The sequence below is a fragment of the Streptomyces sporangiiformans genome (assembly GCF_005768555.2).
GTDB classification, from domain to species: Bacteria; Actinomycetota; Actinomycetes; order Streptomycetales; family Streptomycetaceae; genus Streptomyces; species Streptomyces sporangiiformans.
In genome coordinates this window covers 1-114,070 of sequence record NZ_VCHX02000352.1, presented here as the reverse complement: position 1 = coordinate 114,070, position 114,070 = coordinate 1, and the positions used below count along the sequence as shown (strand labels likewise).

The 114,070-nt window shown below is 70.2% G+C and carries 100 protein-coding genes and 2 pseudogenes (1 of these 102 cut by a window edge); 46 read left to right on the top strand and 56 right to left on the bottom strand.

The genetic code is table 11. The features are described from left to right. Positions 1–331 carry the final stretch of an aminotransferase gene (locus tag FGD71_RS47015; RefSeq protein WP_119106774.1) on the top strand. Its footprint begins 2,639 nt before the window's first position, so only the last 331 of its 2,970 coding nucleotides appear in the window; the start codon falls outside the window, past its left edge; its stop codon occupies positions 329–331. 266 nt (positions 332–597) lie between these two features. Here the strand turns inward: FGD71_RS47015 and FGD71_RS47010 are convergent, their stop codons facing one another. Both FGD71_RS47010 and FGD71_RS47005 read right to left on the bottom strand, forming a co-directional pair. Beyond that, positions 598–915 carry a hypothetical protein gene (locus tag FGD71_RS47010; protein WP_119106773.1) on the bottom strand — a complete coding sequence of 106 codons (318 nt, stop codon included), beginning with the start codon at positions 913–915 and terminating at the stop codon, positions 598–600. Further along, a complete protein-coding gene (locus FGD71_RS47005; protein ID WP_119106772.1) occupies positions 915–1,538 on the bottom strand; it encodes a TetR/AcrR family transcriptional regulator in 624 nt (207 codons plus the stop codon). The genes FGD71_RS47010 and FGD71_RS47005 overlap by 1 nt, the downstream gene beginning before the upstream one ends. Before the next feature lie 187 nt (positions 1,539–1,725). Between FGD71_RS47005 and FGD71_RS47000 the strand changes: the two genes are divergently transcribed. Genes FGD71_RS47000 through FGD71_RS46990 form a run of 3 tightly spaced genes read left to right on the top strand, consistent with a single transcriptional unit; the run spans position 1,726 to position 5,356 of the window. Further along, positions 1,726–3,072 carry a flavin-containing monooxygenase gene (locus tag FGD71_RS47000; RefSeq protein WP_181359413.1) on the top strand — a complete coding sequence of 449 codons (1,347 nt, stop codon included), beginning with the start codon at positions 1,726–1,728 and terminating at the stop codon, positions 3,070–3,072. After that, a complete protein-coding gene (locus tag FGD71_RS46995; protein ID WP_119106770.1) occupies positions 3,069–3,947 on the top strand; it encodes an SDR family NAD(P)-dependent oxidoreductase in 879 nt (292 codons plus the stop codon). Before FGD71_RS47000 ends, FGD71_RS46995 begins: the two co-directional genes overlap by 4 nt. After that, the gene (locus tag FGD71_RS46990; protein WP_119106769.1) at positions 3,944–5,356 is read left to right on the top strand and encodes an aldehyde dehydrogenase family protein; all 1,413 of its coding nucleotides are present in this window, start codon (positions 3,944–3,946) and stop codon (positions 5,354–5,356) included. Before FGD71_RS46995 ends, FGD71_RS46990 begins: the two co-directional genes overlap by 4 nt. A gap of 36 nt (positions 5,357–5,392) precedes the next feature. Here FGD71_RS46990 and FGD71_RS46985 read toward each other — a convergent pair whose 3' ends face one another. Then, a complete protein-coding gene (locus FGD71_RS46985; RefSeq protein ID WP_119106768.1) occupies positions 5,393–6,475 on the bottom strand; it encodes an AraC family transcriptional regulator in 1,083 nt (360 codons plus the stop codon). Between the two features lie 155 nt (positions 6,476–6,630). Between FGD71_RS46985 and FGD71_RS49555 the strand changes: the two genes are divergently transcribed. Continuing rightward, the gene (locus FGD71_RS49555) at positions 6,631–7,827 is read left to right on the top strand and encodes an HAD-IA family hydrolase (RefSeq protein WP_240437114.1); all 1,197 of its coding nucleotides are present in this window, start codon (positions 6,631–6,633) and stop codon (positions 7,825–7,827) included. Positions 7,828–7,934: 107 nt separating this feature from the next. On the opposite strand, the gene FGD71_RS46970 is transcribed toward FGD71_RS49555, so the two are convergent. Together FGD71_RS46970 and FGD71_RS46965 are read right to left on the bottom strand one after the other, a co-directional pair. Then, positions 7,935–9,335 carry a DUF2252 domain-containing protein gene (locus FGD71_RS46970; protein WP_119106766.1) on the bottom strand — a complete coding sequence of 467 codons (1,401 nt, stop codon included), beginning with the start codon at positions 9,333–9,335 and terminating at the stop codon, positions 7,935–7,937. 261 nt (positions 9,336–9,596) lie between these two features. Next, complete coding sequence (locus FGD71_RS46965) at positions 9,597–10,073, bottom strand: TetR/AcrR family transcriptional regulator (protein WP_119106765.1); 477 nt, start codon at positions 10,071–10,073, stop codon at positions 9,597–9,599. Between the two features lie 95 nt (positions 10,074–10,168). Between FGD71_RS46965 and FGD71_RS46960 the strand changes: the two genes are divergently transcribed. After that, positions 10,169–10,984 carry an oxidoreductase gene (locus FGD71_RS46960; protein WP_119106764.1) on the top strand — a complete coding sequence of 272 codons (816 nt, stop codon included), beginning with the start codon at positions 10,169–10,171 and terminating at the stop codon, positions 10,982–10,984. 236 nt (positions 10,985–11,220) lie between these two features. Here FGD71_RS46960 and FGD71_RS46955 read toward each other — a convergent pair whose 3' ends face one another. The 4 genes from FGD71_RS46955 to FGD71_RS46940 all read right to left on the bottom strand — a co-directional run bounded on the left by FGD71_RS46955 (position 11,221) and on the right by FGD71_RS46940 (position 15,818). Further along, a complete protein-coding gene (locus tag FGD71_RS46955) occupies positions 11,221–11,655 on the bottom strand; it encodes an SRPBCC family protein (RefSeq protein ID WP_119106763.1) in 435 nt (144 codons plus the stop codon). A gap of 165 nt (positions 11,656–11,820) precedes the next feature. Then, the gene (locus FGD71_RS46950; protein ID WP_119106762.1) at positions 11,821–12,219 is read right to left on the bottom strand and encodes a DUF3662 domain-containing protein; all 399 of its coding nucleotides are present in this window, start codon (positions 12,217–12,219) and stop codon (positions 11,821–11,823) included. A gap of 170 nt (positions 12,220–12,389) precedes the next feature. Next, positions 12,390–14,711, bottom strand: a complete 2,322-nt coding sequence (locus tag FGD71_RS46945; RefSeq protein WP_119106761.1) for a protein kinase domain-containing protein — start codon at positions 14,709–14,711, stop codon at positions 12,390–12,392. A gap of 267 nt (positions 14,712–14,978) precedes the next feature. Continuing rightward, positions 14,979–15,818 carry an SAM-dependent methyltransferase gene (locus tag FGD71_RS46940; protein WP_119106760.1) on the bottom strand — a complete coding sequence of 280 codons (840 nt, stop codon included), beginning with the start codon at positions 15,816–15,818 and terminating at the stop codon, positions 14,979–14,981. 139 nt (positions 15,819–15,957) lie between these two features. Here FGD71_RS46940 and FGD71_RS46935 point away from each other — a divergent pair, with 139 nt between their 5' ends. Together FGD71_RS46935 and FGD71_RS46930 are read left to right on the top strand one after the other, a co-directional pair. Further along, positions 15,958–16,899 carry an expansin EXLX1 family cellulose-binding protein gene (locus FGD71_RS46935; RefSeq protein WP_119106759.1) on the top strand — a complete coding sequence of 314 codons (942 nt, stop codon included), beginning with the start codon at positions 15,958–15,960 and terminating at the stop codon, positions 16,897–16,899. A 107-nt stretch (positions 16,900–17,006) separates the two neighbouring features. Beyond that, complete coding sequence (locus FGD71_RS46930; protein WP_119106758.1) at positions 17,007–17,654, top strand: TetR/AcrR family transcriptional regulator; 648 nt, start codon at positions 17,007–17,009, stop codon at positions 17,652–17,654. An 82-nt stretch (positions 17,655–17,736) separates the two neighbouring features. Here the strand turns inward: FGD71_RS46930 and FGD71_RS46925 are convergent, their stop codons facing one another. The 6 genes from FGD71_RS46925 to FGD71_RS46895 form a co-directional block, all read right to left on the bottom strand. Next, the gene (locus FGD71_RS46925; protein WP_119106757.1) at positions 17,737–19,365 is read right to left on the bottom strand and encodes an MFS transporter; all 1,629 of its coding nucleotides are present in this window, start codon (positions 19,363–19,365) and stop codon (positions 17,737–17,739) included. Positions 19,366–20,019: 654 nt separating this feature from the next. Further along, positions 20,020–21,093, bottom strand: coding sequence for a glycoside hydrolase family 5 protein (locus FGD71_RS46915; protein WP_119106756.1), 1,074 nt, complete (start codon positions 21,091–21,093; stop codon positions 20,020–20,022). 516 nt (positions 21,094–21,609) lie between these two features. Then, a complete protein-coding gene (locus FGD71_RS46910; RefSeq protein ID WP_119106755.1) occupies positions 21,610–22,005 on the bottom strand; it encodes a universal stress protein in 396 nt (131 codons plus the stop codon). A 47-nt stretch (positions 22,006–22,052) separates the two neighbouring features. Next, on the bottom strand, positions 22,053–23,552 hold the full coding sequence (locus FGD71_RS46905; RefSeq protein ID WP_119106754.1) for a tripartite tricarboxylate transporter permease: 1,500 nt from the start codon (positions 23,550–23,552) through the stop codon (positions 22,053–22,055). Continuing rightward, complete coding sequence (locus FGD71_RS46900; protein ID WP_119106753.1) at positions 23,552–24,088, bottom strand: tripartite tricarboxylate transporter TctB family protein; 537 nt, start codon at positions 24,086–24,088, stop codon at positions 23,552–23,554. Before FGD71_RS46900 ends, FGD71_RS46905 begins: the two co-directional genes overlap by 1 nt. Then, positions 24,085–25,095 (bottom strand): Bug family tripartite tricarboxylate transporter substrate binding protein, encoded by a 1,011-nt coding sequence (locus FGD71_RS46895; protein WP_119106752.1) that lies wholly within the window; start codon positions 25,093–25,095, stop codon positions 24,085–24,087. The genes FGD71_RS46900 and FGD71_RS46895 overlap by 4 nt, the downstream gene beginning before the upstream one ends. A 97-nt stretch (positions 25,096–25,192) precedes the next feature. Here FGD71_RS46895 and FGD71_RS46890 point away from each other — a divergent pair, with 97 nt between their 5' ends. After that, positions 25,193–27,061 carry a sensor histidine kinase gene (locus FGD71_RS46890; RefSeq protein ID WP_240437113.1) on the top strand — a complete coding sequence of 623 codons (1,869 nt, stop codon included), beginning with the start codon at positions 25,193–25,195 and terminating at the stop codon, positions 27,059–27,061. Continuing rightward, the gene (locus FGD71_RS46885; protein ID WP_119106751.1) at positions 27,058–27,732 is read left to right on the top strand and encodes a response regulator; all 675 of its coding nucleotides are present in this window, start codon (positions 27,058–27,060) and stop codon (positions 27,730–27,732) included. The genes FGD71_RS46890 and FGD71_RS46885 overlap by 4 nt, the downstream gene beginning before the upstream one ends. Positions 27,733–27,785: 53 nt before the next feature. Here FGD71_RS46885 and FGD71_RS46880 read toward each other — a convergent pair whose 3' ends face one another. Then, the gene (locus FGD71_RS46880) at positions 27,786–28,202 is read right to left on the bottom strand and encodes a VOC family protein (protein ID WP_119106750.1); all 417 of its coding nucleotides are present in this window, start codon (positions 28,200–28,202) and stop codon (positions 27,786–27,788) included. A 119-nt stretch (positions 28,203–28,321) separates the two neighbouring features. Here FGD71_RS46880 and FGD71_RS46875 point away from each other — a divergent pair, with 119 nt between their 5' ends. Both FGD71_RS46875 and FGD71_RS46870 read left to right on the top strand, forming a co-directional pair. Further along, positions 28,322–28,780: a TIGR03668 family PPOX class F420-dependent oxidoreductase gene (locus tag FGD71_RS46875; protein ID WP_119106809.1), complete on the top strand. Its 459-nt coding sequence runs from the start codon at positions 28,322–28,324 to the stop codon at positions 28,778–28,780. Between the two features lie 44 nt (positions 28,781–28,824). After that, a complete protein-coding gene (locus FGD71_RS46870) occupies positions 28,825–30,237 on the top strand; it encodes an RtcB family protein (RefSeq protein WP_119106749.1) in 1,413 nt (470 codons plus the stop codon). 59 nt (positions 30,238–30,296) lie between these two features. Here FGD71_RS46870 and FGD71_RS46865 read toward each other — a convergent pair whose 3' ends face one another. Both FGD71_RS46865 and FGD71_RS46860 read right to left on the bottom strand, forming a co-directional pair. Beyond that, the gene (locus tag FGD71_RS46865) at positions 30,297–30,767 is read right to left on the bottom strand and encodes an archease (protein ID WP_119106808.1); all 471 of its coding nucleotides are present in this window, start codon (positions 30,765–30,767) and stop codon (positions 30,297–30,299) included. Positions 30,768–30,871: 104 nt separating this feature from the next. Beyond that, positions 30,872–31,291, bottom strand: a complete 420-nt coding sequence (locus FGD71_RS46860) for a CBS domain-containing protein (RefSeq protein ID WP_119106748.1) — start codon at positions 31,289–31,291, stop codon at positions 30,872–30,874. A gap of 205 nt (positions 31,292–31,496) precedes the next feature. Here FGD71_RS46860 and FGD71_RS46855 point away from each other — a divergent pair, with 205 nt between their 5' ends. From FGD71_RS46855 to FGD71_RS46840, 4 genes are all read left to right on the top strand, one after another. Further along, a complete protein-coding gene (locus FGD71_RS46855; protein ID WP_119106807.1) occupies positions 31,497–32,852 on the top strand; it encodes an erythromycin esterase family protein in 1,356 nt (451 codons plus the stop codon). Next, complete coding sequence (locus FGD71_RS46850; protein ID WP_119106747.1) at positions 32,852–33,502, top strand: phosphoribosyltransferase; 651 nt, start codon at positions 32,852–32,854, stop codon at positions 33,500–33,502. Before FGD71_RS46855 ends, FGD71_RS46850 begins: the two co-directional genes overlap by 1 nt. A 133-nt stretch (positions 33,503–33,635) precedes the next feature. Continuing rightward, complete coding sequence (locus FGD71_RS46845; protein ID WP_119106746.1) at positions 33,636–33,980, top strand: STAS domain-containing protein; 345 nt, start codon at positions 33,636–33,638, stop codon at positions 33,978–33,980. A 215-nt stretch (positions 33,981–34,195) separates the two neighbouring features. Then, positions 34,196–34,777: an Rv1733c family protein gene (locus tag FGD71_RS46840; RefSeq protein ID WP_119106745.1), complete on the top strand. Its 582-nt coding sequence runs from the start codon at positions 34,196–34,198 to the stop codon at positions 34,775–34,777. Between the two features lie 11 nt (positions 34,778–34,788). Here the strand turns inward: FGD71_RS46840 and FGD71_RS46835 are convergent, their stop codons facing one another. The 4 genes from FGD71_RS46835 to FGD71_RS46820 form a co-directional block, all read right to left on the bottom strand. Continuing rightward, positions 34,789–35,823 (bottom strand): rod shape-determining protein, encoded by a 1,035-nt coding sequence (locus FGD71_RS46835; RefSeq protein ID WP_119106744.1) that lies wholly within the window; start codon positions 35,821–35,823, stop codon positions 34,789–34,791. A gap of 177 nt (positions 35,824–36,000) precedes the next feature. Continuing rightward, positions 36,001–37,374 carry a carboxyl transferase domain-containing protein gene (locus FGD71_RS46830; RefSeq protein ID WP_119106743.1) on the bottom strand — a complete coding sequence of 458 codons (1,374 nt, stop codon included), beginning with the start codon at positions 37,372–37,374 and terminating at the stop codon, positions 36,001–36,003. After that, on the bottom strand, positions 37,367–38,872 hold the full coding sequence (locus tag FGD71_RS46825) for an acyl-CoA synthetase (protein WP_119106742.1): 1,506 nt from the start codon (positions 38,870–38,872) through the stop codon (positions 37,367–37,369). Before FGD71_RS46825 ends, FGD71_RS46830 begins: the two co-directional genes overlap by 8 nt. 61 nt (positions 38,873–38,933) lie before the next feature. After that, positions 38,934–40,310, bottom strand: coding sequence for an SLC13 family permease (locus tag FGD71_RS46820; RefSeq protein ID WP_119106741.1), 1,377 nt, complete (start codon positions 40,308–40,310; stop codon positions 38,934–38,936). 356 nt (positions 40,311–40,666) lie between these two features. On the opposite strand from FGD71_RS46820, the gene FGD71_RS46815 reads away from it, so the two are divergent. The 4 genes from FGD71_RS46815 to FGD71_RS46800 all read left to right on the top strand — a co-directional run bounded on the left by FGD71_RS46815 (position 40,667) and on the right by FGD71_RS46800 (position 45,825). Beyond that, positions 40,667–41,389 carry a FadR/GntR family transcriptional regulator gene (locus FGD71_RS46815; protein ID WP_119106740.1) on the top strand — a complete coding sequence of 241 codons (723 nt, stop codon included), beginning with the start codon at positions 40,667–40,669 and terminating at the stop codon, positions 41,387–41,389. 615 nt (positions 41,390–42,004) lie between these two features. Beyond that, on the top strand, positions 42,005–44,092 hold the full coding sequence (locus tag FGD71_RS46810; RefSeq protein ID WP_420878418.1) for a glycosyltransferase: 2,088 nt from the start codon (positions 42,005–42,007) through the stop codon (positions 44,090–44,092). Beyond that, positions 44,089–45,276: an acyltransferase family protein gene (locus FGD71_RS46805; protein ID WP_240437112.1), complete on the top strand. Its 1,188-nt coding sequence runs from the start codon at positions 44,089–44,091 to the stop codon at positions 45,274–45,276. Before FGD71_RS46810 ends, FGD71_RS46805 begins: the two co-directional genes overlap by 4 nt. Positions 45,277–45,363: 87 nt before the next feature. Beyond that, a complete protein-coding gene (locus FGD71_RS46800) occupies positions 45,364–45,825 on the top strand; it encodes a response regulator transcription factor (RefSeq protein ID WP_119106737.1) in 462 nt (153 codons plus the stop codon). Here the strand turns inward: FGD71_RS46800 and FGD71_RS46795 are convergent. After that, positions 45,801–46,877: a MerR family transcriptional regulator gene (locus tag FGD71_RS46795; protein ID WP_119106806.1), complete on the bottom strand. Its 1,077-nt coding sequence runs from the start codon at positions 46,875–46,877 to the stop codon at positions 45,801–45,803. The two genes, FGD71_RS46800 and FGD71_RS46795, sit on opposite strands and share 25 nt — an antisense overlap. Positions 46,878–47,098: 221 nt before the next feature. Between FGD71_RS46795 and FGD71_RS46790 the strand changes: the two genes are divergently transcribed. Then, positions 47,099–47,977 carry an ATP-grasp domain-containing protein gene (locus FGD71_RS46790; RefSeq protein WP_119106736.1) on the top strand — a complete coding sequence of 293 codons (879 nt, stop codon included), beginning with the start codon at positions 47,099–47,101 and terminating at the stop codon, positions 47,975–47,977. Here the strand turns inward: FGD71_RS46790 and FGD71_RS46785 are convergent. The 10 genes from FGD71_RS46785 to pgfA all read right to left on the bottom strand — a co-directional run bounded on the left by FGD71_RS46785 (position 47,961) and on the right by pgfA (position 60,557). Next, positions 47,961–48,563 carry a hypothetical protein gene (locus tag FGD71_RS46785; protein ID WP_119106735.1) on the bottom strand — a complete coding sequence of 201 codons (603 nt, stop codon included), beginning with the start codon at positions 48,561–48,563 and terminating at the stop codon, positions 47,961–47,963. The two genes, FGD71_RS46790 and FGD71_RS46785, sit on opposite strands and share 17 nt — an antisense overlap. Then, on the bottom strand, positions 48,445–49,362 hold the full coding sequence (locus FGD71_RS46780; RefSeq protein ID WP_119106734.1) for an FkbM family methyltransferase: 918 nt from the start codon (positions 49,360–49,362) through the stop codon (positions 48,445–48,447). Before FGD71_RS46780 ends, FGD71_RS46785 begins: the two co-directional genes overlap by 119 nt. Further along, entirely contained in the window at positions 49,359–49,610 is a 252-nt protein-coding gene (locus FGD71_RS46775; protein ID WP_119106733.1) for a Trm112 family protein, read from the bottom strand. The genes FGD71_RS46780 and FGD71_RS46775 overlap by 4 nt, the downstream gene beginning before the upstream one ends. Then, positions 49,600–50,691 (bottom strand): hypothetical protein, encoded by a 1,092-nt coding sequence (locus FGD71_RS46770; protein WP_240437117.1) that lies wholly within the window; start codon positions 50,689–50,691, stop codon positions 49,600–49,602. The genes FGD71_RS46775 and FGD71_RS46770 overlap by 11 nt, the downstream gene beginning before the upstream one ends. Positions 50,692–50,706: 15 nt before the next feature. Continuing rightward, on the bottom strand, positions 50,707–51,447 hold the full coding sequence (locus tag FGD71_RS46765) for a class I SAM-dependent methyltransferase (RefSeq protein WP_119106732.1): 741 nt from the start codon (positions 51,445–51,447) through the stop codon (positions 50,707–50,709). Beyond that, the gene (locus FGD71_RS46760; protein ID WP_240437110.1) at positions 51,444–52,826 is read right to left on the bottom strand and encodes a condensation protein; all 1,383 of its coding nucleotides are present in this window, start codon (positions 52,824–52,826) and stop codon (positions 51,444–51,446) included. The genes FGD71_RS46765 and FGD71_RS46760 overlap by 4 nt, the downstream gene beginning before the upstream one ends. Further along, positions 52,823–57,370: an alpha-(1->3)-arabinofuranosyltransferase gene (locus FGD71_RS46755; RefSeq protein WP_119106731.1), complete on the bottom strand. Its 4,548-nt coding sequence runs from the start codon at positions 57,368–57,370 to the stop codon at positions 52,823–52,825. The genes FGD71_RS46760 and FGD71_RS46755 overlap by 4 nt, the downstream gene beginning before the upstream one ends. Next, the gene (locus FGD71_RS46750; protein WP_119106730.1) at positions 57,367–58,131 is read right to left on the bottom strand and encodes a class I SAM-dependent methyltransferase; all 765 of its coding nucleotides are present in this window, start codon (positions 58,129–58,131) and stop codon (positions 57,367–57,369) included. The genes FGD71_RS46755 and FGD71_RS46750 overlap by 4 nt, the downstream gene beginning before the upstream one ends. Then, positions 58,128–59,282, bottom strand: a complete 1,155-nt coding sequence (locus tag FGD71_RS46745; protein ID WP_119106729.1) for a glycosyltransferase family 4 protein — start codon at positions 59,280–59,282, stop codon at positions 58,128–58,130. Before FGD71_RS46745 ends, FGD71_RS46750 begins: the two co-directional genes overlap by 4 nt. Positions 59,283–59,579: 297 nt before the next feature. Next, entirely contained in the window at positions 59,580–60,557 is a 978-nt protein-coding gene (gene pgfA / locus FGD71_RS46740; protein ID WP_119106728.1) for a cell envelope lipid trafficking protein PgfA, read from the bottom strand. A 258-nt stretch (positions 60,558–60,815) separates the two neighbouring features. Here pgfA and FGD71_RS47840 point away from each other — a divergent pair, with 258 nt between their 5' ends. The 4 genes from FGD71_RS47840 to FGD71_RS46725 all read left to right on the top strand — a co-directional run bounded on the left by FGD71_RS47840 (position 60,816) and on the right by FGD71_RS46725 (position 64,041). Continuing rightward, positions 60,816–60,968 carry a hypothetical protein gene (locus FGD71_RS47840; RefSeq protein WP_162931421.1) on the top strand — a complete coding sequence of 51 codons (153 nt, stop codon included), beginning with the start codon at positions 60,816–60,818 and terminating at the stop codon, positions 60,966–60,968. Between the two features lie 2 nt (positions 60,969–60,970). After that, positions 60,971–62,212, top strand: coding sequence for a PucR-like N-terminal domain-containing protein (locus tag FGD71_RS46735; RefSeq protein WP_119106727.1), 1,242 nt, complete (start codon positions 60,971–60,973; stop codon positions 62,210–62,212). Between the two features lie 198 nt (positions 62,213–62,410). Next, the gene (locus FGD71_RS46730; RefSeq protein WP_119106726.1) at positions 62,411–63,184 is read left to right on the top strand and encodes an IclR family transcriptional regulator; all 774 of its coding nucleotides are present in this window, start codon (positions 62,411–62,413) and stop codon (positions 63,182–63,184) included. Beyond that, a complete protein-coding gene (locus FGD71_RS46725) occupies positions 63,181–64,041 on the top strand; it encodes an SMP-30/gluconolactonase/LRE family protein (RefSeq protein ID WP_119106725.1) in 861 nt (286 codons plus the stop codon). The genes FGD71_RS46730 and FGD71_RS46725 overlap by 4 nt, the downstream gene beginning before the upstream one ends. Before the next feature lie 10 nt (positions 64,042–64,051). Here FGD71_RS46725 and FGD71_RS46720 read toward each other — a convergent pair whose 3' ends face one another. Together FGD71_RS46720 and FGD71_RS46715 are read right to left on the bottom strand one after the other, a co-directional pair. Then, positions 64,052–65,497, bottom strand: coding sequence for an NAD(P)/FAD-dependent oxidoreductase (locus tag FGD71_RS46720; RefSeq protein WP_181359412.1), 1,446 nt, complete (start codon positions 65,495–65,497; stop codon positions 64,052–64,054). Further along, positions 65,490–66,710 carry an MAB_1171c family putative transporter gene (locus tag FGD71_RS46715; protein WP_119106724.1) on the bottom strand — a complete coding sequence of 407 codons (1,221 nt, stop codon included), beginning with the start codon at positions 66,708–66,710 and terminating at the stop codon, positions 65,490–65,492. The genes FGD71_RS46720 and FGD71_RS46715 overlap by 8 nt, the downstream gene beginning before the upstream one ends. A gap of 253 nt (positions 66,711–66,963) precedes the next feature. On the opposite strand from FGD71_RS46715, the gene FGD71_RS46710 reads away from it, so the two are divergent. From FGD71_RS46710 to FGD71_RS46670, 9 genes are all read left to right on the top strand, one after another. Further along, positions 66,964–68,292, top strand: a complete 1,329-nt coding sequence (locus FGD71_RS46710) for an extracellular solute-binding protein (protein WP_119106723.1) — start codon at positions 66,964–66,966, stop codon at positions 68,290–68,292. Continuing rightward, the gene (locus tag FGD71_RS46705; protein ID WP_162931420.1) at positions 68,289–69,236 is read left to right on the top strand and encodes a carbohydrate ABC transporter permease; all 948 of its coding nucleotides are present in this window, start codon (positions 68,289–68,291) and stop codon (positions 69,234–69,236) included. The genes FGD71_RS46710 and FGD71_RS46705 overlap by 4 nt, the downstream gene beginning before the upstream one ends. Beyond that, positions 69,233–70,081, top strand: a complete 849-nt coding sequence (locus FGD71_RS46700) for a carbohydrate ABC transporter permease (RefSeq protein WP_119106722.1) — start codon at positions 69,233–69,235, stop codon at positions 70,079–70,081. The genes FGD71_RS46705 and FGD71_RS46700 overlap by 4 nt, the downstream gene beginning before the upstream one ends. Positions 70,082–70,130: 49 nt before the next feature. Beyond that, positions 70,131–71,099 (top strand): arabinan endo-1,5-alpha-L-arabinosidase, encoded by a 969-nt coding sequence (locus tag FGD71_RS46695; protein ID WP_119106803.1) that lies wholly within the window; start codon positions 70,131–70,133, stop codon positions 71,097–71,099. Between the two features lie 124 nt (positions 71,100–71,223). Beyond that, positions 71,224–72,735, top strand: coding sequence for an arabinosylfuranosidase ArfA (arfA, locus tag FGD71_RS46690; RefSeq protein WP_119106721.1), 1,512 nt, complete (start codon positions 71,224–71,226; stop codon positions 72,733–72,735). A 175-nt stretch (positions 72,736–72,910) separates the two neighbouring features. Beyond that, entirely contained in the window at positions 72,911–73,819 is a 909-nt protein-coding gene (locus FGD71_RS46685) for a sulfite exporter TauE/SafE family protein (protein ID WP_119106720.1), read from the top strand. A gap of 107 nt (positions 73,820–73,926) precedes the next feature. Next, positions 73,927–75,282 (top strand): extracellular solute-binding protein, encoded by a 1,356-nt coding sequence (locus FGD71_RS46680; RefSeq protein ID WP_162931419.1) that lies wholly within the window; start codon positions 73,927–73,929, stop codon positions 75,280–75,282. Next, entirely contained in the window at positions 75,279–76,229 is a 951-nt protein-coding gene (locus FGD71_RS46675) for a carbohydrate ABC transporter permease (protein ID WP_119106719.1), read from the top strand. Before FGD71_RS46680 ends, FGD71_RS46675 begins: the two co-directional genes overlap by 4 nt. Before the next feature lie 59 nt (positions 76,230–76,288). Then, the gene (locus FGD71_RS46670) at positions 76,289–77,086 is read left to right on the top strand and encodes a carbohydrate ABC transporter permease (RefSeq protein WP_240437116.1); all 798 of its coding nucleotides are present in this window, start codon (positions 76,289–76,291) and stop codon (positions 77,084–77,086) included. Positions 77,087–77,153: 67 nt separating this feature from the next. Here FGD71_RS46670 and FGD71_RS50370 read toward each other — a convergent pair. Beyond that, a pseudogene (locus tag FGD71_RS50370) lies at positions 77,154–77,887 on the bottom strand (peptidase associated/transthyretin-like domain-containing protein). A 164-nt stretch (positions 77,888–78,051) separates the two neighbouring features. Here FGD71_RS50370 and FGD71_RS46660 point away from each other — a divergent pair. Beyond that, positions 78,052–78,786 (top strand): class I SAM-dependent methyltransferase, encoded by a 735-nt coding sequence (locus FGD71_RS46660; RefSeq protein WP_119106717.1) that lies wholly within the window; start codon positions 78,052–78,054, stop codon positions 78,784–78,786. A 46-nt stretch (positions 78,787–78,832) separates the two neighbouring features. Here FGD71_RS46660 and FGD71_RS46655 read toward each other — a convergent pair whose 3' ends face one another. Then, entirely contained in the window at positions 78,833–79,738 is a 906-nt protein-coding gene (locus FGD71_RS46655; protein ID WP_119106801.1) for a LysR family transcriptional regulator, read from the bottom strand. Positions 79,739–79,883: 145 nt separating this feature from the next. Here FGD71_RS46655 and FGD71_RS46650 point away from each other — a divergent pair, with 145 nt between their 5' ends. From FGD71_RS46650 to FGD71_RS46640, 3 genes are all read left to right on the top strand, one after another. Further along, positions 79,884–80,147, top strand: coding sequence for a hypothetical protein (locus FGD71_RS46650; protein ID WP_119106716.1), 264 nt, complete (start codon positions 79,884–79,886; stop codon positions 80,145–80,147). Between the two features lie 110 nt (positions 80,148–80,257). Further along, a complete protein-coding gene (locus FGD71_RS46645) occupies positions 80,258–81,292 on the top strand; it encodes an arabinan endo-1,5-alpha-L-arabinosidase (protein WP_181359411.1) in 1,035 nt (344 codons plus the stop codon). 189 nt (positions 81,293–81,481) lie between these two features. Then, a complete protein-coding gene (locus tag FGD71_RS46640; RefSeq protein ID WP_240437109.1) occupies positions 81,482–82,435 on the top strand; it encodes a pectate lyase family protein in 954 nt (317 codons plus the stop codon). Between the two features lie 41 nt (positions 82,436–82,476). Here the strand turns inward: FGD71_RS46640 and FGD71_RS46635 are convergent, their stop codons facing one another. The 8 genes from FGD71_RS46635 to FGD71_RS46600 form a co-directional block, all read right to left on the bottom strand. Continuing rightward, on the bottom strand, positions 82,477–84,219 hold the full coding sequence (locus tag FGD71_RS46635; RefSeq protein WP_119106713.1) for a pyridoxal phosphate-dependent aminotransferase: 1,743 nt from the start codon (positions 84,217–84,219) through the stop codon (positions 82,477–82,479). A gap of 122 nt (positions 84,220–84,341) precedes the next feature. Then, positions 84,342–85,451 carry an aldose epimerase family protein gene (locus FGD71_RS46630; protein ID WP_119106712.1) on the bottom strand — a complete coding sequence of 370 codons (1,110 nt, stop codon included), beginning with the start codon at positions 85,449–85,451 and terminating at the stop codon, positions 84,342–84,344. Positions 85,452–85,458: 7 nt separating this feature from the next. Then, positions 85,459–86,703, bottom strand: coding sequence for a multiple monosaccharide ABC transporter permease (gene mmsB / locus FGD71_RS46625; RefSeq protein ID WP_119106711.1), 1,245 nt, complete (start codon positions 86,701–86,703; stop codon positions 85,459–85,461). Then, complete coding sequence (gene mmsA, locus FGD71_RS46620; protein ID WP_119106800.1) at positions 86,700–88,250, bottom strand: multiple monosaccharide ABC transporter ATP-binding protein; 1,551 nt, start codon at positions 88,248–88,250, stop codon at positions 86,700–86,702. The genes mmsB and mmsA overlap by 4 nt, the downstream gene beginning before the upstream one ends. A gap of 32 nt (positions 88,251–88,282) precedes the next feature. Further along, complete coding sequence (chvE, locus tag FGD71_RS46615) at positions 88,283–89,395, bottom strand: multiple monosaccharide ABC transporter substrate-binding protein (RefSeq protein ID WP_119106710.1); 1,113 nt, start codon at positions 89,393–89,395, stop codon at positions 88,283–88,285. Between the two features lie 148 nt (positions 89,396–89,543). After that, positions 89,544–90,512, bottom strand: coding sequence for a hypothetical protein (locus FGD71_RS46610; protein WP_119106709.1), 969 nt, complete (start codon positions 90,510–90,512; stop codon positions 89,544–89,546). Between the two features lie 122 nt (positions 90,513–90,634). Continuing rightward, entirely contained in the window at positions 90,635–91,639 is a 1,005-nt protein-coding gene (locus FGD71_RS46605; RefSeq protein ID WP_119106708.1) for a zinc-dependent alcohol dehydrogenase, read from the bottom strand. Further along, positions 91,636–92,793, bottom strand: coding sequence for a mandelate racemase/muconate lactonizing enzyme family protein (locus FGD71_RS46600; protein ID WP_119106707.1), 1,158 nt, complete (start codon positions 92,791–92,793; stop codon positions 91,636–91,638). The genes FGD71_RS46605 and FGD71_RS46600 overlap by 4 nt, the downstream gene beginning before the upstream one ends. Positions 92,794–93,058: 265 nt before the next feature. Here FGD71_RS46600 and FGD71_RS47835 point away from each other — a divergent pair, with 265 nt between their 5' ends. Next, entirely contained in the window at positions 93,059–93,751 is a 693-nt protein-coding gene (locus FGD71_RS47835; RefSeq protein WP_420878416.1) for an SCO2400 family protein, read from the top strand. Positions 93,752–93,890: 139 nt separating this feature from the next. On the opposite strand, the gene FGD71_RS46585 is transcribed toward FGD71_RS47835, so the two are convergent. Next, on the bottom strand, positions 93,891–94,325 hold the full coding sequence (locus tag FGD71_RS46585) for a MarR family winged helix-turn-helix transcriptional regulator (RefSeq protein WP_119106704.1): 435 nt from the start codon (positions 94,323–94,325) through the stop codon (positions 93,891–93,893). Between the two features lie 106 nt (positions 94,326–94,431). Between FGD71_RS46585 and FGD71_RS46580 the strand changes: the two genes are divergently transcribed. Then, positions 94,432–95,454, top strand: coding sequence for an NADP-dependent oxidoreductase (locus FGD71_RS46580; RefSeq protein ID WP_119106703.1), 1,023 nt, complete (start codon positions 94,432–94,434; stop codon positions 95,452–95,454). Here the strand turns inward: FGD71_RS46580 and FGD71_RS46575 are convergent. Together FGD71_RS46575 and FGD71_RS46570 are read right to left on the bottom strand one after the other, a co-directional pair. Continuing rightward, positions 95,444–96,595: a serine hydrolase domain-containing protein gene (locus FGD71_RS46575; RefSeq protein ID WP_119106702.1), complete on the bottom strand. Its 1,152-nt coding sequence runs from the start codon at positions 96,593–96,595 to the stop codon at positions 95,444–95,446. The genes FGD71_RS46580 and FGD71_RS46575 overlap by 11 nt on opposite strands. A gap of 35 nt (positions 96,596–96,630) precedes the next feature. Then, complete coding sequence (locus tag FGD71_RS46570; RefSeq protein WP_240437108.1) at positions 96,631–99,165, bottom strand: M14 family zinc carboxypeptidase; 2,535 nt, start codon at positions 99,163–99,165, stop codon at positions 96,631–96,633. 208 nt (positions 99,166–99,373) lie between these two features. On the opposite strand from FGD71_RS46570, the gene FGD71_RS46565 reads away from it, so the two are divergent. Both FGD71_RS46565 and FGD71_RS46560 read left to right on the top strand, forming a co-directional pair. Further along, positions 99,374–100,237 carry a hypothetical protein gene (locus FGD71_RS46565; protein ID WP_119106701.1) on the top strand — a complete coding sequence of 288 codons (864 nt, stop codon included), beginning with the start codon at positions 99,374–99,376 and terminating at the stop codon, positions 100,235–100,237. Positions 100,238–100,495: 258 nt separating this feature from the next. Beyond that, on the top strand, positions 100,496–101,341 hold the full coding sequence (locus FGD71_RS46560; RefSeq protein ID WP_119106700.1) for an EI24 domain-containing protein: 846 nt from the start codon (positions 100,496–100,498) through the stop codon (positions 101,339–101,341). On the opposite strand, the gene FGD71_RS46555 is transcribed toward FGD71_RS46560, so the two are convergent. Continuing rightward, complete coding sequence (locus FGD71_RS46555; RefSeq protein WP_119106699.1) at positions 101,331–102,596, bottom strand: pyroglutamyl-peptidase I; 1,266 nt, start codon at positions 102,594–102,596, stop codon at positions 101,331–101,333. The genes FGD71_RS46560 and FGD71_RS46555 overlap by 11 nt on opposite strands. Before the next feature lie 183 nt (positions 102,597–102,779). On the opposite strand from FGD71_RS46555, the pseudogene FGD71_RS46550 reads away from it, so the two are divergent. Next, positions 102,780–102,965, top strand: a pseudogene (locus tag FGD71_RS46550) (Rid family hydrolase); the annotation flags it as partial. On the opposite strand, the gene FGD71_RS46545 reads toward FGD71_RS46550, so the two are convergent. Further along, on the bottom strand, positions 102,952–103,548 hold the full coding sequence (locus FGD71_RS46545; RefSeq protein WP_119106698.1) for a TetR/AcrR family transcriptional regulator: 597 nt from the start codon (positions 103,546–103,548) through the stop codon (positions 102,952–102,954). The pseudogene FGD71_RS46550 and the gene FGD71_RS46545 sit on opposite strands and share 14 nt — an antisense overlap. A 113-nt stretch (positions 103,549–103,661) precedes the next feature. Here FGD71_RS46545 and FGD71_RS46540 point away from each other — a divergent pair, with 113 nt between their 5' ends. Continuing rightward, positions 103,662–106,139 (top strand): beta-glucosidase family protein, encoded by a 2,478-nt coding sequence (locus tag FGD71_RS46540; RefSeq protein WP_240437107.1) that lies wholly within the window; start codon positions 103,662–103,664, stop codon positions 106,137–106,139. A gap of 315 nt (positions 106,140–106,454) precedes the next feature. Here the strand turns inward: FGD71_RS46540 and FGD71_RS46535 are convergent, their stop codons facing one another. Then, positions 106,455–107,366 (bottom strand): SGNH/GDSL hydrolase family protein, encoded by a 912-nt coding sequence (locus FGD71_RS46535; protein ID WP_119106696.1) that lies wholly within the window; start codon positions 107,364–107,366, stop codon positions 106,455–106,457. Between the two features lie 267 nt (positions 107,367–107,633). Here FGD71_RS46535 and FGD71_RS46530 point away from each other — a divergent pair, with 267 nt between their 5' ends. Then, complete coding sequence (locus FGD71_RS46530; protein WP_119106695.1) at positions 107,634–108,128, top strand: DUF3145 domain-containing protein; 495 nt, start codon at positions 107,634–107,636, stop codon at positions 108,126–108,128. 81 nt (positions 108,129–108,209) lie between these two features. On the opposite strand, the gene FGD71_RS46525 is transcribed toward FGD71_RS46530, so the two are convergent. From FGD71_RS46525 to fasR, 5 genes are all read right to left on the bottom strand, one after another. Continuing rightward, the gene (locus FGD71_RS46525; RefSeq protein ID WP_119106694.1) at positions 108,210–109,481 is read right to left on the bottom strand and encodes a beta-ketoacyl-[acyl-carrier-protein] synthase family protein; all 1,272 of its coding nucleotides are present in this window, start codon (positions 109,479–109,481) and stop codon (positions 108,210–108,212) included. Positions 109,482–109,587: 106 nt separating this feature from the next. Then, on the bottom strand, positions 109,588–109,836 hold the full coding sequence (locus tag FGD71_RS46520) for an acyl carrier protein (protein ID WP_119106693.1): 249 nt from the start codon (positions 109,834–109,836) through the stop codon (positions 109,588–109,590). A 102-nt stretch (positions 109,837–109,938) separates the two neighbouring features. Continuing rightward, positions 109,939–110,970 carry a ketoacyl-ACP synthase III gene (locus FGD71_RS46515; protein ID WP_119106692.1) on the bottom strand — a complete coding sequence of 344 codons (1,032 nt, stop codon included), beginning with the start codon at positions 110,968–110,970 and terminating at the stop codon, positions 109,939–109,941. Between the two features lie 16 nt (positions 110,971–110,986). After that, complete coding sequence (locus FGD71_RS46510; RefSeq protein ID WP_119106691.1) at positions 110,987–111,925, bottom strand: ACP S-malonyltransferase; 939 nt, start codon at positions 111,923–111,925, stop codon at positions 110,987–110,989. Between the two features lie 89 nt (positions 111,926–112,014). Beyond that, entirely contained in the window at positions 112,015–113,220 is a 1,206-nt protein-coding gene (gene fasR / locus FGD71_RS46505) for a fatty acid biosynthesis transcriptional regulator FasR (RefSeq protein ID WP_119106690.1), read from the bottom strand. A 61-nt stretch (positions 113,221–113,281) separates the two neighbouring features. Here fasR and FGD71_RS46500 point away from each other — a divergent pair, with 61 nt between their 5' ends. Continuing rightward, positions 113,282–113,935: a pirin family protein gene (locus FGD71_RS46500; protein WP_119106798.1), complete on the top strand. Its 654-nt coding sequence runs from the start codon at positions 113,282–113,284 to the stop codon at positions 113,933–113,935. Positions 113,936–114,070: the final 135 nt, after the last annotated feature.

Genomic DNA, 114,070 nt, shown 5'->3' with positions numbered 1-114,070 from the left:
CCTCCAGGGCAACGCGGCGCGCGTCGGTGGCCATCTGAAAAGCCGGCTCGAGGCACTGGCCGACCGCTACGGCATCATCGGCGCCGTCCACGGCTCGGGCCTCTACCTCGGCCTCGAACTCGTCCGGGACCGCGCCGGCCTGGAACCCGCCGCAGAAGAGACCGCCGAACTCTGCGACCGCATGCTCGACCTGGGCGTGATCGTCCAGCCAACCGGGGACCACCTCAACATCCTCAAGATCAAGCCACCGCTGTGCATCGACACCACCGCAGCCGACTTCTTCGCCGACATGCTCGACCTGGCCCTCACCCAACTCGGCCACTCCCGCTGACGTGAGCGGCAACTCCCCGGCGCAAACCCCTTACGCCAACACTTTTGACCTTAGCCTGGCGTTTGACGTCGCAGGTCACTCGACCTGCTGAGATCCCCGGGAACCGGGGGTACGTGACGCGGCCGTTCTTCACGCTTCGAGATGTCGAGTAACGCTGCTGTACCCGTGCGTCAGGTCATGCTGCCGTCGCCGAGTGCGAGGCTCCCACTCTCCGTCAAGGTCCAAGAACTCACCTGCGAGCCGAGGCGCTGACCGGCGCGTTCGTGTCAGCTCGTCCGGGCTCCGGCGTACAAGGCGATGGTCTCCTGGGCCCTGCGGACCAAGGCGTTGCCGCGGTGATCGGCCTCTGGGCGCTGCTGCAGTCGCACGGCCCACCTGGATATCGCCGAGAGAGCGCCGCGCGATCCCATGCCACGGCCCTTGCCTTCCGGAGAGGCCATCCTGATGCCGCCGTGATGTGTGGGTTGAGGATGCCGGTGACTTCGACATGGGAGTGAACTGATCTCCTCGGCGAGGGTGTCGCCGATGACGGCGAGCGGGCTGTGGGCGGCGGCGCGGCGCAGGGACAGCAGCCCGACCGTCATCAGCTCGCCGGTACGGACACCAGCTCCAGCCGGCCGCCGGCCATGGCCACCACGGCGGACACGAAGGCCTGGAGACAGGTGCGCTCGGCCTCCTCGTCGGGGAGCGAGAGATGTTGCATCGTGAGCCCGTCGAAGCCGGCGAGGAAGAAACGCGCAATTGTTTCCGCGGGCTGGGCGAGAGGCTGCCCGGTGCGCTCGGCCGCCTCGGTCACCAGTCGCGCCGTCACCTCGGTCACCCCCCGGTAGTGGCTCTCGAGGGCCTCGTTCAGAGCGGGGGTGCGGAGCGCGAAGTGGGTCAGTTCCGTGAGGAGCTGGTGGCTGGCGGGCTGCTCACGCACCGTGCGCCACAAGGCGGCGGCCAGCGTGCCGGCCGTCTCCTCGAATCCGGCGTCGGCCGGCGCGGCCTGCTCGACCTGTGTGATCAGATCCTGGGTGAGCTGCTCCATGACGGCGCGGTACAGCCCTTCCTTCGTGCCGAAGGTGTAATGCACCGTGGCCTGGGCCACGCCCAGCTCGGCGGCGATGGCACGGGTACTCCCGGCTGCGACTCCTTCCCTCGTCATGAAGTCGATGGCCGCTTTGATCAGCTGGGGGCGGCGCTCGGCCGCGGGAACGTGAGCCATGACTGCATCATATCGACTGAGTCTCATGATCAAGTCGTCTGAACAGGTCGGGTGGCGCGCAGACGAATGCCTGGTGGCGCGGCCGCTGAGGTCCGGTCCGTGGCCGCGTAGGTCAGTTCCCGCTGAGTGGCGGGTGCATACGTTTCCTCCAACCCCCGTGAAGCGGGATGAACGAGGAGGCAGGCCCGTGAAGGAAAGCCAGTTTGATACGTGTGTGATCGGGGCGGGACCTGCCGGGCTGGCGGTCGCCAGGGCCCTGGCGGAGCGGAATCTGCCGTACACGCACCTGGAGCGGCACACCGGGCCCGGCGGTATCTGGGACATCGACAATCCCGGCAGCCCGATGTACGAGTCGGCCCACTTCATTTCCAGCAGGACACTGTCGGGATTCGGCGGTTTCCCGATGCCCGACCACTTCGCGGACTACCCGCCCCACCGGCAGATCCTGTCGTACCTGCGGTCCTTCGCCGACGCCTACGGGCTGACGGACCGCATCGAGTTCGGCGTCGAGGTCGAGAACGTCGAGAAGAACGCGGACGGCACCTGGACGGTCACCCGGGCCGACGGGCGGCACAGCGTGCACGGGCAGGTCGTCGTGTGTACGGGCTCGCAGTGGCACCCCAACGTCCCCGAACTGCCGGGGGAGTTCAGCGGAGAGGTCCGGCACACCGTCGGCTACCGCAACGCGGAGGAGCTGCGGGGCAAGCGGGTCCTGGTCGTGGGCGCGGGGAACTCCGGCTGTGACATAGCCTGCGACGCGGCCCGGAGCGCGGACCACGCGGTGATCAGCATGCGGCGTGGGTACTGGTTCATCCCCAAGCACCTGTTCGGCCGGCCGGTGGACACCATCGCGGGCAGTGGACCGCACCTGCCGATGTGGCTGGCGCAGCGGCTCTTCGGCGCCCTCCTGCGGATCATCAACGGGGACCCGACGCGGCTGGGGCTGCCGAAACCGGACCACAAGCTGTTCGAGACCCACCCGGCCATCAACTCCATGCTGATCCACCATCTCCAGCACGGCGACATCACCGCCAAGCCCGGGATCGCCCGCACCGAGGGCCGGACCGTGCACTTCACCGACGGCACGAGTGACGACTTCGACCTCGTCCTGCTGGCCACGGGCTACGTCCACAAAGTGCCGGTCGCGCAGCGGTACTTCGGCGACGAGCAGCACCCCGACCTGTACCTGTCGTCGTTCTCGCGCGAGCACGAGGGCCTGTTCGGCATCGGCTTCATCGAGACCAACTCCGGTGCGTACCAGCTCTTCGACTCCCAGGCGCAGCTGATCGCCGGGTACCTCCACGACGCGCGGCACCGGCTGCCGAACGCGGAGCGGTTCGCCCGCATGATCCGCGCCGACCGCCCGGATCTGTCCGGCGGGCTGAAGTTCGTCGACTCGCCCCGCCACACCGGCTACGTCGACAGCGGGGCCTTCGTGAAGTACCTGGGCAAGGTCGCGGGGCAGATGGGCTGGCGCACCGAGGGCCGGCCTCCGCGGGTGCGGTCCCTTCGACCCGCGGAGGCGACGGCATGAGCGGGTTCGACTTCACCGACAAGGTCATGCTGGTGACCGGCGGCGCGGGCGGCATCGGCAGTGCGCTGTGCCGTCGCTTCGCCTCCGGCGGAGCCCGCTGCGTCGTCGTCGACATCGACGGGGTCCGCGCCATGAAGGTGGCCGCGGACCTCCCCGGCGCCGGGCACACGGGCATCGGCTGTGACCTGATGGACCGCGCCCAGGTGGAGCGGTTGTTCGAGGTGGTCGCCGATGACCACGGCCGCCTCGACGTACTCGTCAACAACGTGGGCATGACCAGCGCGGAACGCTTCGACGTCCGCAGCGTCGAGAGCATCGAGCGGGAGATCACCCTCAACCTGACCTCACCGCTGGTCGCGACCCGGATCGCCCTTCCTCTTCTCATGGCTTCCCGGGACGCCCGGGTGGTCACCACGGTCTCCCTCGGCGGGATCTTCCCGCTGGGCGAGACCCCGATCTACACCGCTTCCAAGTTCGGGCTGCGCGGCGCGATGCTCGCCATCGGGCTCGACCTGAGGAGCAAGGGCATTCTGGCCGGGTCGGTGCTCCCGTCGGCCACCGACACCCGGATGCTGCGCCAGGAAGCCGTGGACGGCGGGAACTCCATGCAGTTCCAGGACCGGCCTCAGCAGCCCGCCGACGTCGTCGCGGCCGTGGTGAGCCTGCTGGACAAGCCCCGACTGGAGGCCTACCCCCGGCCCGGTGAGTCCCGGCTGGTGCGGTTCGCGATGCTCATGCCGAACCTGCTGCCCCGGGTCTTCCCGCTGTTCCGCAAGCGCGGTGACCGCGGCATGGCTCGCTATCTGGAGGAACTCCGCCGACGTGGACTGGCCCGCCGGACCGACGGGCGCTGGGAGCTGGTGGAGGAAGCATGACCACGAACGAGATGCTGCGGGTCGTCAACCCCGCCACGGGTGAGCCGATCACCTCCCTGCCCGCCGCGAGCGCCGACGACGTCGCCAAGGCCGCCGAGCAGGCCCGGCAGGTCCAAGACGCCGGGGTGTGGTCGCGGCTGCCGGTCCGGGAGCGCGGCGCGGTGCTGCTGCGGCTGGCCGACCTCATGGAACGCGACACCGAGATCCTCGCCCGGCTGGACAGCGAGGACGCGGGAAAGCCGATCACGGAGTGCCGTACGGGCGACGTACCGGGCGCGATCGAGTCGATCCGCTGGTTCGCCGAGGCGGCCGACAAGGTCTTCGGCCGGGTCGCGCCGGGCGGGCCCGACGGTCTCGGTCTCATGAGCCGCGAACCGGTCGGGGTCGTCGCGGCGATCCTGCCGTGGAACTACCCGCTCGCCATGACCGCATGGAAGGTCGGACCGGCCCTGGCCGCAGGCAACTGTCTGCTGGTCAAGCCCGCCGAGGCGACCCCGCGCTCGGCCCTGCACCTGGCCGCACTCGCAGCCGAGGCAGGCCTGCCCGACGGGGTGCTCACGGTACTGCCCGGGTACGGCCAGGAGGCCGGGGCGGCCCTCGCCCGTAACCCCGTTGTGGGGGCGCTCTCCTTCACCGGGTCCACCGCGACCGGCCGCCGGATCCTCAAGGACGCCGCCGAAAGCAACTTCAAGCGCGTCTCGCTGGAGATGGGCGGCAAGAGCCCTCAAGTGCTGATGGCCGACGCGCTCTCCTACGGCGACGAGCTCATCGACAACATGATCGAGGCCGCGTTCCTGACCATGGGGCAGAACTGCACGGCCGGGTCTCGGGTTCTGGTTCACCGCAGTATCGCCGAGGAGGTTCTGGAGCGGTTCACGGCCGCGGCGAGAGAGCTCGTCACCGGTGACCCGGCCGACCCACGCACGCAGATGGGGCCGCTCATCGACCACGCCGCCTTCGAGCGGGTCGCGGGAGCCGTGGAGGCCGCTCGGGCCGGCGGAGCCCAGATCCACACCGGGGGACTGCCCCACGGGCTGCCTCCGCGCGGCGCCTACTACCCGCCCACCGTGATCACCCGAGCCCCCGACGGCAGTGACGTCCTCACCAAGGAGTTGTTCGGTCCCGTCGTCACCGTCCAGACCTTCACCTCCGAGGACGAGGCGGTACGCAGGGCCAACGCCACCGAGTACGGGCTCGCCGCCTCGGTCTGGACCCGCGACCTCGACACCGCGCTGCGGCTGGCCCGCGGCATCGAGGCCGGCGTGGTCTCCGTCAACGCCTACAGCGAGGGTGACATCACAACCCCCTTCGGCGGCTGGAAGCAGTCGGGATTCGGTGGAGTGGAGAAGTCCACCAACGCCTTCGACCAGTGGACCAGGGAGAAGACGATCTGGATCCGCACCCGCTGATCCGAGCCGACAGCCGCAGGCGCGGTGGCCGACACGTCATTCCGTATGCCCCGCCTCCCGGAGCATCCGCTCCCGCAGCTGGACCGGGGAGGTGCCGTGCCAGCGGCGTACCGCGCGGCGCAGCGCCCGTTCGTCGGAGAATCCCGCCCGGCGGGCGATGTCGCGCAGTGTCAGTTCCGGGCGGAGCAACAGCTGTTCGACGCGTTCCCGGCGCACTCCCTCGACGAGTGCCTCGTACGTCGTGCCGCAGTCGGCCAGCCGACGGCGCAGCGTCCGCTCGCTCGTCGCATGCCGCCGCGCCTGCTCACCGAACGAAGGCACCACCGGGAGGCCCTGCGCGACGGAGATCTCCAGCACCTCCAGCAGATCCTGCTGGTCACGGCGGGAAGCCATCTGCGCGTCGAGCATCTCCAGCGTCGACGCGTAGCTCACCGGATCCCGGCCGGGCATCCGGGTACGGGCCCACGCGGGGTCGATGACCATGCGGGTGGCAGGGGCACCGAATCGGACCGGACAGCGGAACAGGGCGCCGTACAGGTCGAGTTGGCGCGGTGGCGGAAACGAGAACTCCACTGCTCTCGGCGCGAAGGCCGGGCCGACGGCCAGCCGGGACAGGGTGACCACGGAGGCGAACGCCTCCTCGATCAGGAAGGAAGCCACGGCCGGGTCCATGGCGGGATCGGGAAGATCTGCGCGCAGCACGAAGGCGTCGTCCTCCTCGCCCACACCGGCCGACCACACCACCATCGCCCCGGACAGGTTCTGGTACTTCACCCCGGTCTCGATGGCGTGCTGAAGCGTGTCGTCGGCCATCAGGGCGATGCCGAGCAGGCCCCACGCGGTCAGGTGCTGCGCCGCGCCGACCTTCAGTCCCAGGCGCTCGTCCCTGGTGAGCTCCAGCGCGCGACGGATCACCGCGCTGCCCTGCCGGTACGACACCCGCAGCGCGGCGGAGCGCATGACGGTCTCGTCCAGTCCCATCTGCTTCAGCAGGGGGCGCAGATCGACGCCGCGCTCGTCGGCGACCACGACGAGATAGCGCAGGATGTTCGGCTGGATCGTCGCCGACGTGCTGCGGCTGGTCCCGGGAGGGTCTGCCGGGCCGGGGGCAAGGGACATCGCACTCACCTTCTCCTCGGCGACCACCGTAGGCAGTCGGCACCACCGGTCGCCTGCTCTGGCCCCCGAAGCCCCCTCCACGGCCCCTGGCGTCCCGAGCCTGCCTTGCGCACGCGGCCGCCGTCGGCCGGATCAAGCCGGGCAGCACGGTACTCATGGACGACTCCACCACTCTCTTCCCCATGGCCTCCGCCCTCGCGCAACTCGACCAGATCGCCGTCGTCACCAACTCGGTCGGCCTGGCACAGCGCCTGGGATCCGCCCTGGGTGTGGATGTCACCCTGCTCAGCGGGCACTACCACGGCGACTTCAACTCCTGCACGGGGCCTCAGGTCACCCGCGCCCTGTCCCACATCCGCGCCGATCTCGCCGTGATGTCCGCCACCGCCGTCCTCTCGGGTCAGCTCTTCCACCCCCTGAGCGAGTACGTCGAGGTGAAGCTGGCCATGCTCGCGGCCGCACATCAGTCCTTGCTGCTCGTGGACCATTCGAAGTTCGGCAAGACCGCCACCCACGCATACGGCACCGTGTCCGACTACCAGGCGGTCATCACCGAACACCAGCACATCCGACGCGGAGATCGCGGCCATGCGTGGCCTCGGAGTCCTTGTCGAGACGGTCGACACCGGAAAGCCTGCCCAGTGATGCAGACTCTGTTCGAAACCCCCAGCACCTATCGCCCCGCCGCCGCCGACCTGGCTGCTCCCGTACCACCCGTCGAAGCCGTCCTCTTCGACTTCAGCAACACGATCTTCCAGATGATCGACCTGGAGACGTGGCTGCGCCGGATCGGTGATGCCGCAGGCCGCCTCGCCCTGCTGGAGGAGGACGGCGCCCTGAAGGAGATATCCCGGCAACTGCGAGAGGCTTTCCAGCTGCCCGCTGTCGTCGCCCGCCGAGAGGGCCGCGACCTCTCTCCGGAACGGCATCGTCTCGCCATGGGGGAGTGGTGGAGGCATGTCGACTTCCTGCGCGGCGTGGAAGAGACGGCTTACAGGGAGCTCACCGCGCCCGATGCCTGGCTCCCCTACTCCGATACCGAACCCACGCTGCGAGCGCTCCGCGACCGCGGACTGCGCGTCGGAATCGTGAGCGACTTCGCCTGGGACCTGCGGATCCACCTCGCCCGGCATGGCCTGGAGGACCTGATCGACACGTGCGTCATCTCCTACGAGATGGGCCGGGAAAAACCCGACCCCCACCTGTTCCTCAAGGCGTGCGCAGACCTCGGCGTCGATCCACGCGCCACCTCATGGTCGGAGACAACCCGGTCCGGGACGGTGGCGCCACCACCTGCGGCCTGCGCACCTACATCTTCCCCGCCGAACAGCGCATCGGGGACCGCGGCCTGACCGAAGTCCTCCGGCTCGTGACCTGACGTCGGCCGACGCTTCTTCCACCCTGTTCCTGAGCGGTGGATGGCCGCGTCAGGCAGTCCGGAACACCTCCGCGGTATGCGTTACACGGCTTGGGCGGGGATTCGCCAGGCGCGTACGGCGTCGGTCAGGGCTTGGTGGTCGCGTTCGTTCTGGTCGGCGTAGCGTTCGGCGAAGACGGTGAGCGCGCGGTCGAAGGCGTCGCCGCCGCCGAGGTAGGCGGCGATGGCGATGCGGTCTCCGGAGCGGGCGTGGGCGCGGGCGAGGGTGGCGCCGCAGAATTCGCCGAAGGCGCTCATGTCCTTGGGGAGCATGGTCTGCGGTTCGGCGATGCCCTTCCAGTCCCGCAACTGGCGGACATAGAAGTCGCGTTGGCGTCCGTCGATGCCGGTGACGCGTTCCCAGCCGAGGAAGATGTCGCTGGCGGCCTGCATGAGCCGCTGCCCGGCGACGACCCGTTCCCCCTGGTTGTCGTATGCGCTCGTCCCCGCGTAGGGAGCCAGCACCGACCGGTCGGCTTCCTTCGCCTGCAGCAGCAGCGGATCCTCGTCGTCCCTGCCGAGCAGCAGGATGATCCAGCAGCGGGTGCCGACGCTGCCCACCCCGACGACCTTGCGGGCCATGTCTGCGATTCGGTACTGCCCCAGCAGATGGCGGCGCTCGGACTGCAGGCTGTGGCCGTACCGCTCGATCAGCTCGCGCAGCAGTTCCTCCAGCGAGTCGCGTTCCGTGTCCGGCAGCAGGTCCTGGAGCGGCACGATCAGCGGCGGGTCGGGGGTGATCCTGCGCCGCCCGTCGACCACCCGCGTGAGCTTCTCAAAGGCCTGGAGGCTGTCGTGGCTGCGGGCCTTCGCGATGGCCCGCCGGGAGCGTTTGCGGCCTCGCGCTCCCAGCCTCCGGTCCGCCAGCGCCTGCAACGCGTCCATGTCGGCCTGGGTGTACCAGACGGCGAGGTTGCCCAGGCCGGCGAGACCGCGCATCCGCTCGCGGTACGACCGGACGGTGGCACGCACCACGGAGGCCCGTTCGGCATCCGTAAAGCCGTTCTCGCGTCCGGCGATGGCCAGGCTGGCGGCCAGCCTCTTGACGTCCCACTCCCAGGGGCCGGGCAGGGTCTCGTCGAAGTCGTTGATGTCGAACACCAGATGCCGCTCGGGCGAGGCGAGCAGCCGGAAGTTCAGCAGATGGGCGTCCCCGCACAGCTGCGCGGTGATTCCCGAGCGGGGGGTGTCGGCCAGGTCACCGGCCATGATGGCGGCGGCGCCCCGGTAGAAGCGGAAGGGGGCCTCCATCATCCGGCCGTAGCGGATGGGCACGAGCTCCGGCACCCGGGCGGCCGACTGAGCCTCGATGACGTCGACCGGGTCCGGCCGCTTGGCCGAGGGCTGGTACTCCGCGTGAGAGGAGCGCGGCGCGTCCGCCCGGGCGGCCCGACCTCGCGCCGCCCGCTCCTTGGGGGCGCTCCCGCTGACCTGGTCAGTCATGACGCCACCTCCTGTGCGGAGTGGCCCGCTGGAGCACCTGCCCCTGGCGGGCCTGGTTCCTCTCCCACCGTTCCACACTCCGCATCGGCGGGCATCTCGGCCACCGGCGTCCCTGTGGACGGGACGGCTCCTGCGGTCGATCTGCTACGGGCTTTCTGACGCGGCGTCGGGTGAGGCTGCTGTGGAACGCATCGAGGGCGACGTGGCACGGTGCCGGCGCGACGGCAGCGAACGCTCAGCGACGTGTCGTGATGCGGCGCGTCAGCTGTGCTGCTCGGGGCCGATCAGGGCGAGGGTGTCGTGGATGCCCTGTTCGAGGAGTTGGTCGGAGAGCTGTCGGTCGGCGATGGCTCGGGAGAGCTGGAGTGTTCCGGCCAGCAGGGCAAGGAGGCTGAGTGCCTTCACGCGCGCCGAGGGCGGGTCGTCGGGTGCGAGGCGGGCGGCGATCTCGTCGACGAGGACCAGCAGGCTGTCGGTGTACGCCTGCCTCGTGGCGTCCCTGGAGCGCCCGATCTCGTCGAGCAGGGCGGCAGAGGGGCAGCCGTCGTCGGGGTTGTCGCGGTGCTGAGCCGAAAGGTACTCGCGCACGATCTGCTCCAGTGCGGCGCGGCCGGGCGCTGCCTGTGCACAGATGTTTGCGTGCTGTGTCCGCAGCTGGTCGGCGAGCGTGGTGGCGACGAGAGGAGGGTCACACTTACCCTCCGCCGTCGTCGGCCCGCCGCTCGTTGTGCGGCGCATCACACGCTCTCGTTCATCAGGAGTGCCCTTGCCTTCCGGCGCCTCCTGCTGTCATAGTATTACGAACGTAATTCAACGAACCTCAGGAGATCATGATGACGACAGCCCAGCCGGTGGCACTCGTGACGGGTGCGTCTTCCGGGATCGGAAGGTCAGCCGCCCTCGCGCTCGTCGAGGCCGGTTTCGAGGTGGTCGGAACAAGCCGGAACACCTCGAAGGTCACCCCTGCCGACGGTGTGACGTTCCTCGACCTCGACGTGACCAGTGACGGTTCGGTCGCCGCCGCGGTCGGGGAGGTGATCGAGCGGTTCGGGCGGATCGATGTCCTGGTCAACAACGCCGGGATCGGCTCATCCGGCGCCGACGAGGAAAACTCGGTCACTCAGTCCCAGCGCGTCTTCGACATCAACGTCTTCGGTGTGATGCGCATGACCAAGGCGGTCCTGCCGCACATGCGGGCCCAGGCAGGAGGACGTGTCATCAACATCTCGTCCATCCTCGGGCTGGTCCCCGCGCCCTACATGGCCGCCTACGCGGCGTCCAAGCACGCGATCGAGGGCTACTCCGAGTCCGTGGACCACGAGGTCCGCGAGCACGGCGTCCGGGTACTGCTCGTCGAGCCCGCCGGCACCAATACGCCGTTCGAGGCGAACACCGTGGAGCCCGACCTGCCGTTGCAGGTCTACGCCGAGCGGCGGCGCATCGCCGACCAGGTGGCGGTGGCAGTCGGCAAGGACGGCGACGACCCTGCCGTCGTCGCGAAGGCGATCGTCGCGGCCGCCACCGACTCAAGGCCGAAGCTCCGGTACACCGCCGGCTCGAATGCCCGACGCATCAGCACGGCACGCCGCATGATTCCCGCCCGGGCCTTCGACCAGCAGATCCGCAAGTTCAACAAGCTCGCCGGCTGACGCTCGGAGACCGGCCATGCCTTCCTGTTCCAGTACGCCAAGGCCTTCGCCGCCGAGGTGACCAGCTCCTCGCCGCCTGACCGAGCCCGACGGACACCGACACCGCTGGTCGGGAGCGCCGCCGAACGGATCTTTGCGGGCCGTCTCGATCATGTCCTGGACGACCTTGACGTCGTTCGAGCGGCACCCGGTGCCGGGGCGGGGTGCGCAGGCCGACGCAGGAGGCGTCGCGCGGCTCACCGCGCCTGTTCCGCCAACTCCTTGAAGTGCTCGAGGTCGCTCCGCACAAGCCGTTCGATGGCGTTCGCCTGGGCAAAACCCTTCGGCCCGCCGAACGCGTCTTTGACGGCCCCCGGGTCGTACTCGATCCGGGCCTGGACCCGGGTGTGCTCGCGGTCGATCGGCAGCAAGGAGAAGGTTCCCGACAGCTCGGGACCGCCCGTGGTCTGCCACTCCATGAGGCGCTCGTCGCCGTAGTCGACGATCTCGGCGTCGAACTCCTGAGCCCGGCCACCTGCGTATACGTTCAGGTGCGCCCGGCTCCCGTCGCCCTCCGAACGAGCCTGCCGAACTCCTTCGAGGAACTGTGGATAGGTCTCCACGCGGTGGAGAGAGTCCCAGGCCGTATCGATCGGCACATCGATGTCGACATGTTCTTCGAGAGTGCTCATCAGTCACACCCCAAAGCTCAGCTCACGCTTTACAGGTCATACATCCAGTGTGCCCCCGGACAGATTGACTCGCTCAGCCGGCCGGATGGGGAAAACCGACCACCTCGTTGAAGGTGTTTCACCTCGGTCCGGACACCGAATCGCCGCGACGGCCGCCGGGCCGGATCAGGGCTGGAACGCTTCTGCCTGTACGTGATGCATCACACGGCTCGTCACGCGGTACCGGCCGTTGGGTACGGAGTGGGCCTTGGTGACATGCACCGCGAGCGGCCCGGCCCATTCATAGCCCCGGCTTTCTCCATGTCGAACCAGGCTGTCGGCGAGCACCTGATCGACGCGACCGCCGTTCCGTTCGAGTTCCTCATGGGCGAAGTCCGCCAACTCGACGTCGTAGGCGTTGGGGACGACGACGCGGCACTTACTGCACACGACGGCGTTGTCGTCGCACTCCCTGCGCAGGGCGTCGACCAGTTCGACGGGTTCCTTTTCCTTGTGGCGGATCTGCGCGAGCAGCGACTCTCCGAAGCGCTCCAGAGCTCGTTCCAGGCCAGTGAGCGTGCTCATGCTCTACTTCGCCTCCTTCTCCGCGAAGTCGTCCGGATGCTTGCGACGATTTTCTTCGTTCGTGTCGTTGGGTTGCACTTCGTCTCCGGCGGGTTCCCGGGGAGGCGGGATCGACTCGTCTCCGGCAGGCCGCACTTCTCGGTGCCGGTTCAGGGCTTCGGGATGCCTGTTCAGGGCTGAGGCATCGGGAGGGCGTACACCTTGTCGAAGTGCTGGGCGATCAGCGGCCCGTCGCCGGCCCGGGAGAGCTGCCAGTCGTTGATGCCGGTGTCCTGACCATCCGTGAAGTTCCAGAGCAGCTCACCGTTTTGGGCATCGATCGCGTAGAACCCGTCCTTGTTGTGCGCGGCCGTGACGAACACCGTGCCGCCGCCCGCGACGAGGGCGTTCTCCAGGTCCAGCCGAGGGGTCTCGCGGAACCAGCGCCGGGAGCCGTCAGTGGCGTCGAACGCCTCGATGCCGTGCGGGTCCCTGGTGGTGCAGTACACCGTGCCGGCCGCGGCGGCGACGGAGGCGAATCCGCCCTTCCTCTCCTTCACCCGCCAGCGCAGCGAACCGGACTTGAGGTCCACGGCGATGAGCTCGCTGTCGACGGCGAAGACGGTTCCGTCGAGCACCACCGGGGCCGACCGTGCGTCCGAGTCGGAGTCCATGGGCTGGCGCCACAACACGTTCCCGCGGGTGGCGGTGCCACGCGCCGTGAGCCGGTGCAGTCCGTCCATGTAGATGAAGCGGCGGGATTCCATGACCGGTTTCAGGTCGAGGCCGATGTCCTCCTCGCTGATGGGGATGACATTGGCCAGGCGCGCCCGGAGATCCGTGTTGAGGACGACGTTCGTGGAGGTGGCCGACCCCTGCGACCCGTCCTTGCCGTCCTGGCGGCCGAACCGCAGACCGGCGATGGTGACCCGGTGGTCGTCGAACCCGCCGAGCAGCGTGTCGAACCGGAAGTCCGCTCCGAAGTCCAGCGAGAACCGCTCGGTGCCCGTGGCCGGGTCGACGCCGAGCACGGTCGCGCCCGTGCCGAGGGCGACGATGTCGTCGGAGACGAGGAGGGGAGGGGTGGGGGACTGGCTGATGCCCTGGTAGGTCCACCGGGGACGGGTGCCGTCGGCGAGGCCGAGGCAGAGTAACGCGCCTGACTGTGTCTTCAGCAGGGCCGTACCGTTGTAGAAGGCCGCCGGTGCCTCGACGAGCGGGTCGCTCTGGTACGTCCACAGTGGCTTCGGCGGCGGCCCGGCCGGCTTCGGGGCCGACCGGGTCCGCTCCTGCGACCTGCCGAGCAGCGCGGCGACGCCGGAACCCAGGGTGACGGTGCCGAGCGCGGCGGCCGTGAGGAACGTACGGCGGGAGGGCTGCGGCCGGCGCCGCCGCCGTGCGCGGTGGGTGACCGGCTCGGGCGGCTTCTCGCGCGTCGGCCTGGGCGTCGGGCTGGGCGTCGGCTCTTCGGGGAAGACGACGCGGTGGGGGCTCGGGCGCTCCGTGACGAGCTGCTGAACGGCCAGGCGCGGGTCGGTGCGGACGCCGCCGGCGACAGCGAGGCCGGTGGCGGCGGCGCGGGCGGGTTCCCGCTCGATGACGTCCGCCTTCGGCTCGAGCCCGAGTTCCAGGTCCATGAGGGCGGCAGCCTGCCGGCTGACCGAGGACGCCACGGCTTCCGGCAGCCAGCCGTCCCAGTCCAATGTGTCGGCGCCACCGGGTGCGCAGGCCGCCGACACCCGGTCCGGACTGGGCCGGGCCGTCGGGGACTTGTCGAGACAGAGCCCGATGATGGTGTCCAGTGGATCCGGCACGCCCGTCAGATCCGGCGAACCGTGCACCACCTGGTACAGCAGCGTGGCCGCCGACGAGCCGTCGAAGGGCGCGTTCCCGGTGGCGGCGAAGGCCAGGACCGAGCCGAGACAGAACACGTCCCCCTCCGGGCCCATCGGGTCACCCGTGGCGTGCTCGGGGCACATGTACCGCGGGGAGCCGAGCAGCACACCGGACAGGGTGAGTTCGTAGCCGTCGGTGGCGCGGACGATGCCGAAGTCGATGACCCGCGGGCCCTCGGCGGAGAGCAGCACATTGGACGGTTTGAGATCGCGGTGCACCAGCCCCGCGGAGTGCACGGCGATCAGCGCCTCGGCGAGTCCGGCCCCGAGGGCGAGCACCGACTTCGGCGGCAGCGGCCCGTACTCCTCGACCGCGTCGGCCAGCGTGGGACCGAGTATGAGCGCGGTGGCCAGCCACGGGACGGGGCCGTCCGGGTCGGCGTCCACGACTGTCGCCGTGTATCTGCCGCTCACCGCCCGCGCGGCGTCCACCTCGCGCCGGAAACGGATCCGGAAGTCCTTGCTCGCGGCCAGCTCGGGCCGTATGGCCTTGACGGCCACGGTCCGCTGCTGGTCGTCCCTGGCGAGGAAGACCTCCCCCATCCCCCCGGCGCCGAGCCGCGCGACAGGGCGATACGGCCCCAGGTGCTCCGGATCCGTGGGACGAAGTGGCTCCATGGCCCTCAGCTCGCCTGTTCCTCGTCGGATGGACTTGTGGGGAGACTAGGTGCTGGAGGGACAGTTGGGGTACGCAACCGAGCAACCTATGGCCATTACTTGACGTTTCAGGTAGATACCGTCTGGACGGTCTATCGGGTCGTCACGGTTAATCCGGCATGTCGTACTCCGCATACGCATACGCATACGCATGCAGATCGCTGCCCCGGTGGCGAGCGCGGCATGGCCGATGCCGTACCGCGGATCCTCGACGCACGCCGTCGCCTCTCAGCCCCGCCGACCCGTGAGCCGCACGCCCCCGACGCCGCCGCCCGTGAACAGTGCGCTGACCGCGCCGTAGAACCGCATCAGCCGCCCGGCGAGTGGCTCACCGTGCAGCCGTACCCGCTCCTGATATCCGTGCCGGAAGGTCTCGGCCCGATCGCGTACCCAGGGCAGCCACAGGTCGGTGGCGTCCGTCCATGTCACGTCCGTGAAGCCCGCCCGCGCGAGGTCCTCGCGGTAGTGGGCCTCGTCCGGGAGGTAGGGGCAGGCGACGAGACCGGCGAGATCGGTCTGCTCCTCGTCGGTGAGGGGGCGACGGGCGTAGAAGTCCTCGATGTAGAAAGTGCCGCCGGGGCGGAGGAGCTCTCGGCAGACGCCGAAGAGCTCGTCGCGTCGCGGAATGTGCAGGATCGCCAGGAGCGAGAGCAGGTGGTCGTACCGCTGCGACCAGCCCGCGCCGCCCAGGGTCAGGACGTCGGCCTGGATGGCCCGGACCCGCTCCGGCAGCCCGCACAGGGAGGTGAGTTCCTCGCTCAACTCGTGGAGCTCCGGCTGCAGTTCGACCGCCGTGAGGTGGCACTCGTACCGCTCGGCGAGATAGCGGGCCGGGCCGCCGAGCCCGGCGCCGATGTCCACGACCTCCGCGCCGGGGATGACGCCCAGTTGCGTCACGGCGTTGTCGAGGGCCTGGTGGCCGAGGTAGTGCAGCTGGTCGTACGGTTCGAGATCGGCCGGCGTGAGGGGACCGGGGCGGCTCAGCAGGGGGACCAGGGCGTTCCGGACGTGCTGGAGGTCGTACAGGGCCATGTCGTCGAAGCGGCTGTTGCGTTGTTTTTCCGTCACGTCGGCATTCTTCCCACGGAAATGGTCGCCCTTCGCGGCAACCTTCCCGGACCCGGCGACGACTGTGGATCGGAAGCTCCTGTCACCGGAGCCTCACACGAAACAAGTGTTCTCCCGAACCACGTAAGGACCTCATACCGTGGCGTCCCCGTCTCACCGCCGCCCGCCCCGCAAGCGGCACACCGTTGTCGTCTCCGCCGCCTTGGGAGCTGTCGCGCTCGTCGCCTCCCTGGTCATGGCTTTCCACTCCGACCGCGAGGCCGATGACGGGCATGGGGCGGCCACGCCCGTCGCCGGCGGCAAGGTGACCGTGTCACCCACGGCGTCGGCGCGGAAGAAGCCGTCCGCGGCGTCCCCGACCCCGTCCCGGACGGCTGGTGCGACCCCGACGGCCGCTGGGACCACCTCGGCGGCGCGGCCGTCGGCCACAAGCACTCCGCAGAAGACTTCCGCCGGGGCGCCGTTGGCGGGACGGATTCGGCCCGAGGTCACCTACCGAGGAGTCGCCACCGTCTACGACGCAGGGACCGGCGACGGCGCCTGTTCGTACGGTCCGAGCGACGACCTCATGATCGCGGCGATGAACCACACCGACTACGAGACGTCCAAGGCGTGCGGGGCGTACGTGCTCGTCCGTGCGGCGGGCGGAGCCTCCGTCACGGTCCGGATCACCAACGAATGCCCACTGCCCTGCGCACCCGGCCAACTCGACCTCAGCGCACAGGCCTTCGCCAAGCTCGCCGCCCCGTCGCGCGGCCGGATACCGATCACGTGGAGCCTGCTGAGCCCCGGTACGTCCGACACGGTCTCGATCCGGTACAAGACCGGGTCCAGCCGCTGGTGGTGCGGCATCCAGGTGCTGGACCACCGGAATCCGATGGCGCGGCTGGAGGTGCGCACCGGCAGTGGCTGGACCCGGCTGCCCCGTACCGAATACAACTACTTCCTCTCCGAACAGGGCAGCGGGTGTGGCGGCGGGATCAGGATCACCGACATCTACGGAGAACGACTGACACTCGACGGGATCGCACTGCGGCCGAACGTCGTACAGCGGACCGGTGTCCAGTTCGCCGCACACTGACGCGAGGTCAGCGCGCGGGCCCGGTGGTGGACCAGGTCCTCCGTGTCAAAATGGAGCCGTCCGTCCTGCTCCGTCGTTCTCCGCACTGATCCACCGAGGTTGTTTCCGTGCCCAAGCCCGTGGCCCGCGAGCCGTTGCGTCGCAATTCGCGGTCCAACCGGGCGCGCATCCTGGCCACGGCCCGCCTGGAGCTCGGGCGGAATCCCGACATCACCCTGGAGGAGCTGGCGCGGGCCGCCGGTGTCGTACGGCGCACCCTTTTCGGGCACTTCCCCGGACGCGCGGCGTTGCTGGAGGCTCTCGCCGAGGAGGCCTCCGACACCCTCCGGAGCGCGATGGAGGCCGGCGCGAAGCCCACGGAGCCGGAGCCGGAGCTGGCGCCGGAGTCCGCCGAGCGGGCGCTCGCGCACTTCGTGGTCGCCATGTGGCCCGTCGGCGACCGCTACCGGATGCTCCTGTCGCTGGCCCGGCGCGACCTGGGCGCGGAACGTGTGGCCGAGATCCTGGCGCCGGCCCGCGACGAGGTCACGGCCATCCTGGAGCGGGGGCAGCGGGACGGCGTCTTCCATACCCTTCTGCCGCCCGCCGCGCTCAGCGCCGGTCTGGAAGGGATGCTGCTCGCTCTGTTGGAGTCGGTCAACATCGGCGCCCTGGAGGACGACGGGACCCGGGCCGCCGTCGTCGCGCTCGTCGCGGCCGGTGTGCCGGAGGAGCGGGCGCGTGCCGTGGTCGGTGAGGTCGCGAGCGGTTCGTAAGGGCGGGCGTCCCGGTGGCGTTCCCGTTCCTGTTCCCGTTTCCGGGACGCGGTCTGCTTGCTCTCGTAGAACTGGGTCTTGGTCAGCTGGACGCGTACTCCCGGTCGCGGCCCGCTTCCGCTGCCGCTTCCGCTGCCGCCGTTTCCTCCGGCCGGTGCTTGCCGGCGTCCCCGCGGTGGGGCAGGACGGCGAGGACGATCAGTGTGCCGGCGGCCATGATGATCCCGCCGACGAGGCTGGTCTGGGCGACACCGTGAGCGAAGGCTTCGTGGACGGCGTCCACGACGGCCTGGGCCTGCTGGGGCCCCGCCGAGGGGGTCTTCGCGATCTGCTCGGCGACCGCGAGGCCGCCGCCCACCGAGTCCTTGGCCGTCTCCATGGCCGTGGCAGGCAGCCGGTTGCCGACCAGGTCGGTCAGTTCGTCGCGGTAGGCCGTGCCGAGGAGCGAGCCGAGTACCGCGATGCCGAGGGAGCCGCCGAGCTCCAGCGCGGTGTCGTTGGCACCGCCGCCGACCCCCAGCTCCGACTCGGGGAAGGAGGCCATGATGGTGTCCGTGGCCGGGGAGACGCTCAGACCGATCGCGAGGCCCAGCAGCATCATCGGCGCCAGGAAGTCGGCATACGTCGAACCCTTGTCGACCTGTACGAGCAGGAAGACGCCCACGGTGCCGATCGCCATGCCGGCCGTCACCATCGCCTTCATGCCCAGCTTCGGGGTCAGGCGCCCGGTCACCGCGGCGCCGACGAAGACGGCCCCGGCCAGCGGCAGCAGGCGTACGCCGGTCTCCAGCGCGTTGTAGCCGAGGACGAACTGCAGGAACTGGGTGGAGTAGTAGATCGCTCCGAACGTACCGAAGAAGAAGAACAGCACCGCGAGCATGGCGCCGCTGAAGGGGCGCAGCCTGAACTTGCGCACGTTCAGCATGGGGTGCGGGTGCCGCAGCTCCCAGGCCACGAAGGCCAGCAGGCCCACGCCCGCGACCACGGCGGCGGCGACCGGGCCGGCACCCCAGCCGAAGTGCGGGCCCTCGATGGTCGCGTAGACCAGGGAGCCTACGGAGACGATCGAGAGCAGCCCGCCGACGTAGTCGATCCGGCCCATGCCCTGCGCCTTCGACGGCGGCACCAGGGCCAGCGCGCCGACGACGGCGACGACCGCGATGGGGACGTTGATCAGGAAGGTGGAGCCCCAGGCGTGGTCCTCCAGGAGCCATCCGGCGACCAGGGGGCCGACGGCGATGGCGAGGCCGGAGGTGGCGGTCCAGGCCGTGATGGCACGGGCCCGCTCGCGCTTCGGGAAGATCGCGACCAGTAGGGACAGGGTGGCCGGCATGACGACGGCGGCTCCGACGCCCATGATCGCCCGGGCCGCTATGACCAGCTCGGTCCCATCGACCAGGCTGCCCATCACCGAACCGCCGGCGAAGATCACCAGGCCCGTGACCAGCGCGCCGCGACGGCTGTATTTGTCGCCGATCGAGCCCAGCACCAGCATCAGCGCGGCGTACGGGACGGTGTAGCCGTCGATGACCCACTGCAGGTCACTGCTGCTCAGGCCGAGGTCCGCGGTCATGTCCGGCGCGGCCACGATCAGGGACGTGTTCGCCATGACCACGATCAGCAGGCTCAGGCAGAGCACGAGCAGGGCCCACCAACGCCGTGAGTACGGACCGGTCATCTTCTCGACGGGGGTGGTGGCGAGGAAGGGCATCGGGGCTCCTAGGAGAAACGAGGGACGAGTTAATTGCCCATCGACGTGCAGACTAATTTATTGCCCACCAGTGTGCAAATATCCCGAAGCTCCGCCGCCAAGGTGATGTCGCGGACGCCGCCGACCGTCACCGCGAACCAGATGGCGCGTACGAACGTCGCTCTCGGCATCGAGGCTCAGGGGTTTTCGGCAGCGTGCGGCCCGGCGCCGCAGGCGCCCCAGGCGCAGCCGAGCGGCGTGGTGTCGCGCGCATGACCATGGCCGACGCGTCTCGTTCGCGATGCTGACCGTGCTGGAGACCCTGGGCCCCACCGAGCGGGCGGTGTGTCCGACGGTGGCGGTGTCGTCCCCGTGGCCAGGCGGCCGATCGAGGGCGCGGACCGGGTGGCCGCTCCTGAGTGCGTTCGCCAGGGCGTACGGCGGATTCGAGGTGAAGCCGATGTGGCTCATCGGGGCGCGGCCGTGCGGTTCGAGTTCGATGGCGGGCTGGACTCGGTTGCGGGCCTCGCGGTCGAGGACGGCCGGATCACCCGGACCGACGGATCAGGGTCGGACAGGACCTTGGCCCTGTCCTCAATGAGGACAGGGCCAAGCGACTGAGGGGCACAGCGGCACCGGACCGGGCGCCAGTGCGTCACTGGTGCCCCGTACGGGTCAGGGCTGAACGGGCTTGCCTCGTCCCCAACCCCAGGCGAGCCGGTCGGCGCCGGACTGGTTGGTGGTGGCCAGCCAGGGCCGGGCGGGGTCGCCGATCAGGGTCTGCAGCGAGTAGGTGTCGCCGGTGCGCAGGCCGGGCCAGTAGACGGACCCCATCTTGAGCTCGCGGAAGGTGTCGGTGACGGCCTGCATGAAGTTGATGAAGTTGTTGGAGGCAGCCGGCTTGTTGTAGTCGAAACCGGTGGTCATATGGGCGCCGAACTCGTCGGCGACGGTCCGGTTGGCGCAGTCACCGATGCGCTCCTTGAGGTCGGCCACCCACTGGTCGTAGGTGGCGTACTCCTTCCAGAACCCGTAGTGGTGCAGCGACAGGTAGGTGCCCTTCAGACGCGGGTCGGCGCAGACGGAGGTGACGTGGTCGTTGTAGCCGGCGCCGCTGACGAACACCCGGTTGCGCGGGACCGACGGGTAGGTGCCCAGCCACTTCGCGGCGATGTCGGCCCACTCGGTGTCGGTGTAGCCGTGGGGCTCGTTCATCGGCTCGAAGTAGACCCGCTCGTCGGCCTTGTACGCCTTGACCACGGTGTTCCACATGGGCCAGTAGGTGGCGGTGTCGTCGATGAAGCCGTCCTTGCGGACGCCCGTGCCCTCCCAGTAGGAGAGGATGACCTTGAAGCCCTTGTCCGACGCCGCGTCGATGACCCCGCGGTAGGACTTCCAGTAGGAGCCGTTGACGGTGTACGGGTTGATGGGCAGCCGGACGGTGTTGGCACCGAGGTTCGCACGGAACGCCGAGATCACCCGACTCGCCTTGGCATAGGTCTGGGCGTAACTGTCGGAGGTCGACAGACCGGACAGCACGACGGGGTCGTCGGCGAAGTTGTCGCGTGGGTCGGCCCAGTTCACGCCCTTGAACTGGGTCGTGTCTCTGCTGAGTCGGGTCGTGTCGTCGCTCGCGGCGGAGGCGGGGCTGCCGGCGATGGCTGTGCCGCTGGTCGCGGCTATCGCGATCGCCACGAGGGCGGCGCGCAGCCGGGGGGTGAGGCGGGTGCCGGCGGGGACTTTGCGCATCAGCTTGCCCTTTCACGGGAGGGAGACGGCGACTCAGCGCATGGCGGAGCCTGCGCGTGGCCGAGCGGCCGTCGGAACATGTGCCGGGCCGGAGGGATGCCCGGAAGCCGGGCAGTTGCGCGGTGGTGGCGGGGAGGGCACCACCGTCGACGTGTGGCCGCACGGCGGCGTCGACCTTGAGGTACTCAAGGAAGGCGTAAGGCGATGTTCATGGTGGCGTCGGCCCGGACGGCGGACGAGCTTGTGCCCTCGAACTGCCACATCGTTCCGCTCCTGCCTGCTCCACCAACCGCGATGTTTACGTAAACATCGCGCCGCCCGGAATCGTGGCACCCGCCACAGCGCCCGTCAAGGTTTCCCACGCGTAACACCGGTCGCGTCGGGGCGTCCGCCCGCGACAGCACTTCGCCCCGCCGCTGGATGCGCGGCGGGGCGAAGTGACGATGCCCTTTGGCCGGGGGAGTACGGCTCGGTGGCCGGGGGAGTACGGCCCGGTCCGTCGACCGATACCCGGGATCAGGAGGCGGTTTTCACCGCGAGGATCGGGCAGTTCACCCCCATCAGGATCTGCTGAGCCGCCGAACCCATGATCAGCTTGCCGACCGCGCTGCGCCGCCGCAGCCCGATCACCACGAGGGACACGTCCGGCAGTTCCGCCAGATCGACGATCTCCTCGGCGGCGTCGCGCCCGCCGAGCACCTGGCGTATCTCGAAGTCGACGCCCAGCGCAGCCAGATCCTCGCGCACATGGGCCAGATCGGGCTCCTGCGCGAACCGGGTGTCCATCAAGGCGTCGCCCCGGGAGGTGTTCACCACCAGCAGCTTCTCGTCGCGCAGCCGGGCCTCGTCGATTCCCGCGCGCAGTGCGGCCTCACCCTCGGGCGAGGGTACGTATCCGACCAGTACGGTCATGGTTGGTCTCCCTGTCAGGCGCTCTCAGGCACTTGGCTCAGGCCCTCTCAGGCACTTCGCTCACGCAGTGGACGTACGACGAACCGCCGGACGAGCGGCCACACCAGAACCAGCACGACCACGGTGTAGACGATGTAGGACACCGGTCCGCCCAGCAGTCCCGACAGCTCGCCGCCCGACAGTTGCAGGGAGCGTCGCCCCTGCAACTCGGCCCGCGGGCCGAGGATGACGCCGACGATCAACGGCAGCACGGGCAGTCCGAAGCGGCGCATGGCGAAGCCGAGGAGCCCCAGCGTCAGCAGCAGGAACAGGTCCAGCGGCTGGGCGTTGACGGCGTACGCACCCATCGACGCGAAGAACAGGATCCCCGCGTAGAGGTAGGGACGCGGAATCTGCAGCAGCTTGGCCCAGGCCGGCGCCAGCGGGAGGTTGAGCAGCAGGAGCAGCAGATTGCCGACGAACAGGCTGGCTATCAGCACCCATACGAGGCTCGCCTCGCGATCGAACAACAGCGGACCCGGCTGGATGCCGTACGACTGGAAGGCCGCCAGCATGACCGCGGCCGTCGCGTTCGTCGGCAGCCCGATCGCGAGCATCGGCACCAGCGTGCCGGCCGCCGACGCGTTGTTCGCCGCCTCCGGCCCGGCCACACCCTCGATGGCTCCCTTGCCGAACTCCTCGGGGTGCTTGGTCAGACGCTTCTCCGTCGCGTACGACAGGAACGTCGGTATCTCCGCACCACCGGCGGGGAGCGCGCCGAAGGGGAAGCCGAACGCGGTGCCCCGCAGCCATGGCTTCCACGACCGCTTCCAGTCCTTGCGGCCCATCCACGGACGGCCGACCGGGATCACCTCCGCGGGCTTGCGCCGCAGATGCGCGGCCACCCACAGCGCCTCGCCGACGGCGAAGATGCCGACCGCGACCACGACCACGTCGATGCCGTCGGCCAGTTGCGGGATGCCCAGGCTGAGCCGCTGCTGTCCGGACACCGAGTCGATGCCGACCAGACCGATCGTCAGGCCGAGCAGCAGCGAGACGAAGCCGCGGATGCGCGAGGAGCCCAGCACCGAGGTGACCGCGATGAAGGAGAGCAGCATGAGCGCGAAGTAGTCGGGCGCCCCCAGGCTCACCGCGAAGTCCACCACGAACGGCGTGACCAGGACGAGGAGCAGGGTGCCGATCGTGCCCGCCACGAAGGAACCGATGGCGGCGGTCGCGAGCGCCTGTGCGGCCCGGCCCGCCTTGGCCATCTTGTTGCCCTCGATGGCCGTGACGACCGAGGACGACTCACCGGGGGTGTTCAGCAGGATCGAGGTGGTCGAACCGCCGTACATGCCGCCGTAGAAGATGCCCGCGAACATGATGAACGCCTGCACCGGCTCCATGCCGTAGGTGACCGGAAGGAGCAGCGCGACCGTCATCGCCGGGCCGATGCCGGGCAGCACACCCACCGCGGTGCCGATGACGACGCCGATCAGCGCCAGCAGCAGGTTCATCGGGGCGACGACGTCCGCGAAGCCCTGGAGGAGATTGTTCAGGTTGTCCATCACAGGATCCCTTGCAGCACACCGGCCGGAAGGTTCACGCCGAGGCCGATCGCGAACGCGTAGAAGGTGACCAGGGACAGCGTCACGGCGATCAGCAGATTGCGGACGTAGTGCCGGTTGCCGAGGGCGAAGGCCGTTCCCCAGAAGAGCAGGGTGCCGCTGATCACCCAGCCGAGTCGCTCGATCAGCACGGCGTTCACCACGAACGCGCCGATCAGCAGCAGCACCGTGCGCCAGTCACTGCCCTGCGACAGGTCGACGTCCTCGCCGGCCTCCGGCTCACCGCGGCCGCCCCGGGCCACATCGACCGCGTACGCCACCGCGACCACCATGAGCAGCACACCCAGGATCATCGGCACCACGCGCGGCCCGACCGGGTCGGTGCCGCTGGTGATGTGCGGGATGCCGAGGGCATCCACGATCACGGCGGTGCCCAGCAGGGCGAGGAACGCGCACACTGCGTACTGCGCGCGGTCCCCGCCCTCCCCGGACGGACGCGTGTCCTCCGCGATCCGGTCGTTCACCTCGGAGCTCATGCCAGCCCGAGCTCGGACAGGAGGTCGGCGACGGACTTGTCCTGCTCGGTCAGGTACGTGCCGAACTCGTCACCGGTGACGAAGGCGTCGGTCCAGCCGTTCTTCTCCAGCTCGGCCTTCCACTCCTTGGAGTCGTGCATCTTGGTCAGGGCGTCGATCCAGACCTTCTTCTGGTCCTCGGTGATCCCGGGAGGGGCGACGATTCCGCGCCAGTTGGTGAAGACCAGGTCGATGCCGGAGTCCTTGAGCGTGGGGGCGTCCTTCAGCGCGTCGATCGGCTTCTCGCTGGTCACCGCGAGCACTCGCACCTGTCCCGCCTCGATCTGGTCGAGGAACTCACCGAAACCGCTGGCACCGAAGGCGATCTTGTTGCCCAGGATGGCGGGCAGCAGCTCGCCGCCACCGTCGTAGGAGACGTAGTTGACCTTCTTCGGCTCGATGCCGACGGCCTTCGCGAGCTGCATCGGGAGCAGATGGTCCGGACCGCCCGCCGTGGAGCCACCGCCGACCGCCAGTTTCTTGGGGTCCTTCTTCCACGCGGTGACGAGGTCGTCCATCGTCTTGTACGGGGAGTCCTTCGGTACGACGATCGCTCCGGCCTCCTCGATCAGTCTGGCGATCGGGGTGGTGTCGGTCAGCGTCGCCTTGGACTTCGAGGTGTACGAGGCACCGACGACGCCGAGGCCCATCTGCATGGCCATCTTGCCGTTGCCCTTCTCGTTCACCAGGCGCTGCAGGCCGACGACGCCGCTGGCCCCGGGCAGGTTGAACACCTGGGTTCCGGAGGCCACCTTGGTGTCCTGCATCACCTGGGTCACGGTCCGGGCGGTGAGGTCGTATCCGCTGCCCGGAGTGTTGGGGACCATCAGCCGGAGACCGGTCACGGGCTTCCCGCTCCCGCTTCCGCTTCCGGACTCCTCCTTGTCGGCGGTGGCGCCACAGGCGCTGACCGCGAGCATGGACACGGTGGCAAGAGCTCCGACAAGTGCGGCTCGTCGAGTTCTCATGGCTCATCTCTTTCCCTCGGGCGGGTCCGGCGCCATGATTGTGCGGTTCCTAGGACAGTCCGTCTCCGTTGTGTGAGCATTGAAGGTTGAGTTCATAGTGGTCGTGACGTCCCGCCGCCACACCCTGGCCGGTGAGCTGCTGGTATTGCAGCTCGCCATCGTCGTGATCGTGCTGGTCGCGGTGGGCGCGGTCTCGCTGGCTCAGTCGCAGGCGACGTTCGACCGGGTGGAGGGACGCCGGGTGACCGCCCTGGCGGAGGACATGGCCGGAAACCCCCTCATCCGCACTCAGCTCGTCCGGCCGGCGCCGGCCGAGACCCTCGCGCCGCTGCTGCAGTCCACGCTGACCAGGTCCGGTGTCACCTCGGCCCTGGTCGCCGACGCCGACGGAGAGATCGTCGCCGCCACGAATCCCACGCTGGTCGGAACGCGCCTGCCGGTCGGCGGCCCGTCTGTCGCCGAGGCTCGCGGCTGGTCCGGGGAACTGTCGTTGGGCGGGATCACCGAGCTGGTGGCGAAGGCCCCGGTGATCGGCGCCGAGCAGCACACCGCCGGCGACGATCTCGACAACGCCGGCGACCATCTCGGAACCGTCATGATCGGGCGGGCCTCGCCGACGGCGTGGCAGCGGCTGATGGGCGCCTCGTCCTATCTGCTGGCCTACCTCGGCATCGCCAGTGTGCTCGGAGTCGCCGGATCATGGCTGCTGGCCCGGCGCATCAAGCGTCAGACCCTGGGTCTGGAGCCCCGCGAGATCGCCGGCCTCGCGGAACATCGCGAGGCGATGCTGTTCGGCATAGCCGAGGGCGTGGTGGCCCTCGACCCGCACCTGCGGCTCACCCTGGTGAACGCGGTCGGCCGCAGGCTGCTCGACCTGCCCGAGAACTGCGTCGGGATGAGCCTGGCCGACCTGGGGATCGAGGGCAGGCTGTACGACGTACTGGCCGGGGCCGGTGGCAGCGAGCACAGGGCGGCGGAGCGCGCCCCGGAACACGACGCCGAGCAGGCTGGTGAGCGCGACGCGACACGTGACGCCCAGCAGGCTGGTGAGCGCGACGCGAAGCACGGCGCCCAGCAGGACGGTGAACACGACGCGAAGCACGACGCCCAGCAGGACGGTGAGCACGACGGGAAGCACGACGCGCAACACGACGGGGAGCACGGTGCCGAGCGGCGTGACGAGGTGGTCGTGCGCCGCGGCCGGGTGCTGGTGATGAACCGGATGGACGTCACCAAGGACGGTCGCCGGCTCGGCTCGGTGACGACCCTGCGGGACCGCACCGAACTGGCTCAGCTCGAGCGCGAACTGGGCTCGTTCCGGAGCAGCACCGAACTGCTCCGCGCGCAGGCCCACGAGTTCTCCAACCAGCTGCACACCATCTCCGGGCTCATCCAGATCGGCGAGCACGACGAGGTCGTGCGCTACGTCCGTGCCCTGCGCCGGCATCGCGACTCGCTCGATCTGACCCTGACCAGCCGGATCCATGACCGGGCGGTCGCCGCGCTGCTCATGGCCAAGTCCGCGCTCGCCGCGGAACGCAAGGTGCGGCTGCGGATCTCGGAGCGTACGGCCCTGGATCACCTGGAGCCGATGGACTCCGCGGACGTGGCCACGGTGCTCGGCAATCTCGTGGACAACGCGGTCGACGCCGCGGCGGCCGGAGACGACGACCACGACGCGTGGGTGGAGGTCGAAGTGCGCCAGGACGCCTCCAGCGTGGAGATCGTGGTACGGGACTCGGGCCCGGGGGTTGCTCCCGAGCTCGCCCAGGAAGTGTTCTCGCACGGGTTCACCACGAAGGCCGCGCAGGGCGGCGACCGGGGCATCGGTCTGGCGCTCACGCGGCTGGTCTGCAAACGACGGGGCGGTGAGGTGTCGGTGGCCAATACGCAGGAGGGCGCCATGTTCACCGCCCGGATGTCCGTCGGCCGTCCGGCCGACCGAGTGACGGAGGGAGTCCGATGATCGATGTACTGATCGTCGAGGACGACTTCATGGTGGCGCGGATCCACCGCGGATTCGTGAACGATGTCGAGGGTTTCCGGGTGGTCGGAACGGCGAACTGCGGCGAGCAGGCGCTCACCGCCGTCGCCGAGCTGCATCCCGATCTCGTGCTGCTCGATCTGTATCTGCCCGACATGTTCGGGCTGGAGGTCATTCCGCGATTGCGGAGCGCGGGGCACGACTGCGATGTGCTGGTGATCAGCGCCGCGCGCGAGTCCGAAGCGGTCCGGGGCGCCGTCCGCCAGGGCGTGGTCGACTATCTGCTCAAGCCGTTCGACGCCGAGGACCTGAGGGCCCGGCTGGAGCGGTACGCCGCCCGGCGGAGCGATCTGTACACGGCGGTGGTCAGCGGCCAGGCCGACGTGGACCGGGCGATGGCCCGGGTGGCGGCACCGGCGGCGGCGCCCACCCTGCCGAAGGGCATGAGCGTGGAGACCGCCGAACTGATCGAACGTGAGCTGCGCGTCGCCGAGGGGAGCCTCTCCGCGGCCGAGTGCGCGGCCCGGCTCGGTGTCTCCCGCGTCAGCGCCCGCCGCTACCTCGAGCACTTCAGCGACATCGGTCGGGCGGAGGTGTCGCTGCGCTACGGCCACGCGGGCCGCCCGGAGCGCCGCTACAGCTGGCGCAGCTGACAGCGCTGAGCGGCGCGTGGGCTCCGGCTCCGGGCTCCGGGCTCCGGGCTCCGTCAAGTCTGGGGCGTGCTGATGTTGACCATCCAGTCGATGCCGAACCGGTCCGTGCACATGCCGAACACGTCGCCCCACATCTGCTCCGCCAGGGCGACCGCCACGGTGCCGCCGTCCGACAGCTTCGCCCAGTAGCCGCGCAGCTCGTCGGCGTCCTGGCCGCTCAGGGACACCGCGATGTTGTTGCCGGGGCGGTGCTCCATTCCCGGCGGGGTGTCGGCGCCCATGAGCGTGAGTCCGCCGGAGGTCTCGAGCATGCCGTGCATGATTTTGTCGGCGTCTTCCGGGGCGTGTCCGCCGCCGATGTCGGCGTAGGTGTGGAGCGCCAGGTCGCCGCCGAAGACGCCTTGGTAGAACTCCATGGCCTGACGGGCGTTACCGGCGAAGCTGATGTACGGGTTCAGTCTGGTGGCCACCAGAGCCTCCTTGGTCGTGACCGATCATGAGATGCCCAATCCTGGCAAATCGTACTGATGTGGACAACGCGTAACGTCTCTGGTTTCGGATACTCATCCCTGAAAGGGTGGAGGTGATCGTGCCGGAGGTGGAGGCGCACGACGCGCGGCGGTTGTTCGGGACCGCCCGGGTGGCGCGGCTCGCGACAGTGGATGCCGAGGGGCGGCCCCACCTCGTCCCGCTGGTGTTCGCGCAGGCCGACGACATGATCGTGACAGCGATCGATCACAAGCCGAAGAAAGCGGTCCGGCTGAAGCGGCTGCGGAACATCGTGGCCCACCCGGCCGTATGCCTGCTGGTGGACGCCTACGACGAGGACTGGGACCGGCTGTGGTGGGTGCGGGCGGACGGCGACGCAAGGATCGTGTCGCCCGACGCGCCGGAGGCTTCGGTCCGGAACGAGCACTCCGCCGCGGTCGCGCTGCTCCGGCAGAAGTACGTCCCTTACCGAAGGCGGCCGCCGCACGGGCCGGTGATCGTGGTCACCGTGCGGCGGTGGACGGGCTGGCGGGCCGTCCCCGAGGACGACGACGGCTGACAGCGGCCGGCCGACGCGCCCTCACACACACCGGGAGGCCGCACATGGAACTCGTTGAGGAGCGTCCCTACCGCTTCCGGATCGAACCGCACGGGCCCATGCGCGTGCCGGGAGTCGTGTTCGCGTCCCGGGGCCTGCTGAGGGACGCCGAGAAATCGCTGGAGCAGGTCGTCAACGTGGCCACGCTGCCGGGCATCGTCGGCGCCTCGTACGCCATGCCGGACATTCACTGGGGCTACGGCTTCCCCATCGGAGGCGTGGCGGCGACCGACGTGGACGACGGCGGAGTGGTCTCGCCCGGCGGGGTCGGCTTCGACATCTCGTGCGGGGTGCGGCTGCTGGCCGCCGACAGCGACCGGCAGACGCTGGAGCCCGCGCTGCCCGAGATCATGGACGCTCTGGACCGGGCGATCCCGCGCGGCGCGGGCCCCGGCGGGGTGTGGCGGCTGAGCGGCCCCGGCCAGCTGGAGGAGATCCTGGAGGGCGGCTCCCGGTACGCCGTGACCCACGGCCACGGTGAGGAACGCGACCTGACCCGCTGCGAGGACGGCGGGGCGGTCGCCGAAGCCGACGGGGCACAGGTGAGCGGGCGGGCGCGGGAGCGCGGCCTCGGCCAGGTCGGCAGCCTCGGCTCCGCCAACCACTTCCTGGAGATCCAGCAGGTCACCGAGGTGTACGACGAGCGGGTCGCCGCCGGCTTCGGACTCGCCCTCGGCCAGGTGTGCGTGATGATCCACTGCGGCTCACGCGGGCTCGGGCACCAGATCTGCACCGATCACGTACGGGCGATGGACCGCGTCATGAACCGCTACGGCATCACCGTCCCGGACCGGCAACTGGCCTGCGCCCCGGTCGACTCGCCCGAAGGACGGGCCTATCTCGGCGCGATGGCCGCGGCCGCCAACTACGGCCGCGCGAACCGGCAGTTGCTGTCCGACGCGACCCGGCGGATCTTCCGCCGCGCCACGGGTGCCCGCCTGTCGCTCGTGTACGACGTGTCCCACAACCTCGCCAAGATCGAGACCCATACGGTGGACGGAACGCGGCGCAGGCTGTGCGTGCACCGCAAGGGCGCCACCCGGGCCTTCCCGCCCGCTCATCCCGAACTGCCCGAGGAACTGAGAGAGTTCGGCCAGCCCGTACTGATCCCCGGCACCATGGGCACGGCCTCGTACGTGCTCGCCGGAGTGCCGGGCGGCGACGCGTTCCACTCCACCTGCCACGGCGCGGGGCGCGTGATGAGCCGTCATCAGGCCGCGCGGGCGGTCGCCGGAGCGGAACTGCGGGCCCGGCTGGAGCGAGGTGGTATCGCGGTGCGCCCGCGGTCGTTGCGCGGGCTGGCGGAGGAGACACCGGAGGCATACAAGGACGTGAGCGCGGTGGTGGCGGCGAGCGAGGGCGCGGGGCTGTGCCGTACGGTCGCACGGCTGGTCCCGCTGGGTGTGGTGAAGGGGTGAGACCCCGTCCTGGACCCCTCGGCACCCCTCGGCGTCGCAAGGGGTGAGACCCCTCGTTCTCACACGTCGATCGTCACCGCACACGACCAGCCGTAGGGACCGGGCCCGATGTGCAGTTCGTTCCACGAGACGGCCTTCGGTACGGCGCCGGTGATCTCCACGTCCGACAGGTCGGCGACGGCCAGACGTACGTCGAGGGAGCCGTCGGGCTCTTCCGCCTCCACCTCCTCCACTTCCACGTCCAGGGGGACCTGGCCGTGGACCTCGAGGCGGTAGACGACCTCGTCCAGCAGCGCGGCCAGCAGATCGTCGTCGCTGATCTCGGCGAACTGGGCGCGTTGCATAGCGGTCGGCCGTGTCGCCGAGACGTCCGCGAAGCTCTCCACCATCGCGAGTACGGCCTCCACCAGGCAGCATTCCCTGGTCGTACCCCACGCCTCGATGCGCACGTCGGCCGTGTGCGGCACGAGCCGATGACCGCTCTCGCCCTGCCCGCGTGCCTGCCGCTCGTCGTCCGTCTCTCCGACCATGCCCACCGGGTGCCCGTTCGCCCCGTACGCATGTGTCGTCGGAGAAACGAAGAGGAACGAAGAGGACAGGCCGCCCTGCCCACGCGCGGGACGTGTGGCTCGCCCTATCGGTTCGGCTCCGCCGCGCTGATGTCGGCGAGCGCGGAGCGCGGGTCGCGTTCGAGAGCCAGGTCGCCGATGCTGAGGGCGCCGACCAGGTGCCCCTCCTCGACGACCGGCAGCCGCCGCAGCGCGTTCTCACGCATCAGCCGGACCGCCTCGTCGATCTCCGCCTCCGGGTCGATGGTGATGAGATCGGTGCTGGCGACCTCGCGGACCGTGGTGCGGGCGGGGTCGCGCTCCTCGGCCAGGACCCGGACCACCAGGTCACGATCGGTCACCAGGCCGCGTACGCGGTCTTCCTCGGCGACGATGACATCGCCGATGTTCTTCTCCTTCATGAGCCGGGCGACCTCGGGGAGCGGAGTTTCTTCGTCCACCGTCACCGGTTCCGTCGTCATGACCTCCCGGACATGCTGAGCCATGGCTACCTCCGTGTGCTTTCCGGGATGAGCACCGGCACGTACCTGGAGGGCCGGTACTCGGCAGACCCGCGAGTACCCGGCACCGGTTCCTCCATGCGTGGACGCGTGAGGACCCGGCCGGTCGGGTACTCGGAGGGGCCGATCACGAAAGGCCCATGCCGGGGCGAGTGAACGCGTTGGAGGGGTGGGACGGGACGTGACCTCGATGACCGCTGTCGCAGCCGGTGCGGATGAGGTGCGGCGCATCCGGCGGGACGCGCTGCCGCTGTCCGGGCCGGGCTCGCTGGACGTGCTGCTGGAACGGATCGGCGACGCCCGCTACGTACTGCTGGGCGAAGCCACGCACGGCACCGCCGAGTACTACCAGGTGCGGGCCCTGCTGACCCGGAGGCTGATCGAGGAGAGGGGCTTCTCCTTCGTGGCCGTGGAGGGCGACTGGCAGGACTGCCTGGCGCTGCACTGTTCGGTCACCGGAGCGCAGAGGGCCGGAGCGCAGGGAGCTGGAGCACAGGCGGGCCCCGAGGAGCCGCGAGAGGTCCTGGAGAACTTCCGCAGATGGCCGGCGTGGCTGTGGGCGAACACGGAGGTGCTGGCGTTCGCCCGATGGCTCCGCGAGCACAACGCCCGGCTGCCGGCCGGGCGGCGGGTCGGCTTCTTCGGCCTGGACGTGTACAGCCTGTGGGAGTCGCTGCACGCCGTCCTCGACCACCTCCGTGCCCACGAGCCGGACCTGGTCGACCGGGCGCTGGAGGCGTACCGCTGCTTCGAGCCGTACGCCGACGACCCCCAGTCCTACGCCCGCGCCACCGAACTGGTGCCGTACGGCCTCGAGCCGGAGGTGGTCGCCCTGCTCACCGGGCTCCGCGCCCACGCCGTCGCCGGGCAGTCCGCGACCCTGACCGGCGACCTCGCGGAGTTCGCCGCCCTGCAGAACGCCGAGGTGCTGGCCGGAGCCGACCGCTACTACCGGGCCATGCTGCACGGCGGCGCCGAGGCGTGGAACATCCGCGACCGTCACATGGCCGACACCCTCGACCGGCTCATGGAACACCACGGTCCGGACGCCAAGGCGGTGGTCTGGGAACACAACACGCACATCGGCGACGCCCGCGCCACCGACATGTTCGACGCCGGCCTGGTCAACGTCGGCCAGCTGGCCCGCGAACGGCACCTGGCGGAGGGCGTGGTGCTGGTCGGCCTCGGATCGTACGAGGGCACGGTGACCGCCGCCGACCGGTGGGGCGCCCGCCCGGCCGTACTCGGCATGCCGCCCGCCCGGGACGGCAGTGTCGAGCAGGTCATGCACCAGGCGGTGCCGGGGGAGCGGTCCCTGTTCGTCTTCCCGCCCGGGCCCGTCCACGGCAGGCCCCTGCACGACGAGCACGGCTGGATCGCCGAGGAGCGTGCCCACCGGGCGATCGGCGTCGTCTACCGGCCGCAGGACGAGCAGCGGCAGTGGGGCACCTACATGCCCACCGTCCTGGGCGAACGCTACGACGCCTTCTGCTTCCTCGACCGCACCCAGGCCCTGACCCCGCTGCACCCCTACGAGGAGACCTGATGCGCTTCCAGAACCGTCGGCAGGCGGGCCAGGAACTCGCTGCCGCGCTCCTGAAACGGGCGGAGGGCGGCGGCTTCGTCGACCCCCTCGTGCTGGCCCTGCCCCGCGGGGGCGTCCCCGTCGGGGCGGAGGTCGCCCACGCCCTGCACGCGCCCCTGGATGTACTGGTGGTCCGCAAGATCGGCGCACCGGGCCAGCCGGAGGCCGGGGTCGGCGCGATCGTCGGTGAGGACCCGCCCGTGTTCGACAAGGAGACCCTGGCGCTCCTGGACATGACCGAGTACCAGTTCACCGAGACCGTCGCCCGGCAGCGCGCCGAGCTCCACCGCCTCGATGACCTCTACCGCGAGGGGCGCCCCGCTCCTCGCGTACGGGACCGGACCGTGATCCTGGTCGACGACGGGCTCGCCACCGGCGTCACCGCCCGGGCCGCCCTGCTCCATGTCCGCCGCCGCGAGCCCGCCCGCCTGATCCTGGCCGTACCGGTCTGCTCGGGCCTCGGCGCCGTACGGGAGCACGAGGCCGACGACGTGGTCTGCGTCCACCAGCCAGAACACTTCTACGCGGTGGGGGAGTGGTACGAGGACTTCGCGCAGCTCTCCGACCACGAGGTGACCGAAACGCTGCGCAGCACCCACATCCAGGCATGACTCTGCCGCCGTTCTCCCTCCTCGGCAATGGATCGGTGAAGTACGTACAGGCTTGGTCAAGCAGGCGCACCGTTGTCTGCCGCCCGGTGCATGATGTCGGCGTACGAGGAGCGAAGGAGCGCTGGGGGTCGTCATGGGCGCTGACACGTGTGCCTTCGGCCTGGACGAGCGGGTCGTGGGTGCGGCGACGGTGATCGAGCTGCGCGGAGAGGTCGACATCCACGCTGCTCAGGTACTGGCCCCACGGGTGGACGAGCTGATCGCCCGGAGCGCGACCGAGGTCGTCGTCGACCTGGGAGCCGTGACGTTTCTGGACTGCGGGGGATTACGGCTGCTGGACAGAATCCAGAACCGTACGGCCAGGCGCGGCGGCACGATGTGGTGCGTACGCGGAGCCGACCCGGTCATGCGGGTGTTCCGGATCACCGGCCTGGAGTCCGCCTTGTCCTTCCATGAACGGCTGACTCCGACGATCTGAAATCCGCCGGCGCGCAGACCACTTGGACCACGCAAACCGCGCAGACCTCACTTCGACCCGTCGGCCACCTCGATCCCGTCGCCCACCGAACGTCCCCTTCCGCCACCCCGTCCCCCTCCGCCACCGCATGCCACAGCGCCCGAGTTCTGCGACGCTGGTGGGAGCACACTGGAAAACAGGTGTTGCCGTCGGTGCTCACAAGGGGGTGCTGGCCGATGGCGATGACACGACGTACCAAGGTGAGGCTGTGGAGGTGGCGGCGTAACCCGCTCCGGCGGCGTGTGGACGTCGTCGAGGCCTGGGTCGTGCTCGCCGCATGGATCTTCGCGGTGGTGGGCGGCCTGCTCGCGGGGCTGGTGGCGGCCAACGCGCTGAGCCAGAGCCTGGACCGGCAGCGGGAGGAGCGCCGCCCCGTGCCGGCGGTGCTCGCCGAGGACGCGCCGGGCGCGGTGCCGTCCTCGGTGGTGGGCGATGACCGCGTGTGGGCCAAGGTGCGCTGGAAGGCCCCGGACGGCTCGGCTCACACCGGCCGGGCCAAGGTCGATCCCGAAACGCGGGCGGGCAGCCGTACCACGGTCTGGACCGACCGGCACGGCACCCTGATGTCGGAGCCCGTCAGCCAGGCGGAAGCGGTACTGCAGGCGACCTCGGCCGGCCTGCTCGCCGCGATGGGCGGGTGCGGCGTCGTCACGCTGACCGCCTGGGGCGTCCGCGCACGTATCGACCGGGTGCGCATGCGGCAGTGGGCTGTCGAGTGGGAGCAGGCCGACCTGCGGTGGGGCGGGAAGACCGGCTGAACGTGCCTCTCTCAGGCGGCCAGCGGGTCCAGAACCATCGGTTCGATCTTGCCCTCCAGCATCGCGCCCAGACCGAGGACCGCGCACACGTCGGGCCGTTCGGCGATGCGCACCGGCATGCCCGTCGCCTGCCGCAGCATCTGGTCGAGGCCCGGCAGCAGGGCGCTGCCGCCGACCATCATGATCCCGCGGTCCGCGAGGTCGGCCACCAGGTCCGGCGGGCAGTCGCGCAACACCTTGCCGATACCGTCGATCACCGCCGTGAGCGGGGTCTGGATGGCATCGCGTACGGCGGCCGTGTCGACCTTCACCGACCGGGCGAGCCCGGTGGCCACGTCCCGCCCGTGAACCTCGGTCGTCGGACCGTTCGCGGTGGGCCCGTTCCCGGACAGCGCGAGCTGCAAGGGGCGTACGGCCTGACTCGGCAGCATCAACTCATGGTGCAGGCGCAGATGCTGGACCATCGCGCGGTCGACGGCCTCACCCCCGACCGCGATGCGCGCGGCGGTCACGATCGAGCCGAGCGACAGCACCGCGACCTGTGTGGTCGCCGCCCCGCACACCAGGATCATGGTCGCCTCGGGCTGCTCGACCGGCAGCCCGCAGCCGACGCCTGCCGCGATGAGCGTGTCGACGAGTTCGACCCTCCGCGCGCCGAGCCCGACCAGCGTCTCGATCGCCGCGCGCTGGGCGAGCGGATCCGCTTCATGGGGAGTGCAGGCGGCGGCGCGCAGCCGCGGCTTGCGGCGCAGGGCGCGGCGGAGTTTCTCGCCGAGCAACTGCCGCAGCATCCGCTGCGCCATCTCGATGTCCACGACGGTGCCGCCGGACACGGGTCTGACCACGCGGATGTACCCGGGCGTGCGCCCCGTCATCTTCTCGGCGAACTCCCCGACCGCGATCAGTGCCCCGGTCCTCGTGTTCACGGCGGCCACGCTCGGCTGGTCGACGACCAGACCTGCCCCCCTGATGTACACGCGGGTCCGTGCGGCCCCCAGATCGACGCCGAAATGACAGCGGCGCAACTGCTCCAGACTGGCGGTCATCGCAGATCCTCCCGAGAGCGCGGACCGGTGGGAGGGCCCGCCGGACGGCGGCCCTCCTTCGCATACTGCGGGGGGAGCGAGGGGTTCGCCTGTTGGGATGGTCTGGGTGGGGTGCCGCTGGATGGGTGGATGTGGCCGGGTGGACGGACGGCTCCGCGGACCTGCCGGCACGGTGCGTCACACAGGACTCACCAGGCCCCTGACCAGCCCCAGGTCCACCAAGTCCTGTGGCCGGAGGCGCAGTTGGTCGGCCGTCGCGGTCACCTGGCTCGCGGGCCGTTTGAGGATCGCCGCCGCGAGCTCCGGGGCGATGACGGAGAAGTAGCTGTCGGGGGTGGCCCAGGTGTTGCCGGGCGCCGCGAGAGCGAGGGCACCGCCCGAGCCGCCCTCGCCGATCAGCAAGGTGGTGACCGGCGTACGGGCGGCGGCCACGGCGCCGAACAACTCCGCTATCGCCGCGCCCGCGCCCTGCCGCTCCGCCTCCTCGTCGTTGGCGGCTCCCGGAGTGTCCACCAACGTCAGTACGGGGATGCGGAGTTGGTCCGCCAGCCGGATCAGCCGGGCGGCGGTGCGGTACCCGGCGGGGCGGGTGGCGGTGCCGGTCTGGGCCGCGTACGCGATCGTACGGCCGTCGTGTTCGCCGAAGCCGCAGAGCATCCCAAGATCCGTGCCACCGCTGCGGTCGCCGCTGATCGACGCGCGGTGCGTGAAGTACGCGTCCAGATAGGCCCGGGCGCGAGGACGTCGAGGGGCGCGGGCGTTGTCGACCGCGTCCCGGCCGGTGGCGGGAAGACCGGCTCGGCCCAGCGCGGGTGGGGGAGCGGCGGGCGTCGTCGACGGGCGGCTCAGCAGGTGCAGCCAGAGCGCCAGGTTCCCCGGCAGCTCCTGCTGCCCGACCACCGCGTCGATCGCCCCCGCCGCCAGCTGTGCCTCCGCCGTGTACGCCGCCGGGTCCGCGTCCGGTGGGCGGACCCGGGAGCCCGCGAAGCCCACCTGGGCGCCCGGCAGCGCCAGGATCACATCGGCGCCCGCGCCCAGGGTGGCCCAGCCGCCGCCCGTCGCCGGGTCCCGCAGGACTGCGATCTGCGGCAGCCCCGCCTCCCGGGTGAGCACCGACTGCCGGGCCACACGCTGGAGTTGGACCAGCGCGCGCATGCCCTCCTGCATCCGGCTGCCGCCGGTGGCGACCAGGGAGACGACCGGAAGGCGTTGCTCACGCGCGTACGTGTACGCCGCCTCCAGCCGGTCCCCGGTGCGCTCGCCCAGCGAACCGCCCAGGAAGCCGAACTCGAAGGAGATCAGCACGGCGCGAGTCGTGCCCACCGTCGCCGTGCCGCAGACGACGGACTCCTCCTCGCCGGTGCGGGCCACGGCGCGGGCGCGCGAGGCGTCGTAACCCTGCCAGCCCAAGGGGCCGTCGGGTGCGTACGCGCCTGTCGGGGCCGGGAGTTCGGTGAAATCGGCGGCGACGAGACCGATCGCCTCGCGGGCCGTGAACCGTGGTACCTCAGGTACGTCAGGTACGTCAGGTACGTCAGGCGTGTCAGTCATGGGGCAGTGCGCGCTTCATGATCTTGCCCATGTCGTTGCGGGGCAGGGAGTCGAGGTAACGGACCGCGCGCGGCCGCTTGTGGGGCGCGAGACGGCGGGCCACATGGCCGGCCAACTCCTCGGCCGACGGCGGAGATTGAGGGGCGGCCGGCACGATCCACGCCACGATCCGCTCACCGAGGTCGGCGTCGGGCTCACCGGTGACCGCGGCCTCGCGCACACCCGGGTGCTCCAGGAGCGCGTTCTCGATCTCACCCGCGCCGATCTTGTAACCACCGCTCTTGATGAGGTCGGTGGCCTTGCGGCCGACGATACGTACGTAGCCGTCGGGGTCACGCACCGCCATGTCACCCGTGCGGAACCAGCCGTCCTCGGTGAACGCCTCCGCGGTCGCGTCAGGACGGTTCAGATACTCGGTGAAGAGGTTGGGCCCGCGGACCTGGATCTCACCGACGCTCTCGCCGTCGTACGCCTCGACGGCCGTCACCCCGTCCTCCTCCGTCAGGCGCAGTTCGACACCCGGCAGTGGAACCCCGACCGTGCCCGCGCGCGGCTCCCCGTCCGCGCGCACGCTCGTGTTCATGAGCGTCTCCGTCATCCCGTACCGCTCGATGACCCGCCGTCCCGTCGCCGCCGCGATCCGCTCGTGGTCGTGCACGGGGAGGGCCGCCGACCCCGACACCAGCAGCCGCGCCCTGGCCAGGGCCTTCGCGAGGGCCGGGTCGTCGGGCAGTGCCTCCGCGATCCGGTGGTACATCGTCGGCACCCCGAACAGCATGGTGGCGCCCTCGCTCAACTCCCTTGCCACGCCCGCCGTTTCGAACCGGCCGAGATGCCGGACGGATCCGCCGCGGCGCAGCGGGCCGAGGATGCCGAGGATCAGGCCATGTACGTGGAAGAGGGGAAGGCCGTGCACGAGTACGTCGTCGCCGGTCCACTGCCAGGCGTCCGCGAGCGCGTCCAGGGTGGTGGCGACAGCCCGGCGGGGGATGACGGCGCCCTTGGGCGGGCCGGTGGTGCCGGAGGTGTAGACGATCAGGGCGGGGGCTTCGGGGGCGTGGTCCGTGATCGCGTGGTCCGTGGTCGCGCGGGACGACCCTGCGGCACGTACGTCGACGGCGACATCCACGCGTTCCAGCCCACCCAGGGCGGCCGGGAGCCGGTCGCCCGGCGCCGCGAGGACGAGTGACGGCGCGCTGTCGGACACGATGTGCCCCAGCTCGCTCTCACCCGACTTCGGGTTGAGCGGCACGGCGGGGACCCCGGCCAGGAGGGCGGCGACCACGGAGACGGCGGTCTCCAGAGTGGGCGTGGCCCAGACCGCGATCCGGCCCGCTCCCGTGACACGCTCGGCCAGGGGCGCGGCCGCGGCGGCGAGTTCGCGGTACGTCAGGGAGCGGTCGCCGAAGCGCAGGGCGGGCCGGTGCGCACCGGGACCGTCCGGGTCCGCCGAGGCCTCCGTCAGGGCCGGGAAGAGAGCCGGGAAGAGAGGGGACACGTGGCGTACTCCTTAGCCGTTCATTTCGGTCGTTGGTCGGTATGCAACCAGGGCGGCGCTGTCATCCCCAGCCGGGCACCACCAGTGCGAGCCACACCACGGCCGGCACCACGGCGACCACGATTCCCCCGTACACCATCAGCTGGCGGAAGAAACGCTCGCGGTCGACGCCGGGAGCCGCCGCGAGCACCAGCGCGCCGTTCGTCGAGAACGGGCTCACATCCACCACCGTCGCCGACACCGCGAGAGCCGCGATCATCCCGACCGCCCCGATCTCGCCCTGTGCCAGGAACGGTACAGCCAGCGGAATCAGCGCCCCCATGATGCCGACGGAGGAGGCGAAGGCGGAGACGACCGCGCCGATGTAGCAGAGGAGGACGGAGGAGAGCAGCGGGATGCCGATGCCGCTGACGCCCTCGCCGGCCCAGTCGATCGTGCCCATCTCGTCCAGGACGCCGACGTACGTCAGCACGCCGCAGATCAGCAGGACCGTCGGCCACGCGATCTGGCTGACGGCGTTGCGGCTGTCTTCCGGCCAGCAGGCGCTGAGGAGGACGGCGAGGGTGATGGAGGTGAGCCCGGCGTCCAGGTCGAAGGCCAGCACGGCGACGACCAGGGCGACCAGGGCGGTGAGGGTGGCGATACGTGCGGGGTTCAGCCGGGTGTCGTCTTCTTGGGCCTCTTTTTGGGCCTCTTTTTGGGCGGCCTCTTCGTCGGCTTGCTCGGCGGCTTCCTGGCCGTGTCGGCTGGTGGCTGATGCGTCGGCCCCGACCTTGGCCCTGGCCTCGGCCCCGGCCTTGGCCTTGGCCTCGGCCTGAGCCACCTCGGCCCCGCCCTTCAGCTTCAGCCCCCCGAACAGTACGAACACCACACCCGCGATCACGAGATTGACGACGAGCGAGGCGAGGAAGAGCGCGACCTCGTTGCCCGGCAGGTTCTCGCGCTCCACGATCCCGTTGACGATCGACCCGTAGATGCTGATCGGGGAGAAGCCGCCGCCCTGCGCGCCGTGCACGACCATCGCGCCCATCAGCAGCGGACTGATCTCGTACCGCACGGCGAAACTCAGTGCGAGCGGTGCCACGATGGCGACCGCGGCCGGACTGACCGCGCCGATCGCGGTGAGCGCCCCCGTCAGTACGAACATCACCCACGGGATCAGCACGATCCGCCCGCCCACGAGCCGGATCGAGGCATGCACCAGCCAGTCAGTGGTGCCGTTGGCGCGGGCGATCGCGAACAGATACGTCACCCCGACGAGCACGACGAAGAGGTCACCGGGGAAGCCGGCGAAGATCTGCTCGGCATCGAGATCGGCGACGAGCTCGCCGACCCCGAACGCGGCGGCGAAGGCGAGCGCGCCCATGTTGATGGAGCGGGTGGTGGCGATCACGAACACCACGACGAGCACGAGGATCGATATCAGTTCGGCGGACATGCGGGCTCCCGTCTTTGGGTCCCTTGTCGAGCGGGTGGCTGGTCAAGTGGGGAGTGGACGAGGTGGAGCTGGCGGAGTGGACGAGTGGAGTGGGGGAGTGGGCAATGGCAGTGGATGAGTGGTCAAGTGGCTGAGCCACTCGGCCACTAGGCCCGGGCTTGATGGCCCAAGTGGCTGAACCACATTGGATGTCGGCCGTAGAGACCGTCAAGAGATAGGACCAGAATTGGTTCAGCCACTTATCCACTCGGCCACTCGGCCACTTGTCCACAAGTGCCACTGATCCCGTCATCCACGGTGTTACGCTGCGGCCGCGGGACGAACAGCGCGCAAGAGTGGATAAAGGGGACCGGGGCATGAGTGACGCACTGCGCCCGATGGCGGCCAAGCCGCGCCTGTACGAGCAGGTCCTCGACCGCCTGCGCCGCTATGTCGCCGAGGGCGGCCTGGGCGCCGGCGACCGCCTCCCGCCCGAGCGCGACCTGGCGGCCCGACTCGGCGTCAGCCGCGCCTCCGTGAAACAGGCCATCGTCGTCCTGGAGGTCCAGGGGCTGGTCGAGGCCCGCCACGGCGGCGGTACCTACCTGGTCCGCGACACCCTCGACGTCGAACCGGTGGAGCAACTGGTCGAACGCCGCCGCAGGCTCCCCGACGTACTCGACGCTCGCGAGGCCCTGGAGACCAAGCTCGCCGAACTGGCCGCCGAGCGCCGCACCGACGAGGACATCGCCGCCATGGACTCCGCCCTCGCGCGCATGCAGGCCGAGATCGCGGCGGGCGAACACGGCGTGGAGGGCGACCGCCTCTTCCACGCCGCGGTCACGGCGGCGGCCCACAGCGGCATCCTCGCCGAGTTCATGCGTTCCATCGCCGACCAGATCACCGAGAGCCGCCACGAGTCCCTGCGCCAGCCGAGCCGCCCCACCCGCTCCCTGACCCAGCACCGCGCGATCTTCAACGCGATCGTCGCCCAGCAGCCAGGCCGGGCGGCGGCCGCCATGCGCCGGCACGTAGAGACGGTGGCGAAGGTACGGCTGCTGGACTGGGACCCGGAAGAGAAGGACGAACAGCGGCTCTGACGGGGGAGTGTCGCCGACGCGGATGACAGATCTCGTAGATGTGTCATCCTCTCAGCCGAACACCCCGCCGAGCACCCCGCCAGAGACCCCAGAGGCGCATGCCCACGTCCGCGAGTCGAGGGGGCACCCAGCCCGACGGCGGGCCGCCTTCGCAGCGTCGGCATAAGACCGCAAAGAGAGTGTTACGCCTCTGACGGCTCACTGACACAGTGATCGCCAAGGCTGTTTGTTGATCGTCAATTGCCCACAAACACAAGGCAGTTGAGCTCTCACGTAAATCAAGGTCCTCCCCCACGATCCGAACAGGATGGGACCACACAGATGCTTGATCAGCTTGGGCACGCCCGCGTGCCCCAGGACGCTCACGCCCGCGTGCGCCGAGATACCCAACCGGCCCCCCGCCACGTCCTGGCCGTCGGCACGCCGGGAACGAAGCGTGAACAGCTGGGCCGTACGCTCGTGTCGGCGGGCTACGAGGTCAGTCACGCGGTGCCGGGCGAGGTCGTCCGGCAGACGCGGCAGAGCCGGCCCGACGTGATCGTCGCGCTCGACGAAGGCCTCGACGTCATACGGGAGGTGCGTGCCGACCCCGCCGGCCAGGCCCTCCCCCTCCTCATGGTCACCGCGGACGGCCGGCCGAAGGCCGTGGCCGAGCTGTTACGGGACGGCGCCGACGACTGCTTACCGGAGACACCCGACCCGGACGAGCTCGACGCGCGCATCGCGGCCAAGTTGCACCGAGTGCCCGTCCCCGTCGAGCAGTTGCTCCTCGACCCGCGCACCGGCCTCTACTCCGGCCCGCACTTCATGGACGAGCTCGAACGCGAGCTGGGACGTCCCGCGGCCGCCCGCAACGGTGGCGTGCTCGCCGTGGTCGGCGTCGCCGAGACCGCAGCGTTGGAGGCCCGCCTCGGCTCGCGCGTCCGGCGTGAGGTCGCCGAACGGCTCGCCCAGGTCGCCGAGCGGCTCGGCAGCGGTTGCGACCGGCTCGGCTGGGACGACGACGGACATCTGCTCATGCTGATGCCCGGCGTCGACGAGGAGGAGGCCCGCAACGCGCTCCAGGTGTTCGCGACCACCGTCGCGGGCACCCGGTTCGTCGTCGCGGACGAGAACGTACGGCTCACTCCGGCCGTCGGCTGGACCCCGCTCACCGACCACACCCGCCACATCGACCGCACCGACGACACCGGCCACGACGACACCGGCCGCACCGACGACGCCGGCCGCACCGACGACGCCGGCCGCAGCCGCCCGCTACAGGAAGCCCGCGACGCCGCCGCGGAGGCCGTACGCCACAGAGATCTGCGCCCGGTCCGGTACGAACCATGGATGCGGGCCAGCACCCCCACCCGGCGTGCCCGCACCTCACTGGTGCCGCTCCTGTCCCCGGTGCTCAGCCTGCTGCTCGGCATCGGGCTGCCCTTCCTGATCTACCAGCAGGCGTACGCGATCGGCTGGGACCTCGCGTCCGCCGCGTACTGGGTGGTGGTCGCCGGACTCGTCGCGTCGGCGCTGCTCATCGTCCTCGAGTGCCTCTACTCGCTCGACGCCGAGCCCCGCCCCGCGCGGGCCGCGCAGCCGTACCCGCCCGCCAGCGCCGTCATCGCCGCGTACCTGCCGAACGAGGCGGCCACGATCGTCGACACCGTCGAGTCGTTCCTGCGCCTCGACTATCCGAACAAGCTCGAGATCGTCCTCGCGTACAACACCCCGCACTCCCTGCCCGTCGAGGACACCCTGCGCGAGATCGCGCGCCGCGACCCGCGGCTGGTACTGCTCCCCGTCGCGGGCAGCACGTCGAAAGCGCAGAACCTCAACGCAGCCGCTACGCGTGTAGCCGGCGAGTTCGTCGGCATCTTCGACGCCGACCACCACCCCGACCCGGACGCCTTCCGGCACGCCTGGGACTGGCTGTCCCACGGCTACGACGTCGTACAGGGCCACTGCGTCGTCCGTAACGGCGAGAGCTCGTGGGTCGCCGAGACGGTCGGCGTCGAGTTCGAGGCGATCTACGCGGTCAGCCACCCCGGCCGGACACGGATGTACGGCTTCGGGGTGTTCGGCGGGTCCAACGGCTTCTGGCGTACGGATCTCCTCGCCCGGACCCGGATGCACGGCTCGATGCTCACCGAGGACATCGACTCCACGATGCGCGCGCTGCACGAGGGCGCACGGATCGCCATGGACCGCACCCTCGTCTCGCGCGAACTGGCGCCCACGATGCTGAAGCCCCTGTGGAACCAGCGCTCGCGCTGGGCGCAGGGCTGGCTGCAGGTTTCGCTGCGGCACCTGTGGCGCGGACTGCGGTCACCGGTCTTCAACCGCCGCCAGAAGGCCGGGCTGTTCGTGCTGCTCGGCTGGCGGGAGGTCCAGCCGTGGCTGTCGCTGCAGATCCTGCCCGTGCTGCTGCACGCGGCCTGGCGCGCGGGCGGCGCGGACCGGCTCGACTGGGCGGTGCCCGCGTGCCTCCTCGCGGTGGCGGTGACCCTGTCCGCCGGCGTGGTGCAGGCGGCGTTCGCATGGCGGCTCGCGGTACCGGAACTGCGGCGCCGCAAGGCCTGGTTCTGGCGCTATCTCCTCGTCTCCACCGTCTTCTACACCCATTTCAAGAACGTCGTGGCGCGGCAGTCGCACCTCAAGGAGGCGATGGGGGACCGCCGTTGGCGGGTCACCCCGCGGGCGGAGGTGTCCGAGGCGTGAAGCGCTCCACCCTCGAACTCCAGGGCTTCCGCGGCCTCGCCGCGCTCAGCACGGTCGTCTTCCACATCTGGCAGCAGTACTACACGTACGACGCCGAGGGCTCCCACCCGCCGGTGGAGAACCCATGGGTGGGAGCGCTGATCTCCCTGGAGGTCATCGACCTCTTCTTCGTGATGTCGGCGTACCTGCTGACCCTCTCGTACGCCCGCGCCGCCCTCGACGACGGCTCGACGCGGCCGGCCCGGGTGTTCCTCTTCCGCCGGGCCGTACGCATCCTGCCGCTGTACTTCCTGGCGGTCCTGGTCGTCTGGGCGAGCCGCAATCCCACGCTCCCCGGAGACTGGCGGGACCTGGTGGAACACCTCACGTTCACGCACGTCTTCGACCGTGAGCGGATCTTCTACACGCTGGGCCCGAGCTGGTCCCTGTCCCTGGAGATCGCCTTCTACTTCACCCTGGTCGCGCTCGGCCCGCTGGCGATACGCGCCTGCCGCAAACTGCCCACGCGCCGCGCCAGGGTGGCACTCTGCGCCTCCGGCTGCCTCCTCCTGTACGCGGCCCCGGTCGCCTGGATCACCTTCGCGCACTACGTCCTGGGCATCCCCCACACCAACTGGCCCGTCTACTTCGGCCCCCAGGCCCGCTTCGGCGGCTTCGCGGCGGGGATGGCGCTGGCGGTCCTGCTGGTCGCCCTGGGTGAACGGGGCCGGATCGGCGGCCGCTCGGTGGCCCTGCTGTCGGCGCTGTCCCTGACGGGTCTGTACGCCCTGTCGTACCTCTCCGCCCCGGAGAACTTCGCCCACACCTACTACCACCCCTTGGCGGCTCTGCTCTGGTCCGTGCTCCTGTTCGCCACGCTCCATGTACGCCAACCGGTGAGCGGCCACGCCCTGTTGAGGGCCCGCTGGGTCACCACCATCGGCCTGGTCAGTTACAGTCTGTACATCGTGCACGAGCCCGTCATGCTCCAACTCGACAAGACGGGCTTGCTGCCGTCCGGCCCGTCGGGCTTCCCCTTCGCCGTACTGATCGTCCTCGCGGTGGCCCTGCCGACGGCGGTGCTGAGCTACTGGCTCATCGAATATCCCGGGAGCCTGCTGGTCAGGGCGAAGGACGGGGCGGGGCGGTCACGGGAGTTCTACTCCAAGCCGTCGCGGACTCCGTCGCCGGAACCGGCTCGCTGACTGCTCGCGCACAGTCGGCGGTGTCCTGTGCGCACCGACGGCCATCGTCCGCTGGTTCAGCAGGCTGCGCTGAGAGCCGTCGCGTCCATGAACGTGGTGCTTGAGCTCCGCCGGGAGCGCCCCGGCCTGCCCGTACTGGTGCTGTCGCAGTACGTGGAGAAGGTGTACGCCCGGGAGTTGTTGGCCGACGGATCCGGAAGCGTGGGCTATCTGCTCAAGGACCGAGTGAGCCGGGTCGGCGAGTTCGTGGACGCGCTGCGGCGGGTGGCGGCGGGCGGAACGGCGATGGACCCCGATGTGATCACGCAGTTGCTGACGGGGCCGGGCGGGGACGCCGTCGACGCGCTGACTCCGCGGGAGCGCGAGGTGCTCGGCCTGATGGCGCAGGGGCTCGGCAACGCGGAGATCGGCAAACGGCTGTTCATCACGGACAACGCGGTGCAGAAGCACATCGGCAACATCTTCGCGAAGCTGGGGCTGCCGGTCGCCGACGGCGGGCACCGCCGGGTCCTGGCGGTCCTCAGCTACCTGGACAGCGTGGCCGAATGATCGACGTCCGCGACCACGCAGCTCACGTTGTCCGGGCCGCCGGAGTCGTTCGCCGCGCCGGTGAGGGCTTGAACCGCCTGGTCCGGGGCGGGAGTCGTGGTCAGAATGTGCTGGATCTCCGCGGTGGGGACGACTGCGGACAGGCCGTCGGAGCAGAGCAGGTAGCGGTCTCCCGGAAGGGCGTCGTGCAGACGCAGGTCGGGGACGGGAACCGGGCTGCCGCCCGTCAGCGCCTTCAGCAGCAGCGCGCGTTGGGGATGGGCCTTCGCCTCCTCGGGGGTGAGGCGGCCCTCGTCCAGCATTGACTGGACCATCGTGTGGTCGTGGGTGATCTGGAAGAGTTCGCCGGCGCGCAGGAGGTAGGCGCGGCTGTCGCCGATGTGGACCAGGGCCAGTTGGGAGCCGGTCCAGAGCATGGCGGTGAGCGTGGTGCCGGCGTCCTGGCTCTGGGTGACGCCCTGGACCGCCCGCGTGGCACCCTGGACCGCGTCCTCCAGGAGATTGAGGACGCTGCCCGCCACAAGCGGCTCGGTGTCCAGGAACTTGAGGGCCTCCACGGCCGCCGTACTGGCCGGGGCTCCCGCCGCTCCGAATCCGTCCGCGACGGCCAGGACGCGGGCGCCCGCGTGGGCGGTGTCCTGGTTGGCGGGGCGGACCAGACCGATGTCGGAGAGTGCGCAGTAGCGGAGTTCCAGCATGGTGGTGTCCTTTCGTGGGACATGCCTCGTCACGTGTGAGAGGTGGTCGACGAGGAAGGCCGCCAGGTCACGGCGGGTCGCGGTCTCGGCCTCGACCCGCGCCCAGTACGCGCGGATCTCCCCCGCCGCTGCCGACGGGTCCAGGGCGCAGACCTGCCGTATCCGGGCCAGCGGCATCCCGAGCCGCCGCAGCCACGCCACCAGGCGCGCCTGCTCCAGCTGTTCGGGCGCGTAGTAGCGGTACCCGGTGTCCGGGTCCACCCGCGCGGGGCGCAGCAACTCCAGCTCGTCGTACAGCCGAAGCGCCTTCGGCGACAGCCGGCACGCCTTCGCGAACGCCCCGATCGTCAGCATGTTCGTGCGCTCCGTGCGCTCCATGCTCTCCATGGCCTCCGTGCGCTCCATGCGCCCACCTCGCGAGTCGCTCGTTCCTCGTCCTGCCACCGATGCTGCGGCCTCCCCGAAGGTGAAGGTCAATCCATGAGCTCCGGTTCCCTGCCGCTTGTTAGCCTGCGAGCCGGATCGCCGGGAACGACCGGACCGCCGCCCGTCGACATACGCATGAGGAGTCCCCCGTGGCACGCAGTACCCGTATCGCGCTCGTCACCTGCCGAGAGGTGCAGGAGACCGGATACGACCGTGACCTGCCGGGGCTCGCCGACGCGGTGCGGCAGGCCGGGGCGGAAGCCGTCATCGCGTGCTGGGACGACCCGGAGGTCGAGTGGGACCGCTTCGATCTCGCCGTCATCCGGTCCACCTGGGACTACAGCTGGCGGGCCGCCGAGTTCCTGGCGTGGGCCGAACGGTGCGGGGCGGCGACGACGCTGGCGAACCCGCCGGAGGTCGTGCGCTGGAACGCCGACAAGCGGTACCTGGGGGAGCTGGGGGCGGCCGGGGTGCCGGTCGTCGACACGCGCTATCTCGCTCCGGGGGATCCGGCCGACCTGCCCGAGGAGCAGGAGTACGTCATCAAGCCCACGTCGGGGGCAGGCGCCCGGTACGCCGCCCGGTACGCGCCCGGGGAGCGCGAGACGGCCGTACGCCATCTCGCACGGATGCACGCGGAGGGGCTGACCGCGATCGTGCAGCCGTATGTGCGCAGCATCGACACGGCGGGCGAGCGGGCGCTGCAGTTCTTCGGCGGGCGGTTCCTGCACGCGATACGGAAGGGGGCCGTGCTGGAGGCCGGAACTCCGTACGACGCGGACAAGGTTCCCCACCCGCGGTTGAGGCCCTGGGAGCCGACCGCCGCCGAACTCGCCGTCGCTGAACGGGCGTTGGACGCCGTGCCCGGTGATCCCGAGCTCCTCTACGCCCGCGTCGACCTGGTGGACGGCGACGACGGCGCGCCGCGGGTCATGGAACTGGAGCTCGTCGAGCCGAACCTCTTCCTCTCGCTCCACACGGACTCGGTGCCGGTGATCGCGGAGGCGATCCTCAAGGCCGCCCGGTAACGGCCACCCGCTGCAGCAGTCCCCACGTGAACTCCGCCACGCACTCGTGCCGTACGCCCTCCGCGTCGGGCGCCATGAAGGCCAGGCCCCAGCGCGTGGGAGCCGTGCCCTCCAGAGGCCGGGCGGGAGCGAAGGCGCGGGCCGCCTCGTCGACCGTGCAGGACCAGGGGAGCAGGTCGTCGACCGTGCGCAGATCGGGTGCCGCCGCACCCGGCGCCCGTACCAGCCACTCGTTCCAGACCGCGCCGTTCGGGGCGAGGAGCACCTCGAAGCGGAGGTCGGGCCAGAGGGGGACCGGCCAGATCAGGGCCTCGCAGTCCAGGTCGCCGATCTTCCGCGCGGCGACCGACTCGGGTGTGCCGAGGACCGAGCGGTAGCGCGACGCGGGTGGGCGGGAGCGGGGGGAGCGGGCCATCGCCTGCCACCTCTTGTTCGCCTCGCGCATGTCGGCCGTCGAGACGCCCAGCTCATGACGGGCGTCCTCGACCAGGTCCGGGTTGTGATCGGCCATACGGCGCAGCAGGACGAGCTGGAAGTCGAGCGGGGTGAAGGGGCTGCGGCTGGTGGGGCGCTGGGCGGCTGGCATGGGTCCCATCGTCGCGTACGTGCGGTTCTCCCGGGTGGCGGCCGTCCGGCAGGAACAGGACGGAGTTCACGTACCTGACATACCGGGGGCCGCGGAAGGGCAGCACCCGGCGGAGCAGGCCCTGGGAGACGACGTGCGAGGCATGCGCCTGGTGGGCCTCCAGGTCGAAGGAGGACAGCGGGAGCCAGGTGTCGCCGGGCAGCACCCAGCCCTCGTATCCGTACTGGGCGAGGTGGGAGACGACCGGGGTGATCGGCTGGATGCGGGCCTCCAGCTCGATGAACAGGGCCGGGCGGTCGCGCGTCAGGAGGGTGGTCGCACCGCACAGGACCGCGAGCTCGTTGCCGTCGACGTCGATCTTGATGAAGCCGACGTCGTGGAGGTTCAGGCCGTCGAGGGTGACGCAGGGGACGTCCAGGGCGCGGGCATGGATGTCACGGCGGACGAGCGAGGAGACGCCGCGGTCGCCCTGGTCGCCGGGCGGCAGCCAGAGGCGGGCCGTACCCGGGCGGTCGCTGGCGGCGGCCCGGACCACCCGGACGTTGCCGGGCGTGGCCTCGGTCAGCAGGCGGGCCAGGTGCGGCACCGGCTCGACGGTCACCACGTGCCGGGCCCGGTCCGACAGCCGGCGGGTCCAGGGGCCGTACCAGCCGCCGACGTCCACGGCCGTGCCGCAGTCCGGCGGGCAGAGTTCGGGCAGCCGGGCCAGCTCGGGTTCGAAGCGCGGGTAGACGAGCCGGGCGGCCGCGGCGACGAGGCGTACGGGGACGAAGGGAGCGAGACGGGCCGCCAGGGTCATGGGGTCCTCATCCGTTTGAGAAGCTCTTCGTGTTCGTCTTCCGTCACCTGCTCTCCGGAGGACGGGAGGAGCTGGGGGATGCCGTCGACGATCGGGTAACGGCGGTGCAGGCGCGGGTTGTAGAGGGCGGCCTCCGCCGTGCCCGTGCCCGCGCCCGCGACGTCGGGCGCCTCGGGTGCGAGAAGGTGCAGCGGCCCCTTGTCCAGCGGGCACGCCAGGATCTTCAGGAGCGGGTCGTCAGGGTTCATTCGCGGTCAACTCCGGTGTGGGGGTGGGGCGTGGTGACTCCGATTGCGGATCGTGCTCCGGCTCCGGCTCCGGCTCCCGCTCCGAAGGAAGTTCCGGCTCCGGCTTCGGGTCCGGGTCCGGGTCCGGGTCCGGGTCCGAAGGAGGCTGAGGCTCCGGCGACGGCGCGGAAGGAGGTTCGAGCTCCGGCGGCGGCTCGGACTGCGACGGCTCCGGCTTCGGCGGATCGTGCTTCGGCATCGCGAGGAGCACCGAGACCGCCAGCGCCGTACCGCCCAGGCGCAGCGCGAGCCGTACCGGATCCTCGGGGAGCGCCTCGCCGAACGCGAGCGTGCCGAGTACCGCCGTGAACAGGCAGGTCACCGTCGTGCAGACCGGCACGATCAGCGAGGCCCGGCTGCGTTGCAGCGCCGCCTGCGACATGACCAGGCCGAACGCGCCGGTGAAGAGCAGGAGATAGGGATACGGGGAACGCAGTACGTCAAGTACCGCCCCGCCGAAGTCAGTTGTCGTCAGATGGCTCGACACGCCCTTGATGGCCAGCGAACTCACGCCGTACAGCAGGCCCACCGCCACGCCGTATTCGACGCCGGTGGTCGGCAGGCGGTGCCGGCGGCGGGCGCGGTGCTCGGCGGAGCCGTACAGCCAGATGCCCAGCGCGAGGGACGGCAGGCAGACGAGCAGGATCAGGGGGAGGGGCGCGCTGTGGCTGACCGTGTCGGAACGTTCGTTCAGCGACAGCACCACCATCAGCAGCGCGGCGAGGATCGCGCCGAGCGCGTACCGCTCGCGGCCGGAGGTCTCCTCGCCGAGCAGCACCGAGGAGAGCAGAACCAGCAGCACCAGGCCGGAGACGAAGAGGCCCTGGGCGGCGGCGATCGGGAGGGTGCGGTAGACGGCGAGCTGCGCGCCGAAGCCGGCCGCCAGGGAGAGGGAGCCGCCGATCCACAGCGGGCTGCCGAGGACGAGCCGCAGCAGTCGCCACGGTTCCCGGACGCTCACCGCGGGCATGGCCGCGAGCGCCCGTTTCTCCAGGACGAATCCGGCGCTGTTCAGAACGTTCGCCAGCAGGGCCGCGGCCACTCCCCACCACATGGTCTACGTCCTCCGTGCGTGCAGGAGCAGGATCGAGGCCGTGGAGGGGATGCGGCAGGCCAGTCGGTCCAGGGGGCGCAGCGGGCGCGGTACGCCGTGGAAGGGCGCGCCCCGCAGCCGTACGACCTCGAAGCCCGAAGCGGTCACGAACTCCCGTAGCGCTCGGGCCGTGTAGAGCCGCAGATGGCCCACGACCTCCTGGCCCGGACGGCCGTGGATGGCGCGCAGGCTCACTTCGGAGAAGACGGGCTGGACGCCCGCGAGGAGCAGCGCCCGGTTGTACCAGGCGGCCAGGTTCGGTGTGGAGAGCATGAGATGACCTCCGGGGCGCAGGATCCGGTGGATCTCGTCGAGGGCCGCGTCGGGGTCCACGAGGTGCTCGACGACCTCGCTGAACAGGACGGCGTCGGCGGAGCCGGACCGGAACGGCAGCCCGCCGTCGGTGAGTTCGCCGCGCACCGCGTACGGCAGGTGGGCGTGCGCGCGCCGGAGGGCGTCCTGGGACCAGTCGACGCCCACGATGCGGTGGCCGGCGAGGAGCGGGGCGGCGGTCGCGGCCGCGCTGCCGTCGCCGCAACCGATGTCGATGACCGTCTGTGCCTCCTTGCCGGCCGGCCCGAGGGCGGCGGCGAGCATCCGGGCCTGGCGGAGGCTGCGGGGAGTGCCCGAGGCGACGGTGACGTCCGGGTCCTCGTAGAAGTCCCGCAGTCCGCGCGGGCGCCGGCGGGGCGGAGCCGTGGTCATGGGGTGCTCCCCTTCGGGTTTTCCCCGGCGTTCTCCTTCGAGCTCTCCTTCGAGCTCTCCGGCGCGTGTTGCGTCGCGTGTTCCGTCTCGTGCAGGTAGTGCTCGAACAGGTCGCGGAGATGGGAGCCGTCACCGTGGCTGAGGAGGGTGCGGGACCAGCGGAGCGCCACATGCAGGCGGCCGGCGGTGGAGGCCGTCGTGACCGTCAGGCCGCGGGGCATACGGGCCGGCGCCGAGAACCACACCGCGTGCGCGCGGCCCGCTCCCTCGCCGAAGTCGAGGGGGTACGGGATGCGGCCGATGTTGCTCAGCAGGGTGGTGGACGTCCAGGGCGCGGCCGCCCTGCGCAGGCCTCTGGTGAGTGCGGCCCGCCAGGACACGGGAACCACCGGAGCTGTCAACAGGGCGGCGCCGTGACCGAGTTGGGGCCTGGGCAGGGCCTTGAGCGCGCGAGTGCGGTCGGCTGTGCGGCGCAGCAGGCCGGCCAGGTCGGAGGCGTCCAGCTCCTCGGGAGCGAAGGGGACTTCGACGAGTCGGGTGCCGTTGCCGATGGGCATGTCCGTGCCGCGCGGCCGGTCGTCCACCGGCATGGTGATGCGCAGTGGGCGTGGGCGGGCGCCGTGTTCCCTGTTCCAGTGGGCGATCATCAGCGCCGTGGCCGCCATGAGCTGGTCGTTCACCGTGTACGGCGCCCCCTTGGGCCGGTGCGGGACGCTCAGCTCGGCCACGAGCATGCCGTTGCCGGGGGAGGGCTCGGGGCTGCCGTGGGCGACTCGGGCGGGCGGGGCCAGGGTGGAGGGGGTCTCGGTCTGCTCGGGCGCGGCGCCGGTCGTACGGGTCGGGGGTGCGGCCGGGGCGTTGTCCTCGCCGCCGTACAGTTCGGCCGCCGTGGCGAGCACCCTCAGGCAGGCGGGGCCGTCCAGGGCGGTGTGGTTGATGGTGACGAAGAGAACGCTGCCGTCGTCCTCCGGGTCGCGTACGACCTCCAGGCGGATCGGAGGTGAGGCCGACAGCGGCGGGGCGTCGGACAGGGCCCGGTCGCGGGCGTGCTTGAGCGCGTCCCGGTCCGGGGGCGGGAACGCGACCACGTCCACATCGGGGTCGGGCGTGAGCTCCCATTCGTAGCGGCGGCGGTACCAGGGGCCCGCGGCCTCGCGCATCAGGATGCGGGGATGGCGGTGCAGGGCTTCGGTGAAGGCCGTCCTCAGGCGGGTCGGGTCGAGGTGGCCCGGCAGGTGGACCTCGATGTGGACGGTCTCCGGCTCCTCCTCCTGGAGGCAGTGCCGGGCGACCTCGTCCACGACGGGGAACGGGATCCGGTGCGGCGGGCGCACGGGGCCGTCCGTGCCGTCGCGCGCCGGGTGGTCCAGGGTGGTCATGTGCTTCCGCCTTCCCCCGTCTCTTTCCGGTCTTGCGGCTCTTCCTCCGCGTCCCTCGCGTCCCTCGCGGCCTTCTCTTCCCTTTCTTTCTTCTCTTCCTTCTCTTCCTTCGGGTCCGGCTCTTCGGGCCGAGTCGCCTTGAACTTCGGTTTCCGGACGGGGAAGCGGACCGTGGGCGGATCGGGTTCCCGCTGGGCGGACGCGGGGCCCCGTGCGGAGACGGTGGGCCCGGACTCGTGCACTCCGGGCGTCGGCGGCCCGTAGGTCTCCCCGCGCACCCGCTGCGGCAGCGGCTCCGTGGGAGCCTGGGAACCGGACGGCTGCGGCGCCGGCGGCGGTACGGGCGGCACACCGCCGAGCGGCCGGGGTGGCGGGCCAGGAGATCCGTGAGGCGCCGCCCCACGAGGCTCGGTCGCCGCCTCCCGTACGGACACCAGCCCCGCGAACAGCCCGATCAGCGCCAGCAGTTGGGCCGTGGGCCCGAACGCCCCCGCGTCCTGCGCGACCGGTGTCCCCGCCCCGGTGGCGGCGGCGATCCCGGAGCCCGCGAGGGCGAGGAACGCGATCGGCACCAGGAGCGCGTGCCGCCGCCCCGCGAGGAGCGCCAGCACCGGCACCAGCAGCGCGAAGAACCCGGCGATCACCACGCCCACCAACGTGAGCACCACCACGCCCAGCACCGGGCCCGGAGCGGGCGGCACCGGCGGAGGCTCGTCGGGGTTGGGTGAGCGGCGCCGGTAGAGGACGAGGCCCACGAGCGCGAGCACCCCGACCCCGCCCGCGATCAGCCCGGCCTCGTACACCACGGACGGCTCGTACGAGAGCTTCACCGCGCCGCCCGCGCCTTTGGGGATCCGCCAGCCCTGCTGCCAGCCGTCGAGCCGTACGGGGTTCAGCTCCTTGCCGTTCAGCGTGGCCTTCCAGCCGTCGTTGAAGTTCTCGTACGTCGTCAGATAGGAGGCGGCGCCCGAGCCGACGGTCACCTCGCGGCGGTCGCCGAGCCAGTCCCGTATTCGCAGGTCACGCTGGGCGGTGGCGGGGGCCGTGACCGTGCCGCGGGTCAGCGTCACATCCGTCACCGCCAGCGGCCCCGCGTCGCCCGCCTCGACCCGGTGCTCGCCCGAGCCCAGGGACAACGAGGCGTCCGCCCGCCACTCGTTCGCCCGCACCGCCTGGCAGAGCGTCAGCTCGATGGGCCGCCGCTCCACGAGATCCCGTACGGTTCCCTTCGCGCTCGTCTGGTACAGCTCGCTGTCGACGGCGAGTGTCGGACCCTGTCCGCACGGCAGCGCGAAGGGCCGGGAGGCCCGGGGCTGCGGGGTGCGGTACTGGTCGAGCGCCGGGATGTACGCCTCGGTCAGGCCGACCGGCAGTTGCAGTTCGTCGTCGACGACCGGGTTGTAGACGGTCATCGGCGCGGTCTCGGTGACCGTGATGTCGAGGCGGTCCGTGGTGATCGGGGGGAAGCGGACGACGCCGTTCTCGTCGACGCCGGCGATCGCCGCGCCGTCCGGCGAGCTGATGTTCACCTTGGTGGGCCGGGTGGACAGACCGCCCGCGGGCGCGAGGACGACCTCGCCGACGGGCTGTTCGCCCGGCCAGCGCAGCTGGATCGTGGGATTGTCCCCGGCGATCCAGGCGGTGGTCAGATCGCCGTCGGTGAGGTTGCGCGGCGACAGGCCCGTGCCGAGGCGGGCGGTCGAGTCGGCGGTCGCGGTGATGCGGCTGCGCTGGTCGGGCGCGACTTTGTACAGCAACTCGTCGAGTTCGTCGCTCGGGATCGGGACCGCGCTCGCCTTCACCTGGTACGTGCCCGCCGCGTCGGAGGTCCAGCGGCGGTGCAGTCCCGCCTCCGTGCCCGTCGGGGAGAGCCCGCCCGGGTCGGACGCCCGGTGCAGCGACACGACCTCGGCGGCGGCGTCCGTGCGCTCGGCGTCCGTCGGGAGCCGCAGCATGCGGGTCACCTGGACGTCCGGGATGGTGATCTCAGAGAAGCCCGCGCCGGACAGGCCGGAGTGGCGGGCCACCGAGTCCAGGATCGTGATCCGCAGCCAGTTCGTCCCCCCGGCCGGGGCCTTGATCCGCTGCCGCATGCCGTTCGACTGGAGATAGCTAGTGGCGGAGCCGCGTTCGGTCTCCACACGCACCCGCGTGGGCGCCGACCGCACACTGTCCTGAGGCAGCGGCGTGACCCGGATCGACGAGGGGATCTCCGTCTCGTCCGTGAATCCGACGCGCAGCCACTGCCCGTCCGCCGAGCCCGCCGCGCCCTCGGCCCACGCGGTGTCGGGATTGCCGTCGAAGGCGTTCACGGGGTCGTACTGCGGCAGATAGAACAGCCAGTTGCCGCTCGACGACGCGGTCACCGAGCGGGCACCGCGCAGCTCGGCGACCGTCTGATGCTCGATGCCCTTCGTCGGCAGGATCTGGTGCGGCTTCTCGCCGGCGTCCTGGTAGCTGTCGGAGTGATTGCGCTCGTCACGGGTGTACGGGTACGAGGTGTTGGCGTTGACCAGCCCGAACCGCGTGTCGGCGCGCCGCAGTCCGTCGCCCACCACCTGCAGTGCGGGGGAGCCGAGCCCGGGATGGTTGTCGCCGGTCAGCACGGCGGCCCGGTCCCGCATCGCCGGATCGGCGGACAGCGGCAGCAGCGCCTCGGGGCCGCCGGAGACGACGGCCGTGTCGGCGACCTGCTTCAGCCCGGCCTGCCCGGGCCGCGGCACCTCCCCGCTCGCCGGCTCGTAGATCTCGACGGCGCGCTGCCGCGGATACAGCCCCTCGATCTGCAGCGGGGTGTCGTCCGGGATCCGCCCGCCGGTCATCTCCGGCCCGAACCCGGTCACCCGCCGGTAGCCCGACTCCTCCAGGGTGCGCTTCACGGTCGTGGTCGGTACGTAGCCCATCTGGTCGGGGTCGAGATCGTTGCGTACGACGACGTAGTAGAGCCCGGCCCGGCTCAAGTAGTCGGCCAGGCCCGGGACTTCGCCGCCCGTCATCAGCGCCTGCTCGACCGCGTCCATGGCGCGCCGGTTGCCCGCGGTGCCGAACGGCACGTAGTCCCGCTGGGCCCAGCGGGACTCGGCGAGGACATCGAGGGGCTGGTCGATGGGGGAGCCCCAGGTGTAGATGCCGTGCGCGGTGGCGGGCACGACCAGGGCGCGGGAGTCGGGGGAGCGCTCCTGGAGCCAGTTCGCCGTGGACTTCCAGTACTTGGGGAGCTCCTGGAACGAACCCGGTTGCAGGATCGACCCGTTGAGGTAGGGCAGGGCGAGGCCGGGGAGTACGAGAACCGCCGCGATCAGCGGGGCCAGGCGGCGCCCGCGCACGGGACGGGCGCCCCGTGTCTCGGAGGCGACACCGACCAGATGCATCAGCCCGAAGACGAGCGCGAGGGCCATACCGGTCTGGAACTTGTAGATGTTGCGGAAGGGGACGATGGCGCCGTCCAGCCAGTCCTGCACCACCCCGTGGAAGGGCGCGCCGAACGAACCGCCGTACCCGGCCAGGGTGATGAGCGCGACCGACAGCACGGTCAGCACCAGCCAGCGCCGCTCGGGCAGGTCCCGGCGGGCGAGCCCGGCGAGCCCCAGGCCCGCCGCGAGAGCCGAGCAGACGATCACGACGACCGACGTCGCGACGGTCCAGCCCGCGGGCAGCCAGGACTCGCCGAAGTGCAGATACGCCACCCAGTTACCGGCGCCGCGCAGGGTCTCCGTCGCCGACATGGTGGCCGTGGTGGTCTGCGAACTCTCCACGTACGGAAGGAAGTTCTCGCCGTAGATCCCGAGCAGCAGCAGCGGGACCACCCACCAGGCCGTCGCCAGGATCACGCCCGGCACCCACCAGGTGATCAGCTTGCGCTGCCGGGGGCCGCGGGGGCGGGAGAGGAGATAGAGGCCGACGGGCAGCAGAGAAGCGAGCGTCGCGGCGGCGTTCACGCCGCCCATGAAGGGGATGAGCAGCGCCGAGCGCAGGGCGGCCACCCGGGCGCTGTAGCGCTCGTTGGTCAGCGGCAGCAGCACCCACGGCAGGAGCGCGCCGGGGAGCGCTGCCGCGGAGGTCGAGCCGACGACGATCGTGAACACCGGCCACAGCGCGTACGTCACCGCGCCGAGCAGCCGCGAGGCGTTGCTGCCGATGCCGAGGCGCTCCGCCAGCCGCAGCGCGCCCCAGAAGGCGGTCGTCACGACGAGGGACAGCCACAGCCGCTCGGCCAGCCAGACCGGGATGCCCAGCAGATCGCACAGGCCGTAGAACGGCAGCATCGGGAAGGCGTAGCCGACGTACTGGTCGGCGATGCCGCCGAAGCCGCCCCGGTCGTGCCACAACTGGCCGAGGTCGGACATGAACTGCCAAGGGTCGAGCGCGACACCGAGCTTCGTCTCGAACGTCATGCGGCCCGGGTCCACGGCCAGGAAGAGCACGAACACCACGGCCCAGAACCCCAGCAGCCACCGCCGCGACCTCGGCCCCTGGGCGGGGCCGGGCACGGTGGCGAGGGGACGGGTCGGTGCCGGGGGAGGGGCCTGGACCGTGCTGGTCATGGACACCGCCGGAGGATGAGGAGGAGATTCCAGGTGGCGAACTCGCGCAGTACCGGTGCCTTCGCGACGGCCTGGGCGAGGAACGGCCAGTAGCGGGAGCGCGCCGAGACGACCGTGACGTCGTCCCGGGCGCGCACCTGCCGCAGAGTGGGTCCGATGTGCACGGCGAAGAGGTTCTCGCCGAGGGTGTGCTTGGCCGGGCGGCCCGTACGACGCCGGTAGCGGGCGCGGGCCCGCTCGGCGCCGAAGTAGTGCCAGGGCGCCCATTCGTGGCCGCCCCAGGGGGACAGCCAGTTGGTGAACGACACATAGATCAGGCCGCCGGGCCGGGTGACCCGCACCATCTCGCTCAGGAAGGTCTGCGGGTCGGCCACGTGCTCCAGGACGTTGGAGGAGAAGCAGACATCCGCGACCCCGTCCGCCAGCGGCAGCAGATATCCGTCCGCGACGACCGCGCCCCCGGGCGGCCTGTCCCCGAGTTCCCGTACGTCCGGTTCGAAGAGGTAGCCGTGCGCGCCGCGCCGGCGGAACTCGTCGGTGAAGTAGCCGCCCCCGCCGCCGATGTCCACGACGACGCGGCCCTTCACCGGCCCGTCGTACGCCTCCACCTGGTCGGCGGCGTCTCGCGCGAGCAGCGAGTAGCAGCCCTCGGGGTCGTCCTGCTCATGGAGGAAGGCGCGGAAGAGGGCGAGGGAGCGACGCAGGGACGGGTCCTTCAGACCCGTCCCCGTACCTCTGCCTGTACGGGTGGGAGCGGTCATGGCGTCCAGTTCCTCACCGCCTCCGTCGCCACCGCGCGGAACTGCCGGACCGTGCGGTGCCAGCGGAACTGGGCGGCACGCTCGCGGGCCGCCTTGCCCATCAGGGTGCGGCGCTCGGCGGACAGGGCGAGGGCGCACCAGGCCGCCGCGAAGGACGACTCGCCCCGGGCCAGCAGCCCGGTCTCGCCGTCCACGACGGAGTCACGCAGCCCCGGTACGTCGAAGGCGATCGCGGGCGTCTCGCGGGCCGCGGCCTCGGTCACCACCAGGCCCCAGCCCTCGACCGCCGAGGGATGCAGGAGTATCCAGGCGGCGCAGAGCAGGCGGTGCTTCTCGGGTTCGGAGACATGGCCCGTGAACTCGACGCCCGGGCCCGCGAGGTGTTCGAGGCGCTCCCGCTCGGGGCCGTCGCCGATGATCACCAGTCGGCCGCCGGTGACCGGGCGGACCCGCTCCCACAGCCGCAGCAGCAGATCGATCCGTTTGTACTCGACGAGCCGTCCCATCGCCACGAACAGCGGCTCCGGCGAGCGCTCGGCCCGTGGGGCAGGCTCCTCGACGCCGTTGTGGACGACCCGGATGCGCTCGCGCTCGACCCCGATCGCCCGCAGCGCGTGTGCCGTGGACGGGGAGACGGCGACCAGCAGGTTGCGGCGCTGCGGCGTGCCCGCGAGCGCCCAGTGTTCGAGTCTTCGGCCGAGCCGGGCGGCCGGCGCCATTGGTCCGCCGAACCGCATCCGCCACAGGTCGGTGTGCACATGGTTGACCAGGCACAGCGTCGGGCCGCGATGCCACAGCGGCGCCAGGTACGGCATGCCGTTGCAGACCTCGACCAGCAGATCGCAGTCGCCGACCTGACGCTGGAACGTGGAGCGGACGCGCAGATAGTGGCCGAGATCGCCGCCTGCCGACACGACGCGGTAGTCGCGGTACGCGGCGGGGCCGCCGCACAGCAGGGTGACCTGGTGGCCGAGCTGGGTCAGGCCCTCGGCGAGTCGGTCGACGAGCAGTTCGGAGCCGCCCGCGGCCGCGTTGCCGAAGTCACGACGGGCGAGGAAGACGATACGGCGCGGCTGTGGGGGGAGCGCCGGGTGACGCTGCGCGGAGCGGGGGAAGGCGGCGCGCAACGACGAAGGCACGTGCTGGGGCATGGGTGCTCCAACTCGTCTCAGGGTGCGGAACCAGCGTGGGGGGTATGGCACGGCACGGGTGCGGATCTTGCGATCGGGCAGGGGTCTCGTGGTGCGGGTCGGCTGTGTTTCGCGGTGCGGGGTTTCGCGGTACGGGCGGTGCGGATCGCGGTGCGGATTGTGGGGGTTGTGGGCGCCGGTGGTGACGGTGCTGTGGGAGGTCTGTGCTTGGGTGGGGGTGGATAGTTTTCGCCCAGCGGTTCGATGCGGCTACTCACCGAGGTGACAAATTCGGGGCCTTTTCCAGCTGACGTCTCATCACATCGTGAGCGGCTGCTGGGATGTCTCGGTCGTTTCGGGATGTGGACGCCCTCGTACCACCAAAACGACTCCCGCCAGTGCGAGGACCGAACCCAGCGCACCCGCCCCCACAGGCAGCGTCTGCCCCACCATCCGCAGCTGACCGCTGTCCGCGTCGGCGAGCTCCACCTGCTCCTTCTGGGTCTCCTTGGTGAAGGCGATGCGCTCGCTGTCCAGCAGGACCGCCGCGTCCTTGTCGGAACCGGGTGCCCGCAGTGTCTTGCGGGGCCCGATCGCCGCGTAGATGATCCGGCCCGTGCGCTGGTCGGCGACCAGTTCGATGCCGTGGTTGGCGTACCACTCCTCGGCCAGCACCTGGCTGCGCTCGGGTTCCCCCACGATGCTGCCCGGCACCAGCCGGGTGCCGGTCTTCGTGGCGGCGACGGTGCCGGTGAACCGGTAGCCCTCGTACCCCTGGATCTTCTTCGTGCCCCGGTACTTCAGCGTGACCGTCGAGCCGAGCGTGTTGTCCCACCAGCGGTACGAGCGTTTCTGTACGTCGAAGGGGAACTTCAGATACGCCTCGCCGTCGAAGTACGGCTCCTCCTGGCAGCAGTGCACCGGTGTGTTCGTCTTCCGGTCGGTCACCCAGCGCTCCGTCGTCCACTGCAGCGCGTCGTGCGGATCCGCCGCGGGCAGCGACTTGTCGTTGTCGACGGAGGTGGACACGTCCCAGACCGCCCGGCCGCTCTTCTCGCTGTCGGAGACATCGCCCCTGACCTGGCGGGTGATGGTGATCTTCTTGTCGTGGACGGTCTCGATCTCGCCCGTGTCGAAGTAGCTGCCCGTGCCGGTGAACACGGTCTTCGAGTCGATGTCGATCGGGGTGCGCTGGGCGCGTGGCTCGACGTACCAGGCGAGCAGCGGGGCCAGGACGAGCAGGAACACGCCCAGACCCAGCAGGATCAGGGACAAGGGTGAGGCAGTACGGCGCATCCGGGCACTCCAGGGGCTTGTGGTGACGCGGCACAGTGATGTGGCGGCACGGTGGGGGAGGGTGCACGTGCGGTATGGGCCGGGAACCGTAGGCGCACTCTTGACGGAGTGTCAATGCATTGCCGAGACTGGGCTCTTCCGGACGGGGCCGGGTGGGACTGGTTCAGGACCGGGCGGGACCGGCTGCCGGCCGGGACCGCACAAGCCGCTGGTGCGGGGTGACCGGGGTGGGACGACCTCAGAGAGGCTGACCCTGCGATGCCCAGACTGCTTGCCGCCCTGCTGACCGTCGCGGCCGCCGCCGCGCTCGCCGTCGGCGCCGCCCTCGGCATCGTCGCGCTGCTCTATGCGACTCCCGAGCAACCGAACACCCCGCTCATCACCTACGAGACGGCCGGCCGGGAGCGCTGATCATGCCCCTCCGCCCGGGATCCCTCACCGTGCGCTCGGCCTGGCACGACGTGCCCCGCCTTCAGGTGCGGCGGTTCGCCGCGATCGCCATGGCCGAGGCGCCCGAGCTGGCCGAGGAGATCCTCGGCGAGATACGCCGCGAATACCCCCACCTGCCCGTCGTGCTCGACGACTCCGGCGAGCCCATGGCGCTGATCGGCATCCGCCGGGCCATCGAGGTCTTCGTCCAGCATCTGGAGACCGCCGAGGGCCGCCCGCGAGTGCCTCCCGGGGTCTTCCAGGAGTTCGGCCGGGGCGAGGGGCTGCACGGCCGCAGTCTCGACTCGCTGCAGGCGATCTACCGTCTCGGGGTACGGCTCGCCTGGCGCCGTTTCGCCGAGATCGGACAGCGCGTGGAGATCCCGCCGCCCGCGATGTACGAGCTGGTCGACGCCGGCTACGAGTACCTGGACGGGCTCGTCGACCAGTCCGTACGCGGCTACGCGGAGGCCGCGGCCCGGCAGGCGGGGGAGCGGCTCCGCCTCCAGCGCGGGCTCATGGAGCTGCTGCTCGCCGAGCACCACCGGGGCGATCCGGCCGACGCGCTCGCCGAGCGGGCCGCGCGGATCGGCTGGCCGCTGCCCGACAAGGTCGCGGTGGGCGTGCTGCTGCGGCCCGCCCGGGAGGCCGTGGCCCCCGCCGTGAGCCAGGGCGTGCTGCTGGACATGGAGTGCGAGCAGCCCCGGATGGTCGTGCCCGACCCGGACGCCGCGGGGCGGCCCGAGCTGCTCCGGCGCGCGATGAGCGGGTGGGCGGGCGCGATCGGGCCGCCGGTACCGCTCGCCGACGCGGCGAAGTCGCTGCGCTGGGCCGAAGCGGCGGTGAGGCTGATGGAGCGGGCCCTGCTGCCCTCGGGAGAGGTGCTGTACTGCACGGAGCACACCGAGGCGCTGGTCCTGCTGCAGCCGGAGGAGCTGATCGACGACCTGGCGCTGCGGTGTCTGGAGCCGCTCGCCCACTGCGGGCCCACGCACGGACGGCGCCTGGCGGAGACGCTGCTGGCATGGCTGGAAACCAGGGGTGGCGCTCCCGAGGTGGCCGCCCGCCTTGGCGTTCACCCGCAGACCGTCCGCTACCGCCTCCGCCAGATCCGCGAGCTCTGGGGCGACGAGATCGACGATCCCGACCGGCGGTTCGAGCTGGAGTTAGTCCTGCGGGCGCAGCGGCTTCGGGGCCGGCTCGGGGACCCACGCTCCCTGCGCTGACGGCTCGGCCCCCGGCCGCTTTCCCCGCCGCCCGCGCCCGCTTCTCCCGCCCAGGCATCCCCTTTGACCGGATTGTTCCGCTCCTCCCGCTACCCACCCGTGACGGTCAGGCCATTGCCCGCGGAAACCCACATGAGTAGCCTGTGTTCGTCATGCCGATCGTCTGTTGAAATATCGAACATAGGGAGGGAGCCGGCCGTGGGACGCCTCGTACCAGCCGTGACCCGGGCTCTCGACATTCTTGAGCTCTTTCTCGACGGGGACGGGACGCTCTCCGCCCCCGACATAGTGCGTCGGCTCCAGTTGCCGCGCACCACCGTGCACGAGCTGGTGACCACGCTGGCCGCACGTTCGTACATCGCGCCCGTACCGGGTCAGCCCGGACGTTACCGCCTCGGCGTGCGTCCGTACCAGCTCGGCAGCCGGTACTCCGAGCAGCTCGACCTCGCCGCCGAGGGGCAGCAGGTCGCCCGGTCCGTCGCCGAGACCTGCGACGAGACCGTGCACGTGGCGATCCTGGAGGGCACCGACGTCATCTACATCGCCAAGGTCGACTCCACGCACGCCGTGCGCATGGTGTCCGCCGCCGGCCGCCGGCTCCCCGCACACTGCACGTCCGTGGGCAAGATGCTGCTCGCCTCGCTCCCCGAGTCCGAGCTGACCTCGCGGATCCCCCAGGACGCCGAGCTGACCGGGATGACGCCCAACAGCATCACCGACCCGGCCGCCCTGCGCGAGGCTCTCGCCGAGATCCGCAGCCGGGGTGTCGCCGTGGAGAGCCGCGAGTCGAACCCGGACGTCAGCTGTGTGGCCGCGCCCGTGCGCGACCGCACGGGGAAGGTCGTCGCCGCGCTCTCCATCTCGGTACCCATGATCCGCTGGAGCGAGGAGCGCCGCGGGGAGCTGGAGCAGCTCGCCGCGAAGGGCGCGGCCGAGCTGTCCGAGCGGCTCGGACATCGGAGCCCGGCATGAGCGACGTGGAGGTCGCGGTCCGCGAACAGGCCGCGCTGGGTGAGGGGCCCACCTGGGATCCGGCCGCCGGGCGGCTGATCTGGGTCGACATACTCGGGTCCAGGGTCCATACGTACGATCCCGTCTCCGGCCGCCGCACGGTCATGGTGACCGAGCAGCACGTGGGCGCCGCGAAGCCGCGCGCGGGCGGCGGACTGGTGGTCAACCTCCGGGACGGCGTGGGGCTCTACGGGCCCGGCGCCGACGACTTCCGCTGGCTGCACCGGGACCCCGTGCCCGGACGCCGGGCCAACGACGCGGCGGTCGCCCCCGACGGCGCACTGTGGGCGGGCACCATGCGCTACGACGAGGCGCCGGGCGGTGGCTCCCTCTCCCGTGTCACCGCCGACGGCACGGTGGAGGTCGTCCTCGACGACGTGGCCGTCAGCAACGGCACGGGCTGGAGCCCCGACGGACGCCTGATGTACTACATCGACTCGCCGACGCGCCGCATCGACGTGTTCGACGTCGATGCCGACGCGGCGAACCACCGGCTGGTCAACAGGCGGCAGTTGGCGGCCGTCGAGGACGGCGCCGGCTTCCCCGACGGGCTCACCGTCGACGCCGACGGCTGCGTCTGGGTGGCCCTCTGGGACGGCGGCGCCGTCCGCCGCTACACGCCCTCCGGCGAGCTGGACCGAGTGGTCCCGCTCCCCGTCCGCCGCCCCACGGCCTGCGCCTTCGGCGGCGCCGACCTGACCGACCTGTACATCACCACGGCCCGTACGGGCCTGGAGGCACCGCACCCGATGTCGGGCTCGGTGCTGGTGCTGCCGGGCGCGGGGAAGGGCCTGGCGCAGCCGGCGTTCGCCGGATAGCGCCCGATGGTTACTGGTCCGGGCCGCCTGCCGCCTCGCGCTCCCCGGTGGTGAGGGGCGGCCCGGCCAGCGGAGGCTTGAGCGGGCCGATCGCGGCCGCGAGGAGCACGCTGGGGGCGAGGAGTACGTGCCCGCCCCGCTGGAGTGAGGTGACGTCGGTCAGCCTGCGGGCGATACGGCCGTTGCCCATCGCGGTGTGCAGCAGGCGGTCGACGTACGCGGCGACGATCCGCTCCCGGAGCGTGGGACCGTTCCGCGTCGCGCCCGGGTAGAAGACGTCCTGGCCGGTGGCCAGGTCCCAGGCCGCGTTGACGGGGCCGGCCACCGCCTTCTGGATACGTCGCGCCAGCCCGGGGCTGCCCCAGCCCTGACGGCGGATCACCTCGCGTAGGGCCAGGGCGCTTTGGGCCGCGACCGACATGCCGTGCCCGTAGATCGGGTTGTACGCGGCGAGCGCGTCACCGAGGACGGTGAGGTTCTCGGGCCAGGCCGGCAGCCGCTCGTAGTAATGACGGCGGTTGGCGGTGGTGCGGGTGAACCCCACGTCGGTCAGTGGCTCGGCGTGCGCGAGCAGCTCGCCGAGGATCGGGTGGCGCAGCTCTTCCCGCGCGAACCGTACGAAGTCGTCGTCGGCGGCGGAGGGTTCGCCGCCGGTCGTACCGGACAGCGTGACGAGCCACTGTCCGCCCTCGATGGGGAGCAGCACTCCGGCCCGGCCGGGGACCCCTGCACGCTGGTCCGCCAGCACGTTGACGACCGGGTAGCCCTGACGGGCCCGCTTTGGGGCGCGGTAGATGCGGCTGGCGTACGCGAGGCCGGAGTCGACCGTCCGCCGGGCCGGTCCGGGAAGCCCCAGGGCCCCGAGCCACTGGGGCGTACGGGAGGCGCGGCCGGTGGCGTCGACCACCAGATCGGCCGTGAGCGTGCGCTCCTCTCCGTCGACGCCCCGTAAGCGGACTCCGGTGACCGCGAGGGTGCCGTCGGTGCCGCCGGTGCCGTCCCTGCTGTCGAGCCCCACCGCCTCGGTGCGCTCGAGCAGGGTGATCCGGTCGTCGTCGAGGACTTGGGCCCGGACGGTCGCGTCGAGCAGGTCACGGCTGCACAGGATCATGTAGTGCGACTCGGGCCAGCGCCGGTACCAGCCCTTCGGCGACAGGGCGACCATGTCCGTCGTGACCGCCAGCCGGTGCGCTCCGGCCGCCAGGAGCAGTTCGGTGGTACCGGGCACCAGATCCTCGACGGCTCGCGCGCCGCCGGACCACAGCAAGTGGGCGTGCCGTGCCTGCGGGAGGTTCTTGCGGCGTTCGGGCCCGGCGGGCAGGACATCGCGCTCGACGACGGTGACGACGTCCGCGAACTCGGCCAGGGCACGGGCCGCGAGCATGCCCGCGTGGGATCCGCCGAGGACGACGGCGGACCTGACGGGCCGCCGGGCGGGGGCAGGACGGTCACTCATGCGCCGGCACGCTCTCTTCCTCGGCAGCCGCGTGGGTACGTACCGCCTTGATGTCGTCGGTTTCGGCGAGGGCTCGGGACACGCCCTCGATGTCCTGGAGCAGATCCATGGTGTTCGGGCTGCCGGAGGGGGCGGAGTACTCGTCCTTGCCCGCTCGGTCCTTGGCGTGGACGGCTGCCTGGATCGTCACGGCCGCGGCGAGGGCCTTCGCCCGGCCCGGCTCGAATCCGAGGCCGAGTGCCGCGGCGTACGCCCGTCGATGCACGTCTTCGTCGATATGGGGGGCCAGTTGGAGGAGAGCGTCGCGGATGAATGTCTCACGGTGCGTCAGGCGCAGCTCCGCGGTGGCCCGGAGCGTGACGGGGACGCCGGTGCCGGTGGCGGTCCGCATCAGCAGGTACAGGGGCCTGAGGTTCCAGTGGCCGAGCCGGACGCGCCAGCGGCCGTGCAGGTACTGGCCGGCGTGGGGGAGGATGAAGCCGACCGCGATCAGGATGGCGGAGAGGCAGGCGACCGGCGGAGCCACGTCCGTGCTCAGCCAGTCCAGATCGTGTCCGGTCCAGCGGGCGAGGACGGCCGTGAGCTTCGCGCCGTCGTAGAGCAGGTTCATCGCGTAGCCGGCGCCCAGGCACTGCAGTCCGCCGCGCAGCCAGGCGTCGAGTCCGCCGGTGCGCACCCAGTTCCAGATCAGCCTGGACGTGATCAGGCAGGCCACGGTGTGCGCGAGCAGGTAGAGCACGATCTCTTCCCGCATGAAGGGCGTGGTGGCGTAGTACGTGTCCAGGTCCCGCACCCGCTCGACGCGGACGTCCGCGAGCGCGAAGAGCACCCACAGGGCGATGATCACGCCGCTGTAGACGGCGACGACCCACCGCGTGGCGCGGCGAGTCGACGCCGAGCGGTCGGACAGGCCGTTGCGCCAGGCGATGATCAGCAGGAGGCAGGACGCGCAGAACGCGGTGATGAGGGAGTACACCCACGGCGCCGCGATGTTCGCCACACCGGTGACCCGGTTGGTCCAGGCGATGGCCGGCGGCGCCGCGAAGACGAACACACAGCAGGCGAGCAGCAGCAGGCCGCCGACCGCTCGCAGCAGCGGGTCCCTCCAGAGCTTGATGATGCTGGGCAGCTTGATCACCAGTGCGGCGGCCAGGACCGCGGTCGGTATCCAGAACGAGATGTACAGCTCGCCGAAGAATTCGGAAGGATTCATCGCCGCGAGGGCCGTTCTGCCCGACAGGGCGCGCTCATCGTGTGCTCCCGGAGGGTCGGCCGGTCAAGTCGTCCAAGTCATCCAAGTTGTTCGGGTCGTTGCCGTGCGGGCCGAGATTACGCGTTTCGTGAGACCTCGTCATATCCCGGCCCAGCTGAAGTTCCGTAGGCCCCATTGACGCGCAAGCGCTTCGATTTTACGGTCCCGTTCGAAGTTACGTGCGATATTCGATATGTCGAACAAAGGCGGGGTAGTGGGACAACCTGACCTGAATCGCAGACAACTCCTGGGCGGCCTGGGCGGGTTGGCCGTTGCCGGGAGCTTAGGTTTCGCCGCGGTGGGGACGGGCGCCGACGCCCTCGCCTCCGGCGCGGGGACGCGGGTGCGCTACTGGAACCTCTTCAGCGGGGGCGACGGCGCCAACATGATCGCGATGCTGGACGCCTTCCGTAAGGCGAACCCCGGCATCGACGTGAAGGACTCCACGCTTCGGTGGGGCAATCCGTACTACACCAAGCTGGCCATGGCGGCCGCCGGCGACCGCGCCCCCGAACTGGGGGTGACGCACCTCGGCCGACTCGCCGGCTTCGCGCCCGAGCGGCTTCTGGATCCCTTCGACAGGGAGATCCTCGCCCGATACGGGGTGAGGGAAGAGGACTTCGACCCGGCACTGTGGAAACGGTCCGTCATCGACGGCAAGCTGTACGCCCTGCCCCTCGACATCCACCCTCAGCTGAACTTCTACCGCAAGGACGTCTGCGAGAAGGCCGGGCTGATCGGTGACGACGGCAACCTCGTCCCGCTCACCTCCACCGACGACTGGTTCGACGCGCTGAAGGCCGCCAAGAAAGCCGTCAGGAGGGGAATCCAGACGGTCGGCGTGCACGCCTCCGACCAGAACTTCGCCTGGTGGTTCTTCATGTCCTTCTACGCCCAGGCGGGCGGCACCTACTACGACTCCGGCCTCACCGACGTCACCTTCGACACCGACAAGGCCACCGAGGTCCTGGAGTTCCTGCGCCGGCACATCACCGACGGCTACAACGTCCCGGGCGCCCCCGACGCCGAGCACTTCATCAACGGCGGTGCCTTCGTCTGGGAGGGCGGGTGGTCCGTGCCGGTCTACTCCGGACCCAAGCTCGACTACGGTGCCACCCCGCTGCCGGCCCTCTTCGGCAAGCCCGCGACCCAGGCGGAGTCGCACGCCTTCGTCCTGCCCCGCCAGGCCGAACGCGGCGGCGCCGGCAACGAGGCCGCCCACCGACTGGCCGCACACATCGTCCTGCACGCCGTCGACTGGGCGGGCGGCGGCCACATCCCCGCCCACCTGCCGACCCTCTCCGACCCGGCGTACCAGAAGCTCCGGCCGCAGTCCGAGTACGCCTCCGCGATGGACCACATGGCACTCGAACCCGAGGCCTGGTTCTCGGGTTCCAGCGGCACTCTCTCCCAGCGCATCGGCCCCGTGGTCGTCGCCGCCAACCTCGGCTCGGTGAAACCCGAAGCGGTGGCCCGCCGAATGCGCCGAGTCCTGGAAGGGCTCCTGGAGATGAGGAACCCGATGGGAGGCGGCGCGGCATGACCACCCTCGACACCACGGCCGTCCCCGGCGCCGTACGCTCCGTGGCCGCGGTCGCGGAGGACGGCAACCGGGCCCGGCTCGGTCGTATGCTCCAGCACGGCGGCTGGTTCGTCGCCCCGTTCCTGCTCCTGTACGCGCTCTTCGTTCTCGTCCCCATCCTGCGCGGCCTGTGGCTGAGCCTGACCGACGCCAACATCACCGGTGAGGGCGCGAGCTTCGTCGGCCTGGACAACTACCGCGAGGCGCTCGGCGATCCCCTGATGTGGGAATCTCTCGGCCACAGCGCCTACTTCACGCTCCTCGTGGTGCCCTGCATCGTCGTCGCCGCCTTCCTCCTCGCCATGCTCGCCCACCACATCGAGCACGCCAAGTGGCTCTGGCGGCTGTGCTTCTTCGCCCCGTTCCTGCTGCCGTCCGCCGTCGTCGGCAACATGTGGCGCTGGATGTTCAACCCGGACACCGGACTGATCGACCACATCTTCGGCCTGGAATCGGCCTGGCTCACCCAGAAGTCCACGGCCATGACCGCCGTCGTCATCGCCACCCTGTGGTGGACCGTCGGCTTCAGCTTCCTGCTCTACCTGGCCGCCCTGCAGAACATCCCGCCGCACCTGTACGAGGCCGCCGCCCTGGACGGCGCGAACGCCTGGCACCGCATGATCCGCATCACCCTGCCGATGCTGCGCAACATCACCGGCTTGGTCGTGGCGCTCCAGATCCTCGCCTCGCTCCAGGTCTTCGACCAGGTCGTGGTGATGTACGAGTTCGGTCCGGGGCCGGAGCAATCGACCCGCACGCTGGTCCAGTACACCCTCGAACAGGGCTTCACCAGCTATCGCGTCGGCTATGCCTCCGCGATCTCCATCCTCTTCTTCCTGATCATCGCCATCGTCGCCCTGGGGCGGATGTGGCTGCTGCGCAAGCGTGAGGAGGGCACCCGATGAGTGCCGGCGTCGGAGTACGCAAAAGCTGGAGCCCGAGCCAGATCATCCTCACCGTGGTCGGCGCAGCCGTCTCCGCGGTGATGACGGCCCCGCTCGTGTGGACCCTGTTCACCTCCTTCAAATCGGAGGCCGAAGCCGTCGCCGTGCCGGTCCGGTGGCTCCCCAAGGACTGGACCGCCCAGGCCTGGAAGAACATCTTCGAGACCGGCAACATCACCAACTGGTTCGTGAACTCCCTGGTCGTCTCGATCTGCGTCACCTTCGTCGTCGTACTCGTCAGCGCGCTCGCCGGCTACGGCTTCGCACGCACCGAGTTCCGCGGCAAGAACGCGCTGCTCGGCCTGGTGATGGCGGGCCTGATGATCTCTCCGGCCGTCCTCGGCGTCCCGCTCTTCACGACCGTGCAGTCGATGGGCATGATCGACACGTACTGGGGCATGATCCTGCCGCAGTGCGCGCCCGCGGCCATGGTCTACATCCTCTACAAGTTCTTCCAGGGCATCCCGCGAGAGGTCGAGGAGGCCGCGTTCATCGACGGCGCCGGACGCTGGCGGATCTTCTTCACCATCGTTCTCCCGCTCTCCCGTCCCTCACTCTCCGCCGTCGGGATCTTCACCTTCATCGCGTCGTGGAACAACTTCCTCTGGCCGTACATGGCGACCAACAACCCCGACCTGATGACGATGCCGAACGGCATCGCGACCGTCATGAACTCCTACGGCATCCAGTGGGCCCAGCTCATGGCCGGCGGTCTCATGGCGGGCCTGCCCCTGATCATCGTCTTCGTCTTCTTCCAGCGGCAGATCGTCGCGGGCGTCGCCCACACCGGTCTCGCGGGCCAGTGAAGTCACCGAAGGAGAGTGCCAGTTGAGCAAGTTGAGCCGGTTGATCACGTTGAGACGCTTCGGCCTCGCCACGGCCCTGACCGCCGCCGCCCTGCTCGCCCTCCTCCCCTCCACGGCGCAGGCGGCCGAGTACCCCGACCCCCGGCCGATCACAGGTCAGGAGATCATCCACGACCCGACCGTCCTCCGCCTCAAGAACGGCCAGTACGTCGCCTACTCCACGGGCGGCGTGATCGGAGCCCGCCTGTCCAAGAACCTCAGGCACTGGACCGACGCCGGCAACGCCTTCGCCGAGCCGCCCGCGTGGTGGTACGAGTACAACGACACCGGCGACCCCTGGGCGCCCGACATCTCGTACCGCCACGGCAGGTACTGGCTCTACTACTCGGTCTCCTCCTGGGGCACGAACCATTCCGCGATCGGCGTCGCCACCTCCCGGACCGGCCTGCCCGGAACCTGGACCGACCGCGGCAAGGTCTTCGCCTCCGAGCGGGGCGAGGACTGGAACGCCATCGACCCGGCGATCATCAGGGCGGACGGCAAGCTGTGGATGTCCTTCGGCTCGTACTGGACGGGCATCCGCATGATCGAGCTGAACCCGAAGACGGGCAAGGCGATCCCCGGCGCCACGGTCCACCACCTGGCAACCCGCCCCGACGCGCCGTACGCGGTGGAGGGCCCGTCCATCGTCCGGCACGGTCGCTACTTCTATCTCTTCGCCTCGTACGACGCGTGCTGTGCGGGCGTGAACTCGACGTACAAGATCAGAGTCGGCCGCTCGACCTCGGTGACCGGCCCGTACGTCGACAGCACGGGCAAGCCCCTGCTGGAGGGCGGCGGCGACCTGCTGCTGGCCGGCCACGGCCGGTACGTGGGCCCGGGCGGCGAGTCGGTCTTCAGGCACAAGGGCCGAGACATCCTGGCGTACCACTACTACGACGCAGAGGACTCAGGCACGCCCAAGCTGGGCCTGAACACCCTGAACTGGACAAAGAACGGCTGGCCAAGCGCCGGTTAGGGGCGCGGGGCAGCATCAATGTGCGGCTCCGCCGCGTGGGCGCGACCAGCCACACACGACCCGCAGACAAAACTGCACCCCTCGAAACTGCACCCCTCGAAACTGAACCCCTCGAAAGGAAAAGATGCGCACCGCCCGCTTCACCCTCGATCCCGCCTTCACCATCGGTGAGGTCAACCCGCGTCTCTTCGGCTCCTTCGTCGAGCACCTCGGCCGCTGCGTCTACACCGGCATCTACGAACCCGACCACCCCTCGGCCGACGCCGGAGGCCTCCGTACCGACGTCCTCGAACTCGTCCGCGAGCTCGGCGTGACCACGATCCGCTACCCCGGAGGCAACTTCGTCTCCGGCTACAAGTGGGAGGACTCGGTGGGCCCCGCGGACGAGCGGCCCCGCCGGCTCGACCTCGCCTGGCGGTCCACGGAGACCAACCGCTTCGGGCTCAGCGAGTACATCGCCTTCCTGAAGAAGATCGGCCCGCAGGCCGAGCCGATGATGGCCCTCAACCTGGGCACCCGGGGGGTCGCGGAGGCGCTGGAACTCCAGGAGTACGCCAACCACCCCTCCGGCACGGCCCTGTCGGACCTCCGCGCGGCCCACGGCGACAAGGACCCCTTCGGGATCAGGCTGTGGTGCCTCGGAAACGAGATGGACGGTCCCTGGCAGACCGGGCACAAGACCGCCGAGGAATACGGCCGCGTCGCCGCCGAGACCGCCCGGGCCATGCGGCAGATCGACCCGTCCGTCGAACTGGTCGCCTGCGGGTCCTCCAGCCAGGGCATGCCCACCTTCGCCGCGTGGGAGGCGACCGTCCTGGCGGAGACGTACGACCTCGTCGACCACATCTCCCTGCACGCCTACTACGAGCCCCAGGACGGCGACGTCGACTCCTTCCTCGCCTCCGCCGTCGACATGGAGTCCTTCATCGAGAACGTCGTCGCGACCTGCGACCACGTGGGCGCGAAGCTGAAGTCCAAGAAGAAGATCAACCTGTCCTTCGACGAGTGGAACGTCTGGTACACGTCGGAGTGGCACGCGATCGAGGACTCCTCCGCGCGGGACTGGCCGCAGGCGCCCCGTCTGCTGGAGAACAACTACAGCGTCATGGACGCGGTCGTCTTCGGCTCCCTGCTCATCGCGCTGCTGCGGCACGCGGACCGGGTGACCGTCGCCTGCCTCGCCCAACTCGTCAACGTCATCGCGCCGATCCTCACGGAGCCGGGCGGTCCGGCCTGGCGGCAGACGACGTTCTTCCCGTTCGCGCAGGCCTCCCGGTACGGGCGTGGGCAGGTCCTCGACGTCCGCGTGGACTCGCCGACGTACGAGACGAAGAAGTACGGCGAGACGGACCTGCTGCACGCCACGGCCGTGCGCGCCGAGGACGGTTCGGTGACGGTGTTCGCGGTCAACCGCAGCCGGACGGAGCGGCTTCCGCTCGAAGTCGCGCTGAATGGCCTGGAGTTGACCTCGGTTCTGGAGCACTCCGCACTGGCGGACACCGATCCCGAGGCCCGCAACACCCTCGACACCCCGGACCGCGTCACCCCGCACCCCGTCACGGACACCACCCTCCACGACGGCACGCTCAGCGGCGTCCTGGAGCCGCTTTCCTGGAACGTGATCCGCCTGGTGTGACGGTCACAGGACGACAGGGCGCCAAATGGGCTGGAACATCAGCCCCTTTGGCCCGCCCCGGACTGTGATGCGTCTTCACATCGCCTTCAACGTCTTCTCACCTTGATCGCCTACCCTCGTCCGGGAATTCCTACTGAACCGGTAGGCAAGCTAGGGAATGAGGGGACAGACGCGTATGCGCACGCTGGTACTGCTCGCACTGGCGGGCCTGGGGGCCCAGTTGGTGGACGGCAGCCTTGGCATGGCCTACGGCGTGACCTCGACCACCCTGCTGCTCGCCCTGGGTACCAACCCGGCCGCGGCCTCGGCCACGGTCCACCTCGCCGAGATCGGTACGACCCTGATGTCCGGGGCCGCGCACTGGCGCTTCGGGAACGTGGACTGGAAGGTCGTCGCCAGGATCGGCGTGCCCGGCGCCCTTGGAGCGTTCCTCGGCGCGACCGTCCTGTCCCGGCTGTCCACCGGGGTCGCCGAGCCGGTGATGTCGCTGATCCTGCTCGGGCTCGGCCTGTACGTCATGTCCCGGTTCACGTTCCGCGGTATGCCCAAGGGCAACCTCGGCAAGCCGCTCGGCAAACGGTTCCTGTCGCCGCTCGGGCTGGTCGCCGGGTTCCTGGACGCGACGGGCGGGGGCGGCTGGGGCCCGGTCGGTACCCCGGCCCTGCTGGCCAGCGGTCGCATGGAACCCCGCAAGGTGATCGGCTCGATCGACACCAGCGAGTTCATGGTCGCGATCGCCGCCAGCCTCGGCTTCCTCCTCTCCCTCGGCTCACAGGGCCTCGACTGGGCCTGGGTCGCCGCCTTCCTCCTCGGTGGGCTGATCGCCGCCCCGATAGCCGCCTGGCTGGTACGCCTCGTCCCGCCGCGCGTGCTCGGCTCCGCGGTCGGCGGCGTCATCATCGTGACCAACGTCAATACGCTCCTGAAGAGCGACTGGATCGCCGTGTCCAGCGCGCTGAGCACCCCCGTCTACGTCCTGCTGTACGCGCTGTGGGCCGCCGCCCTGGCCTACTCGATCCGCGCCCACCGCAAGGAGAGGGCGACGGAAGAGGCGGCCGAGGTGGCGGAGCCGGTCGCCGTCTAGATCGCGCGAAAGCTTGCGCGAACCGTTGACGCGGAAGCGCTTCGACTCTACGGTCCGTCCGAAGTTACGGGCATAGTTCGGAATTTCGGACAACTCAAGGACGGGCCGTGAACGATGTACGACATGAACCACGCCTGACCAGACGGAAGTTACTCGCCGCCACCGGAGGACTGGCGCTGGGCGCGGCGGGCTGCGCCGCACCCTCCTTCGGTGCCGAGGGGAGGACTCGGCTGCGCTACTGGCACCTCTTCGGCGGTGGCGACGGGGCCAACATGACCGCGCTGGTCGACGCGTTCGCCAAGGAGCACCCGGGGATCGACCTGGAGGCGACCCAGCTCCAATGGGGCACTCCGTACTACACGAAGCTGAGCATGGCAGGGGCCGGCGGGCGGGCGCCCGAGGTGGCGGTCCTCCACCTGGCCAGGCTCGCGGGCTTCGGCCCCGGGCGGCTCCTCGACCCGTTCGACCTGGACCGGCTCCGGGAACTGGGCGTCGGGAGCAGCCAGTTCCCCGAGGCCATCTGGAAGCGCGGCACGGTCGACGGGAAGCAGTACGCCATCCCCTTCGACACCCACCCCATGGTGCTCTACTACAACACCGACGTCTGCGAGAAGGCCGGGCTGCTCGGCGACGGCGGGAAGCTCCGGACCATCGGCAGCGCCCGGGAGTTCACGGACGCCCTGCGCGCGGCGAAGAAGGCCACGGGCGCACCCGGGCTGACCGCCGAGACGACGGGCCCCGACTGTGTCACGCCCTGGCGCCTGTTCGCCACCTTCTACTCGCAGCTGGGCGGCACGGTCCTGTCCGCGGACGGCAGACGCCTCGCGCTCGACGACGCCAAGGCCCTGGAGATCCTTGAGTTCATGGCCTCGCTCACCGAGGACGGCCTGATGGTCCGCCGCGTCGACTACCCAGGCTCCATCGGGGTGTTCAACGCCGGCAAGACCGCCTTCCACCTCAACGGCGAGTGGGAGGTGTCCACCTTCGCCACCAGCAAGCTGCCGTTCTCCATGACCCGCGTACCCGGGCTCTTCGGGCGCCCCGCCGCCCAGGCCGACTGCCACTCCTTCGTGCTCCCGCATCAGGACGGCCGCTCGGACGCGGCGACCGAGGCCGTCCACACCTTCGTCGCCTGGATGCTCAAGCACTCCGTTGACTGGGCCAAGGGCGGCCACGTACCCGCGTATCTGCCGACTCTGGAGGAACCGGCCTATCTGAAGCTGGAGCCGCAGTCCGAGTACCGCTCGGTCATCGACGACGTGGTCCTCGACCAGCCCGCCTGGTTCGCGGGCTCGGCCTCGCCGATGTGGATCCAGCTGGGCGCGGTCTTCTCGGGCGTCCTCACCGGATCGCGCACGCCGCGAGGCGCCCTGAGCGCGGCGAAGAAGAGACTGCGGAAGCTGCTCGACACGCCCGATCCGCTTGGCAGCGATTCACTCGGCAGCGCAGGAGGTGCCGCGTGACCACGACGACGACCGCGACCTCCGTCCCGGTCTCGGCGGACAAACCGGCGGCCCGGCCCGTCGGCATCCGCCGTAAGTGGACCGAGCACGGCTTGATGTTCATCGGCCCCTTCTTCCTCGCCTACGCCCTCTTCCTCCTCTGGCCGCTGGTCTCCGGCATCGGCATGAGCCTGCGCAGCGACAACATCACCGGTGAGGGAGGGGAGTTCATCGGCTTCGACAACTACGCGGAGGCCTTCCGGGACCCGGGCGTCTGGTCGTCACTGTGGAACACGATCTGGTTCACGATCCTGTCGACGGTGCCGCTGGTGGTGACGGGCCTGGTCATGGCGCTGCTCTCGCACCACCTGCGGTTCGTCCAATGGCTGTGGCGGCTCTCGTGGTTCGCGCCCTTCCTCCTGCCGTCGGGCGTGATCGGTCTGCTGTTCCTCTGGGTGATCTTCCCCTCGGACTTCGGCTTCGCGGACCAGCTGCTCGCCGCCTTCGGCCTGCACCCGGGCATCGGCTGGCTGACGGACGAGCGCTACGCGATGCTCTCGATCGTCCTCGCCACGGTCTGGTGGACGGTCGGTTTCAACTTCCTTCTCTACCTGGCGGCGTTGCAGTCCATCCCCCGACACCTCTACGAGGCGGCGGAGTTGGACGGCGCGGGGGCTTGGCACAGGTTGCGGCACGTGACCCTCCCGCTGCTGAAGCGCACCACGGGACTGGTCCTGATCCTCCAGATCCTGGCCTCCCTGAAGATCTTCGACCAGGTGTACATCATGACGGGCGGTGGCCCCGACGACTCGACCCGCCCGATCCTCCAGTACGTCTACCAGTCCGGGTTCACCGGCTACCGCATCGGCTACGCGTCGGCCGTCTCGTACATCTTCTTCGCACTGATCGTGGTCGTTTCACTGGTGCAGCTGCGGCTGTCCCGCCGGAGTGGGGAGGCAGCGAAGTGAGCGTGCTGACGTCAACCGACGAGGGACGCAAGGTCCGCTGGACACCGGGCCGCTGGGTGATGCTGGCCGGTGCCCTGATCCTAGCGGTGGTGTGGATTCTCCCCCTGGCCTGGACCGTGGCGACGTCCCTCAAACCGGAGGGCGAGGCAACGAAGACGCCCCTGCGCTGGATCGGCTCGCACCTCACCCTGGACGCGTACCGGAAGGTCTGGGAAGCGGGGGACATCGGCCGCTGGATGTTCAACACGGCGTACATCTCGGTGATGACCACCATCCTGACGGTCCTGCTCTGCGCGATGGCGGCGTACGGCTTCTCCCGCACGGAGTTCCGCGGCCGCAAGATCCTGTACGCCGTCGTCCTCGCCGGAATCATGGTTCCGCCCCAGGTCCTGATGGCCCCGCTGTTCGCCGAGATGGTCCAACTCGGCCTGGTCGACACCTACTGGGGTGTGATCCTGCCCCAAGTCGCCGCCCCGGCCATGGTGTTCATCCTGGTCAAGTTCTTCGACGGCGTTCCCCGCGAACTGGAGGAGGCGGCCTTCGTCGACGGCGCCGGCCGCTGGCGGGTGTTCTGGACGATCGTGATGCCACTGTCCCGCCCGGTGCTGGCCGCTGTGGGTATCTTCACCTTCATCTCCACCTGGAACAACTTCCTCTGGCCGTTCCTGGTGACCACCGACCCGGGCGGCATGACCCTTCCGGTGGGCCTGGTCAACGTCCAGACCTCCTACGGCCTGCGCTACGAGCAGATGATGGCGTCGGTCGTCATCGCGGGCCTGCCGCTGCTGATCGTCTTCGTACTGTTCCAGCGGCAGATCGTGCGGGGGGTGGCGCACACGGGCTTGTCGGGGCAGTGAGGGGCAAGGCCCGGGACTCCAGCTCTGGTCCCGGGCCGTCGACGCTGCTTTCGGCTCGGTCCTCGGCTCAGGTGCTGTCGATGCCGACGGTGAGCGTGGCCTTGTAGCCGTCCGACACGCTGGAGCCCAGTGCCGTCAGCGTCAGCAGACCGGAGGAGGCGCCGCCGTCGTCGTAGATGCTGTCGTCGGCGAGGGCGGTCTCGGGGGTGGTGTTGGCCGAGTACGGGGAGGTCGCCTGGATCTCCTCGTTGATGTCCGGGTCGAAGAACAGCTGGCCGGTGTGGATGATCTCGCCACCGGTGTACGAGTCGTCGGTGAGCGTGACGTCCGTGTGGACGCGCATATGGACGTGGACGGCGCGGGAGACGTAGTGGCCGGGCCAGATCGAGGTGATGCCGCACTGGCCGTTCTGATCTCGACCAGGGCGTCCGCGAGCGGGGCGCAGTCGTTCGCGATGTCGACGACCGTGAAGGTGTACCGGACCTCGAAGCCCTATTTGTCCTCCCTGATGTCCTCGCGGACGAGGGCGCCTTCGAGGGAGTACGGGCCCTCGGTGACCTCGGCGTTGAGAACGCACACGCTGCTGGTGGCGGAGGTCGACGCCTTGGTCTGTTTCTTCCTGGTGCTCGGTTCGGCGGCTGCGAGCCCGGCCGCCGCCAGCCCGCCGGTCACGGCGATGGTGCCGCCGCCGATCAGCACACGGCGTCGCTGGACGCTCTTGTCCCGGCGGTGCCTGCCGGACACGGTGGTGTCGGAGTACGCCTCGGGGGCGTTGCCGTGGGGAGTGGTGTTCTCGGTCATGGGCCAAGAACGTAGGGGCGTATCTGAGGAAAGCCTTGGTGCGCGGCTGTGCGGAAGCTGAGGACCTACCGCCCAACGTCCCCTGCTTCCACCGGAGTTGGGGCACATTCCGCATGCCGTCGCGAGCCTGCCCGGCCCCGGACGCGCCGGATACCTTTGGTCTCATGGCTGGCGAGGTATTCAGGAATCCCCGGCTCGCCGCGATCTACGACCCGCTCGACCCCGACCGAAGCGATCTCGACGCGTACGTCCGCGTCGTGGAGGAGTTCGGGGCGCGCCGGGTGCTGGACATCGGCTGCGGGACGGGCGTGTTCGCGCTTTCGCTGGCCGGCCGGGGGATCGAGGTCGTCGGTGTTGATCCGGCCGCCGCGTCCCTCGATGTGGCCCGGGCCAAGCCGGGTGGCGACCGGGTGCGCTGGATCCATGGTGATGCTACGGCGCTCCCGCCGCTGCGGGTCGACCTCGCGACCATGACGGCGAACGCCGCCCAGGAGATCACCGACTCCGAGGCGTGGCGGATGACCCTGCGAGGGGCTTACGAAGCGCTGCGGCCGGGCGGGCGTTTCGTGTTCGAGACCCGGGATCCCGCGCAGCGCGCCTGGGAGGAGTGGAACCGTGACGCCTCGTACGGCGTGGTGGAGATTCCGGGCGTCGGCGCGGTCGAGAGCTGGGTCGACCTGGTCGAGGTCAGTGAGCCGCTGGTGAGTTTCCGCTGGACTTATGTGTTCGCCGCGGACGGGCAGGTACTGACCTCGGATTCGACGCTGCGTTCTCGCGAGCGGGCGGAGATCGAGGCGGAGTTGACCGCGCAGGGGTACGTGGTGGACGACGTGCGCGACGCCCCCGACCGGCCGGGCCGGGAGTTCGTCTTCGTCGCCCTGCGGCCGGAGGGGGAGTAGCCCGCTGCAGGTGATCGCTCCAGGCTCTCGTTGCCGGGCGCCGGCCTCATGCCACCGCCGTAGGTGCCAGTGCGCGCAGTTCGCGCAGGGCGGCCGCGACGGCCGGTCGTTCGTGGCCGCCGCTGCGGGTGCAGGTGAGGAGCTTGCGGTGCGGGTCGGCGGTGCAGCGTACGCGGCTGATCGGCAGGTGCGGTGTCAGATGGGCGAGGCGGGGGATCAGGGCGACGCCCAGGCCGTTGGCGACCAGATGGGCCATGACGTTCCAGTCCATCGCGTGGTGGACGACATCGGGCGTGAAGCCGGCCGCGCCGCACGCCGAAAGGACGTGCGGACGGCAGGGGCTGTTCGGCACCGGGGCGATCCAGTCCTCGCGGGCGGCGTCCCTGAGATCGACGTGGGTACGCCCCGCCAGCCGGTGCGTGTCGGGGACGACCAGGTCGAACGGGTCGTCCAGGAGCGGCTGTTGGTCGAAGCGGGCGTCACTGAGCGGCGGGTTGTGCGGGGTGGCCTCGACGACGGCGAGATCGATCTCGCCCTCGAAGAGCAGATCGAAACTCTCGGTCACCTCCGCCTCATGGATCCGGACGCAGAGTTTTGGGTGGCGTTCCCGCAGGTGTGCCGCCATCGGGGCGAGCAGGACCGAGATGGCCACGGGGAAGCCGCTCGTCCGCAGCAGCCCGGCGGGGTCGGTGTGGTCGGCCCGCAGATCGAGTTCGGCCCGCTCCCAGTGGGCCTGGATCGCGTCGGCATGCGTCAGCAGGCTCTGCGCGGCCGGGGTGAGCCGTACGCCGCGCCCCTGCGGCTCCAGCAGGTCGACGCCCAGGTCGCGGGCGAGCTGCCGGATCTGCTGAGAGGCGGCGGACGGGGTGAAGTGCAGGGCACGGGCGGCGGCGGTGACCGTTCCGTAGTGGTCGACCGCCCGGAGGACATGCAACCGGCGTAGGTCAATCATGAAGCCCACGCTTCAAGGTGAGGTCCAGGAAGTCAACCTGGACGTACACAAAGGCGTCGGTACACCCTGGCTGTGTCGCGACCGTCCATCCAGCCGTTTCCGGATGTATCCCCTTACATACCTGCATGCACAGGAGGAGTCGCAGATGACCAGCACAGCCGACGGCAGGGCCCGCGGCGCGACCGGCGACGTATGCCCGCACTGCGGTTGGCCGGACCGCGCGGAGCCCTTCCAGGTGGTGTCCCGGCACACCACCGCGGCGGGCAGCACGGTGTGGACCCGCTGCGGGTGCGGTTCGCTTCAAGTGCGTGTCGTGGACGTCACCGGCATGCGCATCGTCTCGCGCAGCCGCCCCGCCGACCCGGGCAGGCGCACGTCCAGGGCGGCAAGTCAGCTTTGCGACAGGTGAGTTGTCGAACGCGATTCGACGACCGGCGTGCTGGAAGGTGCTGCGCGAACCGTTGACGCGCAAGGGGTTCGATTCTACGGTCCCGTTCGAAGTCATGACCGGCGTTCAAAATGCCGAACGTGACCGAACGGGCTGTTCCCCCCCCACGCCCCCACGCAAGGAGGCTCCGCGTGCGCCGCACCTCCCGAAGAACCACTCTTCTCGCCGTCCCCGCGGCCATCCTGCTCGCGCTCGTCCCGAGCTCGGCGTCCGCATATCCGAACCCGGGCACCGTCACCGGCTCGACCGTGGTCCACGACCCGACGATGCTGCGCACTTCGTCGGGCCAGTACCTGCTGTACGCCACCGGCGGAGGCATCAGCAACCGCACCTCCACCGACCGCATCGCCTTCAGCGGCGGCGCCGACGCGTTCTCCTCGCGGCCCAGCTGGTGGTCGCGGTACTCCTCCGTGCCGGAGGCCTGGGCGCCCGACCTCTCGTACCACGGCGGCAAGTACCTGCTGTACTACTCGGTCTCGTCCTTCGGCTCGCAGAACTCGGCCATCGGGCTGGCGACTTCGAGCACCGGCCGGCCGGGCAGCTGGACCGACCAGGGCATCGTCCACACCTCGAGCGCGTCGAACGACTACAACGCCATCGACCCGAACCTCTTCGTGGACGACGACGGCAAGTGGTGGCTGTCCTTCGGCAGTTGGTGGACCGGGATCAAGATGATCCAGATCAATCCGTCGACCGGGAAGCAGCTCTCGTCCAACACCACCCGCTACTCGCTGGCGTCGCGCCCCACCGGGACCAAGGCCGTCGAGGCCCCGTACATCGTCAAACGGGGCGGCTACTACTACCTGTTCGCCTCGTACGACACATGCTGCGCCGGCACGAGCTCCACCTACAAGGTGAAGGTCGGCCGGGCGACCGGCGTCACCGGGCCGTACCGCGACAAGAACGGCGTCGCGATGATGAACAACGGTGGTACGCCCGTGCTGGAGTCGCACGGCCGGTACATCGGCCCCGGCGGACAGTCGATCATGAACGATGTGGACGGCGACCTGATCGTCTACCACTACTACGACGGCCAGGACAACGGAACTCCGAAGCTCGGTGTCAACCTTCTGAACTGGAGCAGCGGATGGCCCGTCGCCTACTGACCCTGCGGTCGGCACGTCCACCGGCTACGCCGTCACGGGGCCGGCCCCCGGCCTGACCGCGGTCGCCGGGCCGCGCCCACAGTTCGGTCCCGGCCCCATCCCCGCGCAGGCCCGCGTGTTCTTCCCCCACTCCTCGCGGGCCTGCGCACCCCCCACACCCACGGAAGGGACATCCGTATGCGCCCCACCATGAGCCGACGCCGTTTCATCGCCCTCTCCGGCGCCGGAGCCACCGCCCTCGCCCTGGGCATCCCGGCCCTGACCGCCACGGCCGCCGAGACCTCACCGATCGGTTTCGGCGCGGGCACGACGGGAGGCGGCAACGCCACCCCCGTCACCGTCAGCACACTCGCGGCGTTCAAGGCGGCCGTCACCACAAACGCGGCCAAGGTGGTCCGGGTCTCCGGACTGATCACGCTGAGCGGACAGGTCGACATCGGCTCCAACACCACGGTGCTGGGCGTCGGTTCGTCGTCCGGCTTCACCGGCGGCGGGCTGCGCCTGAAGGAGGTGTCGAACGTCGTCGTACGCAACCTCAACATCAGCAAACCGCTCGCGCCCTCGGACGGCATCACCGTCCAGGAGTCCACGAAGGTGTGGATCGACCACAACTCCTTCTCGGCGGACCGCGACCACGACAAGGACTACTACGACGGTCTGCTCGACATCAACCACGGGTCCGACTTCGTCACGGTGTCCTGGAACATCTTCCGGGACCACTTCAAGGGCTCACTCGTCGGCCACAGCGACAACAACGCGGGCGAGGACACCGGCCATCTGCGCGTGACGTACCACCACAACCACTTCAGCAACATCTACTCGCGCATCCCGAGTCTGCGCTTCGGCACCGGCCACTTCTACGACAACTACGTGGCCGGCGCCGACACCGCCGTGCACTCCCGGATGGGCGCCCAGGTCCTCGTGGAGAACAACGTGTTCCGGTCGACCAAGGTCGCCGTGACGACGAACCGCAGCAGCGACGTCGACGGGTACGCGGTGCTGCGCGGCAACGACCTCGGCGGTGCCGCCACGGAGATCTCACAGGCGGGCAGCTTCACCTCCCCGCCGTACAGCTACTCGGCGGAACCGGCCTCCTCCGTGATCGCCTCGGTGACGGCGGGAGCCGGGGCCGGGAAGATCTAGGCGAGGCCCCCGACGGACGGGTCGGCGGCGGGTGCCGGTGGTCAGCCGGCGCGGTTGCCCGCCGCGGCGTCCGGCCACGCGGTGCCCTGGGACAGACCCGGTCCGGAGGCCGCCGCCGGCCAGCCGGTGGCCTGGGGCATCGGCTGTGGGCCTGGCTGGGCCACGGGAGTCAGCCCGGCTGCTTGCTGCTGCTGCGCCTGGGCGGACATCGGCGTCAGCCAGGGTTGCTGCTCGGGCTGTCCCTGGGCCACCGGGGCCAGCCCGGCTTGCTGCTGACCTTGGTTCATGGAGGCGAAACCGGCGGCTTGCTGTTGGTCTTGCGCCACGGGTGCGAGCCCGGCGGCTTGCTGCTGGCCGTAGGCGGCGGGTGCGAGTCCGGCGGCCTGCTGCTGGCCCTGCGCCGAGGCGGGCAGCATCCCCCGGGCCTGGGCCGCGGTCATTCCCTGCCCCCGGGACTGGGGGGCCGTCATCCCCCGGGCCTGGGCCGCGGTCATCCCCTGCCCCTGACCCTGCCGGGCTTGGGCCGCGGTCAGCTCCTGCGGCTGCCGGGCCTGGGCCGCGGCGGCCAGCCCCTGCGTTCCTTGTCCGTTGGTCGAGCTGACCAGTCGGTCCACGGCCGCCGTACCCGAGCTGTAGGTGTTACCCCCAGCCGGTTCGGGCACGGCGGCTCCCCTCCTGGACCCGTAGAGAACCGACTCCAGGCCGGACACCAGGCGACGCACGTCCACCTGGGGCCGGACCACGAGCCGCAGGAAGCGACTGGACGAGCCGATCTTGTTGCCGCACTCGCGGACCAGGATCCGGTGCTCGGTGAGCAGCCGATCCCGGACCACGGTGCCCTCGGCGCCCACGGGGAGGCGCACGAAGAGGAAGTTGCCCTGCGACGGATACACCGTCAGACCGGGCAGTTGGGAGAGCTGGCGGGCCATGTCCAGCCGGTCACGGCGGACCTGGTGCAGGCTCTCCATGTACTCGGCGCCGTGGTCCCGGAGCATGAACACCACGGTCTCCGCGAAGGAGTTGAGGTTCCACTTGGGCAGCATGGAGCGGATCCTGCCCGCGAGACTCGGGTTGGCCACGAGGTAGCCGAAGCGCACGCCGTGCAGACCGAAGTTCTTGCCGAGGCTGCGCAGCACGATCACGTTGGGGCGCATCACCGCGTCCTCGACGACGCTCGGTTCGGCCTCCGCGTCGGCGAACTCCAGGAACGACTCGTCGATGACGATCAGATCCAGATCGGCGAGGGCGTCGCAGAAGGCGTTGATCGTCTGGCGCGGCAGAAAGCCGCCGTCGGGGTTGTTCGGGTTGCAGATGACGGCGACCCGGCTGCCCCGGGAGCGGATGAACTGGATGTACTGGGCCGGGTCGAGTGCGAAGCCGTTGCTCTCCTGGAGCGGGAACATGTCGACGCGCTTGCCGGTCTCCATCGGCTGGTCGGTCCAGCGGCCGAAGGTGGGGACGGGGATGGCGAGGGACTCGCGTACCAGTAAGTGGTCGATCCAGGTGATGAGTTCGGTGGACCCGTTGCCCATGGCGACACACTGCGGGGGCAGTTGGAGCAGATTGCACAGCTCGCCGGTGATGGTGTCCGCGCTGCTGGGATAGAAGGTGATGATGTCGCGCAGCCGATGCGACAGCTCGTCGAACATCGCCGGGGTCGGAAAGTACGGATTGCACGGGATGCAGAAGTCCAGCGGACCCGCCTCCCCGCTCTCGCGTGCCAGCGCGGCCATCGACGGGCTGTGCGCGCCGCTGCGGAAAAGCGAGGTGACATTGTCGGCCATGGACCCTCCGTCCGTGGGGGCGGCCCGCATGGGGATGCGCGGGCCGCCTCTTCATACGAACGGAAATGTGGCTGTGTTCAACCCATGGGAGAACTGAGGAGATTGACGTTCCCCATCGGGTTTCAGACGCCGAAGGAGTGGATCGTCGTCGAGCGGTACGTCTCACCGGGCCGCAGCACGGTGGACGGGAACGACGGCTGGTTCGGCGAGTCCGGGAAGTGCTGGGTCTCCAGGCACAGCGCGTCGCCCTGACGGTAGAGGTGGCCGCCGGTGCCGACGAGCGTGCCGTCGAGGAAGTTCCCGGAGTAGAACTGCACCCCCGGCTCGGTCGTCGCGATCTTGAGCGTGCGGCCCGATGACGGGTCGCGCAGCGTCGCGATGTGCTCGGGCTCCGCCGTGACGCCCTTGTCCAGGACCCAGTTGTGGTCGAAGCCCTGGCTGTACACCAGTTGCTGGTCCGCCTCGCGGATGTCCTCGCCGATGGACTTCGTACGGCGGAAGTCGAAGGGGGTGCCCGCGACCTCGGCCGGCTCACCGGTGGGGATCAGGCCCGAGTCGACCGGGGTGTACCGGGACGCGGCGATCTCCAGCTCGTGGTCGTACACCGAGCCGTTGCCCTCGCCCGCGAGGTTCCAGTACACGTGGCTGGTGAGGTTGACGACCGTGGCCTTGTCGGTGGTGGCCTCGTAGTCGATGCGCCAGTCGCCGTGCCGGGTGAGGGTGTACGTGACCTTGGTCCGCAGCGTGCCGGGGTAGCCCATCTCGCCGTCGGCGCTGGTGTGACGCAGGATCAGGCCGACGTCCGAGCCGGAGGTGAAGGCCTCCAAGTCCCAGACGTGCTTGTCGAAGCCCTGGGCCCCGCCGTGCAGGCTGTTGTCGCCGTCGTTGACGTTCACCCGGTACGCCTCGCCGTCCAGCGTGAACGCGCCGCCGGCCATACGGTTTCCGTACCGGCCGATCAGCGCGCCGAAGTACGGGCTGGAGGCGACGTAGTCCTCGATGGCGGCGAAGCCCAGGGACACGTTCGCGTGGCGGCCGCGGGTGTCGGGGATCTCCAGGGACTGCGCGATCCCCCCGTACGACAGGACTTTCAGACGCGTCCCGCCGTTCTCCAGCGACCAGCGGTGGATCTCCGTCCCGTCGGCGAGCTTGCCGAAGAGCTCCTTCACGGCTGCCTCCCGTGGCGTGCACACATGCGTACGGGGGCCCTTTCGGGCCCCCGTACGACCTATGGGTTTCTTACGAACCGACCTTGCGCTTGTTCCACACGTCGAAGCCGACCGCCGCGAGCAGCACCAGGCCCTTGATGACCTGCTGCCAGTCGGTGCCGACGCCGACGAGGTTCATGCCGTTGTTCAGCACACCCAGGACCAGGCCGCCGATGATGGCGCCGAGGACCGTGCCGACGCCACCGCTCATCGACGCACCGCCGATGAACGAGGCGGCGATCGCCTCCAGTTCGAAGTTGAGGCCGGCCTTGGGCGAGGCCGCGTTGAAGCGGGCCGCGAAGACCAGACCCGCCAGGGCCGCCATCATGCCCATGTTCAGGAAGACCAGGAAGGTGACCTTCTTGTCCTTCACACCGGACAGCTTGGCCGCGGGCAGGTTGCCGCCGATCGCGTACACGTGGCGGCCGATGACGACGTTGCGCATGACATAGCCGAAGCCGACGACCAGGACGCCGAGGATCAGCAGGACCACCGGGGCGCCCTTGTAGCTGGCGAGCAGCATCGTGACGGTGAGAAGGGCGGCGATCAGCGCGACGAGCTTGAGCAGGAAGAGCTTGACCGGGGGCACATCGAGGGAGAACTCCTGCTGCCGCCTGCGGTCGCGGACCTCCTGGATCACCACGAACGCGATCAGGCCGAAGCCGAGCAGCAGCGTGAGGTTGTGGTAGTTGGTGTTCGGACCGACCTCGGGCAGGAAGCCGTTGGAGACCTTCTGCAGCCCGTCCGGGAACGGGCCGAGCGTCTGGCCCTTCAGGAAGATCTCCGTCAGACCGCGGAAGAGCAGCATTCCGGCGAGGGTGACGATGAAGGACGGTATCCCCAGATACGCGATGAAGAAGCCCTGCATCGCGCCCGCGGCCGCGCCCAGCACCAGGCACAGGACCACGGCCAGGGGCCAGGCCATGTCGTGGTTGACCATCAGTACCGCGGCGATCGATCCGACGAACGCGGTGAGCGAGCCGACCGACAGGTCGATATGGCCCGCGATGATGACCAGCATCATGCCGATCGCGAGGATCAGGATGTAGCTGTTCTGCAGCACGAGGTTGGAGACGTTGCGAGGCAGGATCAGGTCGCCGTTGGTCCACACGGCGAACAGGGCCACGATCAGGCCGAGCGCGATCAGCATGCCGTACTGCCGCATGTTGCGGCGCATGCCTTCCAGCATCAGCTTCAGCAGACCGTCGTCCGCGGCCGATCCGCTCTTGCCGGGCGGCGCGCCGGCCGGCGTCTTGGCGGTCACATCCGTGCTCATCGTGTTACCTCTTTGTCCTTCGTCATCTGACGCATCAGCGCTTCCTGAGAAGCCTCGGCCCGCGAGAACTCACCCGTCAGCCGTCCCGCGGCCATCGTGTAGATGCGGTCGCACATTCCGAGCAGCTCGGGCAGCTCGGACGAGATGAAGACGACCGCCTTGCCCTCGGCAGCCAACTTGTCGATGACCGTGTAGATCTCGAACTTGGCACCCACATCGATGCCGCGTGTCGGTTCGTCCAGGATCAGCACGTCCGGACCCGCGAAGATCCACTTGCTGAGGACGACCTTCTGCTGGTTGCCGCCGGACAGCTTGCCCACCGGCTCGAAGACCGTCGGCGCCTTGATGTTCATGGACTTGCGGAAGCCCTCGGCGACCTGGCGCTCCTCGTGCTCGTCGACGATCCCGCGCTTCGCGACCTTCTTCAGGGAGCTCAGCGAGATGTTGCGGTTGATCGTGTCGATGAGGTTGAGCCCGTAGTGCTTGCGGTCCTCGGTGACGTACGCGATGCCGTGCTTGACCGCCTCCGGGACGGTCTTCGTACGGATCTCCTTGCCGTCCTTGAGGACCGTGCCGCCCGCGTACCGGCCGTAGGTGCGCCCGAAGACACTCATCGCGAGCTCGGTGCGGCCCGCGCCCATCAGTCCCGCGATCCCGACGATCTCCCCGCGCCGCACGGTGAGTGACACATCGTCGACCACCTTGCGCTGCTGGTCGATCGGGTGGTGCACGGTCCAGTCGCGGATCTCCAGGGCGGGTGCGACGCCCTCCTCCGGTTGGTGCGGCGTCCGCTCCGGGAAGCGGTGTTCCAGGTCGCGGCCGACCATCCCGCTGATGATCCGGTCCTCGGTGGTCTCCGCGGCCTTGACGTCGAGCGTCTCGATGGTGCGCCCGTCGCGGAGGATCGTCACCGAGTCGGCGACCTTGCGGATCTCGTTGAGCTTGTGGGAGATGATGATCGAGGTGATGCCCTGCTTCTTCAGCTCCAGGATGAGGTCCAGGAGCTTGCCGCTGTCCTCGTCGTTGAGGGCGGCGGTCGGCTCATCCAGGATGAGCAGCTTCACCTTCTTCGACAGCGCCTTCGCGATCTCCACGAGCTGCTGCTTGCCCACGCCGATGTCGGCGACGCGGGTGTCGGGGTGCTCGCTCAGTCCGACCCGCCGCAGCAGTTCGGACCCGTGCTTCAGCGTCTCGCTCCAGCTGATGAGCCCGCGCGTGGCGTGCTCGTTGCCGAGGAAGATGTTCTCCGCGATGGAGAGAAACGGCACCAGTGCCAGTTCCTGGTGGATGATCACAATGCCGTGCTGCTCGCTCGCCCGGATGTCCTTGAAGCTGCAGACCTCTCCCTCGAAGAGGATCTCCCCTTCGTAGGTGCCGTGCGGGTGGACGCCGGAGAGGACCTTCATCAAGGTCGACTTGCCGGCGCCGTTCTCCCCACAGATGGCGTGGACCTCGCCCTGCTGGACGGTCAGTGTGACGTCCGACAGCGCTTTTACGCCGGGAAAGGTCTTGACGATCGAGCGCATTTCCAGGACGGGTCCCGCCATGGTCGTGCCTTCCAATCCTTAGAAAACGGCGGTTACTTCAGGTCGCTTTCCTTGATGTAACCCGAGTCGACGACGACCTCCTTGTAGTTGGTCTTGTCGACGCTGACCGGGTCGAGCAGGTAGGCGGGCACGACCTTCGCACCGTTGTCGTAGGTCTTGGTGTCGTTCGTCTCGGGCTTCTTGTCGTTCAGCACGGAGTCGACCATGTTGGTGGCGACGTCGGCGAGCTTGCGGGTGTCCTTGTAGACGGTCTGCGTCTGCTGGCCCGCGATGATCGACTTCACCGAGGCGACCTCGGCGTCCTGGCCGGTGACGATCGGCAGCGGCTTGCTCTTGGAGCCGTAGTCGTCGGACTTCAGCGCCGAGAGGATACCGATGGAGATGCCGTCGTACGGCGAGAGCACCGCGTCGACGCGGTCGCTCTTGTACGCGGAGGTCAGCAGGTCGTCCATGCGCTTCTGGGCGGTGCCGCCGTCCCAGCGCAGGGTGGTGACCTGGTTCAGCTTGGTCTGGCCCGACTTGACCACCAGCTGCTTCTTGTCGATGTACGGCTGCAGGACGTTCATCGCGCCCTGGAAGAAGTACTTGGTGTTGTTGTCGTCGTTCGAGCCGGCGAAGAGCTCGACGTTGAACGGGCCCTTCTTGCTGCCGTCCTTCAGGCCGAGCTTGTCGACGATGTAGCCGCCCTGCAGCTCGCCGACCTTCTCGTTGTCGAACGAGGCGTAGTAGTCGACGTTCTCGGTGCCGAGGATCAGGCGGTCGTAGGAGATCACCGGGATGTTGGCGTCGGCGGCCTGCTGGAGGACGTTGTCCAGCGACTTGTTGTCGATCGCGGCGATGATCAGCGCGCTGACGCCCTGGGTGATCAGGTTCTCGATCTGCGAGACCTGCTGGTCCGGGTCGTCCTCGCCGTACACCAGCTTCGTCTTGTAGCCCTTGGCCTTCAGGCCCTTGACGACGTTGGCGCCATCGGCGATCCACCGCTCGGAGGACTTGGTGGGCATGGCGATGCCGACGGTGGAGCCCTTGGCGTCGCCCTTGTTCTCCTCGCTGCCGCCCTCGCTGTTCTGCCCGCAGGCGGACAGGGTGAGGGCGAGGCTGGCGGTCGCGGCTATGGCGGCGAGGGCGCTTCTGCGGTTGCGCATGATCAACTTCCTTGGTAAGTCGGGGGGTGGAGCTCTGCCTGAACTAGGCGATGACGCTCTGGGGGCGAAGCAAGGAAAAACCGGAAAGAGGTCGTGTCGGATTGTGTCCGGCTGTGTGGTCTTGTGTGAAGAGGGTTTAGCCGGAACGTTATGAGGGAATTGCGAATCGGTTCAGCTTGCCGGGCATTCTCGACCCCAGCGGAGCCATGTCGCCGTCCGCCCCGTGCCGCGCGAGCAGGTCCAGAGCGAGACGTCCACGCCGCACCCGCTCCCGGGCGGTGCTCAGGGTGAGGTCCCGCATGTGAGCACCGTACGGGTAGATCCCGGGAGCCTTGGACAGACCGAACTTCAGGTAGAGCGGTGCGCCGCGCCGGATCAGCTCGGCGACCTCGTACATCCGCACATAACCGCCGAGATCGTCGGGGGCCTCGATGTACATGTCCATGGGGGCCGCGCTGGTTCTGCGGATCTCCGTCAGGTGATCGAGAGTCAGATCGCTGGGCACGTTGATGGAGTCGCCGCCGAGCTGTTCGTATACGGCGTACGCGGCCGGGTTGACGGGGCCGATCAGCGCGGAGACCTTGAGCGTCGTGTCGGCGGGGATGATCCCGGCCTCGCGCGCGCGGTGCAGGGTCCACAGCACGCCCTCGTCGGCCACCAGCAGGCACTTGACGCCCAGCTCCGTGGCCCTGATGGCGTCCTCGACGCAGCCGGCCACCGCGTCGTGGCCACGGGCGCGCAGACCGCCGCCCCGGGAGTCGGTACGGGTCGAACCGCCGATGTCCCAGGTGCCGCGCGGGCCCGTGAAGAGGCAGAGCTCGATGTCACGCTCGCCGGTGGCCTCGACCATCTCGGTGATCTCGGCGTCGGTCAGCATCCAGACACCGCTGCCCTGGCTGATCCGGTGGATCGGCACATCGAGCCGCGAGGCCTCCTTGAGGACCACGGCCAGCGCCTCCGGCCCCTCGCACGAAGGGATCTCGGTGCGCCAGCGGCCGCCCTCGGGGAACGTGTGCGGCGAGGCGTCGGCGGGGGAGAGGTCGGGCGCGCTCAGGCCGAGCGCGGCGAGCGGCTGCTCACCGGGTCGACGGGCTGCCGTAGCGGAGGCGTCGGTCACAACTGTCCTTCTTCGCGTTCGATGTTTCGGACGGAGTTCGTGTCGGTGGATGTACGCCGGTACGGAGTGTCAGGGTCTCCGTACCGGCGTACGGCTTGGGGGCGGGGCGGGCGCCGATGGCGCTACGGCCGCATCAGGACCTTGCCGACCGCCGGATCGCCGGAGCCGACCAGCTCGATGGCGTGCGCGAACTCCTCCAGCGGCAGCTCGTGGGTGACCAGGGGCAGCGGATCCAGCAGGCCGGCACCGAACACCCGCACCGTGTGCGCCCAGGCCTCCGGCGGCGCACCGAACACGGTGTGCACCTCCAGCTGCCGTACGACGAGATCAGTGGGGTCGAGTCCGTCGGCACCCGCGGCGGGGATACCGGTGAGGACGAGCCGCCCGCCGCGCCTGAGCAGGGAGGCGGCGGTGTTAGCGGCGGACGCCGAACCGGCGGTCTCGATGACGACGTCGAAGTCGTCCGGCAGCTCCTGGTCCCGGGTACGGAAGTCGGTGGCGCCGAAGGTCTTCGAGAGCTCCTCGCGGTCCGGGCGGGTGCCCACCACCAGCAGCTCCGACGGCGAGCCCGCCTTCAGGAACTGAACCGCGAACATCCCGAGCGTCCCCGTGCCCACGACCGCGACCCGCTCACCGGGCCGCGCGTTCGCCTTGAGCGCGGCGGCCGCGATACAGGCGGCGGGCTCCAGGAGCGCCGCCGCCGTCAGGTCGGCGTCGTCCGGGAGGACGTGGAGCAGCCGGGCCGGCAGGGTGAGCGTGGTGGCCATCGCTCCGGGCTGGGTGAAGCCCGTCTCCTCGTAACCGGCCGAGCACAGCGTGGTCTCGCCCGCGTGGCAGCGGTCGCAGACCTGGCAGTTCCGGAAGCCCTCGCCCACCACCTTGCGGCCGACCAGGGACGCCGGAACCCCGGAGCCCACCGCCTCGACCGTCCCGGACCACTCGTGCCCGGGCGTGAGCGGGTAGCGGACGTACCCCTCGGGCCGGTGCCCCTGGTACACCTCACGGTCGCTGCCGCAAATGCCGCTCGCGTGAACCCGTACGAGGGCCTCGCCGGCGGCCGGAGCGGTCGGCTCGTGCGGGACGATCCGGTGCTCGCCCGGCGCGTCGATGACGACCTCGGTGCTCACTGCGATCCCTTCGGCTTGCGCTGCTCCCAGCCGTCCGCCCACAGGTCGAAGCGGGCCTGCTGCTGCGGGAACTCCGCGGCGGCGTCCGTGTCCAGCTCGACGCCGAGGCCGGGCGCGTCCGAGAGGTGGAAGTAACCGTCGACGACCTGGGGCGCGCCCTTGACCACCTTCTTGATCTCCGCGTCCGCGAAGTCGTTGAAGTGCTCCAGGATCTTGAAGTTCGGGGAGCTGAAACCGACCTGGAGGGAGGCGGCGGTCAGGACCGGCCCGCCGACGTTGTGCGGCGCGACGAGCATGTAGTGGGTCTCGGCGGTGGCGGCCAGCTTCCTGGTCTCCCAGATACCGCCGATGTGACCGACGTCGGGCTGAATGATGTCCACGGCCTGGCTCTCGAAGAGCTCGCGGAACTCGATGCGATCGTGAATACGCTCACCGGTGGCGAGCGGCATGTCGACCTTCGCGGCCACCTTCTCCAGGGCCTTGAGGTTCTCCGGCGGGACCGGCTCCTCCAGCCACGCGGGCTTGAACGGGGCCAGCTCGTGGGCGAGGCGGACGGCGGTCGCGGGGGAGAACCGGCCGTGCATCTCCAGCATCAGCTCGGCCTCGGGCCCGATGGCGTCCCGTACGGCCTCGATGAGCGAGACGGAGTAGAGGGTGGCCTCGTGGTCGAGCTCGAAGTGCCCGGTACCGAAGGGGTCGATCTTGAGGGCCCGGTAACCGCGCGCGATGACCTCCTGCGCGGCCTTGTGGTACGCCTCGGGGGTCCGCTCCGTGGTGTACCAGCCGTTGGCATAGGCCTTGACCTTGTCGGTGACCTTGCCGCCGAGCAACTGCCAGACCGGGACGCCGAGGGCCTTGCCCTTGATGTCCAGGCACGCCATCTCGATCACGGCGATGCCGGACATGACGATCTCTCCGGCGCGCCCGTAGTCGCCGTACTTCATGCGGCGGACCAGATCCTCGACAGCGAAGGGGTCCGACCCGAGAATGTGGTTGGCCTCTGCCTCGTGCAGATAGCCGAGCAGTGCGTCGGTATGTCCCAGCATGCGGGTCTCACCGACGCCGGTGAGACCCTCGTCGGTGTGTACCTGGACGTAGGTCAGGTTGCGCCATGGCGTCCCTACCACGTGCGTGCTGATTCCCGTGATGCGCACGGCGGTTGCTCCCCTGCTGCTCTTCGGCTCTGTTCGAAATTTCGTCACTCGTTCGAAATGCTGGTCGGACAGTAAGGATGTCGCGGCCGGAGTGTCAATGGGTCGAGCGGTCGAACACGTAACGGTTTCGATGCGATGGGCGCCGGATGGCGCGGAATAGTCCGTACTGTCCTTGCCCCGACCGGTCGGAGCGCGGCCTTCCCTACACAACTTTCACAGCCGCGACTAGGAACGTCACCTGTTCGGAACTTAGCCTTCCGGCGTCATGGACTACTGCCACCCGTGCCAACGGCACCTCAATGGCGCCCTCGCCTGCCCGGGGTGCGGCACACCCGCCGAGGCGTGCCGTGCGTACGCGCATTCGTTGTCGGATCGTGATGATTCGGATGCGGACGCGTACGACGACGTCCACGAGGAGGACGAGCCGGAGGCGGTGGGGCGCCAGGCCCGCTCTCGGAGCCGTGGGCGCGGCGCGCGGGTGAGCCGGCGGGACCGGCGGGCAGCGCTGCATCGGCGTCGGCGTCGGCGGGCCTTGCTGATCGGGGCGGGGTTGCTGCTTGCCGCGGGCGGACTGGGGCTCGCGGAGATCGGCGGGAACGCTCCGCCGGCGGAGCCGAACGCGGCGCCCGCCGAGGATGCCTCCGCCGAATCGCCCACGGCGTCGGCGGAGGGTTCGTCGGGGTCCGGTGGCGGGGACGGGGGCTCCGTGCCGGATGCCGACTCGCCGGACGACTCGGCTTCTCCCTCGGCATCGGAGTCGAAGAAGCCCCCGAAGAAGGACGGCGGCAAGTCCAAGGAACCGTCGGCCAAGGAGACGCCGACGCCGAAGCCGTCGGCTCCCGCCGCGACCTCCAAGCCTCCCGCGCCCCCGACTTCCCGCCCGCCCGCCGACGACCCCACGACCCCGGTGCCCACGCCCTCGGAGACGTGCACGCGCTTCTTGTGGTGGTGCTCGTAGGTGGGTTTCGTACTTCGGGTGCGGGCCGGTTGTGGCTGGTCGCGCAGTTCCCCGCGCCCCTGAAGGGGCGCATACCCCCACCCACCAGCAGCAGGCGCAACCCGCCCAGCCGCCGGAGGCGCCGGCGCCAGGCGGAGCCCTACTCCAGCATGCGCAGGAGCAAGTCCCGTAGCGCGAGTCTCTCCTCGGGTGACAGGCCCGCGAGGGGCTCGCGGGCGAAGTTGAGGGAGTCGCGGAGGCCGTGGGCGACGCGGCGGCCCTCGTCCGTGACCGCGGCGAGCTTCACCCGGCGGTCGCCTGGGTCGGGGCGGCGCTCGACGAGGCCGCGGGACTCGAGCCGGTCGACGATGCCGGTGACGTTCGACGGCTCGCACTTCAGTTTCTGGGCGAGCCGTCGCATGGGCAGCGGCTCCAGGGAGAGAAGGCTCAGAAGGCGCGCCTGTGCCCCCGTCAACGCGTGCTCGGCGGCAGCGCCCTCGTACTCCTCGTGATAGCGAGCCACCACCGTACCGATGAGGTCGACGACTTCCAGGGTCAACGGATCGGGGCGGGTCTTCTGTGGGACGGAGGCCATGGACTCCAGCGTACCCCGTTACTTGACAGCATGAAATATTCAGGAGCATGGTTGTTTCAGGGTCTTAAGTAAATCCGCACGCCAGTACATAGGAAAGGCGCCTGTTATGACCGTCATGCCCGAGCTCCCCGCCACCAGCCGCGAATGGCACCTCCTCACCCGCCCGGCCGGCTGGCCGAAGCCCGAGGACTTCGCCCTGGTCGAGGCCGAGGTCGAGCAGCCCGGCCCGGGTCAGGTGCTGGTCCGTAACCGGTACCTCTCCGTGGACCCGTACATGCGCGGCCGCATGAGCTCCGCGAAGTCGTACGTCGCCCCCTTCGAGCTCGGCAAGGTCATGCAGGGCGGCGCCGTCGGCGAGGTCGTCGCCTCGAACGCCGACGGCATCTCCGTCGGCGACCACGTCCTGCACTTCCTCGGCTGGCGCGAGTACGCCGTGGTCGACGCCCAGGAGGCCGTCGAGGTGGACCCGGACGCCGCGCCGCTGAGCACGTACCTGGGTGTCCTCGGCATGACCGGTCTCACGGCCTACGCGGGCCTTCTGCGCACCGCCTCCTTCCAGGAGGGCGACTCCGTGTTCGTCTCCGGTGCCGCCGGTGCCGTCGGCAGCCAGGTCGGGCAGATCGCCAAGCTCAAGGGCGCCTCGCGGGTCATCGGCTCCGCCGGTTCCGACGACAAGGTCAAGCTCCTCGTCGAGGAGTACGGCTTCGACGCCGCCTTCAACTACAAGAACGGTTCCGTGAGCGAGCAGCTGGGCGAGGCGGCCCCCGACGGCGTCGACGTCTACTTCGACAACGTGGGCGGTGACCACCTCGAGGCCGCCATCGGCCGGCTCAACCGGGGCGGCCGCATCGCCGTCTGCGGGATGATCTCCGTCTACAACAACACCGAGCCGGCCCCCGGCCCGAAGAACCTCGCCCGCCTCATCCAGACCCGCGGCCGTATCGAGGGCTTCCTGTTCAGCGACCACTACGACCTGCAGCCCGAGTTCGTGCGGGAAGTCGGCCCCTGGGTCGGCTCCGGTGAGCTGAAGTACCGCGAGACCGTCGTCGAGGGCATCGAGAACAACCTGGAGGCGTTCCTCGGCGTCCTGCGCGGCGACAACATCGGCAAGATGATCGTCAAGCTCTGACGGCCACTGTGTGCACCGCGCGCACCAGCCGCTGGTTCTCCGGAGCCGCACCGCCCGGGAAGGCGACGCGGCGGCGCGTGTAGCCGTACGCCAGGCCACTGCGCGGGTCGGCGAAGGCCTGGGAGCCGCCCGCGCCGCTGTGGCCGAACGTTCCGGCGCCCAGGAACGGGTACCAGGAGTCCGCCGTGGCCTGGAAGCCCAGCCCGAACGACTTGTGGGCGCGGGCCACCAGGTCGTGGCCGACCGAGTGGATCTGCCCGACCTCCGCGATCGTGTCCGGCTTCAGCAGCGGCGTCCGGCCGTTCACCCGGCTGATCGCCGCCGCGTACATCCCGGCGAGCCCGCGCGCGGAGGCGACACCGCCCGCTGACGCGGGGCCCTTGGCGCGCACGGTACGGGAGTTGGGGTGGGCCACCAGCGACTCTTGCCCCGGCACATGCTCGTTGAAGGCTATCGAGGCCAGCGTGTGCGGACCCCTGGGCGTGGAGTCCAGCACGGCCTGCTCCTCGGCCGTGGGCGCCATCGGCTGTACGGAGCGGTAGCGGGGCTCCTCCGCCTCGGGCAGCCCCAGGAAGAGGTCGAGCCCGTACGGGGCGCGGATCCGCTCCTCGTACAGCTCCTGGAGCGTACGGCCCGTGGCCCGTCGTACGACCTCGCCCGTCAGCGCGCCGATCACGAGGGCGTGGTAGCCGAAGGCCGTGCCAGGGCGCCAGAACGGGCGCTGGGTCGCGAGCCGTTCGGCGATCACCCGGTCGTCGGCCAGTTCGTCGTGGGTGAAGCCGGCGTCGGATCCGATCACGCCCGCACGGTGCGCGAGCAGTTCGCGCAGCGTCACCCTCCCCTTGCCCTCGGCGGCGAACTCCGGCCAGTAGTACGCCACCTCGCGGTCGAGCTCCAGAGTCCCGTCCTGCACGAGCAGGGCGACCACCAGGTGGGCCGCCCCCTTCGTGGACGAGAAGACGCCGAACAGCGTCTCGCCGTCGGTCTCCGGCCCGGCCCAGAGATCCACGACCCGCCGCCCCTGGACATACGCGCTCAACTGGCCCGCGTAGTCCGGGCGTTCGGCGGCGACGACGGCCGCGAACTCGTCGCGCACCGCTTCGTAGCCTTCGGCGACGGTGCCGTGGATCTCCTGGGTCATCCGTACTCCTCGATTCGCAATGCCTTCGGACGTGTTCAGGACACTGTCAACAAGGCCCGTGCGAGCTGTGGAAATTCCCCCTTCGGGTGGTCGCGGAAGAGGGGCTCCGTGCCGAACAGGACGACGCGCGGTCCACTGACGACCGAGGCCCGGCCCGCGGCCTGGGCGGGGCCGCCCGTGCCGTCCTCCAGAGCGCGCCAGTGACCGGAGACCAGCGGGTTCCCGCTCGCGTACGACTGCTCCACGCGCACTGAGGATCCGAGGTTCGTGAACCACATGGGCGCGTAGACGAAGCTGTGGTCCGGCGCGCCCGCCGTGACGCCGCCGGCCGAATTGACCACGCGGACCACGCCGTTGGCGTCCCCGTTGCCCTCGACGGGCTTGACGGCAAGCAGGTCCGCGGCGGCGTTGAGGGCCGCTCCGGTGGCTCCGCGGCCGACGAGCCCCTTGCGGGCGAGGAAGCCGTCCAGGGCGGCCCTGGCGGTCGCGTTGAGGCCCTGGTGGTCCAGTCCGGCCGAGGCGAACAGGACGTCCGCCTTCGACCAGTCGAAGCCCGCGTTGAGGGTCGCCGTCGACACCGCGGTCACGTCGAAGTTCATCTCACGGAGCGCGAACAGTTCGCCGGGTGTGACGGCTGCGGCGACCCGTACGCGGTGGAGTGGTGCCGTGCCGGTGGCCCGCGTCGCGTCGAAGGCGACGTCGTACTTCTTGGCGAGCGCGGTCGCCTTCGCGCGCGCCGAGGCGGGCACGATCGCACTGCCGTCGGCCGCCCGGCGTACCGCGACCCCGTCCGCCAGAAGGGAGTTGAGAGCGGCGATCTCGCGTGCGTCGTCCAGGCGCAGGCGGAGGTTGCCGCCCGGGGCGACATGGCCGACGCGCGCCGCCTCGTGGACAGCGTGGGACGGGACCGAGAGCCTGGTGGTCCGCACGGGCTCGACGGTCGCGCCCCACAGACGCCCCAGACTCCAGCCGGAGATGTCGTACATGACCGACACCTTGTCGCTGATGTCCCGGCCGTCGGCCAGCATCACATTGGCCATGCCGCGTTTGGGCTGGTGCATGTCGATGACGTACGAGCCCTTCGGGTACACCTTGCCGCCCAGTCCGAAGTCCTTGGCCGCACGCCGGACTTGTACGTCGTTGGCGAGCAGGTGGTCGACGAGCCGGCCCGCGGCAGGGGCCGAGCGCTGTCCACGCCCAGAGGGAATGACGTACGCGCGCGGGAAGTCGGCCGTGTAGACGTCCTCCGGGCCGATGCCCGGGACGCCCGGCACCGTGCTGGGCGACACCGGCACCTGCGCGGCGCCCGTCGCGCCCCGCCGGAAGACCTCGATCTGGTCGGCGATCAGTGAAGTCCTGTGCGTCCGGGCGTAGTCGAGGGTCGCGGTCATCGCCGCGCCCGCGATGTCCACGTTGATGGCCGAGCGGCGGCGCAGTTCGGCCACCGGGAGCTCGTCGTACTCGTCGTTGTTCACCGCCATCGGGAACTCGACCGTGTGCGCCGCGATCGTGCCGTGGAACGGCATGTACTGCGGGGTGAAGATCGGCGGCCAGTCGTCCCAGCCCTCCTCCTGGTCGCGGAACGGGATCTGGGCGGGCTCGACGCCGTCCTTCTCGGGCGTGTAGCCGAGGCCGTTGACGGCGGACTCCATGCCGAGGGCGTTGGCGTACGTGTTCTTGAGGAACAGGTCGTACTCGTAGTTCTCGCCGTGCGGGGGCGTGGTCGGCTCGATGAGCGTGCCGTTGACGTAGCCGTGCAGGTCGACCATCACCGCGGGCTGCTTGTCGATGGCGATCTGCCGCATCGCGCGGACCTCGGGCTGCGAGGCGGTGACGAAGTCGCGGTTCAGATCGAAGCCGCCCGCGTTCGCGCGGGTGCCGGCGATGCGGCCGTCCGGGTTCGCGGTGACGTTGAAGTAGACGCGGTGGCGGGCGAGAAGGCCGGTGGTCGCCTTGTCCTTCGCCTTCGCGAGCCGCTCGATGAGCTTGAGGGCGGCGTCCGTGCCCTCCCACTCGTTGCCGTGGATGTTGTTGTTGAAGAAGACGGGCGTCTTGTACGCGGCCTTGATCGCCGGGTCCTTGGCGGCTTCCCGGGGCGCGTTCTCGATCAGATCGCGCATACGTTCCTGGGCGCGGGCCTGGCGGACCGACTCCGGCGCGGTGACAGTGACCAGGTAGAGGCGGTGGCCGCCCGCCGAGCGGCCCGCGATCTCCACGCTGACACGGTCGCCGAGCCGTTGGAGGGCGTTCAGCTTCGGGGCGATGGCGTGGTACGGGGTCAGGCCGAGCTTGAGGGACTTGTCCGCCGGGTTCTCCGGGTCCGGGGCGAGGACCTGCTCACGGGGGTAGCCGCGGGTACCTCCGGTGAGTTCGGTGACGGGGGAGGCCAGAGCCCTGTCGGTCGTACTCTCCGCGGTTCGCGCGGCTCGATCGGAGGGGGTTCGGTCCGCTGCCTCGCGGGTCGGGGGCCGCGGAGCGGGGTCGGCGGCGGCTCCGTTCGGGGTGGCTAAGAGCGTGGCCGCCGCGGTGGCTGTGGCGGTGGCGAACAGGACGGGTCTCTGCAGGCGCACGCGTACCTCCTGGGAATCGGTACGGGGAGGTGTACCTGTTCGACTTCCCTGCAACAAGAGGGCGTTGGTGCCACAGATGCCCCGAAGGGCCGTTGATCGCGCACCTCGAGAGGGCATGCTGGAGGCGGGCACCGGCGCGACGGAGAGCCGGGACCGGCAGGCAGAGCGCAAGCGCACCGCACCCCACCGCGTGAGGCGAGGAGGCTCCATGTCCCCGATTCCGTCCCTGCCCAGCCGCGAGGAAGTCGTGCGCATGGCGCGCAACACGACCGACATCACCGGACAGCTCCTGGACACCGCCGGCAACCTCACCCGCATCGCCGTCAACACCTTTGATCCGAGGGACGGTTCGGGAGCCGAGGTGTTGAGGGTGCTGCGGGAGACCACCGCCGAGCTGGCCGAGGCGAGTGCCTCGCCGCAGGCGCAGGAGGCGTTCTATCGCATCGTGGAGACGCTGACGCGGCTCGGTACGACCGGTGCGCCGCTCGCCGTGCATCCGGTGAGTGAGCCCGCGCAGGCGTTGCTCACGGCGCTCGGGGACAGCTTGCTGCCTGTCCTCGACGCGGTGGAGCCCGCGGTGGAGGAAGCCGCGGAAGCGCTCGGTGAGCTCGTCGAGGCCACGTCGCCGCTGCTGCCCGCGGCGGCGGGGGTGGCGGCGGGGGTGCTCCTTGCCGCGGCGCCTTTGATCCGGGCCGCCGCGGACGTACTGCGGGACTCGTCCCCCGAACTCCAGCGCATGGCCGACGCGTTGACGGCGGCGCTGGCTCCGCTGCTGCCCTTGCAGGTGGCTCTGGCGGAACGGGCGGCTGCCGCCGGGGTGGGGGTGATCCGTGTGACGCTGCCGCCTCTCGCGGACCTCACCGAGGCGGGGGCTGCCGCGCTGAAGGCGGGCCGTCCTCTTCTTGTCGCCGGGGAGGAGCTTGTGGTGTCCGGGCTGGAACACCTGCAGCCGGTGCTTCTGGCGTCCGCGTCGCGTGCGGGGCGGGTGGCGCGGGCGGTGGCCGTCCGGGTGTCGGCGGCGGTGTCGCCTGCGGCGGAGCGGGGGGTTGTGGTCGCGGTCCATCCCGCGTGACGCTCGCGCGGCGACCGCGGGGTTTCCTCGCCCTCGCCGCGCCCCTACCCGGCCCATCCCTGGGGCTTCGCCCCAGACCCCAGACGTCGTGTCTCGGCTGCGGGGCGGTTGTGGTCGCTCGCGCAGTTCCCCGCGCCCCTAGAAGCGTAGGTGCACCCATGCTTTCAGGGGCGCGGGGAACTGCGCGACCAGCCACCAACGAGCCGCAGCCAAGGTACGCCCCGGGGGGCTTGGAGGCGGAGCCTATAAGCTGCACCCATGGGTGATCTTGGCTTGGGGTTCCGCTACTTGGTGCAGGGGCAGCGATGGGTGGCCCGGCACGGGAAGCAGTTCGGGGTCGGGCTGATTCCCGGGCTGATCACCCTCGTGTTGTATGCCGCCGCACTGACCGCCCTGGCCCTGTGGGGCGCGGACTTCGTCACCTGGGCCACACCGTTCGCCGACGGCTGGGCCGACCCATGGCTCGGCCTCTTCCGCGGGTTCCTGACGGTCGTCCTCTTCGCCCTCGCCCTGCTCCTCGCCGTGGTCACCTTCACCGCCGTGACCCTCCTCATCGGCCAGCCCTTCTACGAGAACCTCTCCGAGAAGGTCGACCGGGACGTCTCCCCGGACGGGACGGCGCCCGAGTCGGGACTGCCCCTGTGGCGGGAACTGGTGATCTCCGCGAGGGACAGCCTCCGAATCGTCGTCAGGGCCGCGGTGTGGGGCGTGCTGCTCTTCGGACTCGGGTTCATCCCGTTCGCCGGCCAGACCGTCGTTCCGGTGATCGGCTTCCTCGTCACCGGGTTCTTCCTCACCGAGGAGCTGACGGCCGTCGCGATGCAGCGCCGCCGTGTCGAACTCCGCGAGCGCCTCACGCTGCTGCGCTCCCGCAAGACCCTGATCTGGGGCTTCGGCACACCCCTGGCCGTCGCCTTCCTCGTCCCGTTCGTCGCCGTCTTCCTGATGCCCGGCGCGGTCGCGGGCGCCACGCTGATGGCCCGCGACCTGCTGGGCGAGGAATCCGGAGACAGTGACGGGCAAGGGAAGGGGCAGGGGCAGCATCCAGATTCGGGGCAGGGCGAATTCGGCGACGGGCAGCAGGCCGGCAGCGTCACTTGGTGACGCCGGCGGCCACCGTCAGGATCGAGCGCACCTGCGCGATGATGTCCAGCCGGTTCTGGACGAACTGCGCGTCCGTGACCGTACCGGTCGCCGGGTCCGTGTTCCCCGTGCCGAACTGGAGCACCGGCGTGTGCACATGCCCGCCGGGCAGCGAGCCGCGCAGGCCGAGCCGGTCACGCAGCAGCGTCGCGCGGTACGCGATCTCGTTGGAGAGGTAGTTCCCGCCGCCTCCGGCCCGTGCCGTCGAGCCCGGAGTCGGGCCGTCGGGCCGTGTCACGGGCTCGGTGCCGCCCGCCGGGATCTCGGTCACGGCGGTGTTGTCGTACACGGGGAAGCGCCCCGTGCTCGCGGCCACGATCTCCTTGTACGGCAAGGACGTCGACGTCCACTGCGGCTGCGAGCCCGGGTCGGTCACCGGGATGGTCTCCGTGCGCGAGAGGTTCTCGTTGTCGGGGAAGCCGCCCCGCCAGGCACCGTTGGTGCGCTCGACGTCGAAACGGCCCACCCGTCCCTGGCTGACCGTCGTGAACAGGTCGACACGGGGCAGGTACGGGCGAAGTGTGCGCTCCACCGTGCCGTCCGCGAAGTCCTGCCAGCGCACCGGGAACACGGCCGTCTCGATGCGCGCGGGGCCGTCCGCCGTCTCGATCACGGTGCCGTCGAGAGCGAGCGCCGTGGCACCGGAGGGGTTCGATATGCGGATGTCGCGGTCCAGCGTGAACGGGTCGAAGCCGGTGACCAGGATCCGCTTGACACCCTTGCCGGGCGCCTGGCCTCGCCCGTGCGGGTAGCGGATGGAGTCCTGGCCGCGTGAACTCCGCTCAAGGGAGGCGAGGAGCCCCGCGCGTTGGGCCTCGGTGATGCCGAACTCCGGCTCCCACAGGCGTACTTCGCGGGTCATGCCCAGCCGCGCCCAGTACAGCGGGCGGTCGTCGTCCCGCGTCAGGTCACCACTCACCGGACCCCGGCCCTGAGCGCGGTCGACCGCTTGCCGCCACAGCCGCGCTCCCTGTCGTACGACCACCCGCTCGGCCTGCGCGTACGAGTCCGCCTTGCCCAGCGCCCTCGCGAACCGAGGTGCCACCGTGTCGAATCCGGATCGGCGCAGGATCTCCTGGGGCGCCGCCTTGTCGAGGCGCTGTTCCTCCACCGTGAGCGCGGCCGCGGGTTCCTCGGCCGCCATGGCGGGCGGGGCCGCGAAGCCCGCAAGCAGTGCCAGTCCGAGGGCGCCGAGCCGAACGCGTATGTGTACCAAGGGAGTTCAGGTCCTTTCGTCACGCGAGGGCATGGTGAGGTGGCCGAAGTATCGCGTGACGGACGGGACTACGCCATGGGGCATGACCCGGGTGGCTTCAGTGTTCCCTCGGGATCCTCGCCGCCGCCTCCCGCAGCGCCTCCAGGAACGCCTCCGCCGAGGGCGTGAGCGACCGGTGCGACCCTCGCCGACGTCATCAACATCCGCACGTATCTGACGGACATCGGCAAGCGGCACGAATACGGCGCCGTACGTCAGGAGTTCCTCACCGGCACGCCGCCCACCAGCATGACCTTGGAGGTGCCGCGCCTGTTCAAGCCGGAGGCGCAGATCGAGGCCGAGGTCGTCGCCGCGGTCAGTCCTCGCTGACGCCAGGCGTTTCGCCGAGCAGAGTGAGGAAGTCCCGGAACGCCCCGGGCATGTCCACGTCCTCCGGCGCCAGCAGCCACTGGTACTGCAGCCCGTCCATCACCGCGACGAGCAGGGGAGCGGCTCGTTCCGGCGTGAGCCCGCTGGGCAGTCGTTCCCCGTACTCGGCGCGCAGCACCTGCGCCATGGTCGCGCGCACGGCCTCGTACCGCTCGGTGAAGAACTCGCGCGCCGGATGTTCCTCCGTGACGCTCTCGCCGAGCAGCGCCGAGAAGGTCTGCACGATGCCCGGTCGCATCGCGTTGTACTCGGTGAGCGAGGCGAGCAGATCGAGCCGCCACTGGGAGTCCGGCATCGCGTCCCACTTGTCGCGCTCGGCCAGGACGGCGACGAGCAGCGCCTCCTTGGTGGGGAAGTAGTGCAGCAGCCCCTGCTGGGTGAGCCCCACCCGCTCCGCGACCGCGGCCAGGCTCGCGCCCCGGTAGCCGCGCTCGGCGATCACCTCAAGGGCCGCCCGGAGAATCTCCGCACGCCGCTCCGCGCCTCTGATCGCCCTGGTCGTCATGACGTCACCGTACGACATGCGTGCGACTCACAGAGGACCGTACGTCACGGCAATATAACCAAACCTACCGATCTACTGGTGATCGATGCAGGATGGCCGGACGCAACGGACTTCAACGAGGAGGCACCGCGATGGCAGGAACCCCCACGCAAGGTCTCGGCCCCGCTCACGCAGGGGGAACCCCCCTCAGCCCGGCCGACCAGGCGCGCGAAGCGGTGGTCGAGGCGGCGCTCGGCGCACTCGACCTGGACGCCAAAGCGCGGCTGCTCGCCGGACAGAACATGTGGTCCCTGCCCGCACTGCCCGAGATCGGACTGAAGTCCCTGGTCATGTCGGACGGCCCGATCGGTGTACGGGGCGTGCGCTGGACCTCCGACGACCCGTCCATCGCACTGCCGTCCCCGACCGCCCTCGCCGCCACCTGGGACCCGGCCCTGGCCCGCCGCGCAGGCACCCTCCTCGCGCAGGAGGCCCGTCGCAAGGGCGTCCACGTCCTCCTCGCGCCCACCATCAACCTCCACCGCTCCCCGCTCGGCGGGCGTCACTTCGAGGCGTACAGCGAGGACCCGTATCTGACCGGGCGGATCGGTTGCGGCTACGTCAGCGGCGTACAGGAAGGCGGCGTCGGCACCACGGTCAAGCACTTCGTGGCGAACGACGCCGAGACCGAACGCTTCACGGTGAACAACGTGGTCTCCGAACGCGCCCTGCGCGAGCTCTACCTGGCCCCCTTCGAGACCATCGTCGCCGGCGCCCACCCCTGGGGCATCATGACCGCCTACAACTCGGTCAACGGCACGACGATGACCGAGCACCACCACCTCGTGGGCGAAGTCCTGCGCGGCGAATGGGGCTTCGACGGCATCAACGTCTCCGACTGGACGGCCGCCCGGTCGACCACCGGCGCCGTCGAGGGCGGCCTGGACATCGCGATGCCCGGCCCGCGGACCGTGTACGGCGACGCGCTCGCGAGGGCCGTACGGGACGGCCAGGTCGAGGAGGCGAAGGTCGACGAGGCGGTGCGGAACGTGCTGCGCCTCGCCGCCCGCGTCGGGATCCTGGAGGGCGCCGAGCCGGTCGTGACCGAACTGCCCGGGACCGTCGACGGTGAGGCGCTGGCCCGGGAGATCGCCCGCCGCTCCTTCGTCCTCGTCCGCAACGACGGCGCCCTCCCGCTGCCCACCGGGCACAAGGTGGCCCTCATCGGCGCCGCGGCCCGCGACGCCCGCGTCCTCGGCGGCGGCTCCGCCATCGTCTTCCCCGCCCGGATCGTCTCACCGCTCGACGGCCTCACCGCCGCTCTGCCCGAGGGCACTGTGACCTACGCGCTCGGCGCCGACCCGAACGAGGAACTCGCCGTCGCCGACAAGGGGTTCGAGCTGCGCGCCGTCTGCCGGGACGCCGACGGCAACGTCATCGGCACCGGCTCCGCCCCAGGCGGCCACATCCAGTGGATGGGCGACGACCTGCCCGAGGGCGTCACCCATGCCACCCTGCACACGGTCGAACTGACCGGCACCTTCACCCCGCGGGTGAGCGGCCCGCACACCTTCGGCATCAAGGGCCTGGGCGCGTTCGCGCTCACGGTCGGCGGCACGACGTACTTCGACGACGTCCAGCGCCCCGAGACCGACGACCGCTTCGAGGGGCTCTTCCGGGCTCCGACGCCCCACGCCCAGGTCGAACTGCTCGCGGGCGAGCCGGTCGACGTCTCCCTCACCTACGTCACCACCCTCCCCGAGAACATCCCCATGCCGGTCATCGGCTTCACGCTCGCCCACCAGGAACCGCGGCGCGACCCCGACGAGCTGATCGCCGAGGCCGTCGAGACGGCCCGCGCCGCCGACACCGCGGTCGTCGTGGTCGCCACCACCGAGCGCGTCGAGTCCGAGGGCTTCGACCGGTCGGACCTCCGGCTTCCTGGCCGCCAGGACGACCTGGTCCGCGCGGTCGCCGCCGCCAACCCGAACACCGTCGTGGTCGTGAACTCCGGCTCCCCGGTGGAACTCCCCTGGCGCGACGAGGTCGCCGCCGTGCTGCTCAGCTGGTTCCCCGGCCAGGAGGGCGGCGACGCCCTCGCCGATGTGCTCACCGGCGCGCACGAGCCGGGCGGCCGGCTGCCCACCACCTGGGGCACGTTCGAGGACGCCCCGGTCACTCAGGTCACCCCGGCCGACGGCCGACTCGAGTACGGCGAGGGCGTGTTCATCGGCTACAGCGCCTGGGAGAAGGAGGGCCGGACTCCCTCGTACGCCTTCGGGCACGGACTCGGCTACACGACCTGGACGTACGAGTCGATCGAGGCCGAGGGCACCACGGTCACCGTCCGCGTCACCAACTCCGGTGCGCGTGCGGGCCGCGAGGTCGTCCAGGTCTACCTCGCGCCGACGGACGCGGACGCCGACCGCCCTGCCCGCCGGCTCGCCGGTTTCGCCGGCGTCGAGGCCGGCCCCGGCGAGAGCGCCGAGGTCACGGTCGAACTCCCGCGGCGCGCCTTCGAGATCTGGGACGAGACCTCGAACGCGTGGGCGTTCGTGAAGGGTGCGTACGAGGTGCAGGCCGGCCGCTCGATCGCGGACCGCCGGGTCGCGACGACGATCACCGTCTGACCGGGGTACCGGGGTACCGGGGCTCCGGGGTACCGGGACACGCGCGGCTTTTCCGCCCCCGCCGCCCCTACCCGTCCCATCCTTCTGGGGCTCCGCCCCAGACCCCCATCGGCCTGAACGGCCTCGTCCTCAAACGCCGGACGGGCTGGGTGGCTCGGCCGCGCCCCTTCAGGGGCGCGGGGCTGTGACATATGTGGCTCCGCCGCGTGGGCGCGACCAGCCACGACCAACCCGCAGCCGAGACACAACCCGGGGTCGAAGGGGCGGAGCCCCTGGGGATGGGACGGGTAGGGGCGGCGGGGGCGGAACGACTCGTCAGTCGGACGGCTTTGTCGCCGTGACCGCGCGGTACGCCATCTCTGCGAGCCGTGCCTGCCCGTTCTTGCTCGGGTGGAACCAGTCCCAGGGGCTCAACTGCGCGGTGCCGAAGCGGAAGTCGAAGACCGCCCCGCCGTCGAAGCGGCACCGCAGGTCCTTCTTGCACACCTCTTCCAGGACCTCGTTGTACGCCTCCACGCGGTCCTGCACCGTGTCGCGCCGTAGCGTCGCCGCCGAGTCCAGGGCGTCCGCGTCGGCCAGCATCGACGGACAGATGCCCAGCTTCCAGATCTGCTTGCCGAGCTCGTTGGTCCGCCCCTGGGACCACAGCCGCTTCAGGTCGGGAACGCTCGACACATACACCTGCGTCTTGGGCAGCGCCTCGCGCAGCGTGGTCATCGCATCCTCGAACTGGGCGCGGAAGTCCGACACCGATGTCATCGCGGACACCGACGCACGGCAGGCGTCATTGGCGCCGGCCATCACCGTGACCAGCTCCGGCTTCCGCGTCGCCGCCTGTGCCATCTGGCCGGGCAGGTCGGCCATCCGGGAGCCGGACACCGCGTAGTTCCAACTGCGCCGGGCCGCCCCGGCCTTTCCGAGCAGCCGCACCGCGAGGCTGTTGACCTGCGCGTCACTGCCGGTCGCCCAGGACGACTCGGGGCAGTCGGCCAGGACCGAACACGCGTCGAAGCCACGCGTGATGGAGTCGCCGACCGCCGCCAGCGAGCGGGGGCTGCGGTCCCAGGTGGGAGTGGGCTTCGGGGACGGCTTCGACGGTGTGGAGCTGCCCTGGGGGCCTGGGGCGTTGCCGCCGCTCGCGTCGCACGCGGCCCACCCGGCGACACCCAGCAGCACCGCCGCCGCGGTCGTGACGACGGTGCGTGAACGGTGGCCGCGCTTCCACATCCCCAAGATCCCCTCGCTCGTCGGGCAACGGCAGGCACCCGCCGTGGCGTCCCCCTGGATGGCTGTGTTTGCCCGCCAGGACAACTCCCGGGCCCCCGGCTGGGGGCCCGGCACGCGTCCCGCCGGGTGAAACCTCCGAGTTTCCCGGCGCTGGGACCGACGGTACGTCACACTCCTTGCGCCGTCGCACGGTAGCCTCGCCCCGTGGCCGTCCTGCCACAGACGTTCCGCTAAGTTACAAGATGTCCCGCTTGCCCGGAGGTCCCAGTGACGACACGTGGAGTTCTCTACCTGCACTCCGCGCCGCGCGCGCTGTGCCCGCACGTCGAATGGGCCATCGCGGGCGTGCTCGGCACACGCGTCAACCTCGACTGGATCCGGCAGCCCGCCTCTCCGGGCACATGGCGGTCCGAGTTCTCCTGGCAGGGCGAGGCCGGCACCGCCTCCAAGCTCGCCTCCGCGCTGCGCGGCTGGCAGATGCTGCGCTTCGAGGTCACCGCCGAGCCGTGCGCCACGGCCGAGGGCGAGCGCTACAGCTGCACCCCTGACCTGGGCATCTTCCACGCTGTGACGGGCATCCACGGCGACATCCTCATCCCCGAGGACCGGCTGCGCGCCGCCCTCGCCCGCTCCCAGAGCGGCGAGACGGACCTGGAGTCCGAACTCACCAAGCTGCTGGGCAAGCCCTGGGACGACGAGCTGGAGCCTTTCCGGTACGCGGGCGAGGGCGCCCCGGTGCGCTGGCTCCACCAGGTCGTCTGAAGCCGTCCACGCACGACGAAGGCCCACCCGGTGTATCGGGTGGGCCTTCGTCGTAGGCGCGTAGGCGCCGGTTCAGGCGCGTCAGACAGTACGGAACGCCAGCACCACGTTGTGCCCGCCGAAGCCGAACGAGTCGTTCAGCGCGGCGATACGGCCCTCGACGGGAAGCTTGCGCGCCTCGCCGCGGACGACGTCGGCGTTGGCCTCGGCCTCCGGGTCCAGGTTCTCGACATTGATGGTCGGCGGAGCCACCCGGTGGTACAGGGCGAGCACCGTCGCGACCGACTCCACGCCGCCCGCGCCACCGAGGAGGTGACCGGTCATCGACTTGGTGCCGGAGACCGCGAAGTGGTCGGTGTCGTCGCCGAAGACCTTGCGCAGCGCCTTCAGCTCGGCGATGTCGCCGGCCGGGGTCGAGGTGGCGTGCGCGTTGACGTGCACGATCTCGGCCGGGTTCAGGTCCGTGCTGTCGAGCAGGTTCTGCAGCGCGTGCGAGATGCCCTGTCCCTCGGGCTCCGGCTGCACGATGTCGTGACTGTCGGCGGAGATGCCCTGGCCGACCGCCTCCGCGTAGACGCGGGCACCGCGCCGGGCGGCGTGCTCGGCCGACTCCAGGACGATGACGCCGGCGCCCTCGCCGAGGACGAAGCCGTCACGTCCGGTGTCGTAGGGACGCGAGGCACCCTGCGGGTCGTCGTTGTTCTTGGACATCGCCATCATGTTGCCGAACGCGGCGATCGGCAGCGGGTGGATGGCCGCTTCCGTGCCACCGGCGACGACGACGTCGGCGCGGCCCGTGCGGATCATCTCGATCGCGTAGCCGATGGCCTCGGCGCCCGACGCGCAGGCGGAGACCGGAGTGTGCACGCCCGCGCGGGCGCCCACCGCCAGACCCACGTTGGCTGACGGGCCGTTCGGCATCAGCATCGGCACGGTGTGCGGGGAGACCCGGCGTACGCCCTTCTCCTTGAGCACGTCGTACTGGTCGAGCAGGGTCGTGACGCCGCCGATACCGGAGGCGATGACAGCGCCCAGCCGGTTGGGGTCGACGTCCGCGCCCTCACCCGCCTTGTCCGTGTAACCGGCGTCCGCCCAGGCCTCCTTGGCCGCGATCAGCGCGAACTGCGCCGAGCGGTCCAGGCGGCGGGCCTGCGGGCGAGGGATGACCTCACCCGGCTCCACGGCGATCTGCGCCGCGATACGGACCGCCTGCTCGGCGGCCCAATCCTGCTCCAGAGGGCGGACACCGGAACGTCCGGCGATCAGGCCCTCCCAGGTCGAGGCCGCGTCGCCACCCAGCGGTGTGGTTGCGCCGATACCGGTGACGACCACGGTGCGATTGGTCGAGTTCACGGGAATTCTTTCTCCAACGGATACGAGGAGGACAACCCCCGCAAAGGCGGGGACAACGGCGCCACCGCCGGGTGGCGGGGACTGCAGCGCCCGGGCGGAGGGGTGCTCAGCCCTGGTGCTTGAGGATGTATTCGGTCGCGTCGCCGACGGTCTTGAGGTTCTTGACGTCGTCGTCCGGGATCTTGACGTCGAAGCGCTCTTCCGCGGCGACGACGACCTCGACCATGGACAGCGAGTCGACGTCCAGGTCGTCGGTGAAGGACTTGTCCAGCTGGACGTCCTCGGTGGGGATCCCGGCGATCTCGTTCACGATGTCGGCGAGTCCGGCGACGATCTCTTCCTGCGTGGCGGCCATGTGAGGCGCTCCTTTGTAGATATCCAGAGGGTGTGGCGCCCGCCGCGTCAGCGGCAGGTGTTGCAGGGCCCGCACCGGATCCGAAGATCCGGCACGGAGTGCCTAGGGGAGGGTAACGACCGTCGCGGCGTACACGAGACCCGCCCCGAAGCCGATGACGAGCGCGGTGTCGCCGCTCTTCGCCTCGCCGGTCGCCAGGAGCCGCTCCATCGCGAGCGGGATCGAGGCGGCCGAGGTGTTGCCGGTGGTGCGCACATCGCGGGCGACCGTGACGTGCTCCGGCAGTTTCAGCGTCTTCACCATCGAGTCGATGATCCGCTCGTTGGCCTGGTGGGGAATGAAGACGTCCAGGTCGTTCGCGGTGATTCCGGCCGCGTCCAGCGCCTGCTGGGCGACCTTCGCCATCTCGAACACGGCCCAGCGGAACACCGCCTGGCCCTCCTGCGTGATCGCAGGGAACTTGATCTCGCCCTTGGAGTCGAGGGGCAGTTGGGACACGTCGCCGATCCGGAAGCGGTCCCACGGCACAGTCTGCTTGATCGTGCCTGCCTTGTCGCCCTCGGAACCCCAGACGGTCGGGCCGATGTGCGGCTCCGGGGAGGGGCCCACGACGACCGCGCCCGCGCCGTCGCCGAACAGGAAGGCCGTCGCGCGGTCCTCCAGGTCGGTCAGGTCGGACAGGCGCTCGACGCCGATGACGAGTACGTACTCCGCCGAGCCCTCGACGACCATGCCCTTGGCGAGCGTGAGGCCGTAGCCGAAGCCCGCGCAGCCCGCCGAGATGTCGAACGCGGCGGCCTTGTCGGTGCCGAGCTTGTCGGCGATCTCGGTGGCCACGGCCGGGGTCTGGCTGAAGTGCGAGACGGTGGAGACGACCACGGCACCGATCTGCTCGGCCGTGATCCCGGCGTCGGCGATCGCCTTGCCGGAAGCCTCGATCGACATCGCGGCGACCGTCTCCTCGTCGGAGGCCCAGTGCCGGGTCTCGATGCCGGAGCGCGAGCGGATCCACTCGTCGGACGAGTCGATCGTCTCGAGGATCACCTCGTTAGGCACGACCCGGGTCGGGCGGTAGCCGCCCACGCCCAGGATCCGTGCGTACGGGGCGCCCTTGCTGGGCCTGATCTTCGACATGCTCTCGCGCTCCTTGTCAGGCGCCCGCCGCGTCAGCGGCAGGTGTCGACGCCTCGGCGATGAGCTCGCGGGCAGCGTCGAGATCGTCAGGGGTCTTGAGCGCCAGCGTCTTGACGCCGGGCAGCGCGCGCTTGGCGAGACCGGTCAGCGTGCCGCCGGGGCACACCTCGATGAGCGCGGTCACGCCCAGTTCCTTGAAGGTCTGCATGCACAGGTCCCAGCGGACCGGGTTGGCGACCTGCCCGACCAGCCGCGACAGCACCTCGGCGCCGGTCGCGACCGCCTGGCCGTCCTTGTTCGAGACATACGTGACGCGCGGGTCGGCCGACGTCAGCTCGGCTGCGGCCGCCCGCAGGGTGTCGACCGCGGGGGCCATGTGGTGCGTGTGGAAAGCGCCGGCGACCTTGAGAGCCACGACACGTCGTACGCCCTCGGGCTTCTCCGCCTCCAGCGCGGCCAGTTGCTCCATGGTGCCGGCGGCCACGATCTGGCCCGCCCCGTTCACGTTCGCCGGAGTCAGCTCCAGCTTCTCCAGGTGCGGCACGACCGTCTCCGGCTCGCCGCCGAGCAGCGCCGACATGCCGGTCTGCGTGATCGCGGCGGCGTCGGCCATGGCCAGGCCCCGCTTGCGGACCAGTGTCAGGGCGGCCGTGTCGTCGAGGACGCCCGCGAAGGCGGCGGCGGTGATCTCGCCGACGCTGTGGCCCGCGACGGCACCCGGTGCCACCTCGCCCAGCGCGGACGCGGACAGGATTCCGGCCGCGACGAGGAGCGGCTGGGCCACCGCCGTGTCACGGATCTCGTCCGCGTCGGCCTGCGTGCCGTAGTGGGCCAGGTCGAGCCCGATGGCGTCCGACCACGCGGCGAGGCGGTCGGTGGCACCGGGGAGTTCAAGCCAAGGGGTCAGGAAGCCGGGCGTCTGGGCGCCCTGGCCGGGAGCGACGAGTACGAGCACTCTCACACTCTCTCTTGTGGACGGCTTCGGCCGCCCGTGGGGACAAGGACGAAGAACAGGAAGGGGAATTGTAGGGCCCCGACAAAAACCTAGAGTTGAGGATCTCCATCGGCCAGACGCCCCAGGATCAGCGCGATTCGCAGCGTGAAGGCGGAGCGTACATCGGATGGCGACCAGCCGGTGACGTCAGTCACACGTCGAAGCCGGTAGCGCACGGTGTTGGGGTGAACGAAGAGCATCCTGGCGGCGCCTTCGAGACTGCTCGCCTGTTCCAGATAGACACTCAAGGTCTCCAGGAGCGCGGACCCGGCTTCCTCCAGCGGTCTGTAGATCTCCTCCACCAACTGCTCGCGCGCCGAGGGGTCGCCGGCGATCGCGCGCTCCGGCAGCAGATCGTCCGCCAGTACCGGCCGCGGGGCGTCCTGCCAGGCGAAACACGCCTTCAGCCCGGCGGCCGCGGCCTGCGCGGACCGGGTCGCCGCCAGCAGGTCGGGCACGACCGGCCCGGCCACGACGGGCCCCGCGGCATACGGCCCGATCAGCGACTTGGCGACCGCCAGCGGATTGTCACTGCCACCCGCGATGACGACGAGCCGGTCACCGAGCACACCGGTCAGCACCTGGAGCTTGGCGTGCCGGGCGGCCCGCCTGATGGCCTCGACCGTCAGCTCACTGTCACCGTCGGGAGCCGTGCCCAGCACCACGCACACATGTTCCGGCGAATTCCAGCCAAGGGCTGCGGCACGCGACACGGCCCCCTCGTCGGCCTCACCGGACAGAACGGCATTGACGACCAGGGACTCCAGCCGGGCGTCCCAGGCGCCGCGCGCCTCGGCGGCCTGCGCGTACACCTGGGCGGTGGCGAAGGCGATCTCGCGGGCGTAGACGAGCAGTGCCTCGCGGAGCACCGATTCGTCACCGGGAGCCGCGACCTCGTCGATCGCGCTCTCCATCACCTCGATGGTCGTCCGTACCATCTCCACGGTCTGGCGCAGGGTGATCGCCCTGGTCAGCTCGCGTGGAGCGGTGCCGAAGACATCGGTGGAGATGGCCTGCGGCGCGTCGGGATGCCGGAACCACTCGGTGAAAGCGGCGATACCGGCCTGGGCGACCAGACCGATCCAGGACCGGTTCTCCGGGGGCATGGCCCGGTACCACGGCAGCGTCTCGTCCATGCGCGCGATGGCCTGCGCGGCGAGACTTCCGGAGGACTTCTCCAGCCGTTTCAGGGTCGCGGAGTGCGCGTGGACGCTGTGCGCTGGGCGTTCGGTATTGCTGGCTTCGGGTTCGGGCACGGGACAAGACTGCCTTATCCGGACGGGCGGGTGCGGCGGCGGGTCTACCGTGGGCTCTGTGATGGACGTACGGCGCGCCGACGCGCGCTACCGCGGAGGCGACCGGGCGGCCGGGATCGAGTCCCTGCACGCCTTCTCCTTCGGGCCCCACTACGACCCGGACAACCTCCGTTTCGGCGCGGTCATAGCCTGCAACGAGGAGCGGCTCGCGCCCGGCGCCGGCTTCGACGAGCATCCGCACAGCCACACCGAGATCGTGACCTGGGTCGTCTCGGGCGAGCTGACGCATCGCGACTCGGCGGGCCACGAGTCGGTGGTGCGGCCCGGGGACGTGCAGCGCCTCAGCTCGGCGGGCGGCGTCCGCCACGTCGAACGCAACGACGCCGCCGAGCCGCTGGTCTTCGTCCAGATGTGGCTGGCGCCGCTGGAGCCGGGGGGCGACCCCGCGTACGAGATCGTCCACGGCATCGCCGACTCCACGCCGTACGCGGTGCCGGAGGCGGGGGCGATGCTGCATGTGCGGCGGTTGGGAGCGGGGGAGCGGACGGCTGTGCCGGACGGTTCGTTCGTGTACGTCCATGTCGTGCGCGGAGAAGTGTGGTTGGACGGTGTGGGGCTGGGCCCCGGGGATGCCGCACGGATCACGGACGCGAAGGATTTGGAGGCGGTGGCTCACTCTCCGGCGGAGCTGCTGCTGTGGGAGATGTCCGGGTAGCGCTGGGCAGGTTTTCTCGCCCCCGCCGCCCCTACCCGTCCCATCCCGTTCCTGGGGGCTGCGCCCCCAGACCCCCGAATCGGCCTGAACGGCCTCGTCCTCAAACGCCGGACGGGCTGGGTATGTCAGCCCCTC

Bases quoted from the DNA above. Each gene is read 5' to 3' on its own strand.
- FGD71_RS46775 (WP_119106733.1), bottom strand. From the start codon at position 49,610: ATGAACCCTGACGACCCGCTCCTGAAGATCCTGGCGTGCCCGCTGGAC.
- FGD71_RS46715 (WP_119106724.1), bottom strand. From the start codon at position 66,710: ATGAATCCTTCCGAATTCTTCGGCGAGCTGTACATCTCGTTCTGGATA.
- FGD71_RS46720 (WP_181359412.1), bottom strand. From the start codon at position 65,497: ATGAGTGACCGTCCTGCCCCCGCCCGGCGGCCCGTCAGGTCCGCCGTC.
- FGD71_RS46960 (WP_119106764.1), top strand. From the start codon at position 10,169: ATGACGACAGCCCAGCCGGTGGCACTCGTGACGGGTGCGTCTTCCGGG.
- FGD71_RS46755 (WP_119106731.1), bottom strand. From the start codon at position 57,370: ATGACCAGCACGGTCCAGGCCCCTCCCCCGGCACCGACCCGTCCCCTC.
- FGD71_RS46900 (WP_119106753.1), bottom strand. From the start codon at position 24,088: ATGAGCTCCGAGGTGAACGACCGGATCGCGGAGGACACGCGTCCGTCC.
- FGD71_RS46865 (WP_119106808.1), bottom strand. From the start codon at position 30,767: ATGGTCGGAGAGACGGACGACGAGCGGCAGGCACGCGGGCAGGGCGAG.
- FGD71_RS46810 (WP_420878418.1), top strand. From the start codon at position 42,005: ATGGTCACCGCGGACGGCCGGCCGAAGGCCGTGGCCGAGCTGTTACGG.
- FGD71_RS49555 (WP_240437114.1), top strand. From the start codon at position 6,631: ATGGACGACTCCACCACTCTCTTCCCCATGGCCTCCGCCCTCGCGCAA.
- FGD71_RS46855 (WP_119106807.1), top strand. From the start codon at position 31,497: ATGACCGCTGTCGCAGCCGGTGCGGATGAGGTGCGGCGCATCCGGCGG.
- FGD71_RS46820 (WP_119106741.1), bottom strand. From the start codon at position 40,310: ATGTCCGCCGAACTGATATCGATCCTCGTGCTCGTCGTGGTGTTCGTG.
- FGD71_RS46895 (WP_119106752.1), bottom strand. From the start codon at position 25,095: ATGAGAACTCGACGAGCCGCACTTGTCGGAGCTCTTGCCACCGTGTCC.
- FGD71_RS46905 (WP_119106754.1), bottom strand. From the start codon at position 23,552: ATGGACAACCTGAACAATCTCCTCCAGGGCTTCGCGGACGTCGTCGCC.
- FGD71_RS46565 (WP_119106701.1), top strand. From the start codon at position 99,374: ATGTCCCCGATTCCGTCCCTGCCCAGCCGCGAGGAAGTCGTGCGCATG.
- FGD71_RS46780 (WP_119106734.1), bottom strand. From the start codon at position 49,362: ATGACCCTGGCGGCCCGTCTCGCTCCCTTCGTCCCCGTACGCCTCGTC.
- FGD71_RS46575 (WP_119106702.1), bottom strand. From the start codon at position 96,595: ATGACCCAGGAGATCCACGGCACCGTCGCCGAAGGCTACGAAGCGGTG.
- chvE (WP_119106710.1), bottom strand. From the start codon at position 89,395: ATGCGCAACCGCAGAAGCGCCCTCGCCGCCATAGCCGCGACCGCCAGC.
- FGD71_RS46515 (WP_119106692.1), bottom strand. From the start codon at position 110,970: ATGTCGAAGATCAGGCCCAGCAAGGGCGCCCCGTACGCACGGATCCTG.
- FGD71_RS46545 (WP_119106698.1), bottom strand. From the start codon at position 103,548: ATGTCGTACGGTGACGTCATGACGACCAGGGCGATCAGAGGCGCGGAG.
- FGD71_RS46655 (WP_119106801.1), bottom strand. From the start codon at position 79,738: ATGATTGACCTACGCCGGTTGCATGTCCTCCGGGCGGTCGACCACTAC.
- FGD71_RS46910 (WP_119106755.1), bottom strand. From the start codon at position 22,005: ATGACCGTACTGGTCGGATACGTACCCTCGCCCGAGGGTGAGGCCGCA.
- FGD71_RS46840 (WP_119106745.1), top strand. From the start codon at position 34,196: ATGGCGATGACACGACGTACCAAGGTGAGGCTGTGGAGGTGGCGGCGT.
- FGD71_RS46970 (WP_119106766.1), bottom strand. From the start codon at position 9,335: ATGACTGACCAGGTCAGCGGGAGCGCCCCCAAGGAGCGGGCGGCGCGA.
- FGD71_RS46705 (WP_162931420.1), top strand. From the start codon at position 68,289: ATGACCACCCTCGACACCACGGCCGTCCCCGGCGCCGTACGCTCCGTG.
- FGD71_RS46670 (WP_240437116.1), top strand. From the start codon at position 76,289: ATGCTGGCCGGTGCCCTGATCCTAGCGGTGGTGTGGATTCTCCCCCTG.
- FGD71_RS46735 (WP_119106727.1), top strand. From the start codon at position 60,971: ATGCCCCTCCGCCCGGGATCCCTCACCGTGCGCTCGGCCTGGCACGAC.
- FGD71_RS46725 (WP_119106725.1), top strand. From the start codon at position 63,181: ATGAGCGACGTGGAGGTCGCGGTCCGCGAACAGGCCGCGCTGGGTGAG.
- FGD71_RS46580 (WP_119106703.1), top strand. From the start codon at position 94,432: ATGACCGTCATGCCCGAGCTCCCCGCCACCAGCCGCGAATGGCACCTC.
- FGD71_RS47835 (WP_420878416.1), top strand. From the start codon at position 93,059: ATGGACTACTGCCACCCGTGCCAACGGCACCTCAATGGCGCCCTCGCC.
- FGD71_RS46945 (WP_119106761.1), bottom strand. From the start codon at position 14,711: ATGGAGCCACTTCGTCCCACGGATCCGGAGCACCTGGGGCCGTATCGC.
- FGD71_RS46830 (WP_119106743.1), bottom strand. From the start codon at position 37,374: ATGACTGACACGCCTGACGTACCTGACGTACCTGACGTACCTGAGGTA.
- FGD71_RS46815 (WP_119106740.1), top strand. From the start codon at position 40,667: ATGAGTGACGCACTGCGCCCGATGGCGGCCAAGCCGCGCCTGTACGAG.
- FGD71_RS46950 (WP_119106762.1), bottom strand. From the start codon at position 12,219: ATGAGCACGCTCACTGGCCTGGAACGAGCTCTGGAGCGCTTCGGAGAG.
- FGD71_RS47840 (WP_162931421.1), top strand. From the start codon at position 60,816: ATGCCCAGACTGCTTGCCGCCCTGCTGACCGTCGCGGCCGCCGCCGCG.
- FGD71_RS46885 (WP_119106751.1), top strand. From the start codon at position 27,058: ATGATCGATGTACTGATCGTCGAGGACGACTTCATGGTGGCGCGGATC.
- FGD71_RS46535 (WP_119106696.1), bottom strand. From the start codon at position 107,366: ATGTGGAAGCGCGGCCACCGTTCACGCACCGTCGTCACGACCGCGGCG.
- FGD71_RS46965 (WP_119106765.1), bottom strand. From the start codon at position 10,073: ATGCGCCGCACAACGAGCGGCGGGCCGACGACGGCGGAGGGTAAGTGT.
- FGD71_RS47005 (WP_119106772.1), bottom strand. From the start codon at position 1,538: ATGGCTCACGTTCCCGCGGCCGAGCGCCGCCCCCAGCTGATCAAAGCG.
- FGD71_RS46795 (WP_119106806.1), bottom strand. From the start codon at position 46,877: ATGCTGACGATCGGGGCGTTCGCGAAGGCGTGCCGGCTGTCGCCGAAG.
- pgfA (WP_119106728.1), bottom strand. From the start codon at position 60,557: ATGCGCCGTACTGCCTCACCCTTGTCCCTGATCCTGCTGGGTCTGGGC.
- FGD71_RS46860 (WP_119106748.1), bottom strand. From the start codon at position 31,291: ATGGCTCAGCATGTCCGGGAGGTCATGACGACGGAACCGGTGACGGTG.
- FGD71_RS46650 (WP_119106716.1), top strand. From the start codon at position 79,884: ATGACCAGCACAGCCGACGGCAGGGCCCGCGGCGCGACCGGCGACGTA.
- FGD71_RS46745 (WP_119106729.1), bottom strand. From the start codon at position 59,282: ATGCCCCAGCACGTGCCTTCGTCGTTGCGCGCCGCCTTCCCCCGCTCC.
- FGD71_RS46785 (WP_119106735.1), bottom strand. From the start codon at position 48,563: ATGCCAGCCGCCCAGCGCCCCACCAGCCGCAGCCCCTTCACCCCGCTC.
- FGD71_RS46800 (WP_119106737.1), top strand. From the start codon at position 45,364: ATGAACGTGGTGCTTGAGCTCCGCCGGGAGCGCCCCGGCCTGCCCGTA.
- FGD71_RS46765 (WP_119106732.1), bottom strand. From the start codon at position 51,447: ATGACCACGGCTCCGCCCCGCCGGCGCCCGCGCGGACTGCGGGACTTC.
- FGD71_RS46500 (WP_119106798.1), top strand. From the start codon at position 113,282: ATGGACGTACGGCGCGCCGACGCGCGCTACCGCGGAGGCGACCGGGCG.
- FGD71_RS46645 (WP_181359411.1), top strand. From the start codon at position 80,258: ATGCCGAACGTGACCGAACGGGCTGTTCCCCCCCCACGCCCCCACGCA.
- FGD71_RS46635 (WP_119106713.1), bottom strand. From the start codon at position 84,219: ATGGCCGACAATGTCACCTCGCTTTTCCGCAGCGGCGCGCACAGCCCG.
- FGD71_RS46835 (WP_119106744.1), bottom strand. From the start codon at position 35,823: ATGACCGCCAGTCTGGAGCAGTTGCGCCGCTGTCATTTCGGCGTCGAT.
- mmsB (WP_119106711.1), bottom strand. From the start codon at position 86,703: ATGAGCACGGATGTGACCGCCAAGACGCCGGCCGGCGCGCCGCCCGGC.
- FGD71_RS46845 (WP_119106746.1), top strand. From the start codon at position 33,636: ATGGGCGCTGACACGTGTGCCTTCGGCCTGGACGAGCGGGTCGTGGGT.
- FGD71_RS46585 (WP_119106704.1), bottom strand. From the start codon at position 94,325: ATGGCCTCCGTCCCACAGAAGACCCGCCCCGATCCGTTGACCCTGGAA.
- FGD71_RS46760 (WP_240437110.1), bottom strand. From the start codon at position 52,826: ATGACCACCCTGGACCACCCGGCGCGCGACGGCACGGACGGCCCCGTG.
- FGD71_RS46925 (WP_119106757.1), bottom strand. From the start codon at position 19,365: ATGCCCTTCCTCGCCACCACCCCCGTCGAGAAGATGACCGGTCCGTAC.
- FGD71_RS46560 (WP_119106700.1), top strand. From the start codon at position 100,496: ATGGGTGATCTTGGCTTGGGGTTCCGCTACTTGGTGCAGGGGCAGCGA.
- FGD71_RS46685 (WP_119106720.1), top strand. From the start codon at position 72,911: ATGCGCACGCTGGTACTGCTCGCACTGGCGGGCCTGGGGGCCCAGTTG.
- FGD71_RS46640 (WP_240437109.1), top strand. From the start codon at position 81,482: ATGAGCCGACGCCGTTTCATCGCCCTCTCCGGCGCCGGAGCCACCGCC.
- FGD71_RS46750 (WP_119106730.1), bottom strand. From the start codon at position 58,131: ATGACCGCTCCCACCCGTACAGGCAGAGGTACGGGGACGGGTCTGAAG.
- FGD71_RS46990 (WP_119106769.1), top strand. From the start codon at position 3,944: ATGACCACGAACGAGATGCTGCGGGTCGTCAACCCCGCCACGGGTGAG.
- FGD71_RS46870 (WP_119106749.1), top strand. From the start codon at position 28,825: ATGGAACTCGTTGAGGAGCGTCCCTACCGCTTCCGGATCGAACCGCAC.
- FGD71_RS47010 (WP_119106773.1), bottom strand. From the start codon at position 915: ATGACGGTCGGGCTGCTGTCCCTGCGCCGCGCCGCCGCCCACAGCCCG.
- FGD71_RS46700 (WP_119106722.1), top strand. From the start codon at position 69,233: ATGAGTGCCGGCGTCGGAGTACGCAAAAGCTGGAGCCCGAGCCAGATC.
- FGD71_RS46955 (WP_119106763.1), bottom strand. From the start codon at position 11,655: ATGAGCACTCTCGAAGAACATGTCGACATCGATGTGCCGATCGATACG.
- FGD71_RS46850 (WP_119106747.1), top strand. From the start codon at position 32,852: ATGCGCTTCCAGAACCGTCGGCAGGCGGGCCAGGAACTCGCTGCCGCG.
- FGD71_RS46915 (WP_119106756.1), bottom strand. From the start codon at position 21,093: ATGCGCAAAGTCCCCGCCGGCACCCGCCTCACCCCCCGGCTGCGCGCC.
- FGD71_RS46660 (WP_119106717.1), top strand. From the start codon at position 78,052: ATGGCTGGCGAGGTATTCAGGAATCCCCGGCTCGCCGCGATCTACGAC.
- FGD71_RS46540 (WP_240437107.1), top strand. From the start codon at position 103,662: ATGGCAGGAACCCCCACGCAAGGTCTCGGCCCCGCTCACGCAGGGGGA.
- arfA (WP_119106721.1), top strand. From the start codon at position 71,224: ATGCGCACCGCCCGCTTCACCCTCGATCCCGCCTTCACCATCGGTGAG.
- FGD71_RS46995 (WP_119106770.1), top strand. From the start codon at position 3,069: ATGAGCGGGTTCGACTTCACCGACAAGGTCATGCTGGTGACCGGCGGC.
- FGD71_RS46520 (WP_119106693.1), bottom strand. From the start codon at position 109,836: ATGGCCGCCACGCAGGAAGAGATCGTCGCCGGACTCGCCGACATCGTG.
- FGD71_RS46985 (WP_119106768.1), bottom strand. From the start codon at position 6,475: ATGTCCCTTGCCCCCGGCCCGGCAGACCCTCCCGGGACCAGCCGCAGC.
- mmsA (WP_119106800.1), bottom strand. From the start codon at position 88,250: ATGGCGGGACCCGTCCTGGAAATGCGCTCGATCGTCAAGACCTTTCCC.